We start from the raw sequence: 112096 nt of genomic DNA, 5'->3' as shown, positions 1-112096 counted from the left end.
CAAGGTCGGCGTCGCCTACCCCGGCTCCATCCGCAAGACCACCAGCCAGCTGCGCGAGCACGTGACCCGTCGCGTGCGTGAGCTGACCGGGGTCGAGGTCCACCGCCTCGACGTCGAGGTCACGTTCCTGAGCGTCGCCGGCGCCGACACCGCCACCCGGAAGGACCAGCTCCGATGAGCCGCAGCGACTCCCGGTCGGCCGGCCTGCGCCGCCGCCACAGCCGTACGGTCCCCGCCAGCATCGTCGCCGTCGTGCTCCTCGCCGTCGGCGTCCTCGCGGTCGTCGCCGCGGTGTCCCGGCTCTCCTCCGGCCGGTGGGCCGGCCAGGTCAGCGGACCCGCCTCCGCGGTCGCCGGCCTGACCTGGGGCTCGGCCGCCGTCCTCGTCGCCTCCGGCGTCGCGGTCGTGCTCGGTCTGGTGCTCCTGGTCGCCGGGATCAAGCCCGGTGCCTACACCTCGACCCGCCTCGACACGAGCCGGGGAGCCGGTGTCGTGGCCGAGCGTGACTTCGTCATCTCGAACCGCGCCCTCGCCCGCCTGGCCGCGGGCCGCGCGGACCTCGTCGACGGGGTCGAGAAGGTGTCCGCCTCGGTCTCCGGGAGCCGGATCCACCTCGACGTCGTCACCGCCTCCGAGCAGCGCGACCGCGTCCGCTCGAAGGTCGTCGCCCTGGTGACGGAGGCCGTCTCGGCCGCCAGCGTCTCCCCGCAGCCGCGTGTCACCGCCACCGTCCGCACCAAGGAGCTGTGATGCGTCAGCACGCCTCGGGCCTCAACCGCACCTGGCTCAGCGTCATCGGGATCCTCCTGGTCCTGGCCGGCGCCGCCGGCTTCGTCATCGGTCTCGGCCAGCTCGCCCCGCTCGGGCGCGCCGCCGGGCTCGACCTGAGCCGGCCCACGCCGGACTCCCGGGTCGCCGGTTCCGCGGCCACCTCCGCCTTCGGCCTCACGTGGGTCGTGCTCGTCGTCGCCGTCCTGGGCGTCGTCCTGGCCCTGCTCGGTCTCCTGTGGCTGGCCGCCCAGGTCCCGCGGACCAACGCCGCCCGTCCGCTGCGCCTCGAGGACAACGCGGAGCACGGCCTGACCCGCTGCGCCCCGGACGTGGTCACCGACGCCGTGGAGGCCCAGATCGCCGACCTGCCCGGTGTGGAGTCGGTCTCCGCCGTGCTCCGCGGCGACGCGGCCCGGCCCGACCTCACCGTCAAGGTGACGGCGGGGGACCGCAGCGACATCGGCCGGCTGCTCCACGACATCGAGGCCGGCCCCGTGCGTGACCTCGGGGACGCGCTCGACACGCAGGTGCGACGGCTCGGGGTCCAGGTCGAGGTGGACGCGTCGCGCAAGCGCCGCGACCGCATCACGCTCTGACCGGTCGTCCGTCAGACTCAGAGCTCGAACACCCTCAGCAGAAGGAGCACCACATGAGCATCGACGACACGGCGGACGACGCCGCGCGCCAGACCAAGGACGTGGCGGACGACGCCGCGGACAAGGCGAAGGACGTCGCGGACGACGCCTCGGACAAGGTCAAGGACCTGGCCGACGACGCGTCCGACAAGGCCAAGGACGTCGCCGACAAGGTCGGCGACACGGCCGACCAGGCGCGACGTTCCGCGTCGCGCGTGGCCGACGACGCCACCGACAAGGCCAAGGAGGCGGCCGGTCACGTCTCCGACCGCGTCCAGGGCGCCGTCGACGAGGTGCAGGAGGGCCACGGCGTGGTCAACCGCCTGCACCGCCTCGGCTTCCGCAGCGAGTACGCCTACGTCGGGGCCTTCGCCTCGATCGGGCTGTCGCTGACGACCTGGTTCATCAGCCGGAACAAGACCGGTGACGACAAGGGCCAGTCCGACCGCTGGGGCATCTTCATCGGTCACTGGGCCCCGACCTTCATGGCGCTCGGCGTGGCGCTGAAGCTCGAAGAGAAGCGCTAGCCCGCACGACCCCGCCCCCGCCCGCCGCGCCCCACGCCGCGGGTGGGGGCGGCCCTTCCGTACCCCTCCTGAGGAGAACCTGCCGTGACCCAGACCACCAGTCCCGTACGCCTCGTCGGCGACCCCGCGCCCGCCTCCGGTGCGCCCACGTCGCCCGCCGCGCGCGTCCAGGACAGCGCCACGCGCGCCGCGACCCAGGTCGAGGGTGTCCACGCGCTGGGCAGCCCCGGAGGTCGCGCCCTGGTCCGTGCGCTCGGCCGGGTCCCCGGCGGCCGCCCCTTCTACGGCAGCGGCGTGAGCGTCGAGGTCGGCCCGCAGGCCGTGGCGCTCGACGTGAGCCTGGTCCTGGAGTACGGCGCCCAGGCCGTCGACGTCGCGAACCGGGTCCGTTCCGCGGTCGACGCCGCCGTCGCGCAGGAGACCGGGCTCGACGTGGTCGAGGTCAACGTCACCGTCGCCGACGTGCACCACCCCGCGGACGACGTGGCGCCGGAGCCGGAGCCGGAGCCGGAGCCGTCGCCCGAGCAGGCCGAGGAGGACCCGCTCGACGCGCTGCCCGTCGACCTGGAGAAGGCCGACCCGGCCTCGTGGTCCGACGCACCGACGACGGACACCGCCAAGACCGACGCGACTGCCGACAGCGACGCGTCCGCTCCCACGCAGCAGGACGACGACGCCCGCACCGTGGTGGTCGTCGAGTCCGGCGACGCCGGCCGGTCGAGCTCGGACGGCCCTCAGGTCGTGACGGCCGACGAGGTCGTCATCGCCGACCGCGTCGTGGTCGTCGGTGACGCCGACGCGGAACCGTCCTCGAAGTGAGGGTCCAGGTCTCGCACGGGCGGGTGAGCTCGGGCAAGCCGCGCAGCGTCCGCGTCGCCCTCGTGGTGGCCGCCGCCGTGGTCGTGCTGGTCCTCGCCGCGGTGGTGCTCCCCGTGTGGGGGCTCATCGGCAGCGCCGACGCCTCGACGGCCGGCGCGCTCGACGTCCCGGTGGGGCGGATCGCGGTCGTCATGGTCCTCGGCGTGCTGGTCGTCGTCGCCCTGGCCGTCGGCCTGCTCGTCACCACCCGGCCGACCGTCGCCTGGGTGCTGACCGCCGTCATCACGGTCGTCGCCCTCCTCACCGCGCTCTACCCGCTGCTGGCCACGGCCCAGGCCGCCGTCGACCAGGGCAAGGCCTTCATCCCCTGGCTCACGAACCTGGTCGTCCAGCTCCGCGGCTGAGCGTCAGGTCCGGGCGACGGCCCCGACGGGTCGGCGGGGGCTGGGTCGGGCCGCGCGCTCGGGCCACCCCACCCGGAACGCGACCAGCGGCCGCGCGCCCGGCGGGAGCAGCGCGGCGAGGCGGGGACCGAAGGTGGGAGCCCGCCCGGCCACGCGCTCGGCGTCGATGCGCTCGGTGACCTGGTTCATGTGCTGCAGCCCGATCCCCCGCGTGGTCGCGGTGAGGTGGGTCCGCTGGAGCAGCCGACCGGCCCGGAGCTGCGTGGCGCGGTCGTCGGGCTCGGCCGAGACGACGACGCCGTACGCGGTCGCGGTCGCCGTGTGCACGTCGCGGGTCTGCTTCACCCAGAACGCGTCGCCCCCGCTCCGCGAGGACGCGGGCAGCAGCTTGACGACGCCGAGGACCAGCGGCCCGAGGCCCTGCGCGTCGAGCGTCAGCCCGTCCCGGTGCTCCTGGACCGCGTCGTCGTCGCCGCGGAACCACGCGAACCCGTCGCGGGACTGGGTCTCGTCGTCGACGACCGCCTGGGCCGCGTCGACCATGAGCCCGCCGAGGCTCGCCCTCGCCCCCTCCTCGACGACCCACACCACCTCGACCCCGGGCAGCCCGGTCGGGTCGACGAGACCGGCGAGGGCGGCGGCGTCGAGGGGCTCGTCCGTGTACGGGCCGCGGTTCGTGTGACGGGTGCCCACGGCGTCGTGCCGGGGATCGTGCTGCGCCGGAGCGGGGACGAGGTCGACGCGGGCGACCCGCGCGGCGTCCGGCCCGTCCGGCAGCAGCGTCAGCCGGGGCTCGAGCCCACGCGCCCGGCAGCCGAGGACGAGGTTCTCGAGCGCGCACCCCAGGCCGACGTGCTGCTCGCGCCGGTAGGGGTCGACGCTGCCGAGGTGCCGTCCGGGGTCGACCCCGACGTCGATCGTGGTCGCGCCGACCTCGAAGAGCCAGGGCTGGGTGTTGTGGGGGTTCGCGGCCAGCACCGCGGCGGCGACCGCACCCAGCGGGCCCGGCGTGGAGTCCCAGTGGCGCCAGGGGTCGTACGCCTGCCCGTGCCCCGGGCGGAGCGCCGCCGTGTCGACCACGCGGTAGCCCCCGGCGCCGGCGCCGACCACGAGGACCGTCGCGCCCGCGGCACCGAAGCCGCGCAGCACCCGGCGGCGGGAGACCGTCGGGTGGACCGGCACGCTCACCGGGGCTCCACGCGCGTGATCTCGGCCCGGAAGAACTCGCCCGCGTCCTGCCGGTCCGTGCCGTGCCACCATCCCGCCCGCACCGCCGACGGTGTGGTGACACCGTCGGCGGCGCGGTCGGCGTCCACGCTGACGCCGAAGGGATGGAGCGCGAACGGCTTTCCGTCGGGGTTGCCCCACCGCTGCATGACCAGGTCGACCAGGTGGCCGTCGGCCCCGAGGTGCAGCTCGACCCGCTGCTGCTCCGCCCCGCGGCCCGAGGTCGCGACCGCGGTGTCAGCACCTCCGGCCGTCCAGGTGACGCTCGCGAAGGCGGTGGGGACGAGGACGATCTCCGACGCCAGCCGGCCGGCCGCGCTGCGCGTGACGTCGGCGCCGGACGCGTCGGCGACGGGCACCAGGTCCAGCAACCGCCAGCGCATCTCGCCGCTGCCGCCGCTGAGCCGGTCGTAGCCGACCACGGGCACGCCCAGGACCCGTGCCACCGCCGCCCAGATGTAGCCGCGACCGGGCGCCACGACCTGGTCGGCGCTGAAGCGACGCCACGAGCCCAGCCCGATCCGGCCCACCATCGAGACCTGCACCGACTGCCACAGCGGCGTCCCGGGGGCGATCGCGTGGGTCAGGTAGCGCCGCGCCGGCTCCGGCAGGTGGGCGACCATCCCGGCGTCGAACGGCGGGGGGTCGAGGGTCGGCTCGGAGAGTCGGACCCAGTCCTCCCGCACGCGACGGGCGGCCCGGGGGACCGGACGCTCCGCGAGCAGGGCGCTAGTCGGCATACGGGGCCCTCACGGCGCGACCGCTGATGCTGTGCTCGGCGATGCGGAGGACGAGGTTGCGCGTGCCGGTCGCCCACGGGACCATCCCCTCCTGGCCCCAGAGGGTGGCGAGATCGTCCGCCCGGGTGACGGGCTCGGCCCGGCCGCGGACCAGCACGCTCCACCCGGCACCGGCGACGGGGTCGATCTCGTCGATCTCGAAGGCCACCATCGTGGGGCGCCGGAGCTGGGCCAGCGCGCCGTACGGCGACGTGCGGAACGCGACCTCGCCCAGGTGCAGGGCGTAGCTGACCGGCAGGAGCTGGGGCCCGTCGCCGGCGTTCCAGGCGATCCGGCCCTGGTGGTGGGAGGCCAGCAGTGCGCGGCACCGTTCCTCGTCGAGGACGTGTAAGTGACCGGAGGTCCGTTCGTCGGAGAGCGTCATGCTCAGCGGACGACGGCGACCGTGCAGCCCGCGTGCGCGGTGACGTGCTGGCTGACCGAGCCCAGCAGCAGGCCCGCGAACCCTCCGTGCCCCCGGGTGCCGACCACCAGCAGGTCGGCCTCCTGCGAGGCGTCGATCAGGGCCTTGGCGGGCGAGCCCTCGACGACGTCGGAGCGGATGAAGACCTCCGGGGCGTCGCCGAGCGTCGTCCGGAGGGCCTCGCGCAGTGCTCCCTCGGCGTCCTTGCGCCACTCGTCCTCCGCCCGCCACGGCGGCTGGCCGTAGCCGATCGACACCGGCGGCGCCGGGACGCTGTAGGCCATCACGACGTACAGCTCGGCGCTGTGGTCGAGGGCCTCGTCGGCCGCCCAGCGCAGGGCCCGGCTGCTCCCGGGCGACCTGTCGATCCCGACCACCACTCGTGTCCACGTCATCGGTCTCTCCTCAGAGCTGGTTCTCGCCGTCGTGGCCCGACGCGAGCACGACGGAACCCGCCACCGGGGTGACGAGCGCCATCAGTCCCGTGTCGCGCCACCGCACGCGGTAGGGCGGCTGGCCGTCGGCCCCGCGGACCTCGAGGATCTCGGCGTTGCGCGTACGGCTGGTGTCGTCGCTCGCCGCGACGAGCTCGTCACCCGGAACGGCCTGCATGGCTCCAGCGTCGCCGGACGCACGCGCCGGAGCCAGAGACCAAGGTCCCGGCGGGCGCGCCCTACTGTGGTCGGCGATGGCAGAACCCGACGAGCGAGCGGGACGCGGACCCACCCAGGACGGGCTCCGCGCGCTGCTGGCCGCCAACCGGTCCATCGTCGAGGAGCTGGCGCTCCCAGCCGTGCTGCGGCGTGTGGTCGCAGCCGCCCAGGTCGTGGCGGGGGCCCGGTACGCCGCGCTCGGCGTGATCGGCCCGGACGGGCGGCTCGAGGAGTTCGTCCACACGGGCATGAGCCCGGAGACCGTCGCGCAGATCGGCGAGCTGCCGCAGGGCCTGGGCATCCTGGGCGCCCTGATCGAGACGCCGGTGGCGGCCCGCCGTACGCGCATCGAGAGCGACCGCCTCTCGGTGGGGTTCCCCGCCGGCCACCCCCCGATGACGACGTTCCTGGGGGTGCCGGTGCGGTCGCGGGACGTGGTGTTCGGCAACCTCTACCTCACCGACCGGACGGACGGGCGGCCGTTCTCCGCGGAGGACGAGGAGCTCGTGCTGGCGCTGGCGGCCACCGCCGGGATCGCGATCGAGAACGCCCGGCTCTACTCCGACACGCGCCGCCGGCAGGACTGGCTCGCGGCGGCCGCGGAGATCACCCGCGGCCTGCTCAACCCGAGCAGCGACGCGACGCTGGTGCTCCAGCGCATCGCGGACACGGTGGCGCGGCTCGCCGAGGCCGACGTCGCCGCCGTCGTGCTGCCCACCGACGACGACCCCGAGAGCCTGGAGATCGCCGTCGTCGCCGGGCGCGACGCCGAGGGTCTGCTGGCCCTGCGCTACCCGCGCACGGGCACCCTCGACTGGATGGCCATGGAGGAGGGCGTGGGCGTGCTGCTGGACTCCGTGTCCGAGCAGAACCTGCACGTCCACCTGACCGAGGCGATGTCCGTCGGCCCGGTGATGGCCCTGCCGCTGATCGGCGAGTGGGGGGCGCGCGGCGTGATCGTGGTCGGCCGCATCGAGGAACGTCCCCGCTTCACCGAGGCCGAGCTCGACCTGGCCGGCGGCTTCGCGGCACAGGCCGCGCTGGCGCTCGAGCTGGCGGACGCGCGCGCCGACCAGCAGCGGCTGACCGTCCTCGAGGACCGCAACCGCATCGCCCGCGACCTGCACGACCACGTCATCCAGCGTCTGTACGCGAGCGGCCTCAGCCTGCAGGGCGCGCTCGCGACGCCGCAGGCCGAGCCGGTGCGGGGCGTCCTCGCGCGGACGGTGACCGACCTCGGCGACACCATCCGCCAGATCCGGACGTCGATCTTCGCCCTCACCGACTCCGACCCGGACCGCCCCGGCCCGCGGACCGCCGTCCTCGACGTGGTGCGGCGGGCCGGGGCCGGGCTGCGGACGAGCCCGCGCGTCCTGTTCCTCGGGCCGGTCGACACCCTGGTCGACGACGTCCTGCTCGCCGACCTGACCGCCGTCGTCAGCGAGGCCCTGACGAACGTCGTCCGCCACGCCGACGCCGAGCTGGTCGAGGTGGACGTGCAGGTGGTCGGCGACCGGGTCCGGGTCGTGGTGAGCGACGACGGTGCCGGCCTCGGCGACCAGCCCTGGGGACGTGGGTTGGGGAACCTCCACCGGCGCGCGCTCGAGGCGGGCGGCAGCCTCGGGCTCACGCCGCGCGACGGGGGTGGGCTGCGGCTGGAGTGGGAGGCTCCGCTGGCGGTCGGGGACCGACGGTCCTAGCCGGTGGTCTTCCGCGGGAGCCAGGCGACGATGCCGAGGAGCGAGAAGACGAGCACCAGCTGCCCGAGGCCCGTCACCAGGTAGATCATCTGGGCCCAACCGAGGACGTGGAGGTAGCCGACCTCGGCGACGATCCAGATCACCATCCCGAAGCCGGCCACCGCCGACCACACGAGGGCCGACGTACGGCGTCGCAGCAGCAGGACCGCCGCGGCGGTCTGGGTGCCGCCGACCACGAGGGCGAGGATCAGACCGGGCAGCAGGAACGTCGAGAACGGGCTGTCCGTCAGCAGCGACAGCGGCATCGACAAGCCGTGCGCGACCACCATGCCGATCCCGCCACCCACGGCCGAGACCGCGTTGAAGACGGAGGCGACCACCAGCGTGCGTCGGGCCGCCGTGCGGACCCGGTCGGCGCGGGAGGGATCAGTCGACGCGATGGCGCACGACCACGACCGGGCAGTGCGCGTGCGCGGCGACGTGGGCGCTGACCGAGCCCAGGAGCAGCCCGGCGAAGCCGTCGTGGCCGCGCGAGCCCACCACGAGCAGGTCGGCGCCGGCCGAGGCGTCGGTGAGGACGGCGGCGGGGTGACCCGGTCGAGCCGTCCGCGTGACGGTCATCGTCTTCTCCACGTGCACCGCGGCGAGGGTGTCCTCGAGGAGGGCGCGGGCCCGCGCGTCCCAGTCGATGTCGTCGGCGACCCATTCGGCGTACTGGCTGGGGAAGTGCCAGCTGGTCAGCACCTCCAGGTCGGCGCCGGTGAGCGTGGCCTGGCCGACCGCCCAGCGGACGGCGCCGGTCGAGGCGTCCGACCCGTCCACGCCGACGACGATGCGACCTCGGGTGTCGGTCATGGCTGCTCCTCCACGGGTTCGACGACCGTGCGGTCGTCGTGGTCCCACGGTGGCCTGTCGGCCGGGGCGCGGCCAGTGACCTTCGTCCTCCCGGCGCGACCCGGGACGTTCGGCTCTGGCCCGGGGCGCACTGTCGGGCGACGGTGGGCCCATGGACAAGTGGGAACGGGTCGTGGTCGGGGTGGACGGGTCGGAGGGGAGCCGGCTCGCGCTGCGGGCGGCGCTCGAGCAGGCGCGCGAGCACGACGCGACCCTCACCGTCGTGACCAGCTGGACCGAGCAGGTGGTGGCGGGGGCCCCGGGCTACGTCGCGTACGGGCTGGTCAGCGAGGCCGACCTCAGCGCCGTCGCCAAGCAGCAGCAGGCCGACGCGCTGACCTCGGTGCTGGGTGACGAGCCGACGCCGCGGCTCGACCAGCAGGTCGTCGAGGGCCACGCCGCGCGGGAGCTGGTGGCGGCGGCTCACGGCGCCGACCTGGTCGTGGTCGGGAGCCGCGGGCACGGCGGCTTCGTCGGCCTGCTCCTCGGGTCGGTGAGCCAGTACGTCGCGGCTCACGCGCCGTGCCCGGTCCTGGTCGTCCGCTGAGCCGGACGGGCCGGTCGAGGCCCATCCGCTGACGCTGCTGCGCCACGAGCACCGAGCGAGAGGGACCCCGTCACCGCGGACGGTCCGCGACGCCGACCTGCTCGAGCCTCCCGCAGACCTCGTCCACCGCCAGGCCGACCAGCCGGCCGGGACGGTCCGGGGGTCGGTGGCCGGCGGGCCCGGTGTCCCAGACGGCACCGGGACCGAGCACCCGGGCGAGACCGGCGACGTCGACCCGTCGGGCGCTCCGCTCCCCGGTCCGGGTGATCACGTCGAAGGTGACCCGGCGCCCGCGCGCGTACTGCGCCGCCTCGTTGTACGGCGGCACCTCCACGACCAGCTCGTCGTCCCGGACGACGTAGGAGAGGACCACGTGCCGCGGTCCGCGACCGGACAGGTAGGTCAGCCGGCCTCTGGTCTGCTGACGCAGGTGCGACCAGCACTCCTGCACGCTCAGCGCGCGCGTCTCGACGGCGGGACGGGCGGGCGGGGTGGTCGTCTGCTCCACGTCCTGCGTCATACCTCGATGGTGACCGCCCGCGGCCCGGACCGGAAGAGGCGAAGGAAGCGGAGGTCGGGACCAAGGTCACGGCCGACGGTCACCGCGAGCCTCGACTGGGCCACGAGCTTCAGCAGCATCGCGGTGGTGGAGGTGCTGACCAGCCCCGTGGTGATCGAGAGGTCCATGATCCAGAGGTCCTGCAGGGGCCGCGGCACGGAGGTGCCGTGCACACCGTCGTTGGCGACCGATCCGCCCGGGCGGACGATCGCGAGGCACGCGGCGAAGGTGGCCGGCACGCCGACCGCCTCGATGGCGACGTCCACGCCGAGCCCGTCGGTGAGAGCGAGCACCTGCTCGACCCAGTCCTCGTCCCCGCTGGTCACCGTGTCCGTCGCGCCGAACGACGCGGCCTGCTCGAGCCGGTTGGCGTCGAGGTCGACGACGGCGTCCACGTCACCGGGCTCGACCCGGCCGTAGCGGACCCCGATCTCGAACCCGGTGGGCAGGATGTCGGAGAGCATCACCGCCCCCTCGTCGCTCACGCCGTCGGGGACCTTGTCCAGCGAGTCGTCGGCGAAGGGCACCGGACGAGCTCGGCCTACGTCCCGTCGATCAGGTGGCCGAGGATCGAGCCGATCCCGCTCGCCCCCTCCTCGGCCAGGCCGTACGCGTACAGGCCCTGGTGGCAGTAGGAGCACGACCCGCAGGCGCTGATGCACGAGATGATCACCCGGTCGCCGACCGCCACGGTCGAGACGGCGGAGCCGACCTCGGCGACCGTGCCGACACCCTCGTGCCCGAGCAGACGCCCGAGGGGTTCCAGCGCGGCCGGCGGCGGCACGGCGAACGGTCGGTCAGACCGGGGGCTTCGCGGAACGGCGGACCTTCGAGCCGAAGACGGCGGCCTGCGTACGGCGCTGCATGCCGAGCTTCATCAGGATCCCCGTGACGTAGTTCTTGACGGTCTTCTCGGCGAGGCCGAGCTGCTCGCCGATCTGCCGGTTCGTCTGGCCCTCGGCGATCAGGGCGAGCACGTCCTGCTCGCGCGGGGTGAGGCCGGCGACCATCGGGTCGTCCTGCGGCGGCTGCAGTAGACGTTCCATGAGCTTGCTCGTCAGGGCGGGGTCGAGCAGCGACCGGCCTCGGGCGACGTGGCGGATGTCCTCGACCAGGCTCGACCCGACGATGTCCTTCAGCAGGTAGCCGGACGCACCAGCCAGGACGGCGGCGTACAGGGCCTCGTCGTCGTCGTACGACGTCAGGATCAGGCAGCGCACGCCCGGGTGGTCGGACCGGATCGTGCGGCAGACCTCGATGCCGCTGCCGTCGGGCAGCCGCGCGTCGAGCACGGCCACGTCGGGGAGCACGGCGGGGATCCGGCGCAGCGCCTGGCCGGCGGTGGCGGCCTCGCCCACGACCTCAAGGTCCGGGGCGGAGCCGAGGAGGTCGACCAGCCCGCGGCGGACGAGCTCGTGGTCGTCCAGGATGAACACGCGGGTGGTGGCGGCACGGGGCGGCCCGTCGACGGTCGTCATGCCGTCCTCCCGTCCTCGGGTGGCGGCCTCAGGCGTCGACGTGCGTGATCGTCCGTCCGCTGAAGCTGCTCGGAACGAACCGTAGATCACGCAGGTGGCCGCCGGTCCAAGGCATGGCCGCCCGCTGGAGGTCGTGGACCAGGGCCAGGTCCGCGGCGTCCAGCGTCTGCACCCGCCCCTGCATCAGAACGCTCCAGGCGAGACCCGCGCCGGGGGTGAAGCTGTCGACCTGGAAGGCCACCTCGCGTCCCCCCTCGGCCAGCTGGTCCACGAGGCTGCCGGGCCGGGTGCGGAGGTAGAGCACACCGCCCGCGGCGCGGTAGCTCAGCGGGACGATCTGCACGCCGCCGCTGGAGACGTAGCCGAGCCGTCCGACGGTCGCCAGCTCCAGGAGCTCGCGGCACCGCTCGGCCGAGAGCTCGCGTACGTCGGCGTCGATCTCTGCGGGAGCGAGCGCGCTCATCGGGTCCACCTCTTCGTGCGTGCTTCGGCTGGGTCACGGCCAGTGTGGGCGGGCCCGACCCCGCCCCGCAGAGGCCGAGGACCCCCACGGGGGTGACGTAGGTCCCGGTACCGGTGCCGTTCGGCTCTGCCCACCGGGCCGCCGACGACCCAGCCTGGAGGGAGCGCGCGGTCGACCGGGCTCGGCCGGCCGCGAGCGGGGGCCACGACGAGGAGACACGGATGCGGATGGTCGGACGAGCGGGTCCCCGGCACGTGGTCGTCGGTGTCGACGGGTCGCCGGAGAGCGTGGAGGCCACCCGCTACGCCGCGCACGAGGCCGCGCTGCGCGGCCTGGAGCTGATGGTCGGGCACGCGTACCGACCCGGAGCGAGCCCGGACGGCCAGGACGCCCACGAGCGTCGATCGACCGGCCAGGCGCTCGTCGACGAGGTGCTCTCCCACGTCGCCGTCGCCCCCACCACGGTCGTGCACACGGTGGTCGAGGGCACGTCGACCACGGGGCTGCTGACGGCGCTGGCGGCCGAGGCGACCCTGCTGGTCCTCGGCCGGCACCACTTCGACGTGGCCGACGGCGACCTGGCGGGCTCGGTGGCCTCCGAGGTCGCGGCCGGTGCCCGCTGCACGGTGGTCGTGGTGCCGGCGGGGTGGAAGAGCACCGTCACCCGCAGCGCCCACCTGGGCCTGCGCCCGGTCGTCGTAGGGATGAGCGAGACGACGTCGGCGACCTCCGTCCTGCAGCTCGCCTTCGACGAGGCCGAGCTGCGGCGCGCGAGCGTGCTCGTTCTGCACGCGTCCACCCCCGTGGAGGCGCGCACCCTGCGCCGGGCGGCGACCCGGCGGACGGCGGCCGAGCTCGTGGCGGGGCAGAGCCAGGACCACCCCGACGTCGCCGTCGACTACCGCTTCGTCGCCGTCCAGACCGTGCCCGCCCTGGTCGACGTGTCGGCGCGGGCGAGTCTGCTGGTCCTCGGTCGACCCCCGGTCCACCACGGTCGGCGGCCCTGGCGCCACTCCGTCGCCCGCGCGATGCTCCACCAGTCCCGCTGCCCGCTGGTCATCGTGCCGCCCGGTCCGGAGCCCACCCGCTCCGACGGGCGCTCGGCGACCGGTGCGCCCGTCCTCGTCCCCTGACGCGTCTGCCCAACCCCAGTGACCCACCAGCGGAGGAGTGACCCATGGAACCGACCTACGAGCGGACCGTCGTCGTGGGGGTGGACGGGTCGCCCGACTCCCTGGTCGCCGCCCGCTACGCCCTCCGTACGGCGGCCCTGCGCGGCCTCGACGTGGAGCTGGTCTACAGCTATCCGATGCCGCTGGTCGACGTCCCGCTGAGCGGGTCCTTCGTCGACGACTTCGAGCAGGCGGGGCGGGACCTCCTCACCGGTGCGGTCGACGCCCTGGACGTCCCGCCGGCGGTCGCCCTGCGCACCCGGTTCGCCGAGACGCTGCCGGCGCTCCTCATGCAGGAGCTGAGCCGCTCCGCCCCGCTGGTGGTGGTCGGGCAGCACGCCACCGCCTGGTTCGACCGGCTCGGGCGGGGGAGCGTGGCGTCACCGGTGGCCCACCACTCCGGCTGCCCGGTCGTCGTGGTGCCCCCGGCGTGGCGCCAGGTCGAGCACGAACGGCGCCCGGTGGTGGTGGCGCTCGACGGGGAGGCGGTCTCGCTGGCCACCCTGGACTTCGCGCTCGACGAGGCCACGTTCCTCGGCACGGAGGTCGTCGCCCTGCACAGCGTCCCGGGCGGCACGCACGGCCAGACCGAGTCGGCCGCGCGGAACGTCGTCGAGCTGCTCGCCCGCGCACAGGTCCGTCACCCGAGCACGCCGGCGCGCGTCGTCACGGTCCGGGGCGTCACGCAGCGGGTGCTGCTGACCGCCGCCGAGAGCGCCGCGGTGCTCGTGCTCGGTCCACCGCACACCGACGGCCTGGCCGCCTGGACCCGCTCGGTCGCGCGACGCGTGATGGGCGGGGTCGGCTGCCCCCTGGTCGTCGTGCCGCGACGTCGTCACCACCACGTCCCGCCCGCCTCCGCGCTGCCCGAGCTCCTGAGGGTGTCGTGAGCGCCGGGCCGCGTCTCGCCGACCCGGTGCGCTGAGGCGGCGCTCAGGTCCCGGGGTCGTCGTCGGGGGCGACCGTCAGGACCGGGCAGCGGGCCACGTCGATCGCGTCCACCACGGGCCCGTGGGCACCGCGCCCCGGGCGCACCACCACCATCAGGGCCGCGCCGTCGGACGCGGCCTCGAGGTCGGCGACGCTGCACTCGCGCCCGTCGAGCACCGTGACGGCTGTGCCCCGCAGCCGGGCCTCCGTGGCGCCCAAGACCAGCGCCGGCCCGGCGTCGTGCCCGGGGTCGAGGACGACCAGGACGCCGACGCCCGCTCCGGCACGGTCGCGCGATCGCACCACCAGCGTCGGGCACCAGGCGCTCGCGGAGACCGCGTCGATGGTGAGACCGACCGGGTCGTCCGGACCGTCCGGGCGCTGCAGCACGAGCAGCACCGCCGTACGGGCGTGGGTGGTGAGGAGGTCGACCGCCGTGCGCGGCGAGCTCTCGGTCCAGATCGCGAGGTCACGCCCGAGCGCGGTCACCGCGAGGTCGCGGGCCGCGCCGCCGACGAGGCGGCGGCCGCGCTGCTGGCGCCACTCCATGCCGCTCGGGGCGAGGTGGTCCTCCTGCCCGGCGGGTCGGCTGCCGTGCACGAGCCGGAGGCCCAGCCGGCGCAGCCTGGCCTCCTCCGCCCCGAGCCGTACGGCGCTCCGGCAGCCGTCGAGCCCGTGACCCGCGATGCCGACGACCACCTCCGCCGTCCGCGCGCGGGGACGACGGTCGGGGAGCACAGCACCAGCCTCGGTCTGAGGCGGCGAGTGCCCCAGAGGCGAAAGGCGTCGGTCGCGGGACGAAAGACCCGGACACCCCTCCACGAAAGCCGGTCATGAGCCACTCCTCGCTGCCGCCCACCACGCACACGCTCGAGATGGCGCAGGTCGCCGAGCTCGACGGGCGTCTCGCCGACCACGCCTCGGCGCCGGTCACGGCCGCCGACCTCGGCATGACGGAGGCGCCGCTGCGCGGAGCCCGGTCCGTCGGTCTGGCCGCTGACGCCGTCCTCGTCCACGTGTCGTGGCGGGGGTCGCCCGAGTTCCCCGACGTCTACGGCCACTTCGGGCACGCCCCGCGCGGGCAGCTCCAGGCCCTGCTGCACACCGCCGCCCTCGAGCTGCTCGCGCGGCGACTCGGCGTCCGTCAGCGGTGGGGGGTCGAGCCCCCGCCGAAGAACCACGTCGCGCCCTGACGACGCGGACCGCCGGCTCGGCGGCGCAGACCGTCGTAGGCTGGCGCGTTCCCGCGCGCAGGTTCGCGGGGCGTAGACGAGAGCAGGAGATGAGTCGACCCGAGGACACGTCGGCGGCGGGCCCCCGTGGCCCGCTCGAGCGGGACGACCTGGCCGCGCCCCCGGAGCTGACCCACTGGTACTCCCCGCTCGGCCGTCGGGCCGCGGCCGTCGCGACCGCGGTGGGTCATCGGATCGGTGCCGAGCCGGCCCTCGTGGCCGTCCTCGGGGTGGGGATCGCCGTGGCCTTCGTCATGGCGTTCCTCGTCGCGCGGGTGTACGACGCCGTGACCGAGGACGACGGGATCGCCAGCCTGGACGTGCCGGTGCTCGACGCGGCCATGCGGCTGCGGACGCCGTTTCTCGACGACTTCTCGGCCGGCGTCGCGTACGTCTTCGGTCCCGTCGGGATGCCGTGCATCGCCGTCGCGGCCATCCTCGTCCTCGCCCTGCGTCGCCGCTCCCGTACGGAGCTGATCCTGGTCGCGGGCGCCGGGATCGGCTCGCTGCTGATGACCGTCGCCGGCAAGGACATCATCGGCCGGTCCCGTCCGCCGCTGTCCGACGCCATCCCGCCGTTCGAGTACTCGCCGTCCTTCCCCAGCGGTCACGCGCTGAACGCCACCGTGATCGCCGGCGTGGTCGGCTACCTGATCTGGCTGCACCGGCGCACGCTCGCCGCCAAGGTGCTCTGCGTCGTCGTGCCCGTGGTGATCGCCGTCGTCGTCGGCCTGACCCGGGTCGTCCTCGCCGCGCACTGGCTCACCGACGTCGTCGCCGCCTGGCTCCTCGGCGCCGCCTGGCTCGCGCTCGTCATCACCGCGCACCGCCTCTACCTCACCGCCCGCAAGCGCGGCGCGCCGGAGCGAGCGGTCACGAAGGGTTCTTCAGCCGACGCCCCGTAACCGCCGACCTCGGCCGGGGTGAGGTTTCAGGCCAAGGGCGCAGCAACACGGGGAGGGAATGCTCGTCGAGTGTGCGCTCCCGCACCTACGGGCGGCGCGGCGAGGTGCATGAGCGCACACTCGCGGAATCCCGCGACTTCTGGCACCCGGGGTCACACTCGGGGGCTTGGCGCGAGACTTCTGGCGCCAGCGGTCACACCTGCTCTCGAGCGGTACGCCTTCCCGGTCGCAGGCTCCCCTGGAGCGGGATGAGGTACCGCTCGCGGGCGGAAGGCGGGCTCGAGGACCGCCCGCTGCCTCGTTGCTGCGTCTCCGCTTGTCGAGGGAAGCGTGCTCCGGCTCAGCCCCGGCCGGCGTCCACGTACGCCTGGGCGAGCTCCTCGCTCATCTGCTGCCCGTAGCGCGTCCACCACGCGTCGGCCTCGACGCCCCAGGCGCTGACGGGCTTGCGGCCCTGCATGATGTCGATCTCCAGCGCGGTGAAGCGGGTCTGGGACTGGGCGAAGCGGTCCGCCGCCGTACGCGAGTAGAGGTAGACCGCGTCGTTGCTCAGCGCGTTCGGGACGAGGGCCCGCAGCAGCTCGTCGCAGGTCCGGGCCGCGTCGGCGTTGCCGGGGATGAAGTTCACCTGGGGTGCGTCGACCAGGTACTTCAGCCCGAGCTGGCTGGCCGCGCTGCCGCTCTTGGTCGGAACGATGTTGCCGTCCTTGATCGCGTAGTCCGGCCCCTCGACGCCGTACTTCGACGTCAGGTACTCCGCGCTGCCGAACGGGGCCGCGAGGTAGTCGGCCACCTTGAGCAGCGTCGTCACCCGGTCGGCGGCGTCCTTGGAGATGGCGGAGAAGCCGAACGAGGGAAAGCTCAGCCACATCGAGCCCTGCCCGCCGCCGTCGAAGGCGGGTATGGCCAAGCCGTCGACGGCGAAGCCCTCCACCCCGCTCGCGCTGGCGTAGTACGACGGCCAGGCCGTGAACGCGTCGGCGGTGAAGTACGCCTTGCCCGTGCCGAACCAGGCCTTGGGACTGGCCGACGCGGTGAACGCGTCCGGGTTCACCAGGCCGGCGGCGAAGAGGCTGCGGGCGGCCTCCAGCGCCTGCTCCTGCCCAGGGTCGGTCCACCAGCTCTGCATCGTCCGGCCGTCGTAGCGCCAGAAGTTGGGGACGTCGAGCATGTTGCGGAGGTACTGCAGCGCGGGTGACGTCAGAGCCCACGTCCCGTTGCGCGGGTCGTTGACCTCGGCGCACAGCGCGCGGAAGTCGGCGAAGCTCTGGGGGTCGCCGGTGATGCCCTTGGCCTTCAGCAGGTCGTCGCGGCGGTAGATGATGCCCGACGACACCGCGCCGCGTGGCGAGGGCAGGCCGTAGAGGCGCCCGTTGAAGCGGCCGACGTCCCAGCAGGCGGTCGGGATGTTCGCGAGGTTGGGGTAGTCCAGGATCGCGTCGCCGGCCAGGTGGTCCGACAGGTCGAGCGCCTTCGCCGCCATCAGCTCGGGCGTACGCGGGAAGTCCGGGGTGGGGCTGGCGAAGAACATGTCCGGCAGGGCGTCGCCAGCGATCGTGGTCGCGTACTTGACCCCGAAGTCGGCCTGCGGCACGAGCTGGATCTGCAGCGGACTGCCGAGCTGGGTGTTGAGGTTGGACCAGACCGAGTTGCGGTCGACCGACGGCGCGATGGCGGAGTAGGTCTCGGTCAGGACGGTGACCGGGCGGCCGTCTCCAGGGACCTCGCGCACGGAGCGGACCGGGTCGGCCGGATAGCTGAAGTAGGAGCTGGGGATGACCCCGTCGGCCGTGCCGGCGATGTCGGGCTTCGGCAGGCCGGGCAGCGGACGGTAGGTGGGGTCGGCGGCTCGCGGACCGAGGTCCTGCGCCCCCGGGGGTTGGCCGCAGCCGGCGAGCTGGGACAGCCCGAGGGTGAGACCGGCGGCCCCGGTCAGACCGAGGAACCGGCGGCGGTCCAGCCGGGCGCTCACGACGTCACCCCTTCACGGCGCCGGTGATGACGCCCTTGGTGAAGTGCCGCTGCAGGAAGGGGTAGACGATCAGGATCGGCACGACGGCGATGAGGAGCATCGCCATCTGCAGCGCCGGCTGCGCCGGCAGGGCCCCGGCGCCCGAGGCGGCCAGGTCGCCCGCGGAGATCTGGGTGTTGTTGATGACGTACGTCCGCAGGACCAGCGGCAGCGGCCAGCGGCCCTGGTCGTTCAGGTAGATGAGTGCGTTGAAGAACGCGTTCCAGTAGCCGACGCCGTAAAAGAGCCCGATCACCGCGAGCACCGCCTTGGACAGCGGTGTGACGATGCGGGTGAAGATCTGCCACTCGCCCGCGCCGTCGATGCGGGCGCTCTCCAGCAGCTCGGCCGGGATGCTGACGAAGAACGAGCGCAGGACGATGACGTTGAAGCCGCCGACCAGGCCCGGGAGGATCAGGGCGGCGTACGTGTCGATCAGCCCGAAGCCGCGCACCGTCAGGTAGACGGGGAGCAGGCCGGGGCTGAAGAGCAGGCTGAAGAGGACGATCAGCAGGGCCGGCCGGGAGCCGAAGCTGCCGGGTCGGCTCAGCCCGTACGCCAGCATCGCCGTGACCAGCAGGCTCAGCACCGTCCCGATCAGGGTCACGCCGACGCTCACCAGCAGCGCCTTGCTCACCACCCCTCCGCTCAGCACCGTGCGGTAGGCGTCGAGGCTCACCGCGTCGGGCCACAGGACGAAGCCGCCCTTGGCGTCCAGGTGCTCCTTGCTCGAGAGGCTCGTCGAGAGGATCCCCAGGAAGGGCACGACGACCGCGAGGACGGCGAAGCCGAGCACGACGACCTTGAGCACCGACTCCGGGACCCCGGGACGGCTCAGCGTGGGGTTGCGCCGCCGCCGGTCGCGCTGGGCCGGCGGCTCCGAGACGACGGCGGCCTCGACGCGGGCAGGTTCGGTGACGGTCATGCGCGGTAGACCCCGTCCTCGCCGAAGACGTGGGCGAGCTTGTTGGCCCCGACCACGAGGACCGTGGCGATCACGCCCTTGACCAGGCCGACGGCGGCGGACGTGCCCCAGTCGCTGCCGAGGATGCCGTAGTTGAACACGTAGGTGTCGATCACCTCGCTGGCCTCGGAGCCGACCGCCTTCTGCTGCAGGATGATCTGCTCGAAGCCGACGTTCAGCGAGTCACCGAGGCGCAGGATCAGCAGCAGGATGATCACGCCGCGCAGGGCCGGCAGGGTCACGTTCACCAGCTGCTGCGCGCGGCTGGCGCCGTCGATGGCCGAGGCCTCGTAGAGCGACTGGTCGACCTGCGACAGCGCGGCGAGGAAGAGGATCGTGGCCCAGCCCGAGTCCTTCCACACCACCTGGCTGGTGAGCAGCGAGATGAAGAGGTCCGGGTTGCCGACGATGTCGAGTGTCGCCGCGCCGTGGCTGCGCAGGAACGTGTTGAGCAGCCCGCTCCCACCGAGCAGCTGCTGGAAGATCGCCACGACGACGACCCAGGAGAGGAAGTGCGGCAGGTAGAGGACGTTCTGGACGATCCGCCGCATGCGGTCCGAGAGCAGGCTGTTGATCATCAGCGCCAGCACGATCGGGGCGGGGAAGACGAAGATCACCTGGACCAACGTCAGGATCAGCGTGTTCTTGACCGCGTTGACGAACGCGGGATCTCCGTTGAAGAGGATGGCGAACTTCTCGAAGCCGACCCACTGGCTGTTGATGATCCCCAGGAACGGCTGGTAGTCCTCGAACGCGATCACGTTGCCGAGCAGCGGCAGGTAGTGGAAGCCGACGAGAGCGACGAGGCCGGGGATCGTCATCGCCAGCAGCACCCGGTCTCGGCGCAGCCGGGCGCGCCAACCCTGCCGCGGTCGCTGGACCACCGTGCTCGCCACGTACGTGCTCCCTCACCTCGTCGTTCGGGAGGAGCATCGAATCACAGCTCCCGCCCCGACGCTCGAGGGGCGCGCGAGGGGGCTCGCCTGAGGAGCGGTCGCTGCCGGTTGCTGCACCAGTTCGCCGGACGCAGACTGGGACGCGGGTCAGCAGTGCGTGACCGTCTCCTGCTCAGCGATGACGCACGCGATGCCTGTCCGATCCCGACACGCCCGAAGGGACACGAGGTGCTGAAGCTCTTGGCCTGCGGCGGCGCCGTCGCCCTCGTCCTCGTGCTGACGGGATGTGCGGAACCAGACGTTCCTCTCCCACCGCCCGTCCCACCGACCGTGCAGGCGGTGCCGATGTCGGTGACCCTCCACCACTGCGGGCTGAACCCGATCAGCTATCGCGACCAGACGTGGGAAGCGGGCCCGGCGACGCTGTTCGACAACACGAACAAGCCGTACGAGTGGCGGGGTCGCGGCACCGTCACCGAGATCAGCTCCACCCGGCTGCTCTACCGCGACGACTCCGGCATCGAGGTGACGTTCCTGCCGGACGCGCAGGTCCCGCCGAAGAGAGCCTGCGCCTGACCTTCTGGGCACGACGCTGAATCAGCGGTCCGCCGACCGAGGGTCCTGCCAGTCCGGCTGCGCACTCCCGCTGGTGAGGTGTTGCGTGCTTCGGGCAGCGGAGCACCAAGGGCGACGATACGGTTCGGTCGTCGAGCCCGCGGTGGTTCGAGTGGCCACGAGGGGACGCCATGAGCAGGATCCGAGCCATTGCTGTGCTGGCCCTCGCGCTCGCCATGGGTGTGCCCTTGCTCTCCGCCGTCGAGTCACCGCCCGCCGCTGCGGCTCCGCCGACCCCGCCCCGCCTGATCGTCGGCATGAATGCGGTGACACCCGCGTTCGAGGCGCATGCCGACCCCCGCCCCCAGACCTGGGACGCGTCAGCCAACGGGACCCCTACCGTGCGGGGCGTCGCTGCCACCTGGGCGGGTGGCCGGTTCCAGGTGAGCGTCGGGTCGAACACGGCGTCTCCGGTGCACCCCGGCCTGTCGGCGGCGCCGCAGCTCGGCCAGGACAACCCCGACACCGAGCTCGGCGGGTACGCGCAGCTCGACGACACGAGCTACGCCAGCTTCGACGGCAGGGCTGACTTCGTCGACCTCGCTGCGGACGAGCAGGGCAACCTCACCCGCTTCGACCTCGTCTTCTCCTACACCGAGCAGCGAGCGGTCGGGGCCGTGTTCGGCGAGATCCGGATGAACGAGCCGGAACAGCTGGCGACCCTGTCGCCGACCGCTCAGCACCTCGTCTGGCCGAAGGTCGGGCTCGAGGACGACCCGGTCCTGGCGACTGATTCCTTCCGGAACACCTCCGGCGCACCACTTCCGCTCGGACCCGCCAAGGTCGTCGGTGCCTTGCGTGACTACAGGCTGCGCGACGACTCCTGCAGCGGGCACGTCCTGCCGGCGGGCGGATCGTGCTCGATCACCGTCGCCTACCGCCCGACCAGAGGCGGCCCCCGCCTGGCCACGCTGGAGGTCCCCACGCCGACCGACGCCCTCGCCGTGCACCTGTCGAGCTCGGCGATGCTCGGACGCTCCAGCCTCAGCACCCAGGGTCTGGAGTACGTCGACTACGGCAAGAAGTGGTCGTTCTCCCCGATCGTGGTCTACAGCCATGGCTCCTACGGCCACCACGAGGACCCCGACCGCGGGTACACCTTCGTCCCTGACGAGCTCAGCCCCCAGATCAAGGCCTCACCCCGCTCCGACTTCACGCTCCAGCTCACGAAGAAGCACGGCACGATCAAGCGCGGCACCCACAAGACTGAGCTGTTCGCGCGTGAGTACGGGCTGGACTACCACCGCAACACCCAGTACTGCGACAGCCTCGGCGGGACGCTCAAGGTCCGTCACTTCGTCGTGGACGCCGAGGGCCAGCCGACCTGGATCGACGTCGACTTCGCCCAGACGTGCACGAGAGCGCACATCGAACCCGTCGAGCTCCAGAAGGGCACGATCCACGGCCGGCTGCGCTACCAGGACCGGAAGGACACCAGCGCCCCCCGCCGGCCGAGCAAGCTCCGTCTCGAGGGCGGACAGCTGCGCTGGAAGCGCTCCTCCAACAAGGACCTCGCCACGACGATCGTCCGCGCCGACCTCGGCGAACGGTTCGACCCGACGCGCGGGATCGCCGTGAGCGACGGCCGACGTCAGTCGGCCGCGCTTCCGCGGCTCCAGCCCGGCCAGACCTACACCGTGGCCGCGTTCTCGGTGGACAAGACCGGCAACGTGAGCCGCCCGACCACACTGCGGGTCACGACGTAGGCCGGTCACGGCGTGAGGCCTGCTTCATGACGTCCTGCCGTTCCACGAAGCCGGGGCTCAGCCCTCTTGCTCCTCCCGCAGCGAGCCCCAGGCGTGCCAGCGCTCGACCTGCAGGTGGACGGCGACCCGTGGGTGCTCTCGATCGGGATACGGAGAGCCGGTGTAGTGGGTGGGCAGCTTGTCGATCTGCTGCAGCCCGACGTCGTCGGTGATCGCCCCGACCTGGCCCTGCAGGCTGACGTGGGTGTACCAGTCGTCCGCGGCCAGCACGGTCAGGGAGACGCGGGGGTCGCGGCGCAGGTGCTTCAACCGGGCGCGGGTGGCGTCCAGGCCGAGCAGGACGCGACCGTCCTCCTCGAGCAGGTACCAGGTGGCGACGGTGACGGGACGCCCGTCCGCCGCGAGCGTGGCCATCACGGCTGGGTTCGGCTGACGCAGGAGGTCGAGAACCCGAGGAGGCATCGGCAGGTCGGACATGTCCGCACGCTACTCGTCGACCGTTGTGGTGGACGCGCGCGCCGTGGGCCGTCCGCAGACTTCCGTAGGACGATGTGACCATGCGGACGGAAGAGTCGATCGGCGGCGTACCTGTCACGGAGGAGCAGCTCACTTCCTGGTCTGACGAGGCCGAGGCCGGCTACGACGCTCAAGAGCTGAAGATGCGTGGCGAGGGCAGACCTGGCCGAGGGGCCGAGCCGTCTCAGGTCGTCGCGATTCGGCTCACGGCGGCGGAGCTCACTGCCCTCGATGCTCGAGCTGCCCGCGAGGGCACCTCACGCTCAGAGGTCATCCGTCAAGCGCTGGACGTCGATCACGGCGCCGGTTGACCGCCTGTCCGGACAGAACTACATTTCCCGCGTGGCTGCCTGGGGAGAAGACGGTGTCGTCGTGGTGACCGGTGCGGCCGGTGGTGTCGGACGGGCGGTTGCCGCCTGGCAGGCGGAGCGGGGAGCCCGGGTGTTCTCCCTCGACCGGCGTCGACCGGACGACGTCGTCGGAACGTTCGTCGAGGTCGACGTGCTCTCCGAGGCGTCGATCGAGGCGGCCGTAGCGCAGGTGACCGAGAGTGCTGGGCGGATCGACGGGCTCGTGGCAGCCGCCGGGCTGTCGGAGGAACCGACGCCGGCCGAGGACATGGAGCTCGCGGTCTGGCAGCGGACGATCGGCGTCAACCTGACCGGGGCGTTCCTCACCTGCCAGCGAGTCGGCCGCGTGATGCTCGAGCAGCAGGCCGGGCGCATCGTCACGATCGCCTCGATGTCGGGCGCTCACGTCGTCAACGTCCCGCAGCAGCAGGTCGCGTACAACGCGTCCAAGGGTGGGCTGGTGGCGATGACCAAGTCGCTCGCGTACGAGTGGGCGTCGCGCGGCGTCCGCGTCAACGCGCTCTCGCCGGGCTACGTCGACACGCCGCTGCTGGGGAGCAAGGGTGCGCTCCACGACGTATGGAAGGCCGCGACGCCGCTGCACCGCTTCGCCACGCCGGACGAGGTCGCCGCCGCGGCCGCCTGGCTGCTGAGCGACGAGGCCGCGTTCTGCTGCGGGACCGAGCTGCTGATGGACGGCGGCTACACGCTCGCCTGACCGGTCACGTGCATCAGCGGCGGGCGTGACTCCGCCGGCGGGGTGCGCTTGAGCGTGACCTCGAAGCGGCTGCGGTCGCCTCGGTGGTAGGCGACGAAGACCTCCACCGGTCGCTCGCCCGCGTACGAGGTGCTGCGCAGCACGAGGACGGCAGCGCCCGGACTGATGCCGAGCAGGCCGGCCAGGGTGTCGCTCGCGACCTCCGCCTCGACCCGGCGGCGACCGTGCGTCAGCTCGACGCCGTACTTCTGCTCGAGCAGGGCGTAGAGCGAGTGCTGCGTGAGGTCGTCGTCGAGGAGGCCGGGCGCGACGTCGTACGGGAGGTACGTCGTGGCCAGGACCCAGGGCTCGTCGTCGACGAGCCGGAGCCGTTCGAGCACGATGGTCCGCGCCCCGACGGGGAGCTCGAGCAGGCCGGCGATCTGCTCGTCCGCGGGCGCGACCTCGAGGCGGCGGACGACGCTGCGCAGCTGGTCGCCGCGCGCCGCCACGTCCTCGTAGAGGCCGGTCAGCGACTGGACGAGGTGCTCGCTCGTGCGTTCCGGGGCGACAAACGTGCCGCGCCCCTTGACCCGCTGGATGACCCCCTCGGTCTCGAGCTCGGCGAGGGCCTGGCGGACCACCGTCCGCGACACGTCGTAGGTCGCGCAGAGCTCGTGGTCGCCCGGCAGCCGGTCGCCGGCAGCGAGCTGGCGGTCACGCAGATCCGTCAGCACCAGCTGCTTGAGCTGGTAGTAGAACGGCAGCGGTGAGCTCCTGTCGATGCCTCGGGCCACGGCGTCAGGCTAGCGGTTGACCTCTTGTACGTACAGGACTACCTTCTCGTCCATGCCGCCCGCCACGACGACCGGCCCGGCCGTCGTGCTGGTCACCAGCCGTTCCTTCTCGAGCGGCGACCTCGACCTCGCCGGCGAGGTGACCGCCGCAGGCGCGACCATCGTCACGGGCCCGTCCGACCACGACCTCGAGACGCTCCGCCCGCTGCTCGCCACCGCGACGGCCTGGATCGCCGGCACGGGCCCGGTCACGGCGGCCCACCTGGACGCGGCGCCGGACCTGCGGGTCGTGGCCCGCTACGGCGTCGGCACCGAGGCGGTCGACCTGGCGGCCGCCGCGGAACGCGGTGTCCTCGTCACCAACACCCCCGGGGCCAACAGCGGCGCCGTCGCCGACCTCGCCGTGGCGCTCGTGCTCGCCGCGCTGCGCGACGTCGTCCCGGGAGACCGTGGCGTCCGCGCCGGGCGCTGGGACGTCCGCCGTGCGCGTGAGCTGGGCGGGCTCACCGTCGGCATCGTCGGCCTGGGCCGGATCGGCCGCGGCGTCGCCGCTCGGCTGGCCGGGTTCGGCAGCCCGCTGCTCGGGTGCGACCCGTGGGTCCCGCCGGCCGAGCTGGAGCGGCTCGGGATCGAGGGCGTCGACCTCGACGACCTCGCCCGGCGCAGCGACGTCGTCTCCCTCCACGCCCCCGGCGACGCCGTGCTCGTCGACGCCGCGTTCCTCGAGATCACCCGGCCCGGGCTGGTCCTCGTCAACACCGCCCGGGCCGCCCTGGTCGACGAGGCCGCGGTGGCCGACGCCCTGCGCGCCGGACGGCTGGGGGCGTACGCGAGCGACGTCCTGGCCAGCGAGGCCGGCGACCACGCGAGCCCGCTGCTGGCCGAGGACCTGGCCGACCAGACCCTGTTCACCCCGCACGCGGGGGCGCAGACCGTCGAGGCCGTGGACCAGATGGGGCGCGGGGCGGTCGACGCCGTCCTCGCCTGCCTGCGCGGCGAGCAGCCCCCGAACCTCGTCCGCCCGCCGGCGGCACCTGAAGGAGACGCATGACGACCCCGATCGACGCGGCCGACCCGCTCGGCGCGCTCCGGCGGGCGACGGTCGTCGCCGTGCTGCGCGCCCCGGACGCCACGACGGCGATCCACGCCGTCGACGCCCTCGTGGCCGGTGGGGTCACCGGCATCGAGGTCACCTACAGCACCCCGGACGCGGTCGCGGTGATCCGCGAGGTCCGCGACCGGTACGGCGACGACGTCTACCTGGGCGCGGGGACTGTGCTGGAGCCGGCGCAGGCGCGGGCGGCGGTCGACGCGGGGGCCGAGTTCCTGGTCAGCCCCGGCACGGAGGCGACTCTGGCCGCCGCCATGCTCGACACCGGCGTGACCGTCCTGTCCGGCGCCCTCAGCCCCAGCGAGGTGATGGCGACGCTGGCCCTCGGCGTCCACGTCGTCAAGCTCTTCCCCGCCTCGCTCGGCGGGCCGGCGTTCCTGCGGGCGCTGCGCGGACCGTTCCCGCACGTCGACTTCGTGCCCACGGGCGGGGTCAACGCCGACAACCTCGGCGAATGGCTGACCGCCGGTGCCGTGGCGGTCGGGGCCGGTGGCGAGCTGTGCTCGGCCAAGGCGATGGCCGCCGGGGACTGGGCGGCGATCACGGCCACAGCGGGGACGTTCTCCCGGGCGGCGCAGCGGGCGCGGCAGGCCACGGCGTGAGCCGCGGCGCGACCTCGTACATGGGGTTCGTCGGGGTCAGCACCGGCGGTTCGTCGATCCGGCAGGTGTTCCCGGCGTGGGCGGACGCCTTGGGCCTGCCCACCCGCACCCTCGTCGGCCACGACGTCCCGCTCGACTCCCCGCCGGAGACCTACCGCGCGGTGGTCGAGGCCATCCGTGACGACCCCCAGCACTGGGGGGCCCTCGTCACCACCCACAAGATGGCCGTGCACGCCGCCGCTCGTGACCTCTTCGACGACTGCGACGAGCTGGCGGAGACGTTCGGCGAGATCTCCTGCATCGCCAAGCGCGGCGACCGTCTCGTCGGCAGCGCCAAGGACCCGGTGACCGCGCGCCTCGCGCTCGAGGAGATCGTCGAGCCCGACCACTTCGGCCGTACAGGGGGAGCCGCCCTGGTCCTGGGGTCGGGCGGCGCGGGTACAGCGCTCAGCCATCAGCTCGGTGTACGCGGCGACCGGCCGACGGAGATCATCTGCACGGCGCTCGACCAGGGGCCGCTCGACCATGCCCGCGGCATCCACGAGCGGGCCGGGCCGCCGGAGGGTCTGGTCCGCTACGTCCGGACTGCCGGCGCCGCCGACGTCGACGCGCTCGTCGGGGCGCTGCCCCCGGGCAGCCTCGTGGTGAACGCCACGGGGATGGGCAAGGACCGGCCCGGCTCCCCGGTCTCGGCCGACGTCCGCTTCCCCGAACGCGGTGTCGTCTGGGAGTTCAACTACCGCGGGACGCTCGACCTCTACCACCAGGCGCTGGCCCAGCAGGCGGAACGGCAGCTGCACGTCGAGGACGGCTGGCGCTACTTCGTGCACGGCTGGACGCAGGCCGTGGCCGAGGTCTTCGACGTGGCCATGCCGGCCGGGGCCGTCGACGAGCTCGGCCGGATCGCCACGCGGTTCCGCTGATGGTGACGACGGCGCTCGGCCCCGTCGCGGCCGGCGGGCTCGGGCGGGCGAACTACCACGAGCACCTCTTCCAGGTCAGCCCGCTGCTGGTCGGCGACGAGCTGGACGACGAGGCCCTGAGCGGGACCGAGGCGGCCTCCCTGCGGGACTCGGGCTTCGCGTCGATGGTGGACGCCACCCCGATCGGGCTCGGCCGGCAACCCGAGGCGGTCGCACGGATCAGCGCCGCGACCGGCCTGCACGTCGTCGTGACGACCGGCGCGCACCGCGAGCCGCACTACGGCGCCGGGCACTGGCTGCTCGAGCGGTCCGCAAAGGAGCTGACGGACCTCTTCGTCCGCGACGTGCGCGACGGCCTGCCGGTCGACGACCGGCCGATTCGTACGGCGCCCGCGGTCGGCCCCGACGGCGAGCCCGTCCGGGCGGGCGTCGTCAAGGCCGGGATCGGCTACTGGAGCGTCACGGCGTCCGAGCACCGGGTGCTGGAGGCTGTCGCCGCGACCTGGCGGGCGACGGGCGCGGCCGTGATGGTCCACCTCGAGCACGGCAGCGCGGCGTTCGAGGTGCTGGAGGAGCTGGGCGCCCACGGCGTGCCAGCGTCGGCAGTGGCCCTCGCGCACGTCGACCGCAACCCCGACCCCGGGCTCCACGCCGAGCTCGCGGCCGCGGGGGCGTACCTCGGCTACGACGGCTTCGCCCGGACGCAGCGCTGGCCCGACTCCGTGCTGCTCGACTGCCTCGAGCAGGCGGCCGCGCGCGGAGCAGGCGATCGCGTCCTGCTCGGCGGCGACGTCGCTCGCCGGACCCGCTACCGCGCGTACGGCGGGATGCCGGGCCTGGCCTACCTGGGGGAGCGGGTGCTGCCGCGCTGGGAGCGGACGGCCGACCCCGCCCTGGTCCGTTCCGTGCTGGTCACCAACCCCGCCCGCTGGCTGAGCGGGCACGACGACGAAGGAGACGCCCGATGAGCACAGGCCCGACGAGCGCAGGAGTGCCGACCGCGGGACCGGTGCCACCGGTGCTGCTGGCCCTCAGGCCCGAGATCGGCGAGCTGGGCGGCAGCAACGCCCGCTACGAGAAGTTCCTCACCGACCTCGAGGGGCTCTACCGCGACGCGGACGCGTACCGCGAGCAGCTCGCCGGAGACGACGGGCGCCCCGTCTACTGGGTCGAGAGCAGCCAGACAGAGGACGGGCCGGGCGGCTTGATCACCGGGATCAGCGTGCTGGAGCCCGGCGTCGTCGGCACCGAGTATGCCATGACCCGCGGCCACCTGCACGCGATCTCCGACCGGTCCGAGCTCTACGTCGGCCTGTCCGGGCACGGCGTGATGATCTTGGACGCTGTCGAGGGCGACAGCCGCGTCGTGGAGATCGGGCCGGGGCAGGCCGTCTACGTCCCCGGGCACTGGGTGCACCGCAGCGTCAACACCGGGACGGAGCGCCTCTCGACCCTCTTCTGCTACGCCGGCGACGCCGGGCAGGACTACGGGATCATCGAGCGGGCGGGCGGGATGAAGTCGCTCGTCGTGGTCGACGGGGACGGCTGGTCCGTCCAGCCGAACCCCGACCACCGCGGCTACGAGCTCGCCGAGCGCGCATGATCATCTCGCACGACCTGGGGACGACCGGCGACAAGGCCACCCTGGTCAGCGACGACGGCGAGGTGCTGGCCGCGGTCACCTCCACCTACGGCACCGACTTCGGCCCGCGCGGCAAGGCGGAGCAGGACGCGGAGGACTGGTGGGTCGCGCTGTGCGGGGCCACGCAGGAGCTACTTCGTCGGGCGGACGTCCGCCCCGAGGACGTCGAGGTGGTGTCCTTCTCGGGTCAGATGATGGGCGCGGTGCTGATCGACCGGTCCGGGGCGCCGGTCCGCCCGGCGATCATCTGGGCCGACACCCGGTCGGTCGCCCAGACCGCCCAGCTGGTCGAGCGCGTCGGCATGGCCGAGGGCTACAAGATCACCGGGCACCGGCTCAACCCCACGTACTCGCTGTCCAAGATCATGTGGGTCCGCGACCAGGAGCCGGAGGTGTTCGGTCGCGCGACGGACGTGGTGCTGGCCAAGGACTTCGTCGCCTACCGGCTCACCGGGGTGCTGGCCACCGACCCCTCCGACGCGTCGAGCACGAACGCGTACGACCAGGCCGCGGAGGAGTGGTCGGCGCCGCTGATCGAGGCCGCCGACCTGCCGCGCTCGCTCTTCCCCGACATCGTCGCGTCCACCGCCGTGATCGGGACGGTCACGTCCGAGGCCGCCCGCGCCACCGGGCTGCTGGCCGGGACTCCGGTGGTCATGGGCGGCGGCGACGGACCGATGGGGGCTCTCGGCGCCGGCGTCATCGCGCCCGAGTCCGGGGCGTACGCGTACCTCGGCTCGTCCTCGTGGGTCTCGGTCGCGGCCGACGCGCCCCTGCACGACCCGCTGATGCGGAGCATGACCTTCAACCACGTCGTGCCCGGGCGCTACGTCCCCACGGCCACGATGCAGGCCGGCGGTGCGTCGCTGGAGTGGGTCGTCGACGTGCTCGCGCCGGGGCAGGACGACCGCTACGTCCGGCTGCTCGGCGAGGCGGCGGACGTCCAGGGCAGCGAGGACGGGCTGTTCTTCCTGCCCCACCTGCTCGGGGAACGTTCCCCCTACTGGAACCCGGCCGCACGGGCCGTGTTCGCGGGGCTCGGGCGCCACCACGGACCGGCCCACCTCACGCGGGCGGTGCTCGAGGGGGTCGCGTTCAACCTGTACACGGGGCTGCTCGCGTTCGTGGAGAACGGCACCCCGATCGACGCGGTGGACGCGATCGGCGGCGCGGCGAACTCACCCCTGCTGCTGCAGATCTTCGCCGACGTCTGGGGCGTGCCGGTCACGCGGCGCAACCTGGTCGACGAGGCCACCGCGGTCGGCGCGGCCATCGTCGGCGGGGTCGGTGTGGGCATCTTCGACGACTTCGACGTGGCGAGCCGGTTCTCCGCCGAGCTGTCCTCGCAGACCCCCGACCCCGACCGGCACACGCGCTACGGCCGGGAGTACGCGACCTTCATGGACGCGTACGCCCGGCTCGAGCCCTGGTTCGACCGGCTCTGAGCGGTCGGCCAGGACTCGGAGGCGTCGGGACTACTGGGCCTCGACGTCGGAGAAGAGCCCCGTGAACGTCGTCTGCGTGGCCCCGAGCTGGCCGAAGACCTCGCCGGCCGCGGGTGTCGTGACCGCCGCGGACGCGTCGTCGTAGCTCTCGAAGTAGAGGTCCAGCGTGCGGTGGGCCGGCGTCGGCGTGCCGTCCTCCTTCGGCCACACCTTGGCCGACTCGAGGCGCTGGAGCTTGGGCAGCGTCCGGGCCGCCGCGACGATCCCCTCGTACGCCTGCTCGAAGGCCGCCGGGTCGGTGGGGTTGTCGATGATGAGCGTGATCTTGGTGGTCATGTCGCGTCCTTCGGGTTCGTCCGTCGCCGCCGGGAGCACGAGACCGCGCCCCCGGTAGCCATCATCGTCCGGCCCGCGCCGAGCGCTGCAGGCGGAGGCCCGAGACGAGGAAGAAGAGGCCGCGCAGCGTGGCGTAACCGGCGAGGCTGGTGAGCGACGCGGTCGACGACGTCGACTGCAGGACGAAGCCGGTGCCCGCGAGCACGGAGATGCCGCCGCTGATGATCATCGGCCACTGCCCACCGAGGGCCCGGCGCCCGACCGCGACGACCAGCTGCACGATCCCGGCGGTGATCGCCCACACGCCCCAGACGGCGAGGACCGCCGGGAGGCCGGAGGTGACGGCGAAGCCGAGGCCGATCACCGTGAGGAGGCTCAGCGCCATGTTCACGAGCAGGGCGGGTGCGGGCCGCGTGGCGCGAGAGGCCCGGTGGTCGACGACGGCCGCCGCCAGGTCGACCAGCGGGTAGAGCAGCAGCAGGGCGACGGCGACCGGGGTCAGCGTGGTGGCGAGCAGGACCACGAGCAGCGCCCACACGATCGCGAAGCCGAACCGGGCGAGGTAGAGCCGCCGCAGGGTCAGGGAGCGGGGTGTGGAGGTGGTGCGGGCGTCGAGCGTGGTCATGAGGGGTCCGTCCCGATGAGCAGGGCCGTGGTGGCCCCGCGTACGAGATCGAGACTAGCATCAGAAGTTCCACGTGGAACTTTTTGGTGGCCCGAGTTGAGGGCCGCCGGCGGAGCGATCATGATGCGTCCATGCCGAGCGAGAGCGACGCGCCCACCGACCGGGCCACCGGACCCGGGTCGCGGGGGCCGTACCCCAAGGGCGTACGGCGCCGTCAGGAGATCCTCGACCGGACGATCGAGGTCTTCGCCGACGTCGGGTTCGAGGGCGCGAGCCTGCGGGCCGTCGGCGAGGCGATCGGTGTGAGCCACGCGGCGCTGCGGCGCTACTTCGACACCCGCGAGGAGCTCTTCCTCGAGGTGCTGCGGGAGAAGGACCGGCAGGCGATGGCCGAGGCGCGGGGCCGCGACCACGACGACCACGACGACGGCAGCGACGTCCTCGGCCTGGCTCGGAGCCTCGACGCCTACGCCTCGCAGGTGCCGGGGCTGATGGCCCTGCGGCACAGCATGGTCGCGCGCGCCCTCGAGGCGGGCAACGAGCACTCGCGCGCCTTCTTCCTGGAGCGTTACGCCGCGCTGCGCGGCGAGGTGCTGAGCACCCTGACCCTGGCGCGTGCCGCGGGCGTCGTGCGCGACGACCTCCCCCTCGAGGCGGCGGCCACCCTCGTCATCGCGACGCTCGACGGACTCTCCACGCAGTGGCTCCTCGACCCCGGGCTCGACATCCGCCCGAGCATGGTGCTGCTCGAGCAGCTCCTCACGCCCCCGCAGCCGCACGTCGGCTGACGGCGGCTGCGGCGGCGCGAGGCTCAGGCGAACCGGCGCCAGGCGACCTCGGGCGCGGCGTAGAACGTCGTCCCGGCCGCCCGCCAGCGGGGAGCCTGGGCGGCGAGCTGGACGAGGTACGGCTCCAGCGCGTGGGTGCGTTCCGGCGACCAGCCGAGCTGCGCGATGCCGGCGAGCCGGGGGAACGCCATGTACTGCGCAGCCGAGACGTTCGTGATCGTCTCGGTCCAGACCGGCGCGAGCACGCCGGCCACCGCGGACGCCGGGACGCCCGGCACGAGGGTCGCCGGGTCCCAGTCGTACGAGGCGGGCACGGGGACGATCCCGGCCCAGTCCTGGCCGAGCGGGGTCGTGGGCGCGTACTTCATGTCGAGGTAGGCGTGGTCCGCGGGCGCCATCACGAGCTTCTCGCCCTCGCGGACGGCCTCCTGCGCGAGCTCGATGTCGGCCTCGGAGCCGGCGGTGCCCCAGTAGGCGGCGACGCTGCCCTTCTTCGGGTCGGCGGCGGCGGTCTGGTGCCAGCCCCACATCGTCTTGCCGTGGCTCCGGACGTCCTTCTGCGCCGCGTCGACGATCTTCGTGTAGTCGGCGGGCGTCGTGCTGGCCGCCTCGTCGCCGCCGATGCTGATCCAGCGACCGGGGGTCAGGTCCGCGATCTCGCCGATCACGTCGTCGAGGAAGCGGTAGGTGACGGCCTTGCTCGCGCAGAGCGAGCTGAAGCCGACGTCGGTGCCGGTGTAGCGATCAGGTGCCTTGCCGTCGCAGTTGAGCTCGGCGTAGCTGGCGAGCGCGGCGTTCGTGTGCCCGGGGACGTCGATCTGCGGAACGAGCGTGATGTGGCGCGCGGTGGCGTACGCGACGATCGTCCTGTAGTCGGCCTGCGTGTACGAGCCGCCCGGCGTGCCGCCGGTCTCGAGCGCGCCGCCGTACGAGGCGAGGCGCGGCCAGGACCGGATCTGCAGCCGCCAGCCCTGGTCGTCGGACAGGTGCAGCACGAAGGTGTTGAGCTTGAGCGGGACCATCGCGTCGAGGTAGTGCTCGACCTCGGCGACGCTCATGAAGTGCCGGGCCACGTCGAGCATCGCCCCGCGGACCGCGTAGCGGGGGTGGTCGGTGATCTTCACCTGGGCCACCGACCAGGCCGTGCCGGTGATCTTGTCGTGCCGCTCGACGGCCGAGGGCATCAGCTGGCGCAGGGTCTGCACGCCGTGGAACAGGCCGGTGTCGGTGCGCGCGGTGATCGTCGCGGCGGTCCCGTCGACGTCGAGGGTGTAGCCCTCCTTACCGAGCCGCTTCGGGCCGCCGACCCGCAGCACGACCCGGTGGGCCGCCGTCGAGCCGTGGACGACCTTCCAGTCGTAGCCGGTCGGCGTCCGGAGGAATGTCGCCAGCCCGGCCGCCACGGTCTCGGTGCTCGGACGCGGGTGCTTCCCGACGTCGATGACGCTCGTGGCGTCGAAGGTGAGCGTGCCGCTCCGGGTGACGAGCGAGCTCGGCGTCGGCAGGATGCGCTGCTCCGGTGTGGCGATCGCGTTCCCGTCGCGGCCCGGGTCCTCGGCGCGTGGCGTGAAGGACGGTGGCGCGGCGGCCGTGGTCGGGTTTCCGGTGGCGTAGGCCACCGGGGCGGTCAGCGCGAGGCTGCCGGCCAGGACGGCGGAGGCGACGAGCGTCGTACGGAGTCGGGTGCGCATCGGTGGGCCCTTCAGTGGGTGGCGGTGGGGACGTTCCAGCCGCCGACGGTGACCACGGGGTGGTCGCCGTGCAGCTGCCGGCGGGCGTACGTTGCGGTGATCGTCTGGCTCTCGCCCGGCGCCAGGCTGGTGTCGTTCGCGCTCCAGGTCGCGGTGCGCACCTGGTCGTCGCCCCCGCGCCGGTGGCCGCTCGCCGTGCCGCGCCGGACGTCGGCCCGGAGGAAGAACGCGGTGGCGGAGGACGTGTTGGTGACCGTGACCGCCGTCGTGGCGGTGCCGCCGTGCCGGGTCGTCCGGGTCGTGACGGAGACCGTGGCCCGGGCCAGCCCGTGCAGCCCGGTGAGGTCGCCGTACTGCGTCATCGTCGCCTGCGGGTTGCCGAGCGTCTTGCCCCAGTCGACGACGTCGGCCTGCGTGGAGTACCAGTACGTGTTGCGGTCGACGACCGTGGACCCGCGGCGCAGGACGAGCTCGACGAGGTAGGTCGACGCCTTCGCCGGCGTCGTGGTGGTGGCCGGCACGCTCAGCGGCAGGACCCCGTTGCGGACCTGCTGGCCGGCCAGGCCGAGAGCGCCGCTGCGCCGGGCGTCGAGGACGGTGCCGTCGGTGCCCACGACCTTCGCGTCGACGGTGAGGTCCGACGCCGCCTGCCCCGTGAGGTTGTCGACCGAGACGGTCTTCGTGCTCGGGTCGAACAGCGCGTGCAGGGGACGGTTCGCCTCCTGCGCGCCGAAGAAGCTGCCGGCCTGGTCGTAGTCGGCGTTGTAGAGCGCCCACAGCAGGGTCGGCCAGCCCTTGTTGGCCATCCAGTAGATCGTCCCCGTGGAGGGCGTCCTCGGGTCGGCCGAGTGGAGGATGAACGCCTCGAACTGGGCCCGGACGTTCTCGTAGTTGGCCAGCTGCGCCTCACGCACGTAGCCGTCCAGGTCGGACCAGGAGCCGTAGCGCTTCGTGAGCGCGGTGTCGAAGTTGTCCAGCGTGCCGAAGGCGTAGCCGGTCGTGCCCGTCTCGGCGTTGGCGTGGTACTGGTTCGCCTTCGGGTCCTGCCAGAGCTTGCGCTGGTCGGCCGGGGAGAGGAAGCGGTTCATCGAGTCGCGGGTCGGGACCGTGTGCCCGGCGCTCTCCTCGCTGTCCAGCGCCCAGGCGCCACCGGCGTTGGTCAGGCTCGAGTCGTCGGCGTAGGACGAGTGCTCGCGGTCGTACCAGTAGGACGGCGGGACCCAGTCGTACGGGCCCTCCTTCTCCCCGGCGAGCCCGAGCTGCGGCGACGACTTGTACTCCGCCGACGCGAGCGTCGGGACGTCGAAGTCCTCGGCCGCGAAGGCCTTCAGCGTGACCGCCTCCTGCGGCGCGGTCGGGTTGTTGTCGCTCCACTGGAACGTGAAGACCGACGGGTGGTCGCGCAGGCTGCGGGCCACCCCGTACGCCGACGCCGTCAGCACCCCGAGGTCGTGGCTGCTGGTGGGGGTGTCGGTCGGCAGCTCCCAGGCGTCGCAGCACGAGTAGCCCGAGGCGACGAGGATGCCAGCGTCGTCCATCTGGTCGTAGAAGTCCTGCGGCATGAAGTGGCCTTCGACGCGGACCGTGTTCAGCCCGGCGCTCTTCAGGAGCCGGATCTGCTGGGCCGTGTCGGCGGCGGAGTAGCGCAGGAAGAGGTCGGGGTCGAAGCCGCCGCCGCGCAGGACCAGCGGTTGCCCGTTGATCGTGTACTGCCGCACCCCGCCCGGGGCCAGGGGTCCGGCGCCGACGAGGGCGCTGCTGGTCGTCCGGACGCCGAAGTGGCTGGTCGTGCTGTTGACCAGCGAGCCCTGCGTCGCCAGGGCGGTGACCAGCGTGTAGAGCGGCTGGGCGCCCATCCGGTACGGCCACCAGACCTGCGGGTGCCGGATCGTCAGGGCGGGGTCGTCCGCGGGCGTGATCGACACCTGCGTGGTCCCGGCCCCGACGTCGACCTGCTTGGTCACGTAGACGGGGGCCACCGCGTCGTCGGGGGCGACGACGAGCGCCGCGACGCTGGCGTGCTGCATCCGGCCGGTCACGTTCGTGACCTTCGCGGAGACGGTGAGGCGCGTGCTCGACAGGTCGGCCGACGTGTCCTGGACGACGTGGCTGTCGCTCAGCTCGACGCCCGCCGAGCTCTGCAGCTGGACCGGGAACTGGATTCCGGTGTTCTGGTCCGGCGGGATCTGGGTCCAGTCGATGTTGGAGACGGTGAAGTACTTGAGCGGGTCGTTCGGGTAGACCTTGATCGCCACCGTGTTGGCGCCCTTCGCCCGCAGCAGCCGGCTGACGTCCAGCCGGTGCTGGGTGTACGCCCCGGTGATCGTGCTGCGCGTGGCGACGCGGGTCCCGTTGACCCAGACGTCGGCCTCGCCGACCACGCCGTTGGTGATCAGCTCGGCGTGGTCGCCGTGCTTCGGGGTGGCGAAGGTCGTGCGGTACCACCACGGCACCGCGAACCGCTTCACCGTCTCCGGCCCGGTCTCCTGGGTGCCGAAGCACTTCTTGAGGTTGTCGGAGTAGAAGACCTTCGGGCAGGCACCGTTCTGCAGCAGCGCGTTGATCTCGGTGCCCGGGGCGCCGCCGTCGTCCGGCTTCACCGGCAGCCACCGCTTGGTCGAGTGACCGGTCTGCGAGACCGCGTTCCCGGAGCCGTGCTCGGTAGCCGTGCTGACGACGCGCCAGCCCTGTCGGCCCAGCGTCGTCGTCCCGAGGTCGGCGGGCGCGTCGGTGCGCAGGAGCCGGCTCAGGTCGCCCTGCGCCAGGGCTGGGGCTGAGGCGGGAGCGCTGGGCGTCGTCGGCGATGCCGACGGAGCCGCCGCGGGGGCGGGCGTGGGCGTGTCGGCGCTCGCCGCGCCGCCGCCCAGCCACGTCGTGGCGAGGACCAGCGCCGAGGCGGCGCTCACGACGGCGAGCCGGCGGGACGTGATCATGCGAGCTCCTGGGTGGGGAGGCGGTGCTGCGGCGGGGGCGTACGGGTCTGGTGGTCCTGGAGCGCGTCGGCCGCCAGGTGGAGGGCCCCGACGAGCGGGGCGTCGAAGGTGTGCCGCGCGGCAACGACGGTCGGGGCGACGGGGGCGCCGCGCTCGACCGCACGCCGGAGCCGGGGCAGGAGCGCGTCGGCCGCGTTCATCAGACCGCCCGCGACCACGACGACGTCGGGGTCGAGCAGGCAGCAGGCGTTGACGAGCGCCACGTCGAGAGCGGCGAGCGCGGGCTCGAGCGCCGACCGCACCGACGCGTCGTCGGCCCGCAGCGCCTCGACCACCGTGGTCGGTCGACCCGCTGCCCGCGTGGTGGCCTCGTCGAGCACGCGGCCGCCGACCAGCTCCTCGAGGGGCGCCCGGTCGTCGCCCGCGCCGGCCTGGCCGGGCGCCGTGTGCTGGTAGGCCACCTCGCCCGACGCGCCGTGGGCGCCGGTCAGCACGACGCCGTCGACCACCACCGCCATGGCGATGCCGGTCCCGAGGTTGACGTAGAGCCCGGTGGTCGCGTCCCGGAGGCCGCCCGAGCGGTGCTCGGCCAGCGCGCCGGCCTTCACGTCGTTGCCGACGACCACGTCGACGTCGTCGCCGATCAGGGCGCCGAGACCGGAACGGACCGACGCCGCGAAGTGCAGGTCCTCCCAGCCGCCGATGGTCGGCGCCAGCAGCACCCGGTCGGTCTTGGGCACGCCGGGGCTCACCGCGCCGACGGCGATGACCCGGACACCGTGGGCCTCGACCAACGACCGCGCGAGCGCGCAGGCCCGGCGGACGACCTGCTCGGCGCCCTCGTCGGCGCGGGTCTCGATCTGGCCCCGGGCGACCACCTCGAGCTCGGGCGTGGCCAGCGCGACGCCGACCTTGGTCCCGCCGACGTCGACGCCGAGCAGGACCGGACGGGCCTGGGTCACGCGGTCACCGCGGCCGGCTGCACCGACTCCGGTCCGCCCTGGTCCTGCGCCTCGAGGTAGGCCTCGTGGATCTCCACCGGGGCGAAGGGCCACGAGCGCCGCACCTTGGCCCAGATCAGGAAGGCCACCAGCCCGGCGACGATCCAGCCGATCGAGAGCAGGATCGACAGGGTCGTGGCGGAGACGTACACGTAGACCCAGCCGACCAGGGCCACGATGCTGGGGATCGGGTAGAGCCACTGCTTGTACGGCCGGTGCAGGGTCGGCTGGCGGCGTCGGAGCACGGTCAGCGCGGCGATCTGGGCGATCGACTGCACCAGCACCGCCACGGCCGTCAGCATGTTGATCACGGTCGAGAGGTCGAGCAGCGAGCCCAGCGCGGTGACGACGCCCATGAAGATCAGGGCGACGTACGGGAAGCCGCCCTTGGGCGCGAGCCGGGCGAAGACCGGGAAGAACACCTTGTCGCGCGCCGCGTTGTAGGGCACCCGCGAGCCGCCGAGGAGACCGGCGAAGACCGAGCCGAACGCGGTGATGATGATCAGCACGGTGACGACCGCCGCGGCCGTGTGGCCCCAGTTCGTGGTGACGGCGAGGCTCGCGACCGAGGTGGACTGGGCGACCTGCTGCCACGGCACCGCGCCCATGACGCCGACGTTCAGCGCGAGGTAGATGACCATCATCGCGAGGATCGAGAAGACGATCGAGCGCGGCATGGAGCGGCCCGGGTTCTTCAGCTCGTCGCCCATGTAGGCCGTCGTGTTGTAGCCGAGGTAGTCGTACACCGCGATCAGCAGGCCGGCGCCGAGGCCGGTGAAGAACTTGCCGTCCAGGTGGAACGCGCCGGCCGGGAAGTCGAAGGCGAGCTGCGGGCTGAAGTGGGAGTAGCAGGCCGCGATCGTCAGCACGACGGTGACGAGCATGACCACCCACAGCACGGTGGTGAGGACGCGGATCGACTCGATCTTGCGGAACAGCGCGATCATGACCAGGACGACGACGCCGACGCCGATCGCGTGGATCTCGAGCCAGCTCATGTCCGGGAAGAAGAACCCGAGGTACTGCACCAGGCCGATCACGCCGGTCGACATGATCAACGGGATGCTGATCACCGCGGTCCAGGCGAAGAGGAACGGCATGAGCTTGCCCGTGCGGTACTGGAACGCCTCGCGCAGGTAGAGGTACGTGCCGCCCGCGCCGGGCATGGCGGCGCCGAGCTCGGCCCAGACCAGCCCGTCGGTCAGCGCCAGCAGCGCGCCGACGATCCAGCCGAGGATGGCCTGGGGCCCACCCATGGTCGCGACCATGAGCGGGATCGTGACGAACGGCCCGATGCCGCACATCTGGGTCATGTTGATGGCCGTGGCCGTCACCGTCCCGACGGTGCGGCGGAACTGCCCGGTGGACGCGGTGGGAGCGGCGGTCGTGCTGGCGGGCATCGGGTTCTCCTGCGGTGGTCCGGTGTTGTCCGCGACATTAGTAAGACTGTCTTCTTAAGCGCAAGAGGCAGGCGGGGCTGACATGATGTTTCGGTGCCAGGACGTTCCGCGCTGAGCGCCGCCGTGTCCTCGACGGGCAGCGTCCGGGTGGCCAACGAGCGGGCCGTGTACGACGTCCTGTGCCGTGGGGGCGGGCTCTCCGCCCCGGAGCTGGGGGAGGTGACCGGCCTCTCCAAGCCCACCGTGGGCCTCGCCCTGGCCGAGCTCGAGCAGCTCGGGCTGGTCGAGCAGGCGGGTCGGCGGCGGGGGAGCACCGGTCGCGCACCGCGCCTCTACCAGCTCCGGCCGTCGGCGGCAGGAGCCCTGGCCATCGACGTCGGCCGCTCCTGGGTACGTGGGGCGCGGGTCGACCTGGCGGGGCAGGTCCAGCAGCGGGCCGAGCTCCGGGCGGACGGACGTTCCGCGGACGCCCTGGTCGACCAGGTCCTCCGGCTCGCCGGGGACCTCGGCGCCGCCGACCACCACGTCAGCCACACCGTGCTCGGCAGCCCCGGCGTCTACGACCGGGCGGCCGACGTCATCCGCCTGGCCCCGAACCTGCCCGGCTGGGAGACCAGCTCGGTGCTGAGCCGGCTGCGCGCCGGGCTCCCCGGTGACCTGGTGGTGGAGAACGACATCAACCTGGCGGCGCTGGCCGAGCTCGACGACCTCGCCCGGCTCGACGACCCGGTGGACACCTTCGTCCTCGTGTCCGTCGGCACCGGCCTGGGCATGGGCATCGTCAGCGGCGGCCGGCTCCTGCGCGGCGCCCGCGGCGCGGCCGGCGAGATCTCCTACCTGCCCGCGGACCCGTCCTCGGCCGTCACCTCGACCCGGCTGGAGGAGCTCACGGGCTCGGCCTCGATCGTCCGTGCCGCCCGGGAGGCCGGGCTGGACCTGCCGAGCGCCGAGGCGGTGTTCGACGCCGCCCGCCACGGGTCGGCCCCGGCCCAGGACGTCGTCGCGGGCGAGGCCGAGCGGCTGTCGCTCGCGCTGGCCGCCGTCGTGGCTGTCCTCGACCCGCCGCTGATCGTCCTGGGCGGGGGCGTCGGGCGCAACGGCGACCTCCTGCTCGGCCCGGTCCGGACGGACCTCGGGCGCCGCCTGCCGCTCGCGCCGCCCGAGATCCGGATCTCCCGGCTCGGGACCGACGCGCCGCTGCAGGGCGCGGTCGCCGACGGGCTCGCCCGCGCCCGGCACACGGCGTTCGCCGTCGCCACCAGCGCCTAGGCCGGACCCGCTCCCGTCAGCCCGCCGCCGCTGAACCAGGGCCTCGGCTCGTCCACCACGTGCGGGGCGACGAAGTCGGCGACCTCCTCCGGCCGCGCCCAGCCCACCGCGTTGGCGAGGACCCGCTTGACGTCGGGGTGGTGGTAGACGGGGTAGTCCTGGTCGCCGGGGGAGAAGTAGAAGACCTTCCCCTTGCCGCGCCGCCAGCAGCACCCGGAGCGGAACACCTCGCCGCCCGAGAAGGTCGACAGGAACACCTGCTCGTCCGGTGCCGGGATGTCGAAGTACTCGCCGTACGTCTCCTGCTCCTCGATGACGATCGGCATCGGCACGCCCTGCGTGATCGGGTGCGACGGCGACACGTTCCAGACCAGCTCGGCGTCGGCCGAGTTCCGCCAGGCCAGCGAGCACGTCGTGCCCATCAGCCGGGTGAAGATCTTGGAGAAGTGCGCCGAGTGCAGGACGAGCAGGCCCATCCCGCCGAGCACCCGCTGCCGTACGCGCTCCACGACCACGTCGTCGACGTCGGCGTGGGCCACGTGGCCCCACCAGGTCAGCACGTCGGTGCTCCCGAGGACCTCGTCGCTCAGCCCGTGCTCGGGCTGGTCGAGCGTCGCCGTCCGGGTGGTGACGGCGTCGCCCAGCAGCTCCACGAGCCCGGCGGCGATCGCGCCGTGCATCCCGTCGGGGTAGCGCTCGGCCATCGCCGCACGGTCGCGCGCGGAGTGCTCGTGGACGTTCTCGCCCCAGACGGTGACGCGGACCGGTACCGCCCCGCTCACGGGCGCAGCACCTTCGCCACGCGCGGCAGCACGTCCCCGGTCGGTCCGCTCAGGCCGCACTCCATCGCCAGCCAGCCGTCGTAGCCGATGCGGTCGAGCGCCTCCAGCGTGGCGGGCCAGTCGTAGTGGCCCGCACCCGGCTCGAGCCGGTTGCTGTCCCCGAGCTGGACGTGCTGGATGTGGGCTCCGGCCTGCTCGATCGCCTGCGCGCAGTCGACCTCCTCGATCGACATGTGGTAGGTGTCGGCGATGACGGCGACCCCGGGAGAGCCGACCTCTTCGACGACCGACACCGCGTCGGCGAGCGTGTTGACCAGGTAGTCCTCGTACCGGTTCAGCGGCTCGAGGAACAAGGTCGCCCCGACGCTCACGGCGTGCGCACCGACCTCGGTCAGCGCCTCGACGAGCAGCCGGCGCGACTCCGCCTGGCTGCGCGGCGGGTCGAACGGCGGCAGCTTGGTCGAGAAGGCGCCGAACGCGTTCGGGCTCACGATGCCCAGCCCGCCGGCCACGACGATGGTGCTGAGCAGGTCCTTGAGGTCCGCGATGGCCGTCTGGCGGGCCTCGGGGGCGAACGAGCCGAGGAACGTCGGCGTGTGCATCACCGCGGAGCACATCACCACCCCGGCGTCGCGGGCCCGGCGCAGCTCGTCAGCCCGGCCGGCGAAGATCCCGCCGCCCTGGCCCGACAGCTCGATGCCGTCGAAGCCGCAGTCCAGCGTGAACTGGAACTTCTCCATCAGGGTGTCGCCCGGCAGGGTCGACTCCTGGGCCGCGATCCGGTAGCTCATGCCGACGCCCCCGTCCCGGCCTGCGCCGTGCTCTGGGAGGCCTCGTCGTCGAAGGTCAGCACGACCTGCAGCGCGTCCTGCGGGTTGTGGTCGAGGAGCTGGAAGGCCTCGGGCGCCTGCTCGATCGGCATCGTGTGCGTGATCAGGTCGGTCAGCCGCAGGCGGCCGCGGGTGGCCAGGTCGATGGCCGTGCTGGCGAGGCGGTACTCGTTCCAGCGGTGCTGCAGCGCCGGCGCGACGCCGGAGATCTGCGAGCAGATCACCTGCACGCGGTTGTGGTGGAACTCCTCGCCCAGCCGCAGCCCGGCCCCGTCGCCCTGCATGAAGCCGGCGGCGCAGACGCGGGAGCTGTAGGCCACGGACCGGATGGCCTCGTGCAGCGCGCGGTAGTTGCCGGTGATCTCGAGGCAGACGTCGGCGCCGCGGCCGTCGGTGAGGTCGCGGATCCGCTCGGCCACGCTCCCCTCGCCCGCGTCGAGCACCTCGTCGGCGCCGAGCTCGGTGGCCAGGGCCCGGCGGCCGGCGATGTTGTCGACCCCGATCACCCGCGCGCCGTTGAGCCGGGCGAGCTGGGCCGCGATCTGCCCGGGCACCCCGAGCCCGAAGACGGCGACCGTCTCCCCGACGTGGATGTCGGCGTCCAGGGTGACGTTGAGCCCGATCGCGGCGATCTGGGAGAAGATCCCGATCCGCGGGTCGGCGACCGGCGACAGGATCCGGCGGCTCGCACGCTCGGCCTTCTGCGTGGTGAAGGCGCGGTGGCCCCAGGTGCCGTACACGCGGTCGCCGAGGGCGATGTCCTCGGCGTCGGCCCCGACCTCGACGACCTCGCCGACCTCCTCGTAGCCCCAGCCGTCGACCGGGTACTCGAAGCTGGTCGAGCCGTCGACGAACAGCCGACGCTCCTCGTCCCACTTCTTGGTGAGGTACGGGTTGCTGCCGCGGTAGGCGGTGAGCTCGGTGCCGGCGGAGATGCCGGAGAACAAGGTCTTCAGGCGGACCTCGTCCGCACCGAGGGGCGGCAGCTCCTCCTCGATGACCTCGGCCACGTGGGGTGAGGTGAAGCGGACGACTGAGGGCATGGTGGAGCTCGCTTTCGGGCTGGGTGCGGTGTGGTGCAGGGAGAGGGAGGGTGGAACGGACGGTGCGGGGGCCTAGCCCTTGACCGCGCCGGAGATGAAGCCGGCGGTGACCTGCTTCTGCAGGACGACGAAGAGCACGATGATCGGAAGGATCGTGATCAAGGTGCCTGCGGCGAGCGGTCCGATGTCGATCGACCGGCCGCCCATGAAGTTGTAGAGGCCGGCGGTCAGGGGTCGGTAGGTGCCGCCGGGAAGGTAGAGGAGCGGGACCAGGAAGTTGTTCCAGGTGGAGATGAAGGTGAAGACCGCCAGCGCGCCGATCCCGGAGGTGACCAGCGGGAGCATCACCCGGGTGAAGATCCGCCACTCCGAGCAGCCGTCGATGCGCGCCGCCTGCTCGAGCTCCTCGGGCAGGTCGGAGAAGAACGCGCGCATGAAGAACGTGCCGAACGAGATGCCCGTCGAGGTCAGCACGAGGATCGCGCCGGCCAGGGTGTCCAGCAGGTGCATCGACCGGAGCTGGAAGTACAGCGGGATCATGAACGTGAAGAACGGCACGAGCAGGCCCAGCACGACCAGGTAGAACAGCAGCGACCGCCCCGGGAACGGCAGCCGGGCGAAGGTGTAGCCCGCCATCGTGGAGATCACGATGATCAGCACGGTGCTCGGCACCGACAGCAGGATGCTGTTCAGGAGGTAGTCGTCGAAGCCGCCGGCCGTCCACGCCCGCACGATGTTGGCCGGCGAGAACGAGGTGAACAGCCCGAACGGGTTGGTCTTCACGTCGCTGTCGGTCTTCAGCGTGGTGGAGACGACCATGAGCACCGGGATGATCGTCAGGAACGACAGCACGATCAGCACCAGGTGCCGGACGGCCAGCGTCGCCCTGCGTCGGGGGGAGACCCGGTTCTTCACCGGGGCCGCCGAGCGCTCCTGCGTGGGCTCCGCGTACGTCGGACGGGGTTGGGTCGAGGTGGCCACGTCAGGCTCCGGTTCCCTGGAGCGACACGCGTCGCTGCAGGCGGTTGAGGGCGATCGCGAACGGCACGGACAGCACCGTGATCAGCAGCGCCAGGGACGTTCCGTAGCCGATCCGGCTGAGCTGGAAGGCCTGCTCGTACGCGTACGTGCCGATCACGTCGGTGGCGCCGGCGGGACCGCCGCCGGTCATGATGAAGATGATGTCGAAGACGCTGAAGCCGCCGAGCAGCGTCAGGGTCAGCACCATCAGGAACACCGGCATGATCTGCGGCAGGATGATGTACCAGAGCTGCGCCGGTCCGCCGGCCCCGTCGATCCGGCTTGCGTCCACCATCTCGACGTCGACGTTCCGCAGGGCCGCCACGAAGATCACGATGGCGAACCCGGTGCCGCCCCAGATCGCGGTGACGAGGATCGCGTAGAGGGCCCACTCGGGGTCTCCCAGCCAGCCGCGCTGCAGGCTGTCGAGGCCGATCGCTCCGAGGCCCCGGTTCAGCAGGCCCTGGACCGGGTCGTAGATCCAGCCCCAGACGATGCCGATCGCCACCCCCGGCAGCACGTACGGCAGGAAGAAGCACAGCCGGTAGACCAGGCTGCCCCGCCGTACGCCCCACAGCAGCAGCGCGATCAGCAGACCGAGGACCAGCGGGACGACGGTGCCGACGACGATCCAGATGGCGTTGTTGCCCAGCGCGTGCCAGACGAGGTCGTCGGTGAACATCTCGCGGAAGTTCGCGAGCCCGATGAACGGCGGGCTGGCGCTGATGCCGTCGAAGTCGACCACCGAGTAGACCAGCGCGTTCGCCAGCGGCACCAGGAAGAACACGATGATCAGCACGACCACCGGGAGGACCAGGAGGATGCCCAGCCGGCGCTGGGCCCGCCGGGTGACCAGCGGCGCCAGGCTCGCCGTGGCCATCAGGCGGCGGGCTTCTTGTAGCTCTTCTGCAGCTGGGCGGCGACCTTCTCGGGGGTGCTCTGGCCGCTCAGGATGCCCTGGACGCCCTTCCACATCGCGTTGTTGAACGCGTCGTTGGTCAGCACGTCGATGTTGTAGCCGAAGTCCCCGGTGCCGTCCGCGATCTTGGCGGTGTCGTTCAGGACCTGGGTGAAGAGCGGCGAGGCCTCGATCCCGGTGGTGTCGACGGGGTACGCGGGGATGTCCTGCAGCTTCTCCACCGCCCACTTCCCGTGCGCCGGGCTCATCTGGTAGTTCAGGAACTGCTCGGCCGCGTCGACCTTCTGGCTCGTCGCGGAGACGAAGGTGCCGGACCCGAGGCCGCCGCTGAAGATGCCCTTGCCGGTGCTCGAGGGGAAGGGGATGAAGCCCACCTGGAACTTGGCCTGCCGCTCGATCTCCTGCGCCAGCCAGCTGCCGGTGGGGTTCATGGCCGCCTTGCCCGAGTAGAAGAGGGCGTTGGCGTTGTCGTAGCCGACGGCGGTCGGGGACGGGGTGAGCAGCTTCTGGTCGTACATGTCGCCCCACACCTTGAGGGCGTTGACGACGGACGGGTCGTCCCAGGGGGTCTCCCCGGAGAGCAGCTTGTCCATCCCCGCACTGCCGACCTCGCTGGACAGCGCCATGCTCAGCAGGTGGCCGCCCTCCCAGCCCTCCTTGTCGGCCAGGGTCATCGGGATGACGCCCGAGTCCTTGATCTTGGTCGACGCGGCCATCAGGTCGCCGAGGTTCTGCGGCTCCGCCAGACCGAGCTTGGCGAACATGTCCTTGTTGTAGAAGACCCCGACCTCCTCCAGCTGGCTGGGGATGCCGACGATCTTGCCGTCGAAGGTCACCCGCTGCTTGGCGAAGTCGTAGACGGGCCAGTCGTACTTGGCGTACGCGTCGGTCAGGTCGTGGATGAGCCCGGCCTTGGCCAGCGCCCCGGCGAACCCGGGGCCGGTGTCGTAGCCGAAGACGTCCGGGCCCTTGCCCGACCGCAGCTGCGTCTGCAGGATCGTCTTGACGTTCTCGCTCGGGACCACGTCCAGCTTGACCGTGATGCCGTTGCTGCCGGCCTCGAAGGTCTTGATGTCGGCCTTGATGTTGGCCAGGTCCTCCGGGCTCTCCGGCTGCCCGATCAGGTAGCGGATCTCGACCGGGCCGCTGGACTGCTGCGGCGCGCTCGACTGCTCGGCGCCCGTCGTGCCGCCGAAGCAGGCGGCGAGGCTCAGGACCAGTGCGCTCGCACCGAGCGCGGTCAGGGGTGTGCGTGTCCTCACGAATGACTCCCTTGTCACGGATGGACGTCCTCGTGGCCACCCCGCGACCGAAGGAGCAGCGGGTCTTGCCGAGAACGACTTCTAACGTTAGAACTGTGATCCAGACCGGAGCCGGATGTCAAGATGCCGGGCGACGACACGCAGAAGGAGCGGTGATCTCATGAGCGTCCCCGACACCGTCCGACCCGCGCGGATCAAGGACGTCGCCGCCCTGGCGGGCGTCTCGCTGAAGACCGTGACGAACGTGGTCCACCAGCGCCCCAACGTTGCGGCCGAGACCCGGCGCCGGGTGCTCGAGGCCATCGACGAGCTGGACTACCGGCCCTCGATGATCGGGCGCCAGCTGCAGAGCGGGCGGAGCAACATCTTGACCCTCGCCGTGCCGCGGATCGACGAGCCCTACCTCGGCTCGCTGGCCCACGCGCTCATCGCCGCCGCCACGCCGCGCGGCTACACCGTGCTGATCGACGAGACGGGCGGGCGTCCGGAGCGCGAGCGGCAGGCGTCGGAGGGCTACCCCGGCCACGGGATCGACGGCGTGATCTTCTCCGCGATCGCCCTCGACCCGCAGCACCTCGCCGCGGTCAGCACGCGCAGCCCCCTCGTGCTGCTGGGGGAGCGGGTGCCGGGCAGCTCGGCCGACTACGTCGCGATCGACAACGAGCAGTCGGCCCGCGAGGTGGTCGCACACCTGCTGGGCCTCGGGCGACGCCGGATCGCCTTCCTCGGCGACCAGCCCGGGCGGCCCACCACCGTCGGGGCCGCGCGACGTCGTGGGTACGACCGCGAGCTCGGCGAAGCGGGCATCGCGCTCTCGCCCGACCGGGTCGTCGGGGCGGACCGCTTCACCCGCCAGGAGGGGGAGGAGCTGGCGGCGACGCTCTGGCGGGGGGACCACACGATCGATGCCCTGGTCTGCGCCAGCGACCTGCTCGCCGTGGGGGCGATGCGCGCGCTGCGGCGGCTCGGCGTCACCGTGCCCGACGACGTCGCCGTCACGGGCTGGGACGACACGATCGACGGCTGCTACAGCTCGCCGAGCCTGACCACGGTCGCCACCGACCTCCCGGTGCTGGCCGAGCGGACCCTGGACGCGCTGTCGCGCCGGGTCGACGGCGACCGTTCCGAGGGCGCCACGTTCGTGGTGCCCCACCGCCTCGTCGTACGGGAGTCGAGCACGTCGGTCGGCTGACGGCCAGACCCACCCCCGCCCTCTGTCGTAGGCTCGGCGCTTTGCCGCTGGGCGACGAGCCGGGCGATGGAGGGGGAGCGCGATGGCCGAGCCGGGCACGTTCCTCGCCGACCGCTACCGGCTCGTGCGCGAGGTCGGCCGCGGCGGCATGGGCGTCGTCTGGGAGGCGTGGGACGAGCGCCTGGAACGTCCCGTCGCGATCAAGGAGCTCAAGCCGCAGCCCGGCCTGAGCTCCGAGGAGGCCGAGCTCGCGAAGAACCGGGCGATGCGCGAGGCCCGGATCACCGCCCGGCTGCACCACCGCAACGCGGTCCCCGTCTTCGACGTCGTCGAGCACGCGGGCCAGCCCTGCCTCGTCATGCAGTTCCTGCCGTCGGTCCCGCTCTCGGCCGTGCTCCGCGAGAGCGGGCCGCTGGGCGTGCACGAGGCGGCCAAGGTCGGCGCCCAGGTGGCGTCCGCGCTGGCCGCCGCGCACGAGCTCGGGATCGTGCACCGCGACGTCAAGCCGGGCAACATCCTGATCACCGACGACGGCACCGCGCTGATCAGCGACTTCGGGATCTCCCGCGCGCTCGGCGACGCGACCCTCACCTCGACCGGGCTGGTCCACGGCACGCCCGCCTACCTCGCCCCCGAGGTCGCGCGGGGCGCCGAGTCCAGCCACGCCTCGGACGTCTTCTCCCTCGGCGCCACGCTCTACGCGTGCCTGGAGGGCGGCCCGCCCTTCGGCACCGACTCGAACTCGATCGCGCTGCTCTACAAGGTGGCGTCCGGGGAGTTCGCTCCGCCGGAGCGGGCCGGTGTCCTGGCCCCGGTCCTGACGGAGATGCTGCGGCCCGACCCTGCCGTACGCCCGACGATGCGGGAGGTCGGGGGGCAGCTCGCCGCCGCCGAGGCCGGCGACGCGATCCCGGCCGCGACGCTGCTGATCCCGGTGGAGCCGCCGTTCGCCGACGAGGTCCCGTCCTTCGAGGCCCCCGCGGTCGTGACCGGGACGACCCAGGTCCGTCCGTCCGTGGGCCCGCCAGTCGGTCCGCCGCAGGACCCGCCCCCGGGACGTCGCCGTCGGCGCGGGGCCTGGGTCGCGGTCGCCGCCCTGCTGGTCGTGCTGGTCGTCCTCGGCACGGCCGCAGCCCTGGGCCGGCTGGGGTCCGACGCGGCCGGGCCGGGCCCGACCACGTCACGTTCCGCGTCGAGCACCCCGTCGAGGTCGGCCTCGGGAACCGCGTCGAGCTCGGCCTCGAGCACGGAGAGCGCGGAGGGCGACGACTCCGAGTCGCCCGAGCCGACGCCCTCCGCAACGACGCAGACACCGTCGGCGAGCCCCTCAGCGAGCCCGACGGCGACCGCCAGCGATGGTCAGCCGACGGCGGCCGAGCTCGAGGACGCGATCACCGGCTACTACGCGCTGGTGCCGGACGACACGGACGCGGCCTGGGCGCGGCTGACCTCTGACTACCAGCGCGGCACCTCCGGCGGGCGGCAGTCGTACGAGCGCTTCTGGGACCAGGTCGAGCGCGTGTCGGTCGCGAAGGTCGAGGCTCAGCCGCCGTCGCGGGTGGAGGCCACCGTCACCTACCGGCGTGACAGCGGTACCGCGGTCGAGCGCACCTCGTTCCGCCTGGTCCGCGAGGACGGCGTCCTCAAGATCGCCGCGTCGTCGGTCCTGGGCAGCGGCTGACCGCTGGAGCGTCCGGGTTCCGGACGAGACACGGGGGATTACGGTGCGTGGCAGACTCTCGCCGCGTGCCCCCGACGCCCAGCTTCCAGGAGGCACGCTTGCTGACGCTCGAACTCCCGTCCAGACCCACCGGCTCGGTCCGGGCCCGGGTCGCGGGCTGGGCCCTGCACGTCTACACCGCGAGCGGCAGCGTGCTGGCCCTGCTCGCCGTCCTCGCCGCCGTGGACGGTCGGGTGGACGAGGCCCTCTGGGTCCTGCTGGCCGCTCTCGTCGTCGACGGGACGGACGGCATGCTCGCCCGTCGGCTGCGAGTCTCGGAGACCATCCCCGGCTTCGACGGCGCCCGGCTCGACGACATCGTCGACTACCTCACGTACGTGTTCGCCCCCGTCGTGCTGCTGCTCTGCACCGGACGCCTGCCGGGCGGGACCTGGGGGCTCGTCCTCGCGGCGCTGCCGCTGCTGGCGTCGTGCATCCAGTTCTGCCGCAAGGACGCCAAGACCGAGGACCACTACTTCCTCGGGTTCCCCAGCTACTGGAACGTCGTCGCGTTCTACGCCGTCGTCCTCGACCTGAGCCCCGCTGTCGTGGCGGTGGTCCTGGTGACCTGCTCGGTCCTGGTGTTCGTGCCGATCAAGTACCTCTACCCCTCGCGCGCCCGGCGCTTCCGCCTGCTCAACCTCGGCCTGGCCGGGCTCTGGCTGGTCCTCTACGCGGTGATCCTGGCCGGCATGCCCGACCCGAGCCGCGTGGCGCTGGTCCTCTCGCTCGCGTACCTCGCCTACTACCTGCTGGCCAGCGTCCTGCTCACGGTGCTCCAACGCCTGCGACGGGTGCGACTCCTCGCGAGCTAGTGCCGTACTAGAGTCGCGAGCGATGTTCGCCGCAGTGCTGGCCCTGGCCGCCGCCGTCGTCTTCGGCACGGCGACGGCGCTGCAGCACCACGCGGCGAGCGGGATCTCTCGCGCGGACCCGACCGCCGGCCACCTGTTCTCCCGGCTGCTGCGCCGGCCCGGCTGGGTCGCCGGTCTCGCGCTCAGCGGCGTCGCGTTCGCCCTCCACGTGGCCGCGCTGCACGAGGGGCCTCTGGCCCTCGTCCAACCGGTCGTCGTCACCACCACGGTCTTCGCCGTCTTCGTCCGGGCGGCCCTGGACCGTGCCCTCCCGGACCGGACCGAGGTCCTGTGGGGCCTGTGCGCGTGCGTCGGTCTCACGCTCTTCGTCGTGGTCGCCCGGACCCGGCCCCCCAGCTTCCGCGGGGACGAGCGGATGGCCGGGGTGTTCGTCGCGGTCGCCGTCGCGGCGGCCGTCCTGATCGTCGTGGTGGCGCACCGGACCCACGCCCCCGTACGCCGCGGGTTCCTGCTCTCGGTCGCTGCGGGGATCCTCTATGGGACGACTGCGGGGCTGGTCAAGGTGGCGACCTCGTTCGCCCGGCCAGGGCCGGGGCCGGGGGGGCCTGGGCCGGGTCCGGGTCCCGACCTGCTCCTGCACCACTGGGCGGTGTGGCTGGTCGCGCCGGCCGGCCTCAGTGCGTTCTTCCTGAGCCAGCGAGCCTTCCAGGCCACTCGGCTGTCCGTCACCGCCCCCGTGCTGAACATCGTCGACGTGCTGGTGGCCGTGGCCTTCGGCACCGTCGTCTTCGGCGACCGGTTGTTCCTGTCGCCGGGGCAGCTGGTCGCGGAGCTGGTCGGGGTGACCATGATCGGGCTCGGCATCTGGCGGCTCGTCCGCGAGGACGAGCGGCTCCACGAGGACCACGTCGAGCAGAGCCCGGCCGTCCGGTCGGGCTGAGCTCAGGCAGGTCGAGGTCGGCGGCCAAGGATCAGCGGACGAACTTCAGCCCCGTGACGCTCTTGGTCGTGACCTTCTTGCCGGTGCTCGGCGTGTAGATCTCGCTGTAGATCCGGCCGGTGTCGGTGTGGATCGAGAGCCGGCGGAAGGGGTTGCCGGTCCGGCTGTGGAAGCACTGCAGGTAGGACACGATGCGGTTGCCGTGCGTGCCCTTGTCGAGCCGCATCTTGTCCTTGCCCGTGTGGCCGGACAGGACGATCTTGATGTTGGGGTAGACCCTGATCAGGTGGTCGAACAGGTACTTGGGCGACGTCGACCCGTAGCCGCCGTTGTTCGAAAGGATCTTCCCCTTCTTCGTCAGGTACGAGTGGGTCACGACGATGACGTTCTTGTCCGGGTTGGCCGCGACCACCCGCCGCGCCCAGTCGACGACACCGGGTCGCGGCCACAGCTCGAGGTTGAGGACGAGCCAGTCCACGTCTCCGGCCCGGAACGTGTGGTACGCGTTGTCGATCTTGCCGGGCTCGTACTCGCCGCGCAGCAGGCTGAAGCGGCTGGCCGGGAAGTAGCGGTTGAAGACCGTCGTGTCGCGGACCGTCGTCCGGGCGCTGAGGCCGGAGCAGGCCGAGCCGCCGGGGCAGACCGCCTGGGTGTCGTGGTTGCCGACTGCGGCGACGAACGGCACGGCGCGGACGAGCGGCGCCAGCTGGTCGGCCGACCGCGCGTACTGCGCGTGGTCGGGAGTGTCCCAGTCCGCGATGTCCCCGACGCTGACGGCCAGGCGGATGTCCCAGCTCTTCTGCCGGTCGGCGATGTACTGCGCCCGCTGAGGCAGCCGCGCGTCGCTGTCGGTGTGGACCTCCTCCTGGGTGTCGGGGAGGACCGCCACCCGGAAGACCTTGTCGGCATCGTCGGCCGGCAGCGCACCGGCTACGGGCCCGCTCGCGACCGGCCTCGCCCGTCCGGGCGGGTCCGCTGCGTAGAGGAGTGGGCCCTGGGCGGTCCAGCCGGCCCGGGCGAGCGCGTCGACGCCGGCCCCTCCGACGGCGAGCTGGTGGCTGCCCGACTTCTGGAGCTGGTAGATCGCGACCGTGCAGCCGGGCGCGGGGGAGGCCGAGCCGTAGATCGTCTCGCCGTCGGACCGGTAGCCGGCCGCCTCGGCAGCCCCCTTGGCCTTGGCGTCCGCCACGTAGCGGTAGTCGGTTCCTGAGCGGTAGCGGACGACGGCCACCCGGCCCGATCCGGGCTGCGAAGCCGTGAGGGCGACGAGCCCGCGGTTCTGGGCGCCGGACTGCTGGGACGCAGCGGCGGACGCGCTGGCCGAGGCGGTGATCAGGGTGGACCTCGTGTTGTTCACGAGGTGCAGCGGGACCGTGTTGCCGGTGCACGTGGCGGTGGCGGCCGCCGCACCCCCGGGGCTCGGCAGCATCGCCATCAGCACACCGGCCACGGCCAGGGACCAGATCTTCTTCGGCACGGAGCCTCCTCCTCACGGCCGCACGGAGGGTGCAGCACCTCGTCGTGCCGTGCAGATTCGACCTGGGGGAGGGGTGCTTCGGTCCGGCGTACCTGATCTTCGTCGCAGGAGGAGGGTGAGTTTGTCCCCTTCGGGAGTGACGTCCGACTCGTCTCTGTGAGCGGTGGGACTGCAGTGACGCAGGTGTCGGAGGTGGCATCTCGCACGCTCTCCCGGCTCAGCGTGGAGGTCCCCGATGGCCAGAGGTTCCGGGTCTGGACGGTGCTGAGCTGGCGAGCGGGCGTGGCCGAGGAGTCGGCGTACATCGGCTCGCACTGGCCTCGCCGGGGCTAGGTTGAGCGGGTGCAGCGACGCCAACTGCTCGTGTCGGCCGCCGCCCTTGTCGGCGGGGCGGCGCTGCTGGGCGGCGTGACCGGTTGTGGATCCTCCGGCGACCTGGTGCGCGCCGAGGTCACCAGAGCCGCCCCGGAGCCGGAGCGCGCCGCCGGCACCGTCGACGCCGTCGGACGTTTCAGCCTCGACCTTCTCGCGCACCTCGACACGAACGCGAACGTGGTCTGCTCGCCGCTCTCTGTCCTGGTGGCACTGGCGATGGTGCGCAACGGGGCGGCCGGCGCGACCGCCGCCGAGTTGGACCGCGCCCTCCGGTTCCCGGCGCTGGACGACCTCAACGCCGGCATGAACCTGATCGACCAGACGCTGGCGAAGCGCTCCGGGAAGCGCGGAGCGGGGGACCGCAAGGGCAAGGTCGAGCTCGACCTCGCCAACGCCGTCTGGGGACAGCAGGGCTACACCTGGCAGGAGCGGTTCCTGCAGACCCTGGCGGCCGACTACGGGACCGGGGTGCACCCCACCGACTTCAGCGGCGACGCGGCGGGGGCGCGCAAGGCGGTCAACGCCTGGGTGGCCGACCGCACGCACGGCAAGATCACCGACATCGCGACGCCCGACGTGATCGACGCCGACACCGTGCTCGCGCTGGCGAACGCGTTTCACGCCCGGGCGCCGTGGACCGAACCCTTCGTGGTCGCGGGCGACCGCCCGTTCCTGGTCGGCGGTGACCAGGTGCCCGTGCCCATGATCAGGAGCGGGGCCTCGCCGTACTACGTCTCAGGTCCTGGGTGGGAGGGCGCTCGGATCCCGTTGCTGGGAGAGGAGCTGGCACTCACCGTCGTGCTCCCGGACGGGGACGTCGGGGCCCTTGTCACCGGCCTGCGGGCCTCCGGGTTGAGCGGGCTGCTCGACACCGAGTCCGACGACCTCGTCGACCTCACCCTGCCGACCTTCACGGTCCGGTCGACCATCGACCTGAAGCCGCCGCTGACCGACCTCGGCCTCGAGACCGCCTTCACCGATGCCGCCGAGTTCCCCGGCCTGACGACGAGCGACCAGCTCAAGCTCCAGGCGGCGAAGCACATGGGCTACCTGGCGCTGGACGAGAACGGGATCGAAGCGGCCGCAGCCACGGTGGTTACGGTCGAGGGCGTCAGCGGCTCGGCCGGGCCCGGTCATGAGCTCGTCGTCGACCGGCCGTTCTTCTTCGTGCTGCACGACGTCGCGCTGGCCCTGCCGCTGCTGGGGGGAGTGGTCGTCGACCCACGCTGACCGCGCCCGTGTGGTGGACCCGCTCTGCGGCTGCCCGTCCTGGCACGTTGATGGCCAGCATCAGAGGGACGGAGCGCGCGCCACCGTCACGATCACGGCCAGGACCGCCGCCACCACGCCGTCGAGCGCGAGCGGCACCATGCCGACCCAGTACGCCGGGGCCGGGGCGAGCCGGTAGAAGACGAGGTAGCAGGCGAGCCCGACCAGGGTCGCGACCGCTGTCGCGAGGATCCAGGCGGACGCCGCCGGCGCCGCCAGCACCCCGGCCGTCCGCAGTGTGACGCCGGCCGCGAGCTGCATGGTCGTCCAGACGATGATCAGCGGGAGCTCGGTGGTGAGCTGCCGGTGGGCGACGCTCGACGTGACGTGCACCAGCAGCGCGCCGACCAGCACGCCGCCGACGACCGTCGCCCCCAGCGCCAGCCAGGACGCCCGCGGCAGAAGAGCTGCGATGGCGACCGCCAGCAGGGCCAGACCGCCGACGCCGCCGAGCACCGCTCCCGCCAGGAAGGGCCCGCCACCGCCCGGAGTCCGACCCGACGGCCTGAACGTGATCGTCCACCAGACGAGGTAGCTCAGGCTGCAGAGGACGAGCAGGGCCTCCCCGATCACGATCAGCAGCGGGCCGCCCGCCAACGACTGCCCTCTGAGCACCGCTCTACCCTAGCGAGTTCGGCTCACCGCGAGCGGTCGTCGACCTAGGGCCCCACCCGGGCTCGGGCGGATGACAAGCAACGCAGTGCTATGGAAAGTCGTGAGCCCCTTGACAGGCCTCGTGCGTCGATGGAACGTCGACAGCTGGCGTCGACGAAGCGCCAGGACTGGAGCGGACATGACCGACAACCTGATCACCCGACGCAACGCCCTCACCGGTGGAGGAGCGCTCGCGGCCGGCGCGGTGCTTGCAAGCGTCGGTGCGCCGCTTGCGTCCGCCGCGTCGTCGTTCGCCTCACCGGCCTTCCCTGGGATGGTGCTTGACCAGCTCGTCGGGCAGCTCGTTATCTATTCGTACCCCGGCCTCACGCCCCCGGACGCGCTGCTCAAGCTGATCCGGGCCGGCCGCGTCGGCGGGATCATCTTCTTCGGCGAGAACATCACCTCCACCGAGCAGATCGCGGGCGTGGTCGCGCAGCTTCGACGAGCCCACGCCACGAGCGGGGTGCGGGAGCCGCTGCTGCTGATGACCGACCAGGAGGGCGGTGTCGTCCGTCGCCTCAAGGACCAGGAGCCGTTCCTCACCGCGAAGCAGATCGGCCAACAGCCCGACCCGAAGGCGGCTGCGACCGCGGCCGGGATCGGCGCGGCGGCGGGGCTGAAGGCGGCCGGGATGAACCTCAACCTCGCCCCCGTGGTCGACGTCTACCGCGAGGAGGGCAACTTCGACGACCAGTTCGGCCGGTCCTTCTCCTCGGACCCGGAGGTCGCGGGCGACCTCGGGATGCGCTTCGCCGTCGCGCAGCAGGCCGCGGGTATTGCCGCGACGGCCAAGCACTTCCCGGGGCTGGGCGCGGCACCCGCGGGCGCGAACACCGACCTGACCGCGGTGACGCTGTCGCAGCCCCGCAAGGAGCTGCGGGCGGTCGACGAAGCAGCCTTCGTGCCGTCGATCCGCGCAGGCATCGACCTCGTCATGGCGTCCTGGGCGATCTACCCCGCGCTGGACGCCGAGCGTCCCGCCGGGCTGTCGCGCCGGGTGATCAAGAACGAGCTCCGTGGGCGGCTCGGCTTCCGCGGGGTGACCATCACCGACGCGCTCGAGGCGGGCTCGCTCGACGCGTACGGCTCGGACGCGCAGGTCGGGGTCCTCGCGGCCCGGGCCGGGATGGACGTGCTGCTCTGCTCCTCCCGCGACGTCGCCCAGGGCGAGGCGGTGGCGGCGGCGCTCAGGGACGCCCTGCTGCGCCGCCGGCTTGATGCGCCCGCGTTCCTCGCCTCGCTCCTGCGCGTACGCCGGCTCCGGAGCAGCCTCCACTGACGGGGCCGCGCGCTGCGGCTGATCCGTCGAGTTGAACGTGACCGGGTGCTGCCATGTCGAATCGGTGTAGTCGGAACAGGCAGGGTCGAGCTCATGCGCGCCGCCGGTGGCGAGCGCAAGGAGCAACAACCGCTCAGATGGCACCTGCGCCAGACGAGCGGCGTCGTCGAGAATCGCCGGCGCCCGGTCGAGGTCGAGATAGTCGTGTGGTTCGAGCAACGGAAAGAGAGCTCGTTCGCGCAGCGGCGCGAGCCGCGTTCGACGAGGTCGAGTGGCTGGGGCGTCGTGTCCACACTTGTCCTATGACGTCATACGACACCCGCCTCGACGGGAAGGTCGCCGTGGTGACCGGCGGCACCCGTGGCATCGGTCTGGCCGCGGCGCGGGGGCTCGGTGCGCTCGGCGCGACCGTGGTCCTCGTCGGCCGTGACGAGCAAGCGGCGGCCGACGTCGCCGCCACCCTTGTCGAGGCGGGCTTGGACGCCGTCGGTTTCGGCTGCGACGTCGGTGACGCCGAGTCGGTGGCCGCGCTGCCGGAGCGGCTCGGCCCCCTGGCGGCCGCCGACGTGCTCGTCTGCGCCGCCGGTGTGATGAGTGAGCGCACGGCCAAGACGCTCCGCACGAGCGAGGAGGAGTGGCGCCGGGTGATGGCCGTGGACCTCGACGGGGTCTGGCGGACGATGACCGCGTTCGTGCCGGGCATGGTCGAGCGCCGCAGCGGCCGGGTGGTCGCGGTCAGCGCCTGCCTGGGCCGGATGAGCGGCCCCGGTACGGCAGGAGGCCTGGCGCCGTACCGCGTGGCCAAGGCGGGTGTGAACGCGCTCGTGCGCAACCTGGCCCACGAGCAGGGCCTGGGCCGTCGCGGGGTGCTCGTCGACGCCACCTGCCCCGGCCACTGCCGCACCGACATGGGCGGCCCCGACGCCCCCCGCTCTGCTGAGGAGGGCGCCGAGACCGCTGTGTGGCTGGCCGCCCGCGCCGCCGGTGGAGCCGAGACCGGGTTGCTGTGGGAGGACCGCCAGGTCGTGCCGTGGTGACCGGCTACCTGGCTCGCGACGCCGCCTGCTCGTAGGCGACCTCGAGGGGTTCTGAAGCTCGCCAGGAGAAGCATCTGGGACCGGCAAGGCCTGAAGGAACACGCGGAGGTCGTCTGCCCGTTCCTGGTCACAGCGCTCTTGGGCGGAGGAGACGAACGGGCAGCGCAGTCGTCGGGCAGGCGTTACGTTCAGGCCACCCCCGATCTGAAAGGCCACCTCGTGCGCCCTCTTCTCCCTGTTCTCGCTGCCGGTACGGTCGCCGCCGCCGCGCTGCTCGTCCCCAGCGCCGCATCCGCCGACACCCACGTGGCCTGGCCGCCGGCGAGCCCGCACCACGCGCAGTCCCGCATCGTCGACTCGGGCAACGACATCACCTGGAGAGTCGACGGCCACAAGGTCACGCTGACATCGGCCACCGAGGTCGAGGTGCCGATCACGTACACGTGCGGCACCAAGGCTGCCCCCGAGGACCGCCAGTACGGACCCGGCGTCTTCCAGACCACGTTCGCGCAGCCGACCGCCGCGGCCTTCAACCTGGGCGACCCGTCCGCTGACCCGACCTTCACCTGCGACGGCCACAAGCACCTCATCAAGGTCTCGGTCGGCAGCGTAGGAGGGCCGATCAGCCCGACCCCCCCGCCGACAGGCTCCGGTCTCGGCGGCTTCGAGCGCGGCAACATCGAGGTCGGCCTCTACCGGATCAGCAACAACGAAGCACCGGCGACGTTCCAGCACGCGATCGTCGGCCACGACAACCTCAACGACAAGCGCGCCAAGGTGACCGTGGCCATCAACGCCACCCCCGAGTCGACCAAGGCCGGCAAGAAGATCACTGTCAAGGGCACCGTGAAGCGCAACGGCCACGCCTACAAGGGCAAGGAGGCCACGCTCTACTTCCAGAGCAAGACCGGCACCCCAGCCCAGCCGGTCGGCACCGACGAGGCCAGCAGCAAGGGCAACCTGTCGACCAAGATCACCGTGACCGGACCGGGCACCTACTTCTGGGTGACCGACTCGACCAGCAAGACCCAGGCGGGCGCCTCGTTCGGCGACTACGCCGCCGCCGGCACCCACTGACGCGACGACACCGCGGAGGTCCTCGTCCAGCGGCGACGACCTCCGCGCTGTCACTGAAGGTCGACGCAGCGTGTGAAGGCCGGCTTGTGCGTGCTCGGCTTACGGCTCGATCCGCACGACGGTGCGTGCTGCGGACTGCATGCAGCGCACGACGGTCGGGTTACGGCGAGAGTTGGTTGCTCTCGGTGATCCGCGAGGATGCGGAGATGGGAGAGTCGAACGAGGAATCACGACGCGCGGCGGTGCTGCTCACCGGTCCGCGAGGGCGTGAGGTGTGTGCTGCGGTAGCACGCGTGGTCGAGCCGCGACTGGTGATGCCTCACGAGATGACGGACGAGGCCGGCAAGGCTCTGCTGATCGAGCAGCTGGCGGAGATCGACACTCGGAAGATCGCCGCGCTCGACGACCCGCTCGAGCTGGTGGACGCGCTCGGCACCTCGGTGGACTCCGCTCGCTACTGGCAAGATCCGTTCGAGCACGACGCGGCGCTCGCCGACCCTCAGGTGGCAGCTCACCTCGATCCGATCGCGCGAGCCGTCTCGGTCGCCCCCGCAGCGCAGTGGTGGTGGTCGCCCGTCGACCTCACGCGACAGTCGGTGGTGCGCTGGTCGGGCCGGGGTGGCGCCCGTACGGGAGCACCTCCGCTGCGCGGCGCCACGTCCCGGCTCGAGCTGTGGCGCGCCGATGCTCTCGACGACGAAGCGAGTGCCACCGCTGAGCGGCCCGAAGACCCTGCCGCCGCGTACAGCGGGTACTGGTGGTCGACCCCCACCCACGCCGGACTCGTCACGACCAGCCGTCAGCTCGGTCGGCTCCCCGCCGTCCAGGTCGCCCTCGTCGAGGACTCCATGGGCTGGGAACGGGCCCGTGTGGCGCGTGTCGACGTGGCAGCAGATGCTCGCGTGCTCGAGATCGCAAGGCGTCGGACTGGGTCGACCTGGTCACGAGGTATCCCCTCGACGTCGAGCGGTCCCGACGCCACGACTGGTACCGCACCACCGGCAGCACCGGTCCGTGGCAGATCCCCGACTGGCTGGCCGTCAGCCGCGACCACGACGCCGTCCACCTCACCGCCACCGGCTACCTGGCCACCGCAGGTCGTGCTCTACCGACCAGGTACGGGTGGACCGTCCTCGCCGGCTTCGACCCCGACCTCACCTTCTGGCTCACCGATGTTGTGCACTCAATCGCGACACCCGAGAGATGGACCAGGAAGACGTCCGACGGGGGCGACCACGCATGGGTTCGCGAGACTTCAGTCTGAATGATCGGCTCGAGACGATGCCCACCCTCTTCCGCGGCCGGAGGACAGTCTTGGCCCGGCTACGGTGACCGCGTGCCGCACTACGACGTCGCGTCCTGGAATCATGCGCTCGAGCGGCACGTCGCCTCGTACTTCGGAACACACTCCATCAGCCAGGAACGATGGCCTCTCGGGCCCGTCGAGCGGCGCATACCCGGGTTCTTCGTCTACAAGGTCGGCCCGGGACCCCGCTTCTCGGGGTGGACCTTTCTCACCGCGGGGTGCTGGGGCGCGACTGCGGAGGCCGGCCATGGCCTGGAATTCGTGCTCTCGACCAACGCCGACGATCTGCGGCACGTGGAGGTCCTGACGATGCTGGCGTACTACCACGCCGGCCCGCCGGACCAACGCCTCGATCTGGGCCACACGGTGCCCATCGGCGAAGCCTGGACACCTGGCTCAGCCTGCGAGTACGAGCTGATCGGATTGCCCTACGCCTACGGTCCTGACCTCGAGGTCTGCGCTTGGCTGAACGGGCACATCCAGGTGCTGGCGGTCCAGCCCATCACGACAGCCGAGCGGGAGTTCAAGGTCGAGCACGGTGCCGAGGCGCTCGAAGACCGCCTCGAGGAGGCGGCTGTCGAGTTTGCTAACCCGATGCGGCGATCGGCCGTCTGACCTCTTGAGGGAAGTGGCGACCGATCGACGGAGAGGCATGCGGCGTTCGCCGGCCGTACGACGGTCGGCTTTGCGTGCAGTGGGTCGGGTTCTTGCTGAAGCGACGTCCTAGTCCTCGCCGAGCTCGCTCGAGCGCTCACCGTGACTCTCGGTCAGGTCTGCGGAATCAGCTGCTTCCCTGCGGTCGGCTGCGGAAGTCGCGAGCGCCGACGAGCGGCTGGTCTTGGCGATGCAGCCGGCGGGCTGCTTCTTCTTGGCGCCCACGCAGCCGACGGACTTCACGGTGAGCTCGTGCGAGTAAGCGACCATCACGTCCGAGGCCGCGAACGCGGCCGTGACGTCGGTGCTGACGCGTGACACGAGCAGGATGTTCGCGCTCTTGAACGAGCCCGTCGTCTGGTTCGTCGCGCCGCTCGCCGCCCAGCGGACGTCGCCGTTCTCCGCGATCGTGGCCTTTCGGTGGTTGTACGCGGTCGCCTTCCAGCTGGCGTCGAAGGTGGGGACGCCAGCGGCGACGAGGCGGCGGATCTGCTTCATCTGGGAGGCGGACTTCAGCTCGCCGCGGCTGAACAGCTTCCAGTCGACGACGGCACGGGTCTGGCAGCCGGCCTTGTGCAGGCGGATGACCTCGTCGGTCGGGGCGTCGATGGTCACCTGGTTCATGTCGTGCTCGACGCGGCACCCCGGCGCCGGTTCCTTGATCGCCTTGAGCAGGTCGAGGGCTGCGTTCTTCTTGGTCGGAGCGACGTGGAAGGTCTGCCGACCGTCGCACGTGGAGATCGGCTGCGGCGTGGTCTGGGCCTTGTCCTGGCGACCCAGGTCGACCCAGGCGGTCAGGGCCGTGTACGCGCAGCTGTCGGACAGCACGGTGAGCGAACCGAAGTGGACGAGGTCGCCGTTGGTGGTGGCGTTGTTCTCCGAGTGGATGATCACGTCCTGCTGGTCACCGGTCGAGCTGAACAGCCACTCCTTCATGTGCATCGTGCCCTCACCGCGGGTGTCGTAGCAGGAGTAGCGGCAGCTCTTGTACCAACCGTTGCCGTACTTCTTGACCGCGGCCTTGATGCGACGCAGCTGCTTGCTGTCCTTGATCAGCTCGCCGTCGTCGTCGACCCCGTGCCAGGTCAGGATGTGGAGGTCGGTCCCGCACTTCTCACGACCGACGAGAGCGTCGGCGTAGGCGTCGATCGACATCGAGTAGAACGTTGCGGTGATGCGCCCGGTGCAGGGGGTGGCGTTGATCGCCCGGACGATCAGCGCGGCCTGCTCGCAGCCCTCGAGCGTCTTGACGTGGCAGGCGGTGCCGGCGCCGTCGGGGGTGATGGGGAGGTAGCCGAGCGGGAGCGGACCCGGGGCGGTCGTGCTGGTGCCGATCGGGGAGCCGGGCCTGGCGTACGCCGGGGCCGCACCGGGCACGAGGCCGAGGAGCACGGCGATCGTCAGGGCGAGGAGCAGGAGGCGCGCCTGGAGCAGGGGACGCCGCGCTGGTCTCGCTGGCCGACGGTGCCCAGCGTGGGCGCCGGGCGTGGCCTGGCCGGTCAAGGAGCTGTCTGGGGTGTCGTCGCCACGGCTGCATCCTCCGCTATCCGGGGAGCTCAGGCGAACGGTTCGAGGCGAGAGATGAGGAGGACTAGACCTGGCACCTGATCCGGTCGAACCGTTCGCCGACCCGTCGGGCCGCTCCTCACGGAGCGGCCAAACATGTTGTGACCAGGCCATAAGCCGGTCGGGCTGACAGGATTTGAACCTGCGACCCCTTGACCCCCAGTCAAGTGCGCTACCAAGCTGCGCCACAGCCCGCAAAGCTCTGCCGAGGCAGAGCCGCAGTCGAGGACTCTACTACCTGACGACCGGCGACCTCGAACCGTCCGAACGTGAGACGCCTTCGCCCGCTGACAGCCGTGCCGTCCCCGGAGAACCACTCGTCCGCGCGACCTGGCCGCCAGGCCCGCGGAACGTCCCTACTCTGAGCCCATGATGTTCACGACCGCCTACACGAGCGTGATGGTGCGGCCGATGAGCGACCCCGAGCTGGCCGAGCTCCTGGCGACGAGCCGGGCGCGCAACGCGGAGCGGGGGATCACCGGCCTGCTGCTCTACCGTGCCGGCCGGGTGATGCAGATGCTCGAGGGCGAGCAGGACGAGGTGCACGCCCTCTACGACCGGATCCGGATGGACGTGCGCCACCAGGACGTCACGAACGTCTGGACCAGCAAGGCTACGGAACGTCGCTTCCCGAGCTGGACCATGGGGTTCGAGGACCTCGACCGCGATCCGGCGCTGAACGCCGTCGGGGCGGCGACCCGTGTCGACGAGCTGGCCGTGCAGTCGGGCGCGCCGATCACGCTGCCCGCCGGCACCGTCGAGCAGCAGGACTACCTGGAGCGGCGTCGGACCGCGCTGCGCCGCGCCCTCGTCAGCGGGGACCGTCTGGTCGGCGCGCTCGGAATCATCCTGAACGGGCACGAGGCCGAGGTCGTCGACGACGCGGACGGTCGCTCGCGGGTGCGGTGCCGGGAGTGCCGCGCGTACGGGTCGGCGGTGCTGGACGAGTACCCGTGCCCCACGGCCAAGAACGCGCTGTGGGCGCTCGAGGCGAGCGGCTCGCGCTGACGCGGCTGGGTAACACCGCCGGGTGATCTTCTGCACCGTGTACGTCAGCGTCGCGGCCGAGCCTTGGGACCAGGCCGACCTCACGGCCCTGCTCGCCCAGAGCCGGACGGCGAACGCCGCGGTCGACGTGACCGGGCTGCTGCTCTACCGCGACGACGTCTTCATGCAGGTGCTCGAGGGCGAGGAGGAGGTCGTCCGCGCCCTCTACCGCCGGATCGCCGCCGACCCGCGCCACCACGACGTCGCGAACATCTGGGTGGCGCATGCGCCCCGACGGCGGTTTCCCGACTGGAGCATGGGGTTCCGGCACCTCGAGCACGACGAGCTCGCGCTCGAGGGGCACCGTGACCTGCTGGCCAAGCCGCTCGAACTGGGGCGGCTCGGGCGCCGGGACGCCGTCGCGCGGGTCCTCGCGCACGTGGCGCCGTCCGGCCCAGACGGCGCGCCCGTGAGCTGACCGATGCTCGCCCGATCAGGCCGGTGAGACCTCGGCGGGCGACGTGGAAAGCGGGTGGATGTGCACCCCGCGGACCACGCGGTTGACCTCGCCGCCCGGGAACGGGACGTCCGGGTCGAGGCCGCGGCGGGCGGCCGACTCCAGCGCGAGCAGCTGCCCGACGAGCACCGTCGGCAGGGCGAGGAAGGCGTCGGGGACGGTCGGGTCCAGGTCGATGCGGACCACCTCGACGTCGGGTCCGAGGTCGTCGGCCAGGGCGGCGGCGGACACGGCCACGGTCTGCCCCGGCGGCAGCGCCGCGGCGAGCTCGGCGACGATGTCGAGGTCGTAGCGGCGGGCGTACGGGTCGCTCGAGACCAGCACGAGGGCCAGCGTCTCCGGCGTCAGCGCGGCCTTGGGTCCGTGGCGGTAGCCGAGCGACGACTCCGGCAGGCCGACCACCTGCCCGGCGGTGACCTCGGTCAGCTTGAGGGAGCACTCGCGGGCCAGCCCGGTCAGGGCGCCGCTGCCCAGGTAGACGACGCGCTCGTGCACGCGCCCCGCCAGCTCGGCCACGCGGTCCCGCTGCCGCAGGACGCTCTCGGCCGCCCGCGCCAGGGCTTCGACCCCGTCGTCCGCGCCGTCGGCCAGAGCATCGGGACCGAGCAGCTGCAGCACGGCCAGGACCATCGAGGTGAAGCTCGACGTCATGGCGAAGCTCTGGTCGTCGGCTGCCGCCGGCATCAGCACGACCCGGGAACGTGCCCGGTCGGCGTGCGCCCGTGCGAGCGCGCCGTCCGGGTTGCAGGTGAGCACCAGGTGCGAGACGTCGCCGAGGACCTGGTCGGCCAGGTCGCACGCGGCCAGGCTCTCGGGGCTGTTGCCGGACCGGGCGAACGAGACCAGCAGCGTCGGCACGCCCGGGAGGAGGATCTCGAGCGGATTGGACACGAGGTCGGTGGTCGCGACCGGCTCGACGCGTCGGCCGAGCACGCGGGTGAGGTGGGGCGCGGCGACCTGCCCGGCGTACGCACTCGTGCCGGCCCCGGTCAGCAGGATGCGGGCGTCGGGCCGGTCGAGCACCGGACGCAGGAACGGTGCGAGGTCGAGGTCGCGCAGGCTCGCCGCGAGGTCGCGCCAGACGGCGGGCTGCTGCAGGATCTCGCGCTCGAGGTGGGAGGTGCCGGACGCGGGGGAGGGGATCGGGCTCGAGGTGCTCACGGGTCGATCCTGCCGCCCGCTGCGACGGACGGGCGGCAGGGCCGACTGGCGGTCCTCTCCAGCCGGGCCTAGGAGGCCGCGGGCGTCGGGCCGAAGGCCTGGGTGTCGAAGTACGTCGCGAACCGCGTCACCTTCCCGGCGTCGTCGAAGTCGAGGAGGCTGACGCCGGCGTACGTGATCGGGGCGCCGCTCGCGAGCCGGCCGGTGCTGGTCCACTCGAGCACGCCGACCGGGCCGTCGACGACCCGGCTGAAGTCGGAGCGGATCTCGTCGAACATGCCGAGGTACTGCCGCCAGAAAGACCGGGCCCCGTCGATCCCGTCGAGCTCCTGCTGGGTCTCGGGCCGGTGGAGCTCGACGTCGTCGGCGAAGACCGTGAGGAACGTGTCGAGCCCACCACCGCCCTCGAGTGCGGTGAGGGCGGTGGCGAACTCGTCTGTGCGGTTGGTGACCATGCCTGACTGTTCGGGCGGAGGGCCGCCCGGCGAGGCACTCAGAAGTCGATGAAGCTGTACAGCGCCTTGTGGTTGGACCTGGTGCCGGCGACGGTGTACCCGACGGGGGAGGCGTGCACGCCGCCGTTGGCGAAGAGGTAGTCGATCTTGCTCGACCCGCTGGTGGCCCCGCTGCCGTAGCCCTGGAGGCCGTAGCCGCTCAACGTCGAGGCCGGGATCCCCGTCCGGTTGGCGTCCATCCCCACGACCCTCACGGTCGACGAGCCGAGCAGGCTGGTCGCGCTCGCCCCGAGGTGGATGCCCGTTCCGCCGATCCCGGCGTCGCCGTCCCCCGCGCACCCGTTCTGGCGGTTCTCCTCCGGGAGGTGCATCGTGGCCGCGAAGACGGTCGTACCCGTCGCCTTCACGGTGAACTTGGCCGCGATCGCGCTCGTCCGCTTCCACTTGTACGCGTCGGCGCCGGGTCCGTCGGCGTCCGCGCCCTTGTAGAGCACGCACCCCGCGCCGCCGGCGTAGGTCGCGCCGGGCTGGAGCCAGCCGGCGCTCCAGTAGTCCGCCTTCGCGGTCAGGCCGAGCCGGGCGCTGTTGTAGACGATGCCGTTGGTCTGCTTCTTCTTCAGGTCGCCGAGCGCGGAGGTGGCGCAGTGGTGCGAGCCGCCCCACGGCTCCGGGTCCTGCCACACCACGATCGCCTTGTAGGTCCCCGCCGCGTAGCCGAACTTGGCCGAGAGCTGGTCGGCGTACGCGTCGGCCTGACCCTGCCCGCGCACCTGCTGCAGGATCAGGAGGTCGGGGGCGACGACACCGCCGGTGCCGGGGCGACCGCTGTCGTCGACGAGCATCGAGGCCAGGTGCTCCGGACCCGAGACCCGGTCGCAGAGGTTGTCGCCGTCGCTCGAGTCCGTGCTGCTGTTCAGCACGAGGTTCTCCATGTTGTTGCTGTAGACCCGCAGCGTCCGGTCCGAGACTACCGGCGCGGCCGTGGCCGGCGCCCCCGTCAGCATGGTCGCGGACACCACGCCGACGAGCAGCGTCGTGATCATCAGGGTGCGGGTACGTCGTCGAGTCATGATCATCCTGTTCATCAGTCCCACCGGTCCTCGTTCAGGAACGTCGCGATCGCCCGGTAGGAGTTCGGGCCCATCTCGCCGTCGATCGGGCCGGTGTAGCCGTACGCCGCCGCCTGGCGCTGCCACGCCCGGTAGGTGTTGGCGCCAGGTGCCCCGTCGACCGGGCCGGTGTAGCCCCAGTGCGCGGCGAGGTCGCGCTGGAGCGCCTGGTACGTGTTCGTGCCCGGCTTGCCGTCGATCGGCCCGGTGTAGCCGTCGGAGATCGCGAGCCAGTGCTGCGCCCGCTGCCAGAACACGGTGCCCGGCACGCCGTCGCTCTGCGTGGACGTCTTCGGCAGCTTCGTGGTCGTCGGTGGCGGTGTCGTCGTCCCGCCACCGGCGGCGGTGAACGCGCTAGCGGACGCGCGGTCGCGGTCGAGCTCCTTGACCCCGTAGAGCGCGGCCTTGGAGGTGTACTGGTGGACCGCGTACGAGGGATAGGCCGAGGCGATGTCCGGCGGACCGGTGTACGTGCCGTTGTTCGGGCCGTAGACCGCGACCCAGAGCTTGGCCCCGGTGGCGATGGTCGAGGTCCACGGACCGCGTGTCCGGAGGTCGTTCGCACCGATGTAGAACCAGAGCACGGCGGTCGGCACGCGCCGCTTCACCTCGTCGAGGAAGGTCGTGATCTTGGCGTCGTCCCACAAGGTCTTCGACCCGTCGAGGAGCTCGTCGTCGACGGCGAGGACGTCGCCGGCCCGGTAGCCGTGCAGGTGGTCGACGAAGTAGTCCGCGGCGGCGGTCGGGGTCTGGAAGTCGCCGACCAGCCAGTAGTGGCCGACCTTCATGCCGGCCGAGCGGGCACTGTCGACCTGGCGCGCGTAGTAGGGGCTGACGTACGGGCTGCTGCTCAGCTGGGAGCCGCCGGCCTTGACGACGGCGAACTTCACGCCGGCCTGGGCCGCCGCGGCGAAGTCGAGGTTCGCCTGGCTCGTACCGACGTCGATGCCCTCGAGGGTGGCCTCGGCGGCCGGTGCCGGGGTGGTGCGCAGGGTCAGGGCAGCGCCCGCCAGCAGCAGCGCGACGAGCAGGACGACCAGCCGGCGGGGGAGCGCGACGGTCATGGTCAGTCCCACCGGTCGTCGTTGAGGAACGCGGCGAACCCGCGCCAGGAGTTGGCGCCCATGACGCCGTCCTGGGGACCGTCGTAGCCGTGCTCGGCGGCGAGGCGCTGGACGGCCTTCCAGGAGTTCGTCCCCATGACGCCGTCGATCACGCCCGTGTAGCCGTAGGCCCGCATGGCCGACTGCAGGGCCGCGTACGTGTTCTTGCCCGGCTCGCCGTCGATCGGGCCGGTGTAGCCCGCGGTGAGGCGCAACCAGTTCTGCATCCGCTTGTAGAAGATCGGGCCCGGCTGCCCGTCGTCCTCGGTCGACGTCTTCGGCAGCTTCGTCGAGCCGCCACCGGTGCTGACGTAGTTGAGCGCGTTCACGCGCGTGCCGTTCGGGTCGATCAGGTGCCAGTGGCAGTGCGGTCCGGTCGAGCTCCCCGCGCCGGGCGCGCCGGCCGCGCCGCCGGACCAGCCCACGACGTCCTTCTGCGCCACGGTCTTGCCGTTGGTCGTGAACCGGGACAGGTGCATGTACTGGCTCTTCCAGCCGCCGCCGAGGTTGATCGTCACGGTGTTGCCGCCGGTGCCGTTGTTCGCGATGTTCGTGATCGTGCCGGCGCCGCAGGCGGGCAGCGGCGTCCCGACGGGCATCGCGTAGTCGACCCCGCCGAGCGAGCCGTTGGCACGGTGCTGCGCCCACGTCTGGGTGACGGTCCGCCCCACGAAGGGGTTGTAGATGTTCGGTCCGGCCGCGAACGCGGCCAGCGGCGGCAACGTCACCCCGGCGGCCACGGCGAGACCGCCGATCGAGGCTCCGCGCAAAAGCGACCGCCGCGAGAACCTCGCGGCGCGGCCGTCGTCGGTCTCCTCGGCGGCGCAGCAGCACGGCTCCGTCTCGGACGTCGGGGGGAGCGGGGGCATCGTCGACACGTCGACCTCCTGGTCTCGGCCGTCCGGGGGCGGCCGCTGGCTGGTCCGACCACCGTCCCCCGCGGGGGTTCGTCTGCGCACCCCACGAAAGCGCGGACTTCGAGGCGGTCCTACATTGACGCCGTGACAGGGCTGCCGGTGCCGTGGCTCGACCTCACCGACGTGGCCGGCCGGCGGCCGCACCCCCCGACGTCGCTCGACCGCCGACGTCGCGCGCGGCGTGCGTCGCCCACCTCGACGGCGGTCCTGGTCGAGCAGGCCGCCGCGGTCGGGGTGGCCGCCCTCCGGCTCAGCCTGGTGGTGCAGATGGTTCCCGCCCTGGCGGCGGGTGTGCAGATCTCCGCCCGGCCGCACGCGTACGTGGTCCTCTGGTCGCTCGCCGTGGCCGTCGCCGTGCTCGGGGCCGGGGTCGTGGCCCTGCGTCGGCGACCGCTCCCCGCGCCGCTGGTCTACGCCGACGTGGCCGCCGCCGTGCTGCTGCTCACCCTGGCCGGGGGCACGATCCCGGTCGAGCACAGGATCGGCTCGTGGGTCGGCTGGACGGCGGGCTACGCCCTGACCGTCGCCTGCTGCTCGGGCACCCTGCGCTCGACGCGCGGCTGGCTGCTCAGCCTGGGCCTGGTCGTCGCCGGCTACGTGTTCTACGTCGGGCCGCTGGCGGCCGGCCCGGCGCTGCCGACCGTCATCGCGAACGCGCTCGGCTACGTCGTCCTCGCCTCCACCGTCCGGCTGATCGTCTGGTACCTGCGCAGGATCTCGCTCATCGCCGACCGCGCCCAGGCCGAGGTGGCCCGGCTGGCACGGTTGGAGGAGGAGCACCGCGCGCAGCTCGCGATGCACGACGCGACGGCGGTGATGCAGCTGCTGGCGGACCCGACCCTGCCCGCCGCGCTGCGGGCCCAGCTGCAGACGCAGGCCGTGGCCGAGGTCCGTCGCATGCGCAGCTACCTGCGGCACGAGACCGGCGTGACGGAGGCGCCGGGCTCGGCGCCCGGGCTGCGCGCCGTGGTCGCGGAGGCGTGCGACGGCTTCGCCGACCTCGGGCTCCAGGTCCGCACGGAGCTGCTCGACGACCAGCAGGTGGATCCCGCGACCGCGGCGGCGCTGGTGTCGGCCCTGAGGACCGTCCTGCACAACGTCCGGCGCCACGCGGACGCGACAGCGGTCGTGGTGCACGGCGACGTGGACGAGGCCCGGCGGTGGACGATCACGGTCAGCGACGACGGCTGCGGCTTCGACCTGCGGCTGACCCCGCTGGGGGTGGGTCTGCGCACCCAGGTGGTCGACGAGCTGGCGCAGCACGACGTCGACGTCCACCTCGACTCCGAACCCGGGCGCGGGACACGGGTCGAGCTCAGCGGGACGGCCGGGACGTGAGGCCGCGCGTCGTCCTCGTGGACGACATCGCCGCGCTCCGCGCCGCCCTCCCGGTGCTGCTGCCCGACCTCGACTTCGTCGGGGTGTACGCCGAGGCGGAGGACCTGCTCGCGGAACGTCCGCCCGCCGACCTGGTGCTGCTCGACCTCAAGCTGGCGAACACGAGCCAGCCGTCGGCCGCGCAGGGCCTCGAGGTCGTCCGGCTCGTGGTCGGGGCCGGCTACCGGGTCTGCCTGTACAGCCAGGAAGAGCGCCGCTTCGTGCTGGCCGCGTGCGTCGCCGCCGGCGCGTCCGGGCTCGTGGCCAAGTCCGACCCGCTCGAGGAGACCGCGCGGACCATCGACCGGGTCCTCGCCGGCGAGGTCGTGCTGCCGTCGTCGTTGGTCGGGCTGGCGGAGGTGCTCGTCCGGCGCGGCAACCTGCGGCTGCTGTCACCCCGGCAGCGCCAGCTCCTCGCCGGCCGGGCCCGCGGCAGGACGTACGCCGAGATCGGTGGGGAGCTGCACCTCTCGGAGTCGACGCTGCGCGGCTACTGGACCGACGTCTGCGCCGTGGTCGCCGACCATCTCAAGACGAGCTCCGCCGCCGACATCGAGCGCGCGATGGGGCTCGCCCCGGGTGACCTGCTGTGGCCCGGGGCGCCGGGAGCCTCGACCTGACCCTGTCGCAGCGCGACCCCTCGAGGGTCCGGGGCGTGAAGTCCGCGGATTCGTGGGGTGCGCGACGGACCGCAGCGGGGCAGCGTGAGGGGCACGAGCGTGACCCGCGCACCCCGAGCCGGGAGACCGTGGGCCGCAGCACCCCGAGAGGCCGACCCTGTGACGACGCAGCAGCTCAGCACCACCCCCGACGACCGGGGCATCTCGCGACGTGCCGTCCTCGGCGCGACCGGCGGGCTCGCGCTGGCCGCCGGGACCGGCCTCCTGGGCGTCCCTCGCCGCGCGGTGGCGGCGCCGAGCCGACGGGCTGCCCTGACCTCCGTGGGGTCGTGGGACCTGACGGCCACGTCCCATCCGTTCCTGGAGGACAAGCTCACCACCGACACCCACCACACGATGCAGTCGTTCTGCTTCGACCCGAACAACCAGTGGCTGTTCACGATCGCCCAGCCCAACGGCGGCACGGCGGGCCAGCTGTCCGTCACGCGGCTGAGCTACGGCGGCACGGTCTCCGGCCACATGAACCTCGGTGCGCTCGGCCACGGCGTGTCGATGGGGGCCGAGCGGTCCGGCACGTCGACCTTCCTGTGGACGGAGTACGACTACGACGCCTCGACCGATCGCGGTCGGGGGATCCAGCGCTTCCAGTTCGTCGACGGCGGCACGCCGCGGCCGACCTACCGGGGTAACCCCACCGCCGACGAGGGCGGGGTCAACGTCACCCCCTCGGTCGACCACTGGAACCGCCTGCTCGCGCTCAAGTACACGGTGGGTGGCTCGTCGCGGTTCCGGGTCTACGACCTGGACCGGGCCAGCGCCGGCGACTTCTCGCAGGTGCTCCTCCAGGTCACCCAGCCGGCGCTGGCGGGGACGTTCCAGGGCTGGACGATCTTCGGCAGCTACGTCTACCTGCTGCACGGTGACGCCTACAGCGGCACCAACCCGTCACCCGGCAACACCACGCTCAGCAAGCTCGACCTCTCGACGGGCGCGTACGCGCAGGGACCGGTGCACAGCAACGCGTTCGGGTCGATGACGTCGCGGGAGCCGGAGGGGATGGCGGGCTACGTCAAGGCCGACGGCGAGCACCGGCTCTACTTCGGGTTCGTCGGCCACAGCGGCACCAGGAGCGCCGGCCAGCCCGACGGGATCGACCGGCCCATCAGCATCGCCTACAAGAACGCCTTCTCCTGACGGGGGCTGGACGGCGGTGTCGCCGGGCCTGTCGAAGGGCTCGGCGCGGGTCCACGTCCGTCACCGGCAGCGGGTGGCAGCGCCCCGGACGGACGGCCCCCGCCCCGGCGTGTCCAGCTCTGCTCAGGAGACGAGGGTCTGGGTGCCGAGGACGATCGCGAGGGCGAGCCGTTCCGCGTCCTCGGTGCCCGGCTCGGCGGTGTAGACCATCAGGCGCAGGTCGTCGAGCGCGACGACGAGGGTGTCGCAGTCGAGCGTGATGCGGCCGACGGCCGGGTGCTCGATGATCTTGTGCCGCGTCATCTCCTGATCAAGATCGGGTTCGCTCGAGTCCCACAGCTCCACGAAGCGCGGGCTCAGCGCGGCGAGGTCGTGGACGAGCCGTCCGAGGGCCGGGTCGTCCGGGTAGCGCGACACGGTCAGGCGCAGGTCGGCGACCAGCTGGGCCTCCAGCCGGGCCTGCTCCGCGGGGGTGCTCACGGCTCGGCTCCCGGGCCCGACGAGATGGCGCCAGACCGCGTTGCGCTCGAGGCCCTGCCACGTGGACGTCTCGCCCATCAGCGCGTCGTACGGCGCGTTGGCCACGACCAGCGTCCAGCTCGCGTCGTACACGCAGACCGGGGTCCCGGCGAGCCGGTCGAGCACCCGCTGCACGCTCGGCGCGAGGTGCGACCGGACGACGCCCTGGCCCGGCGGCGCGTGGCCCGCGACGCGGAACAGCAGGTCGCGCTCGGCGTCGGACAGGCGCAGCGCGCGGGCCAGCGACTCCACCACCTGCGCCGACGGCGACGTGGCCCGCCCCTGCTCGAGCCGGGTGAGGTAGTCCGCGGAGATGGCGGCCAGGCCGGCGAGCTCCTCGCGGCGAAGCCCGGCGGCGCGACGGCGGCGACCCGGCGGGAGCCCGACCGCGTCGGGGGTGGCCCGGTCACGCCAGCGGCGGACCAGGTGCCCGAACTCCGACGACGTCACGCTCCCAGCGTGCACCCCCGCCGCCCGCCCTGTCCTGGCCCTGGTGGTCCTACGACAACCGGACGACTGGTCGACCCCGTACGCCCGCCGCAGCCTGGGTCCATGACCACCACACTGATCACCGGGGCCAGCCGCGGCCTCGGCCTCGAGACCGCCCGCCAGCTCCTCGCCGCCGGCCACACCGTCTACCTCGGCTCCCGGGACGAGGCGCGCGGACGCGCGCTGGCCGCGGAGCTCGGCGCGCGCTCCGTCCAGCTCGACGTCACCGACGACGCCTCCATCGCCCGCGCGTTCGCGCAGCTCGGGGCCGAGGGCGGCCTCGACGTCCTGGTGAACAACGCCGGGATCGCGAGGTATGCGCTCAACGGTCCCGATGCGCTCGCCGTCTTCGACACCAACGCCGTCGGCATCATCCGGGTCACCGAGGCCGCCCTGCCGCTGCTGCGGCGTTCCGCGAACCCGGTCGTCGTCAACGTCTCGAGCGCGCTCGGCTCGTTCGCGGCCAACCACGACCCCGCCCGGCCGGCCTCGCAGTTCGCCGCGATCGTCTACGGCGCGAGCAAGGCGGCGGTGTCGATGCTCACGGTCCAGTACGCGCGGGCCGTGCCGGAGGTCAGGTTCAACGCGGTGGAGCCCGGCTACACCGCCACCGAGCTCGGCGACGTCGACCACAGCGCCGGCCAGCCGGTCGAGGTCGGTGCCGCCGTCATCGCCCGCTGGGCGAGCATCAGCGCTGACGGGCCGACGGGGACGTTCCAGGAGCGCGAGGGCGTGCTCGGCTGGTGAGGTCTGGGTCGGGTTCCACAGGTCCCGGGAGCCCCAGGATTTTCACGTTCACGTGAAAAACTGACGCTGAGCACGGCAGATCTGCCGTGGCCAGCGCCAGTTTGTCGTGGTCAGCGGGACCCGGCCGGCAGCGACGCGCAGCCCCTCCGCCTCGTCGGACCGTCGGCTCTGTCAGCTCACCGGGCGATCGAGGCGGGCGGCGACGCGGTCGCGCGGAACGATCCGGCCCGAGCCAGCGGCGACGACCGCGGCCTCGACCGCCTCGTCGGTCTCGGCGTCGACGAAGCGCAGGTCGGAGCGACGCTCGGAGGGGTGGTGCCGGTCGGCCCAGCCGCCGAGGGCGAGCAGCACGGGCCCGAGGTCGCGGCCGGACTCGGTGAGCCGGTACTCCTCGCGGGCGCGGCCGCCGTCGGGCTTGTAGGAGGAACGTTCCAGGACGCCGCTCTCGACCAGCGACGCGAGCCGCGCCGTCAGGATCTCGCGGGGGATGCCGAGCGAGGCCTGGAACTGGCTGAACCGCGTCGACCCGAGCAGCGCGTCGCGGACGACCATCAGCGTCCACTTCTCGCCGAGCACGTCGAGCCCGCGGGCGATGGGGCAGCGTTCGTCGCCGCCGAGGATGCCGAGCATGGGACCAGCGTACCTGGGTCTGGTTGTTGGACCGAGCGTGCTAGGTTCGGATCCTGAACTCAACCACCCGGACCGTCTCGCGCGGTCCGGCCTCGACACAGGAGCACGACATGACCAACCTTCAGGGCGCGACCGTCCTCGTCACCGGCGCGAACGGCGGCCTCGGGGCCGAGTTCGTCCACCAGGCCCTGACCCGCGGGGCGGTGAAGGTGTACGCGACGGCCCGCACGCCGCGCACCTGGGACGACGCCCGCGTCGTTCCGCTCGCGCTCGACGTCACCGACGCGGCGAGCGTCGCGGCGGCCGCCGAGGCGGCGTGGGACACGACCGTCGTCGTCAACAACGCGGGCATCAGCGGGACGAGCAGCCTGCTCGACTCCGACGTCACAGACGTCGAGCACGTGTTCGCGACGAACGTCTTCGGCGCGCTCCGCGTCGCTAAGGCGTTCGCCCCGGTGCTGGCGCGCAACGGCGGCGGGGCGCTCGTCGACGTGCACTCGGTCCTCAGCTGGATCGGGCTGGCCGGCGGCTATTCCGCCTCGAAGGCCGCCTTCTGGTCGATCACCAACTCGCTGCGCCTCGAGCTCGCCCCCCAGGGCACGCAGGTGCTGGGCGCGCACCTCGGCTACACCGACACCCCGATGATCGCCGCGCTCGACGTGGCCAAGTCCGACCCGGCCCAGATCGTGGCCTCGATCTGGGACGCCGTCGAGGCGGGGCAGCACGAGGTCCTCGCCGACCAGATCAGCCGTGACGTCCGCGCCGCGCTCAGCAGCCCCGTCGAGGCGCTCTACCCGTCGCTCGCCTGAGACCGAGGGCGGCTCGAGACAGGACCACCTCAGGCGGGCAGGGGCTGGTCCTGCCAGGTGGGGCCCGGGGTGGTCGGACCGGCGGCGGTCCAGCGGAGCGGGTCGATGCAGAGCTCGCGGGCGCTGAGCGTCTCGTTCCAGGCGTGGTAGACGATCATGTCCGTCCCGCCGAACGTGGTGACGACGCTGTTGTGCCCAGGCCCGCGCACGTGGTCGGGGACCGAGGCGATCAGCCGGCCCGACCCGTCCGCGGGCTCGGTCCACGGCCCCAGCGCGGACGGGGCGCTCGCCCAGGCGACCGCGTACCCCTCGCCGAGGTAGGAGCCGCCGGAGTAGAAGCAGTAGTACGTGCCGTCGTGCTCGCGCACCGACGGCCCCTCGAGCGTGTGCCAGTCGTGGCGGCCGCCGTACATCTGGCGGTCGCGCGCGAAGATCTGCCAGTCGGCGCTGGGGGCGAGGACGGTCGTCGTCGGCCCCAGCGTCGTCATCCCCGACAGCTCGGCGACGGCCAGCTGGGTCCCGACCCGCGGCCCGTCGAGGACGTCGCGGGCGAAGAACAGGAACCAGCTGCCGTCGGCGTCGCGGAACGGGTGCGGGTCGATCGCGAACCGCTCGTCCGGCGTCAGGTCGAGACCGAGGTCGGTGAACGGTCCCTCGGCGGCGTCGGCCACGGCCACCCGGAGGTGGTGGCCGGCGTCCCCGTGCCCGACGGAGTAGTACATCCAGAACCGGCCGTCGGCCCGCGCGACCTCGGGCGCCCAGTAGTCGGCGCCGAGCGCAGGGTCCACGGGCTCGAGCGCGCCCCCGACGGAGGTCCAGCCGACGAGGTCGGTCGACTCCAGCACCCCGAACACGCGGCCCCCGACCGCCGCGCCCGTGCCGTACGCGACGTAGCGGTCCTCGAGCCGCAGCGCGAACGGGTCGGCGAAGTACCCCAGGTGCACCGGGTTGCGGTAGGTGCGTCGCGTGGTGCGGAGCGTGGTCACGTGCCCTCCTTGGGCGGTCGGGGTCCTGCGGTTGAGCGGATCAGCGGTAGAGACGGAAGTACGAGAACTCCGCGGTCGCCCCGACGCCGCCCTGCGAGACGAGCCCGACCTTGACGTCGGACCCGGCCGGGAGCGTCCAGACCCCGCCCTTGACCCACGTCTTGCCGTCACGGCTCGTCCAGCCGCGCAGCTCGTGCTCGCCGTTGGCCGGGTCGACCCGGTGCGTGATTCGCAGCCAGGTCGTCCGGGCCGGCGGGCCGACGATCGTGCCGCCGTTGACGACGCGGCCCGCGTACGGGGTCTCGTGGCCGAACTCGGTCTGCCGGGTGTTGAAGATCGCGACGTGGTCGAGGCGGACGAACTGGTCGTCGTCGACGTACGCGACCAGCCCGGCCTGCTGGTAGTTGCGGACGTCGTCGGTGCCGAGGTCGATCGTCAGCTTCGTCTCGATCGTCCACGGGCCCTCGCCGGGGGAGCGGAGCAGCACGCCGGCGTCGTTCCCGGTGCCGTTGAGGTCGCCCGCCTCGGTCGGCCAGGTCAGCCTGCCGCCGCCCAGCGTCGCCTTCGCGTCCTGGCGGACCCACGACCAGGCCGGGTCCAGCGTGGAGCCGGAGAACGTGTCGCTCGCCGAGCGGTCGAGCCGGTCCGGGACCGGCGTCGCCGCCAGCTTCGTGACCGGCTTCGCCGCCGGCAGAGCGCTCAAGTTGTCGACGTCCACACCGGCTCCCTCGGCCACCGCCCCGGCGCGGTCGACCTTCTTCGTGCTGCCGCGCAGGTCGAGGTCGGCGGTGCTGATCGGGTCACCGAGCCGGGCGTTCGAGATCTCGGCCGTCGCGCTGCCGTCGCGCACCTCGAGGGCGACGGCGTGCCAGGCGTCGGCGCTGAAGGAGTCGGGCAGGTCGGACGTGCTCGTGCGGGTCTTCTGCCCCGGCCGCTGCTGCTGCAGCCGGAGCGTGCCGGCCTGCGGGTCGACGCGAACCCGGACCGTCGACGACCCGGCGCGCAGGCTCAGCCCGTACGCCGTCCCCGAGGACCGCAGGTCGGCCTCGACGCGGGCGGAGCCGCCGACCTTCGCGGTCAGCAGCGACCCTGCCTTGTCGGCGGAGACGTAGCCGCCGGTCGGCGTGCTGGTCTCCTCGCTCCAGGTGCCCGTGGTCTGCCAGCGCGCCGGGACGCCGGAGTCGAACGCGGTCGACCAGCGACCGCCGGTCGCCGGGCCCTGCTGCTGGCCGGTGCTCGGTCCGCGACCGGCGCGGACGACCGGCCAGCCCTTGACCCAGTCCAGCCGGTCGATCAGCATCGGGCGCTGGTTGATGCCGTCGGTGCCGTTCAGGTACGGGTCGGCGCGGTCGAGGGCGTGATAGACGATCCAGTCCCGGCCGGCGAGGTCGGTGGCGACCGCGTTGTGGCCGGCGCCGATCCAGCGGTTGCCGTTCTGGTTGAGCACCGGTGTGCCGCCGGTCCGCGACGCCGTCAGCGAGACGCCCTGGGCGTCGACGTACGGGCCGGTGATCTTCTTGGAGCGCCCGACCTGGACGGAGTAGCCGGTGGTGGGCCCGGCGCAGCAGTTCGCGGTGGAGGCGAAGAGGTACCAGTAGCCGTCGCGGTGCACCGCGTACGCGCCCTCGAACTTGTTGTCGATCCCCACCTGCGTGGGCGTGCCGACGCGGGAGCGGCCGTTCGTGCCGAGCTGCTGCACGAAGACCCCGCCGTAGTAGGACCCGTAGAACAGGTACTGCTTGCCGCCGTCGGTGACCGTGCTCGGGTCGAAGTTCCACTTGAAGTCGTTCGGGTCCTGAGCCGCGTTGTCGCCGGGCCGCGGCTCGACGATCGGGGCGCCCGAGTCGGTCCAGGGACCGGCCGGGGTGGGCGCGGTGGCCATGCCGATGGCGTTGTCGTTCTCGCCGGCGAAGAGCGTGGTCTGCGTGACGACGTAGTAGAGCCGGTACTGCCCGTCGACGTAGCGGATGTCGGGCGCCCAGAGGCCGGCGTCGGCCGTCGCCCAGCTCGGCCGGTTGCTGCTGCTGAACGCCTCGCCCACGTACGTCCACGTGGCCAGGTCGTGCGAGCGCGCGATCGGGATCTGCGCCGGCTCGTCCGGGTCGTCCCCCTCGCGGAGCGGGTCCGAGGTGCCGTACGCGTACCACCAGCCGTCGAGGCCCCGGATGAGCGACGGGTCCGCGAACGTGTCGGCGAAGCTCTTGGACACCGGGTTCGTGAAGGTGGCGCGGTCGACGAGGGGCGGGGCGGCGAGGGCCGGGGTGGCCGCACCGGCCAGCAGGGGCACGACGGCGGCCGCCAGCACGGCCGTCGCTCGGGTCAGACGCTTCATCGCGGTCTCCGTCCGGGGGGACCGCGCCGAGGCGGGAGTGCCAGGCGGTCCGCGAGCACCGTAACCGTTTCTTCAGCGCTGTAAACAGCCGGGCCGGGTCCGACGGCTCAGACGGCCGTCGACTCGCGGATCTGGAGGGTGTGGCCGACCAGGACCTCCTCGGGCGCCACGCTGCGGTGCTCGAGGCGGCGGGCGAGGTGGTCGACGGCGCTGCGGGCGATGGCCTGCTTGTCGGGGGCGACGGTGGTGAGGGAGGGGAGGGCGTAGCGGCTCTCCTCGATGTCGTCGAAGCCGACGACGGCCACGTCCTGGGGCACGCGCAGCCCGGCGTCGGCGAGCCCGCGGATCGCGCCGAGGGCGAGCAGGTCGTTGAGGGCGAAGATCGCGTCGGGCGGCTCGGCCAGCTCGAGCAGCGGCCGTACGGCGTCGGCGCCGGGCTGGCGACGCCAGTTGAGGGCGGTGACGACCAGGGCCGGGTCGTAGCGGATGCCGGCCTCGGCGAGGGCGTCGCGGTAGCCGCGCAGGCGGAGGCGGGCGCTGTGGCCGAAGGGCGGGGGCTGCGCACCGATGACGGCGATGCGCCGGCGACCGGTGGCGATCAGGTGCCGCGTGGCCTCGGCGGCGGCGGCCTCGTTGTCGATGGCCACGTGGTCGGCGAGGTGGGAACCGAGGCGCTCGCCGAGCAGGACCACCGGTACCGAGCCGTAGCGCTCCACGTCGGCGTCGTCGAGCGCGAGCGGGTTGAGGATGACGCCGTCGATGAGGTGCTCGCGGATGCCGCCGACCGCGCTGCGCTCGCGGGCCCGCAGCGCCTGGTCCTGGATCTGCCCGGTCTCGTCGACCAGCACGGTCCAGCCGCGTTCCATCGCCGCCTGGACGACGTGGTGGGCGAGCTCGGCGAAGTACGGGGCGTCGAGCTCGGGCAGCGCCAGCGCGATGACGCCGGACCGCCCGTTCTTGAGGTTGCGGGCGATCACGTTCGGCCGGTAGCCCAGCAGGTCGATGGCCTCCTGCACCCGCGTCCGGGTCGCCGGGCGGACGTGGACGTAGTCGTTGACCACGTTCGAGACCGTCTTCGCCGAGACCCCGGCCAGCCGCGCCACGTCCTCCAGCCGGGCGGCGGGGCGGGTGGTGGTCACCGGCGAACGCTAGCAGCGCGTCGCACCCCCGGCCCTGCCGTTCCCCGGGTCGGTCGGGCTATGGTCGACCCAGCGTTTACAGCGCTGGAAACTGGCTAGTACTTCGGCACGCCTCCAGAAAGACAGGTTCTCGATGACGACAACCACCCCGCTCGACCCCGCCCTCTCGGCGATCGCGGCCGGTTTCAGCCGCCGCCGCTTCCTCGTGCTCGGCGGTGCGGGCCTCGCCCTGGCCGCGTGTGGCGGCGGCGGGAACGCCCCGGGCCAGCCCGCGGCGCCCGACACCGGCTCCGGCGGCGCCAGCTACGGCGGACCGGCCGTGACCCTCGCCTTCTGGAACGGCTTCACCGGTGGCGACGGCGACGTGATCAAGAAGATCGTGAGCGAGTTCAACGCGCAGGCGACCAACGTCAAGGTCGAGATGAACATCTACCAGTGGGCGGACTTCTTCACGAAGCTCCCGGCCGCGGTGAGCACCGGCAAGGGCCCGGACGTGGCCTGCATGCACATCGACGACATCCCGACCAACGCGGCGCGCAACATCATCACGCCGATCGACCAGGTCGCGGCCGCGCTCAACCTGCAGGAGTCCGACTTCTCCTCCGCGGTCTGGCAGGGCGGCACGTACAAGGGCCAGCGCTTCGGCATCCCGCTGGACATCCACCCGCTCGCGCTCTACTGGAACAAGGACGTGCTCACCAAGGCCGGGCTGGACGCGGAGAAGCCGCCGACCAACCGGGCCGACTACGAGTCGGTCCTCGCCGAGCTCAAGGGGAAGGGCACGCAGGGCTTCTGGGTCTCGCCCTTCCAGTTCACCGGCGCCTTCACGTACATGTCGCTGATGTGGCAGTTCGGCGGCGACGCGTTCGACGCCGGCGTCACCAAGGCGACGTTCGACTCGCCCGAGGCCGTCGAGGCGCTGACCTGGCTGACCAGCATGGCCGACCAGGGCTACAGCCCCAAGAACGTCGGGCAGGACGCGGACTACATCGCGTTCAAGAACAGCAAGAACGCGTTCAACTGGAACGGCATCTGGCAGATCAACGACCTCAAGGCGCAGGACAAGATCAAGTGGGGCGTCGGTCCCGTCCCGCAGATCGGGTCGCAGCAGGGCGTCTGGGGCAACAGCCACCAGTTCGTGCAGCTGCGCCAGACCAAGCCCGACCAGAACAAGGTCGACGCGACCCGCTACTTCATCAACTGGGTCAGCCAGAAGTCGGCCGAGTGGGCGACCAGCGGCAAGATCCCGGCCAAGCTGAGCGTGGCCGAGAGCCCCGAGTTCAAGGCGCTCAAGGAGGAGTACTCGCTGGCCCCCGAGGCCCAGTACGTGCACTTCCCGCCGGCGACCGCGGGCATCGGCGACGCGCTGACCGAGCTCTACACTGCGGTGAACAACGCGGTGCTGGGCAAGGCCACGCCGCAGCAGGCCCTGAGTGACGGCGCCAAGAAGGCGACCTCGATCCTGCAGGACAACCTCAAGAAGTACGGCGCGTAGCTCGTGGCCGTCACAGCCGAGACCCAGGTCGGGCCGGCGGCGGTTCCGCCCGTCGCCGCCCGGCCTCGGTCGCGCTCGACGCGCGCGGGTGGCCGGCGGTCCCGGCCGCTGACCGCGTACCTGTTCCTCGCGCCGTACCTGGTGCTGTTCGGGGCGTTCATCATCGCGCCGGCGGTGTACGGGATCTGGATCAGCCTGCACGACTACGACTTCGTGCTGCCCTACAAGCCGTGGGTGGGGCTGGCGAACTACGTCTCGCTCTTCACCCCCGGGTCGCGCGACTTCGGCGACTTCTGGCAGAGCATGGGCGCGACGGGCATCTTCACCGGCCTGAGCGTCCCGTGCCTGGTCGTCCTGCCGCTCGGCGTGGCCGTGCTGCTCAACCGGAAGTTCCCGGGGCGGACCTTCTTCCGCGCCGTGTTCTTCCTGCCGTACGTGCTCGGTGTCGCCGTGATCGGGCTGCTGTTCCGCTACATCCTCGACCCGAACGTCGGGGTCGTGAACTACTTCCTCGGGAGCAACGTCCCCTGGACGACGGACCTGCCGTGGGTGTGGGTCAGCCTCGTCGGGATGACGGTCTGGTGGACGCTCGGCTTCAACGCCACGATCTACCTCGCCGGCCTCACCGACATCCCGCGCGAGCTCTACGAGGCCGCCGAGATGGACGGGGCCAGCCGGAGCCAGCAGTTCTTCAACGTCACGCTGCCCGGGCTGCGGCCGGTGCTGGTCTTCGTGATCACCACGACGATCCTCGCCTCGGCCAACATGTTCGGCCAGCAGCTGCTGCTGACCAAGGGCGCGCCGGGGACCTCGACGCGCACCGCGATCGGCTACATCGCGACCGAGGGCCTCAGCAGCTTTCGCATGGGTGCCGCGTCGGCCATGAGCTACGTGCTCGCGATCTTCCTGCTGCTCATCAGCCTGATCAGCTTCCGCGTCTTCCGTGAACGGCAGGACCAGTCGTGAGCGCCACCACCGCCTCCAGCACCACCGCGCCCACCGTCCGTGGAGCGGGTGACGCCCTCGAGCCGACCCGCCGGGGCCACGGCCCGCGTTCCTCCCCGCTGAGCCGGGTCGCGTTCACGGTCCTGCTCGTCGTCCTGACCGCGGTCTTCGTCGGACCGCTGCTGTGGATGTTCCTGACGTCGTTCAAGACGCCGGACGGAGCGACGTCGATCCCGCCGTCGCTGTTCCCGAGCCCGGCCACGGCCGACGGCTACCGGCCGCTGCTCGACACGAGCAGCCAGACGCCGGTGATCCGCTGGTTCCTCAACAGCCTGCTCGCCGGGGTGGCGAACTCGGTGATCGTCACGGCGACCGCCGCGCTCGCCGCGTACGCGCTGGCCCGGCTGGACTTCCCGGGCAAGCGCGTCGTGTTCGGGGTGATCATCGCGACGCTCTTCGTCCCGGGCTTCGTGTTCCTGATCCCGAACTACCTGATCGTCAACTCGCTCGGCTGGCTCGACACCCTTTGGGCCGTCATCCTGCCGAGCGCGGGCGGTGCGTTCGGCGTCTTCTTCCTGCGGCAGTTCTTCTCGAGCCTGCCGATGGAGCTGGAGGAGGCCGCGGAGATCGACGGCGCCAACCGGTGGCAGACGTTCATCCGGGTCGTGCTGCCGCTGTCCAAGCCGGGCATCTCGACGCTGCTGGTGCTGTCGTTCCTCACCAACTACAACGACTTCCTCTGGCCGGTGTTCGTGCTCTTCAGCCCGTCCACGCTGACTCTGCCGGCCGGACTGTCGATCTTGCAGGGCGCCTTCACGATCAACTACCCGGTCGTCATGGCCGGCGCGGTGATCGCGAGCGTCCCGGCGATCGTGCTCTTCATCCTCGCGCAGCGGAACATCGTCGAGGGCGTCGCGCGCAGCGGGCTCAAGGGGTGATGCGGCGAGGCTGGCCGGCCGCGCTGGTGGCCGTCCTGCTGCTCGTCGCGGCCTGCTCCGGCGGGGCACCGTCCGGGCCGGCCGCATCGCCCACCGAGACGGCAGGAGCCGCCATGCTGAACAACCCCGTGCTCGGACAGGGTGCCGACCCGTTCGTGGTCTTCACCGACGGGCAGTACCACCAGGTCCTGTCGTCCGGCAACGATCTGGTGATGCGCCGTGCGACGTCGTTGGCGACGCTGTCCACCGCACCGGAGCAGACGATCTTCACCGGCGGCGCCGACGGCTCGCCGTGCTGCGAGTGGTGGGCGCCGGAGGTCCACCAGATCGGTGGGCGCTGGTACGTCTATGTCGCCGCGGACGACGGCGACAACGAGAACCACCGCACGTACGTCCTCTCCGCCGACACGATCACCGGCCCGTACGCGTTTGAGGGCCAGCTACAGCTGCCTGGCGACCGCTGGGCGATCGACGCGACCGTCTTCGCCGTCGGCGACGTCTCGTACGTGGCCTGGTCCGGCTGGCCCGGTGACAAGAACGGGGAGCAGGACCTCTACCTCGCGCAGCTCAGCAGCCCGACGAAGGTCGCGGGGAAGGCCGTCCGCATCTCCCGGCCCGAGCTTGCGTGGGAGACCCACGCCGGCGACGTCGGTGTGCTGGTCAACGAGGGGCCGGCCGCATTGGTCCGTGACCGGCGCGTGTTCCTGACCTACTCCGGCTCGGGCTGCTGGACGCCGGAGTACGCGCTGGGCATGCTGACCGCTGACGCGTCGGCGAACCTGCTCGACCCGGCGTCATGGACCAAGTCCCCGGAGCCCGTGTTCGCGCCCGCCGAGGGTAGCGGGCTGTATGGGACCGGGCACAACAACTTCTTCACCTCGCCCGACGGCACGCAGACGTGGCTCGTCTACCACGCGGTGACCACGCCCGAGGGCAGCTGCGGCGACGACCGCGAGGTGTACGCGCAGCCGATCACCTTCGCCGCCGACGGCACCCCGCAGCTCGGTACCCCCAGCGCCGGCGACGTTCCGCTGCCGTCGGGGGACCCGGGTCGGTAGGGCTCGGTCGGTCCGCGTCTTCAGACCGCGGCGGGTAGAAGTGAGTTCTCCGGGTCGAGCTCTGTCGCGTCTTCGGACCGTGGTCTGAAGACGCGGTCGGACCCGTGACCTGGGACGCCGTCTTCCCGCACCGGTCTGAAGACGCGTTCTTAGGTCGGTCACGGCTGACCGTCTTCGCGTACCGGTCTGAAGACGCGGCGAAAGCTCCGCCGCGGCGGAACGTCTGCCCGCACCGGTCTGAAGACGCGGAACCCCGTCAGCGCAGCACGCCCGCGTCGAGGTGGACGACGCGGTCGCAGCGGGCGGCGACGACCGGGTCGTGCGTGGCGAGCAGGACCGCCGTACCGGCGTTGGCGGCCGCGAGGATCGCGTCGAGGGTGGAGGCCCGGTGACCGACGTCCTGCTCAGCCGTGGGCTCGTCGGCGAGCAGGACGTCCGGGCGTACGGCGAGGGCGCGGGCCACGGCCGCGCGCTGCTGCTGGCCGCCGGACAGCTCCTCGACCAGGTGTTCGGCGCGGTCGGCGAGCCCGACCGACTCGAGCGCCTCGTACGCCCGAACGCGCGCCTGGGCGGCGGGGACGCGGGCGGCGAGCAGAGGGAGCTCGACGTTCTCCGCGGCGGTGAGCAGCGCGACGAGGCCGTAGCCCTGGAACACGACGCCCAGGCGCCGGCGCAGGGACGGTTCCTGGGCGAGCGGGCGTCCGTCGAGCAGGACGGTCCCGGACTGGGGGAGGACCAGCCCGGACAGGACGCTCAGCAGCACGGTCTTGCCGGAGCCGCTCGGGCCGGTGAGGGCCAGGCGTTCTCCGCCGTGGACGGTCAGGTCCACCCCGCGCAGGATCTCGACGCCTCCGCGGGAGACGCGGAGGTCCTGCCCGACCAGGGCGACGGGGGCCCGCTCGTCGCCGGTCACGCCAGCCGCCCGTCGAGGATCGTGTGCTCGACGTCGAGCCGGCGGCTGACCTCGTGGTCGTGCGTGACCACGACCAGGGCCGTGCCGCGCTCGTCGCGTGCCTGCAGCATCAGCTCGAGCACGATCTCGCCGGTCGCGCGGTCGAGCTGGCTGGTGGGTTCGTCGGCGAGCAGCAGCGGCGGGTTTCCGGCGAGCGCGACGGCCAGGGCGAGCCGCTGCTGCTGCCCGCCGGACAGGTGCCGTGCCGCCCGGTGGGCGACGGCGCCCAGGCCGACGGACTCGAGCAGGGTGCCGACCTCCGTCGCGCCGCCCGGTCCCGTGCCGCGCTGGGACCGTTGCGCGAAGGCGACGTTGGCCTGCGCGGTGGCGTACGGCAGCAGGTTGCGGCCCGGGGTCTGCAGGACCACGCCGAGCGAGGTGGCCCGGACGCGCAGCAGCCCGCGCTCGGACAGGGCGCCGAGGTCCTGGCCCGCGACCACGACGCGGCCCGACGTCGGGCGGACGAGGCCGGCGAGCAGCGTGAGGAGGGTCGACTTCCCCGCCCCGGACGGCCCGACGAGCGCGACGGCCTCGCCGGGACGCACCTCGAGGTCGACGCCGGCGAGCGCGGTCACCTCCGTCCCGCTGTCGTCGCGGTAGACGTGACCGACCTGCTCGCAGCGGACCACCGCCTCCGACGCGCTCACGCCGGTGCCTCGCGCAGCTGGTCGACGTGAGCGCTGCGCACCAGGCTCGCCGAGCTGATCACGACGGTCAGGGCCAGCACGAGGACCGCGACGCCGACGCTCAGCGCGACCGGCCCGACCTGGACGTCGTAGCGCAGGGGAGGGGCGGTCGGCGCGTCCGAGAACTCGGGGATCGCGGGGAGCGCGAGGGCCGCCGCTACCAGGCCCGACGCCGTGCCGACCACGGCGCCGAAGGCCACGAGCAGCCCCTGCTCCAGGTGCAGGGCGGCGAGCAGCGTGCGGCGTCGCAGGCCGAGGGCGAGCATGGCGGCGAGCTCGTACGTGCGCCGGCGACCGTTGAGGTGCAGCGTCAGGGCGGCGCCACCGCCGGCGAGCAGGGCCGCAAGGCTCGCGCCCGCGAGGAAGAGCAGCAGGGCCAGCTGCGGACCCTGGCGCCCGTAGACGCGGGTCAGCTCCGAGGCCGAGCTCGTGTCGAGGACGGTCACCCCGGCGGCCTCGAGCTCCTGCGGGACGCGCGCGACCGCCGCGGGCGCCACCCAGACGGTCTCGACGTCGCGGGCGACCGACCCCTCGGAGGCACGCCGTACGAGGTCACGGTCGACGACGACCGCGCGGTCGCCGCCGCCGGGGAGGGCCGCGGTCAGCGCGACCGGGTCGAGGGCGAGGGGCCGGGATCCCAGCCCGGCGCTCGTGGTCCTTGCCGCCTCGGCGACGCCCGACGCGACCAGGGCGGGCAGGGCCGCGGGGTGGTCGGCGACCTGCCAGGTGGGGGAGTCGGCCAGGCTCGCGTCGGCCTCCAGCGCGGTGCCCGTCGCGCTCGACGTCGCCGCCGCGGCTCCGGTCCGGACGGGACGCCAGCCCCCGGCCGTCCGGACGGCACCGGGCTTGTCCTGCCAGCCCGCGTCCCCGTGGACCTGCAGACCGGTGAGGACGACGGTGCCGCGGAAGGGGAACAGCGTCGTCCCGGGCCGCTGCAGCCCGACGCCGGCGAGCCGGCAGGTCTTGCCCGCGCACGGCAGGTCGGCCTCGAGCGTCCGACGCCCGACGCCGACGGGTCCGAGGACCACCCGCGTCGCGCCGCCGAGCGCGCTCGGCTGGACGACGTCCGCCACCAGGAGCGGAGCCGCCTCCGCAGTCATCGACGGCACGTCGACGTCGACGCGCAGCCGGTCGCCGGTCAGCAGCACGGGCGGCGCGTCGGTACTGGCCAGGCGTGACGTCAGGTCGGCGAGCGGGGCGGGTCCGAGGTCGGAGCGCCAGAACGCGATGCGGGCGAACCGCTCGGGCTGCACCCCCAGCAGCAGGACCGACGGGGTCCGGGTGAAGTCGGTCGCCGTGCTCACCGCGGTCACCTCGGCGCCGGTCGGGTCGATCCGGTCGACCACCGCGGCGAGGTCGGCGCCGGGCGGGACGTTCACGGTGAGCACCTCCGCCGCGCCGACCTCCGTCCACGCCCGGTCGTGCGCGTTCGCACGCGCGACCGACCACGCGTCGACGCCGAAGACCACCAGCCCGAACGCCACGGTCAGCAGCAGCGCGAGCCGCAGCGTGCTCGGGCGCCGGCCGAGCTGGCGCACCGCGAGCAGGCCCGCGACCCAGCCGCGGCGGCGGGTGGGCCCGTACGCGGCCCGGCACAGCCCCGGCAGCACCCGCGAGCCGACCAGGGCCGCCAGCAGGACGACCAGGCTGGGGGCGACGAGCGCGAGCGGTCCCGCCGGCACGTCCGCCGCGCCCGGCCCGACGAGGGCGACGAGGCCGACGACGGCCACCACCGCGACGGCCGCGTCGACGAGCCACGAGCGCGCCTTGACCCGCCGGGTCGCGCGACGCCACTGCTCGACGACGGGGCGACGCAGCGTCCGGGCCGTGGCGAGGACGGCGCCGACCACCGCTCCCGCCCCGGCTCCCAGGGCGGCCCAGCCCGCCGCCGCGGTGAGCACGACCGGGACGCCGGGCGCGAGCTGCCACCGGGCCAGCGCGACGGTCCACGCCCACGCGAGCAGGAAGCCGACCGGCACGGCGAGCACCACGAGCAGCAGGGTGTCGAGCAGCCCGAAGGCGACCGTCGCGCCGGTCCCGACCCCGCGCAGCTTGGCCAGCGCCACCTCGGGGCCGCGCGCCTCGGCGGCGTTGGCCACGACCAGGAACAGCACGAGCCAGCACAGGACCAGCAGCTGCGCCTCGACCACGAGGACGGGCAGCGTCAGCGCGTCGACGACTCCGATGGCCTGCCGCAGCACCACGGTCAGCGCGGTGTCGCCCTGCACGCCGGTGCTGTCGTCCGGGGTCGACCAGGTGTCGATCTCCTGCTGCAGCGCGGGGACGTCGGTCACGCGGATCCGGTCGAGGTCGAGCAGACGGTCGACGGACGCCGCGCCCGTGGCGCTCGGGCCGGCGGCCTCGACGGTCTCGCGCGTCGCCAGCACGGCGTCCAGGCTCGAGGCGTCGGGGCCGGCGTACGCGGGGCCGGCGCCGCCCGCGTACGCGACGAAGTACGGCCGGCCCGCCCAGTAGTCGCCCGACGGGTCGAGCGGGACGTACGTGCCGGCGAGCAGCACGCGCTGCGTGCCGAGCTGCAGCGTCTGGCCCGCCCGCCAGCCCTGGAGCTCGGCGGTCGAGACGGTCGCCATCACCGAGCCCGGCTGCTCGGGGCACGTCCCGGTCACCAGGCGGACGTGGGCGCAGGCGCCGTCGCGCGAGACCAGCGGTACGCGTTCGGCGAGTGGCCCCGCGTCACCGACGGTGACCGTGGTCTGCAGCGCGGCGACTGGCGCCCCGAGCAGGCGGGCGAGGACGGGCCGCTCCGCCACCTTCGCAGCGTCCGCGGTCACGACCCGGTCCACGGGTCCGTCCGTCATCGGGCCCTCGTAGCGGTCGGCCACCCCGCGGCCCGAGGCCGTGGACTGGGCGAGCGTGTCGCGCAGCACCGACTCCCCGGCCGCGCGCAGGAACAACGGCCCGGTGACGGCCGCGCCGACGACGAGCGCGGCGACGAGGAGGACGGCGAGCGACACCCAGCGCCGGAACCACAGCCCCTGCAGCACCAGGCCGAGGTCGCGCCGCGTCACCCGGCGATCCTAGGGACGCCCGGAGCGGGCCCGGTGGGGCGCGCGGCGCCTCGACTTCAGACCGAGGTCGGCCAGCGGGCCAGGTCGGCGGCGGCGGCGTACGTCTCGCGGAGGAACGCCAGCAGCGTGGCCTCGGGGTCGTCGGCCTCGCGCACGGTCCGGTAGGGCAGGACGAACTCGCCGAGGTCGGCGTCGAACTCCGCGCCGGGCGTGCTGAGCTCCCGCTCCCGGAACCCCTCCGGCTCGGGGTAGGCGTAGGAGTAGAAGACGCCCTCGTCGCGCCCGCCCGGCCAGTAGCCGCAGCTGGAGAGCTCCGCGTCGTACGCCTCCCGCATGACCCAGTCCGGGCAGTTCGGGATGCCGCCGGGGTGCACCGGGCCGGAGCGGCCGGAGAACCGGGTCACGGCCAGGTCGAACGCGCCCCAGAAGAAGTGGACGTTGCTCGCCTTGCCCCGGAACTCCCCGCGGAACCGCGCCATCACGGCGGCGGCCGACACCGTCGAGCGCCAGAAGGCGTTGACGGCCTCCGCGTCGTACGCGGCGTGGACGGTGTCCTCGGCGAACGGGATCACCTCGGGCAGCTCGACCGGGACCGGGTCGAGGGCGACGGTGACGCCGAGGTCGGCCAGGGCTGCGCGGTACGCGGCGTAGAAGTCGGCGACGCTGCGGGGCTCGAGCCGCAGCTCGCGCTGCTGCCCGTCGGTGGTCGTCAGGCGCAGCCGGTGGTCGACGAGGTCGAACGCCACCTCCAGCCCGCCGGCCTCGGTCGGCATCAGCCCGGTCGTCAGCCCCGTGGCGCCCAGCTGGAACGTGATGCCCCACCAGTGGTTCAGGGGCGGGGCCAGCGCGAGCTTGGTCTTGCCCACCACCTGGCTCCAGAGCTGGAGCGTGTCGCGGGTGTCCTGCCAGTCGGCGACCGGGAGCGCCGGCCACCTCGTCTCACGGTCGGCGGCCATGGGGCCAGCCTGTCAGCAGCACCCCCTGAGCCCGTCGAACGCCCCCTGAGCCCGTCGAAGGGGCGTTGCGCTCAGGCCGCGCTGCCGCGCATCTCGAGGGCGATCTGGGACGCGTCGAGGTTCTCGAGCGCCGCGGCGAGGAGGTCGGCGTCGAAGGTGCCGTGGTCGCGCGCGTCGAGCAGCGCCGTCCGCTGCGCCGCGAGGACCGCCAGCGCGTACGTCCGCGCCGCGCGGAACCCTTCCGGCGTCGCGTCGCGGGGTGCCGTCAGCGCGGGCACCGACTCGGTGCTGGACCGGAGGAGCTCGGCGATCCGCGCCTGCTCGGCCGCGGTCTGCTCGGCGTCCGTCGTGTCGACCTCCGGCGCGATCCGCCGGAGCAGCGGACCGATCGTCCCGCCCTGCAGGGCGAGGGACAGCGCGGCGACCGTGAAGGCGACGAGCACCAGGACCGAGCGCTGCGGCGTGTTCTCGGGCAGGGTCTGCGCCGCGGCCACGGTCACGGCTCCGCGCATGCCCGCCCAGACGACGGCCGTGCCCTCGCGCCAGCCGAGCGGTGCGCGCCGGAAGTACTCGAGGTCGGCGACCGCCTGCGTGACCCGGAACGCGAACCGGTCGAGGGTGCGCTGCGACGCCGTCCGACGGGCCCGCGGGTTGACCTCCCGGAACGTCTCCTGCCGGCCCTCGGGGGTCGTCATCCGTTGCTGCATGTCCTGCATGCGTTCCCGCATGGGGCCGATGCGGGAACCGCGCGCGTGCAGGACGCCCAGCAGCGGGGCGACGTACGCCGTCCGGACGAGGATGGTCAGGACCAGGGCGCCGGCGGCGACGAGCAGGGCGGTGCCGACGCCGCCGTGGTCGCGCTCGACGTTGGTCACGATGGCCTTGATCTGCACGCCCATGGTCAGGAAGACCGCGCCCTCGAGGAGCAGCTCGACCGTCCGCCAGTTCTGGCTGTCCGACAGCCGGCTCTGCGGCGAGAGCATGCGCGGCGCGAAGATCCCCGTGACGAGGCCGGCGACGACGGCCGCGACGAGCCCGGAGGCACCGAGCAGCTCGGCCGGCACGGAGGCGACGAAGGGGACCGCGAACGAGATGACGGTGTTCACCGCCGGGTCTTTGATCCGCTTGCGGACCAGGAGGTTCAGCGAGCCGGCCGCCCAGCCGACGACGGCCGCCACGGCCACGGAGTAGGCGAAGCTGCCCAGCGCACCCCAGAACGAGAAGGACAGGGCCGTCGCGGCGATCGCCGTCCGCAGCAGCACCAGCGCGGTGGCGTCGTTCAGCAGGCTCTCGCCGTCGAGCATGGCCACCACGCGCCGCGACACGGACGTCCGCTTGATGATCGACGTCGCGACCGCGTCGGTGGGGCTGACGATCGCCCCGAGGGCGACGCCCCAGGCGAAGCCGAGGCCGGGGACCACGAGGGAGAAGAACAGCCCGAGCAGCAGGGCGCTGCCGACCACCAGCACCACCGAGAGGCCGCTGATCGCGCCGAACTCGCGGCGGAAGTTCATCGCGGGCATGGACACCGCGGAGGAGTAGAGCAGCGGGGGCAGGACGCCCTCGAGGATCCACTCCGGCTCGATCCGCACGCCGGCGAAGACCGGCAGGAAGCTCGCGCCGACCCCGACGGCCACGAGCACGAGCGGCGCGGCGATCCCCAGCCGCGGACCGGCGACCGCAGAGGCCGCGATGACGACGAGCGCGGCCACCATCACGACGAGCAGCTCGGTCACGAGGACCCACCCTCTCAGGACCCGGGAGGCGACGGGGTGGGTTCCACCTCCGGATGCCGAGCCGTCACCTAGGCTCGCCCTGTGGTCTTCTCGCTGGTGTACTCGAGCACGACCGACCACGACTGGAGCCAGGACGAGCTCGTGGCGCTGCTCGAGTGGAGCCGCGGCTGGAACCACGACCACGGCGTCACCGGCCTGCTCCTCTACCGCGACTGCGCGTTCATGCAGTTCCTGGAGGGCGAGGAGCCGACCGTGAACGGTCTGTTCTCCCACATCAGCGTCGACCCGCGGCACCAGGACGTGGACCTGATGTGGACCAACCACACCGAGCACCGCCGCTTCGGCGAGTGGACCATGGGCTTCCGTGAGATGACCGAGCAGCCCGTCGCGGAGCTCGGCTACAACCGGCTGCTCAACGAGGTCCTGGACGCGGACGAGGACGCTGACGGGCACGGCAGGACGCTGGACGACTTCCTGTCCATGTTCCGCCCGTCCTGAGCGTGACGGCGTTCCGGGCCTGAGGACGCCCGCGGCCCGCCCCGGCTGTTGGCCGCACTTCTCCAGCACGCTCCGCTCGACCGCCGTGACGGCGCGGCTGGCCGGGTCCTCGGCATCGCCATCGCCATCTGCTTCGTCACCGGGCTGATGAGCCGACGATCTACCTCGAGGGCAGCCAGCCGCCGGAGAAGGCGACCCTGCTGCAGGACCACGGGCGAGACCTGACGCTCCTGCTCGGGATCGTGGCCGTCGTGACCCTGGCCCTGCACGCGGTGCGGGTCGCCCGCGACACCCGCGGCTCCCGGTCTGCTCCGCCGATCTCCCGATCCGACCCCTGGTCCGCCCGGCGGTGGTATGGTTGAGCCCTCAACTACTTCAGGAGATGCCGTGCCGACCACCAAGGTCACCATCGTCTACTACTCGCAGTCCGGAACGGTCGCCACGATGGCCTCCCGCCTGGCCCAGACCGCCGAGGCGCAGGGCGCCGAGGTGCGCCTGCGCTCCGTGGGCCGCGACAACGACGAGCCCGTCGAGGGCGAGCCCCAGCGCCCGACCCCGGACGACATCGTCTGGGCCGACGTGGTCCTGCTCGGTTCCCCCACCCGCTACGGCAACATCGCCGGCCGCCTCAAGGTCTTCCTCGACAGCCTCGGCGCGCAGTGGGGCACCGGTCAGCTCGCCGACAAGGTGTACGCCGGCTTCACCTCCAGCCAGACCCTGCACGGCGGCCAGGAGACGACGCTGCTCGCGCTCTACAACACCGTGATCCACTTCGGCGGCATCCTCGTGACCCCGGGCTACACCGACGGTTCCAAGTTCGTCGACGGCAACCCGTACGGCGCCAGCCACGTCACCGGTGCGGCGAACGACATCCCCGTCGGCGACGTCACCAACACCGCGCTCGACCACCTCGTCACGCGCGCGATCAGCATCAGCCGTCGCCTGAACGCCTGAGCCGAGCGCTCCACCCCGGCGTCGAGCCCTGACGTCCGTACGACCCCGGTCCACCGTCTCCTCGTGAGGCGGTGGACCGCGTCGTCTCCGGACCCGCTCCCGGGACGCCGTGGACGTCCGTTCCCGTAGCGTCAGGGTGTGCCGCTCACCCAGCTCGCCGGTCTTGCCGTCCGCACGTGGGGCGACGTCTCGCCCGAGCAGCCGACGGTCGTCGCCCTGCACGGGCTCACCAGCACCTCGGCGGTGTGGGCCGACCTCGCGGCCCGGCTGCCCACCGTGCCCGTGGTGGCGCCCGACCTGCCCGGGCGAGGCGGATCGGTCGACGTGCCGGTGGCCCCCGGGCTGGCCGGGCTGGCCGGGGCGGTGGTGCGGGCCGTCGACGCGCTGGGACTGCGCCGGGTGGTCGTGGTCGGTCACTCGATGGGTGCGTTCCTGGCCCCGCTGGTCGTGCAGCAGCTGGGCGAGCGCGTCGTGGCCGTCGTCCTGCTGGACGGCGGTGTGCCGCCCGAGCGGTCGGTCCTGCTGCGTCCCCTAGTCGTGCGCGCGTTGTTCACCCTCCAGATGCGGCGCACGGTGCGGACCTGGCCGGACGTCGACGCGTACACACGGGTCGCCGAGGGAGGCGCCGCCGCTCACCGGCCCGACCTGCACGCCGGGTTCCACGCCTGGTCCGAAGCCGTCCTCGAACCGCATGCCGGCGGGTTCCGGCCCCGGTTGGACGTCCGGCGGCTCGTCGCCGACGCGGTCGACACCCTGGGTCGGCCCGCGCACCTGCCGGAGCTGCGGGCGACGGCTGCCCCGGTCCACCTGATCGCCGCGGCCCGTGGGGCCGACGACACGCGGCCTGCGTTCCTCTCCGACGGCGCGATCGCCGCGGGCCAGGAGGTCCTGCCCGGTCTGACCTGGGAGCGTGCCCAGGCGAACCACGCCACCGTGCTGTTCGAGCCGGCGACGGCGTCGGTCGTCACGGACCTGCTCAGCCGGTGACGTCGGCTCCCGCGCGGGAGCAGTGGCGGGCTCGGGAGCCGAGCTCCATGACCTACGGTCACACGCTGCCGGGTGTTCTCGGAACATTCCCATCGAGCTCTCAGCATCCAGATCGTCGCGAAACAGGAGGATTCCGCTGCACGAGCCGATGGCGGCGGATCAGGGGGCGGGCGTGGAGTGGGGGTTCTACCTCGTGGGAGTGGTGCTGGCCGCAGGTCTCGGGTTCGCCGGGGGCCAGGTCGCGCTGCTGAGCGACCGGCGGCGACGGGCCACCGAGCCTGAGTCGCGTACGCCCGAGGCGAGGTTCCGCCTCGAGCACCTCGACGGCCTGACCTGGGCCCTGGTCAACGTCGGCGACGCCCCGGGCTCGCTCGTCCGGGTGCTGCCCTTCGTCGACGGGCTCGAGCAGTGGCCGCCGCAGCCGGTCGCCGGTCAGGTGGAGACGGCCACGTCCGAGCTGCTTCCCACCTTGGCCCCGCACGAGTCGATGAGCGTCTGGTTCAGCCGCCACGACCCGGGTCGGCAGGTCATCGTCAGCTGGACCGCCGAGAACAACGTCCGGATGGGTCCGGTCAGGCTGGACGTGCCGACGCCGAGGTGACGTCGAGCAGGACCCGGCGGCGGTTGTCGGTGTCGACCTGGTCGTGCGCCTGCGCTGCCGCCTCGAGCGGCAGCGGCGGGGCGACGTGGATCTCGAGGTCGCCGGCGGCCGCGGCGGCCGTGAGGTCTCTGGCCGCCTGCTGCTTGGCCTCGGGGGGGAAGTCGTCGCTGCCCAGCAACCTGATCGTCACGTTGTCGAAGAGCATCGGCCAGAAGTCGAACGAGGGCCGGTCGGACCGCGTGGCGTAGGCGGCGACGACCGCGCCGTTGCGGACCACGGCGGCGTCGAGGTCGACGTTGTCGGAGAACGCGACCTCGACGACCCGGTCGACGCCGTCCGGCGCCAAGGCGCGGATCGCCGCCACCGGGTCGGGTCCGTCGAGGGCGACGGCGTGCTCACGGAGGCGGTCGGGGAGCGCTGCGAGGTCGCCCGCCCGACGCACCGTCGACACGACGAGGGCCCCGTCGCGGACGGCGAGCTGCGCGGCCAGGGAGCTGACCGCGCCGAGGACGCCGTGCACGAGCACCGTCCGGCCGTGGACCGGTCCGTCGGCGAAGACCGCTCGGTGCGCGGTGACGCCGGGGATGCCGAGGCAGGCCCCGATCTCGTCGCTCACGAGGTCCGGGAGGCTGACGGCGCAGGCCGCCGGGACGACGGTCAGCCCGGCGGCCGTGCCCGACGCGCGGTAGGACTGCGCGCCGTAGACCCAGACCCGCTCGCCGACCCGGTCGGCGTCCACCCCGGCGCCGACGGCGTCGACCACGCCGGCGCCGTCGCTGTGCGGGACGACCCGGGGGTAGGGCATGGTCGAGCCGAGCCAGCCGCGCCGCTTCTTGGTGTCGCCCGGGCTGATCCCCGAGAGGGTCAGCCGGACCCGGACCTCGCCGGGCCCGGGCTCCGGGTCGGGCAGCTCCCCGACCTGCAGCACCTCGGCCGCTGGGCCCTGGCGGTCGTACCAGACTGCGCGCACCGTGCGCTCCTCTCGTCGGGCCCAGCCTGCCCGACCGCCGGTCACGCCCGGTCGGGACCCGCGCCCTCGAGCGGTCTGCCGGTTTCTCGCCGACCGTGGCCCGTGCTGTGGCGTGAGAGCACGATCGAGCCGTCGAGCGGCAGATGACCCAGCACCGCGCAGGCTCACAACAGGCTCACAGGCCGACGAGCGGGACGGCACAGAGCGCTGCTCGACGGTAGGCACGTGTCCAGCTCCCTCCTGCTCCGCGCCCTGCCCACCCGGCGTACCCGTACCGACCAGGTGCTCGAGACCGACGAGACCCGGCGCCGCCCGGGCTCGCGGTCCGTGCGCCGGTGGTTCCTCGGCGGCCCCGACGAGCCGCGCCTCGCGCGCCCGCTGCTCTGGCTCCTGCTGCTGGGGACCGCCGCCCTCTACCTGGTGAACCTGACCAGCTCGGGCTACGCCAACGAGTTCTACGCCGCCGCCGTGAAGTCGGGCACCGAGTCGCTGAAGGCGTGGCTGTTCGGCTCGCTCGACGCCGGGAGCTCGATCACGGTCGACAAGCCGCCCGCCTCGCTGTGGGTCATGGTGCTGTTCGCCCGCGTCCTCGGCTTCAGCTCGTTCTCCCTGCTGCTGCCGCAGGCCCTGATGGGCGTCGGGGCGGTCGCCGCCACGTACGCCACGGTCAAGCGCTGGGCCGGGTCGTACGCCGGCCTCGTCGCCGGGGCGCTGCTCGCCCTGACCCCGGTCGCCGCGCTGATGTTCCGCTTCGACAACCCCGACGCGATGCTCGTGCTGCTGATGACGCTCGCCGCGTACGCGGTCGTGCGGGCGGTCGACAGCCCCCGCGGGCGTGTGGCGCTGCGCTGGATGATCGTCGCCGGCGCACTGATCGGGCTCGCGTTCCTGACCAAGATGGCGCAGGGCCTGCTCGTGCTCCCCGCGTTCGGTCTGGTCCACCTGGTCGCCTCCCCGGAGCGGTTCCGCGCCCGGGTCGGCCACCTGACCGCCGCGGCCGGCGCCCTCGTGGTCTCGGCGGGCTGGTTCATCGCCCTGGTCGCGCTGTGGCCGGCGGCCTCGCGGCCCTACATCGGCGGCTCGACGAACAACTCGCTCTGGGAGCTGGCCATCGGCTACAACGGCCTCGGCCGCATCTTCGGGGCCAGCAGCGGCACCGGCGGTGGGGGCGGCGCGAGCTTCGGCGGCACGGCCGGGCTGACGCGGTTGTTCAACAGCGAGTTCGCCACCCAGATCTCCTGGCTGCTGCCCGCCGCGCTGGTTGCGCTGGTCGCGGGTCTCGTCGTCACCCGGCGCGCTCCGCGGACGGACCGGACCCGCGCAGCCCTGCTGCTCTGGGGCGGCTGGCTGCTCGTCACCGCCGTGGTCTTCTCCTGCATGTCCGGCACCATCCACCCGTACTACTCGGTCGCGCTCGCCCCGGCTCTCGCCGCGGTGATCGCGGTCGGCGGTCGGGCGCTGTGGCTGCGGCGCGACGGCCACGCCGCCCGGGTGACGCTCGCCGCGATGATCGCCGGGACCGCGGTCTGGGGGTTCGTCCTCCTGCAGCGCGACGCGAGCGGCTGGCTGACCTGGCTGGCCTGGACCATGCTCGTGGGCGGCTCGCTCGGTGCCCTCGTCCTGGCCGTGTCCGCCGGCCGCCTGAAGCGTTGGGCCGTGGCCGGGCTGCTGGTCGGCACGTTGTCCGCGCTCGCCGGCACCGCCTCGTTCACCGTCGCCACGGTCGCCTCCGGCCACACCGGCTCCATGCCGACCGCCGGCCCGGCCATCGTCTCCACCTCCTCCGGGATCGGCGGCGGCCAGGGCGGTCCCGGCGGCGGGCAGCCGCCGACCCAGGACGGCACCCGGACGTCCGGCGCGCAGACCGACCAGGCCCCCAGCGGTGCGGGACAGGGCGGGGGAGGCCAGGGTTCGACCACCTCGACCGAGGTCACCGACCTGCTGAACGCCACCTCCACCCGGTGGTCCGCCGCCGTCGTCGGCGACCAGTCGGCCGCCACGCTGATCCTGTCGAGCAGCACGGCGGTGATGGCCGTCGGCGGCTGGGGCGGTAGCGACGACTCGCCCACGCTCGCCCAGTTCCAGGCGTACGTGACCGCCGGCGACATCACCTACTTCATCGCCAGCAGCGGGAACGGCGGCGGCGGCCAGGGCGGGTCCGACTCGTCCGGGAGCCAGATCACGACCTGGGTCGAGGCGCACTACTCCTCCACCACGGTGGACGGGTCGACGGTCTACGACCTGACCTCGCCGACGTCGTGACCCCGCTCTTGCCTCGTGATCATGGACCCGCGATGCTTTCCGCCATGGCGAAGAGGAGCGGGACCGGCAAGCGCAAGCGGTTGACCAGCCAGCAGCTGGGCGGCACGAGCAGCGCGGTCCGCTCGACCCCGATCGGGGACTACGGGTTCCTGAGCGACGGCGAGGTGTCGGCGCTGCTCTCTCCCAACGGCGCGATCGAGTGGATGTGCGTGCCGCGCTTCGACGCGCCGAGCGTGTTCGGGCGGATCCTGGGCCGGGGGGCCGGAGCCTTCCGGGTGGCGCCGGCCGACGTGCTCGTCCCGGTCGAGATGCGCTACCTGCCCGGCACCATGATCATCGAGACGAGCTGGGGCACCCCGACCGGTTGGATCATCGTGCGCGACGCGCTCGTGATCGGCCCGTGGCACCACGAGGAGGACCGGTCCAGGACCTACCGGCGCACGCCCAACGACTACGAGGCCGAGCACATGCTGATCCGCACCATCCGGTGCGTCTCGGGCGAGGTGCAGACGACGATGGACTGCGAGCCGGTGTTCGACTACGGGCAGAAGCACGCCGCGTGGGAGTACACGGAGGGCGGCTACTACTCGGGCACGGCGACCACCGAGGACGACCCGGTCACCGTGACCCTGACCAGCGACATGAAGCTCGGGTTCGAGGGTGGCCAGGCCAGCTCCCGCACGCTGCTCAAGCAGGGCGACACGCGCTTCGTCTGCCTCTCCTGGGGCGGCGCGGTCCCCGTCCGGACGTACGAGGAGGCGTACGAGAAGCAGGTCTGGACGGCGCACCACTGGCAGCACTGGCTGGCCCGCGGCCGCTTTCCCGACCACCCGTGGCGCGGCTACCTGCAGCGTTCCGCGCTGACGCTCAAGGGACTGACGTACGCCCCGACGGGCGCCATCGCCGCCGCGGGCTCGACGTCGCTGCCGGAGACACCGGGCGGCAACCGCAACTACGACTACCGCTACACCTGGATCCGCGACGCGACGTTCGCCCTCTGGGGCCTCTACTCGCTCGGCTTCGACTGGGAGGCGGTGGACTTCTTCGCCTTCATCGCCGACCTGGTCGCCGACCAGCAGGACATCCAGATCATGTACGGCATCGGCGGGGAGAAGGAGCTCACCGAGCGTGAGCTCGACTGGCTGCCGGGCTACGCGAACTCGCGTCCCGTCCGGGTCGGCAACGCCGCGTACGCGCAGCGCCAGCACGACGTCTGGGGGGCGCTGCTCGACTCGGTCTACCTGCACTTCAAGGCGGCCGACCACCTCGACAGCCGGATCTGGGGCATCCTCGACGCCCAGGTGACCGAGGCGCTCAAGTACTGGCGCGAGCCGGACGCCGGGATCTGGGAGGTCCGCGGCGAGCTGCAGCACTTCACGTCGTCCAAGATCATGTGCTGGGTCGCGGTGGACCGCGGCGCCAAGATCGCCCGGATGACGGGGGAGGACGGCAAGGCCGCCGAGTGGGAGCTCGCGGCGCAGGAGATCAAGGACGACGTCCTCGCGAACGGGGTCGACGAGCGGGGCGTGCTGACCCAGTACTACGGGTCGAAGGCGCTCGACGCCTCGGCCCTGCTGGCGCCGCTGGTGCGCTTCCTGCCGGCGGACGACCCGATCATCCGCAACACCGTCCTGGCCATCGCCAAGGAGCTGACGGTCAACGGGCTCGTGCTCCGCTACAAGGTGGAGGAGACCGACGACGGCTTCGCCGGCGAGGAGGGCAGCTTCACCATCTGCTCGTTCTGGTTGGTGTCGGCGCTCTGCGAGATCGGGGAGTACGACCGGGCCCGCAAGCTCTGCGCCCGGCTGCTCTCCTTCGCCGGTCCGCTCGACCTCTACGCCGAGGAGATCGACGCGCACTCGGGGCAGCACCTGGGCAATTTCCCGCAGGCGTTCACCCACCTGGCGCTGATCAACGCCGTGCTGCACGTGATCAAGCTCGAGGCCGAGCAGCAGCAGGCAGCCTCGGGTGCCTGGGCCGGCTCGGTGGACGCCGACGTGTCGTCGGGCGAGGACCGGCCGGATGCGTAGCGGCCACGACGAGACCGTCGGCCCCGAGTCCCAGCGAGGGGTCCGGGACCGGCGGTCCGGTCGTACGGGTGCTGCGGTGCGTACGTCTCGTACGGTGCCGCGTCAGGCGCTGTGCGCGAGCTCCCGGTCGCGGACCTTGGCGTCGCCGCCGGCCTCGTCGATCGAGCTCACCTTGGCGCCGTTGTAGACGTCGAGGTCGAGCAGCCCGTTGCGCTTGGCGACGATCGTCGGCACGAGCGCCTGGCCGGCGACGTTCGTCGCGGTCCTGATCATGTCGAGGATCGGGTCGATCGCGAGCAGCAGGCCGACGCCCTCGAGCGGCAGGCCCAGCGTCGACAGCGTCAGGGTCAGCATGACCACGGCGCCGGTGATGCCGGCGGTGGCCGCCGAGCCGACGACGGAGACGAAGGCGATGAGCAGGTAGTCCGTCACCCCCAGCGGCACGCCGAACAGCTGGGCGACGGTGATCGCCGCGAGCGCCGGGTAGATCGCGGCGCAGCCGTCCATCTTGGTGGTGGCGCCGATCGGGACGGCGAAGGACGCGTAATCCTCCGAGACCCCGAGGTTCTTGGTCACGACGCGCTGGGTCAGCGGCAGGGTGCCGACGGAGCTGCGGGACACGAACGCGAACTGGATCGCGGGCCAGGCGCCGGCGAAGAAGCGCCGCGGGCTCAGACCGTGCGCGCGGGCGAGCAGCGGGTAGACGACGAAGAGCACGACGAGGCAGCCGACGTACACGTCGACGGTGAAGACGGCGAGCGGCGCGACCAGGTCCCAGCCGTACTGCGCGACCGCGCGACCGATGAGGCCCGCGGTGCCGATCGGTGCGAGGCGGATGACCCACCAGGTGATCTTCTGGAAGATCGCCAGGGCACCCCGGACGACGGCGAGGAACGGCTCGGCCGGCTCGCCGACCGAGAGCGCCGCGGCGCCGATGACGATGCCCAGCACGACGAGCTGCAGGACGTTGAAGGAGAGGCCGCTGCTCGACGACCCGAGGCCGAGGATGTTGGCCGGGACGATCGAGGTGAGGAAGTCGAGCCACGAGCCGGAGCGTGAGGGGGCCTCGGCGCCGGCGGTGCTGATCGTGGCGCTGGAGCCCGGGTTGGTGACCAGCCCGATGACGATGCCGATCGTCACGGCGATGAGGGCGGTGATGGCGAACCAGACCAGCGTCTGGACCGCGAGCCGCGCGGCGTTGGTGACCTGCCGGAGGTTGGCGATGCTGACGATGATCGCGGTCAGGACGAGCGGGACGACGACGACCTGCAGCAGCTGCACGAAGGTGCTGCCGATCGTCTTGAGCGTGGTGGCGAGCCAGCCGATCTGGCCCTCGCGGGCGACGAAGCCCAGGACGAGGCCGACGGCCAGGCCGAGCAGGACCTGCGCCCAGAAGGGCAGGTGGAGACGACGCCGTGCGGGGGCGTCGGAGGTGGTGGACGGAGCAGAAGACACGGGAGAGACCTCGGGGTGACGAGACGGGTGGGGGTCAGCGACGCGCGGAGCGGTGGTCCGCCAGCTCCAGGCGGCACAGGTCGATGACCCGCCGCCCCCATCCCGAGGTCAGCACCTAGGACCGAACCGTCGGGGTCGACCTCACATCCCCCCGTGCGTCACCCGGAATGGTGTGAGGACGGTCGCAGCGCGCTGAACCTCAGCCCGGGCTGCCTCGTTGAGAGGACGTCAACCGTCGTCAAGCCTCGGCCCCAGCCGCGGGCCCCGGCCCTGGGAGGTTCAGGTGTTCGACTCCATCGGCGGCATGCCGCTGCACCCGCTCGTCGTCCACGCGGTGGTGGTGGGCGCTCCGCTCGCCGCCCTGCTCGGTTTCCTCTTCGCGGTGCCGCGCCTCCGGGCGTGGGCGCGCTGGCCGCTCGCCGTCGTCTCCGTCGGCGCCTTCGCGGCCGCCGTCGTGGCCAAGGAGAGCGGGGAGGGCCTGCAGCGGACGCTCGGCCTCGAGGGCGGGGACAACCCCGTCGCGGCCCTGATCGCCCGGCACTCCCAGCTGGCGACGCAGCTGCTCGTCGTCCTCGCCGCGTACGGGGTGCTCGCCCTGGCCTGCGCGTTCCTGGTCGGTCGCCGGGCCGGGGTGGTCCGCGCGGTCGACCGGGTCCTGCCGCTCGCGCTCGTCGTCGTCGGCGTGCTGGTGCTCGTGTGGTGCTACCGCGTCGGCGACATCGGCGCCCGGGCCGTCTGGAACCCGACGGGCACGCAGACGTACTGAGCGCCGGTCGGCGCCGGGGACCTACCCGTTCGCGAGGGCGGCGGGGCCGTCGGCGCGACGGATGTCGATCACGTGCCCGGTGGCGTCGGAGAGCAGCACGTCCAGCGACTGGCGGGCGACCTCCTCCGACGCGAGCAGCGTGCCGGGCGGTTCCTCGCCGAAGGCCTTCGTCCGCATCGGGGTGCCGGTGCGCTCGGGGTTGACGCAGTTCACGCGCACGCCGTCACCGGCCCACTCGTCGGCGAGCGCCTGGGTCAGGTTGACCACGGCGGCCTTGGCGGAGGAGTAGAGGGAGTAGCCCGACCGGCCGCGTGTGTAGGAGGACGAGGTGAAGAGCAGGAGCGACCCGCCGCTCGCCGCGAGGTGCGGGAAGAACTCCTGGGCGATGAAGACGGGTGCCAGGTAGTTGACGTCGGTGGCCGCGTAGACCGTCTCCTCGGTCAGCTCGACGAGCTCGCCGCGCGGCAGCACCCCGGCGGTGTTGACCACGTAGTCGATCCGGTCGGTCTGGTCGAGGACCGTACGGGCAGCCGCGGCGATGTCGCTGCGACGCTCGACGTGCGTCGCGGTGCTCGACCGGGAGAACGTGTGCACGGTGGCGCCGTACGACTCGGCCAGCGCGGCGATGTCGCCGCCGATGCCGTACGAGCCGCCGAAGACGACCATCGTGCGGCCGGCGAGCCGGGCGCGGTAGCCCTCGTCGTCCAGCGGCTCGGGGACGTCGGCCGACGTCAGCTGGAAGAGCTTGTCGGCGATGTAGACGTCGATCGGCTCGGTGACCTTCATGTTCCGCTCGTGCCCGGCGACCACGGCGACGGGGACCTCGGGCAGGTAGCGGAGCACGACGGTGCAGTCGTCGGTCGCGCTGAAGTCCGGGTCCAGCGCGGCGTTCGCGTACGCGGCGCGGATCGTCGAGAGGCGGAAGCTCTGCGGGGTCTGGCCGCGGCGGAGCAGGTGGCGGGGGAGGACGTCGGAGATGTTGCCGTCCGTCGCGTCGACGGAGATGACGGTGTCGGCGGACGGGATGGCGGTGTCGACGGCCCGGTGGGTCTGCAGCGCCTCGACGTTGGCGGCGATGATCGTCTGCGAGACCAGCGGCCGTACGGCGTCGTGCAGCAGGACGTTGCACTCGGTGTCGCCGAGCGCGGCGAGCGCGGCCGCGGTGGTGTCGTTCCGGGTGCCGGCACCCTCGAGGATCTGGCTGACCTTGTCGTAGCCGCCCTGACGCACGATCGCGCGGATCTCGTCGAGGTAGCCGGGCGTCATCATCACGAGGATCTCGTCGACCAGCGGCGACGCCTGCATGGTCGCGATCGTGTGCTCGATGATCGGCTTGCCGGCGATCTTGATGAGCTGCTTGGGGATGTTCAGACCGACGCGCGTGCCAGTCCCCCCGGCGAGCACGACGGCCACGTTCCGCAGTTTGTCCACCGGCCGACCTTAGGCCGTCAGGACTCCTGGGCCCTCACGGACGCGCCATCGCCGCCAGCACGCGCGTGGCGCTGGTGCCGAGACCGAGGCGTTCGGTGAGCGCGGCGAACAGCTCCGGGTCCGCGGGCTCCGTCGGCAGCGCGAGGTCGTCGAGGGTCACGCCGAGGTCGAGGTCGCGGGCGACGGCGACCACCTCGGGGGCGACGGCCAGGTAGTCGATCGCCGTGTGGAGCTTGGCCCGCACGGACGCGCTGATGCGGGTGTCCGGGGCGCTCGCCGCCTTCAGGATGCCGGCGAGGTCGCCGTAGGAGCCGATCAGGCTGGCCGCGGTCTTGTCGCCGATGCCCGAGACGCCGGGCAGGCCGTCGGAGGCGTCGCCCCGCAGCGTCGCGAAGTCGACGTACGCCGACGCCGGCACGGCGTAGCGGTCGCGCACCCAGGCCTCGTCCACCTGCTCGTGCTTGCCCACGCCGCGGGCGATGTAGAGGACGCGCACCTCGCGGGCGTCGTCGACGACCTGGAAGAGGTCGCGGTCGCCGGTCACCACGTCGACCGGGAGCGGGAGCGTGGTGGCGAGCGTCCCGATCACGTCGTCGGCCTCGTAGCCGTCCGCGCCGACCACCCGGATGCCGAGGGCCGTCAGCACCTCGCGGATCCAGGGCACCTGCGTCGCCAGGTCGGCGGGCGCGGACTCGCCCTTGGTGTCGGCGGAGGAGGACATCTCGCTGATCACGCTGGTGGGGCCGGGCGCAGGGGTCGCCCCGGCCACGCGGTGCGCCTTGTAGGTCGGCAGCAGCGCGACGCGCCACGCCGGGCGCCAGTCGTTGTCCCAGCAGCAGGCCACGTGGGTGGGGGAGTAGACCTCGACGAGCCGCGTGATGAAGTCGAGCAGGCCGCGTACGGCGTTGACCGGCAGCCCGTCCGGCGACCGCAACGAGTCCGGGACGCCGTAGAACGCACGGAAATACAGCGATGCCGTGTCCAAAAGCAAAATTTTTCGCGTTCGCACGGGTCTGATCCTGGCACGATGACGCCATGGAGCAGCTGGACCAGCGCATTCTCGCGCTGCTGGCCCGGGACGGCCGGATGTCCTACACCGACATCGGCAAGGAGACCGGCCTCTCCACCTCGGCCGCGCAGCAGCGGGTGCGGCGCTTGGAGCAGCGCGGGGTGATCAAGGGCTACCGCGCCGTGCTCGAGCCCGCGGAGCTCGGCCTGCAGGTCACGGCCTTCGTCGCGATCAAGCCGTTCGACCCGAGCGCCGCCGACGACGCCCCGCAGCGGTTGTCGCACATCAACGAGATCGTCTCCTGCTACTCGGTGGCCGGCGAGCCGAGCTATCTGCTCAAGGTCCAGGTCGGCAGCATGACCGACCTCGAGTCCCTCCTCGCCCGCATCCGCGCTGACGCGGGCGTCTCGACCCACACCACGACGGTTCTGTCGGTTCCCTACGAAGACCGAGCGCCGCTGTAGTTCTGTCCTCGCTCCGCTCCGACGCTGGTCCCGCCACTCGGAGTGGGTCGGAGAACGCTCCCTGAGCTTGTCGAAGGGCCTCGAGGAGGTCGGCGTCTTTTCGGGCCCAGACCCTGCGGCGCGGAGCGTGTCCCCTGAATCCGGAGCCTCAGATGCCCCTGTGAGCGCTCACACCGCCCTTCGAAGCGATCTGGCGCTTCGAAATGAGGAGAACGGCCGGTGCCTGGCAGGCTGGGGCGCGTGATCCTGCACGGCGGCCTGGTGGTCGTCCCCGGCCGTCCGCCCGCCGACGCGCTGGCGGTGAGCCGCGGGCGGGTGATCGCTGTCGGCACGCTCGACGAGGTACGCGCCTCGGCGCCGGGCGACCGGCTGGTCGACCTCGAGGGGCGCCTGGTGACGCCGGCGTTCGTGGACGCGCACATCCACGCGGTGCAGACCGGGCTCGTGATGGCCGGGCTCGACCTCCACGACGTCCGCTCGGTCGACGAGCTGCTGGAACGGGTCCGCCGCTACGTCGACCGCGACCCGAGCCGCGGCGTGGTCCTCGGTCAGGGCTGGGACGAACGGTCCTGGCCCGACCAGCGTCCGCCGACGCGGGCCGAGCTCGACGAGGCCGGCCGGGGCCGTGCGGTCTACCTGGCCCGCGTCGACGTGCACTCGGCCGTCGTCTCCACCGGCCTGCTGGCCGCGCTCCCGCACGTCGACGGCCTCGTCGGCTACCGCCCCGACGGTCTGCTGAGCCAGGACGCGCACCACGCGTGCCGCGGCCGGCTGGACCTGCTGACCACCGACGACGAACGACGTCAGGCGGCCCTCGTCGCCCTGCAGGCGGCGGCCGCTCTCGGCGTCGGCGCCGTCCACGACCTCGGCGGGCCGCACCTCGGGCCGCTGGCCGACCTCACCCGGACGGTCGAGGCCGGCCGCCTCGCCGGGATCGACGTGGTCACGTACTGGGGCGAGCTGGCGGGTGATGCCGCATTCGGCCGGATGGCCGAGGTCGGCGCCCGCGGGCTCGCCGGCGACCTGTGCGTCGACGGCGCGATCGGTTCGCGGACGGCGGCGCTGGTCGACGACTACTCCGACGGTCCCGGTCGCGGCGCGCAGTACCTCGACCTCGACGCCGTGGTCGAGCACCTGCGCGCCTGCACCGAGCGGGGCGTGAGCGGCGGCTTCCACTGCATCGGCGACGCCGGCGTGTCGACCGCGGTCGAGGGGTTGCGCCGGATCGCGGAACAGCTCGGCGACGACCGCGTCCGGGCGGCCCGGCACCGCCTCGAGCACGTCGAGATGGTCGCGGCGGCGGACCTGCCCGTTCTCGCCCGGCTCGGCGTCACGGCGAGCGTGCAGCCCGCCTTCGACGCCGCGTGGGGCGGCCCGGCCGAGCTCTACGCCGAACGCGTGGGCGCGCGAGCCACGACGATGAACCCGTTCGCGTCGATGCTGCGGGCCGGGGTGCCGGTCGCGTTCGGGACCGACGCCCCCGTGACGCCCGTGGCCGGCTGGCAGATGGTGCGCGACGCCGTCGACCACACCCGTCCCGACGAGCGGCTCGACGTGGCCACCGCCTTCGCCTGCGCGACGGTCGGCGGTCAGCTCGCCGCAGGCGTCGACGGCGGCACCCTCGGTCCCGGCTCGGCGGCCACCTTCGCGGTCTGGGACGTCGAGCGGGACCGGCTCGACCCGGCGTCGGGGCTGCCCCGGCTCGAGGCGGGCGACCCGCTGCCGACCTGCGCCGCGACGGTCGTCGACGGCTGGGCCGCGTACGGCTACGGGCTCGTCGGCGACCTCGCCTGAGCGGTTCTGTCCGTCCGCCCCAGTACCCTCACGGTGTGCGGCGGGGGCGGAGCGACGGGGTGCGGTGGGCTCTGGTGGCGCTGCTCGCCGGCCTGGCCACCGGGCTCGCGTGGCAGCCGTACGCGCTGTGGCCGCTGCTGCTCGTCGGCGTCCCGGCCCTCACCCTGCTGTCCCGCGGGAGCCGACCGCGTCGCGCCTTCGGCCGGGGCTACCTCTTCGGCCTGGCCATGCTCGCGATCACCATCTCCTGGGTGCACGTCCTCGGCTGGTGGGTCGCCGCGCTGCTGATCGTCTTCGAGGCGCTCTTCTTCGGCGTGCTCGCGGTCGGGCTGTCCCTCGTCACGCGGCTGCGCTGGTGGCCCGTGCCGGCCGCCGCCTGCTGGGTCGCCGTCGAGCTGGCCTACTCCTCGCTGCCGTTCGGCGGCTTCGGCTGGACCCGGCTCGCGTACGCGGCCGTCGACACGCCGCTGAACGGGTGGTTCCCGATCGTGGGCGTCGCCGGGGTCAGCTTCGGCGTGGCCCTCGTCGGCCAGGTCGTCGCCTGGGTCGTGCTGCTCGTCCGTGAGCGGCGGCCGCGTGTCTTCCCGCGGGTGCTGCCGGCGGCGCTGGTCCTCGTCGCGCTCGGCGCAGCGGGGGTGGGGCTGCGCTCGTTCCAGGTGGAGCCGCTCGCCGGCCGCGACGGGACCGTGACGGTCGGCGTCGTCCAGGGGAACGTCCCCGGCCGCGGCATCGAGGCGCTGGGACGCGCGCGCACCGTGACCAACAACCACCTGTCGGAGAGCGTCGACGTGATGGCCCGGGCCCGGCTCGGCCAGACGGCGGAGCCCGACTTCCTCCTCTGGCCCGAGAACTCGACCGACATCGACCCGGTCCTCGACGCGCAGACCGGCACGACGGTCGCGAGCGCGGCCGCGGTGGCCGGCGTACCGATCCTCGTGGGGGCGGTGACGGAGGGCCCCGGGCCCGACGAGCGGCAGACCACGGCACTGTGGTGGGACCCCGTCCGCGGCCCCGTCGCGACCTACCACAAGCGCAACCTCGTGCCCTTCGGCGAGTGGATCCCGTTCCGCGCGCAGCTCCTGCCGGTCGTGCCGATCTTGCGCGAGGTGGGCTCTCAGTCGATTCCGGGCACCACGCCCGGCGTCCTGGACGTGACGGTCGACGGCCGTCCGCTCAAGGTCGGCGACGTCATCTGCTTCGAGCTCGCGTACGACCGCACGGTCCACGAGACGATGACCAATGGCGCGCAGGTCCTCGTCGTCCAGAGCAACAACGCCACGTACGGCGGCACCGGCCAGATCGAGCAGCAGTTCGCCATCACCCGCGCCCGGGCGATGGAGTCGCGCCGCGAGATCGCGGTCGCGACGACCAACAGCGTGTCGGGCTTCATCGACCGCGACGGCCGCGTCGAGGACCGGACCTCGGAGTTCACCTCAGCCGGGTTCGTGAAGGAGATGCCGCGGCGCTCCGCGCTCACGCCCGCCGTGGTCGCCGGGGCCTGGCCGGCCTGGGCGCTGTCGCTGCTCGCGCTCGTGGCGGTCGTGGTGGCCGGCCGGCGCCGCCCCGTACGCCAGAATGATCCGCGCCCGGAGGCCGCGTCCACGTCCTCCGCCGACCCGACCCCGACGAAAGAGCCGATCCGTTGAGCGAACCGACTCCCAGCACCACCTCCTCGGCCGCCGGTCCTGACTACGGGCGCGTGCTCGTGATCATCCCGACGTACAACGAGTCGGAGAACATCGACACCATCGTCGGCCGGCTCCGGCACGCGGTGCCCGCCGCCGAGGTCCTCGTCGCCGACGACAACTCGCCCGACGGCACCGGTCTGATGGCCGACGCCCTCGCCGCGCGCGACGCGAACGTCCACGTCCTGCACCGGCTCGGCAAGGAGGGCCTGGGCGCCGCGTACCTGGCCGGGTTCCAGTGGGCGCTCGAGCGGGGCTACGACGTCATCATCGAGATGGACGCCGACGGCTCCCACCAGCCCGAGCAGCTGCCCAAGCTGCTTGCCGCCCTCGGTCCCAAGAACGCGCGCCTGGCCGACCTCGTCCTCGGCTCCCGCTGGGTCCGCGGCGGCCGCGTCGTCAACTGGCCGAAGTCGCGCGAGGTGCTGTCCCGCGGGGGCAACCTGTGGACCCGCGTCGCTCTGGGCGTCCCGCTCAAGGACGCGACCGGCGGCTACCGCGTCTTCGACCGTTCGACGCTGCTCGGGATCGGCCTCGACGACGTCGCGTCGGCGGGCTACTGCTTCCAGGTGGACCTCGTGTGGCGGGCGGTGAAGCAGGGTTTCCGGGTCGTCGAGGTGCCCATCACCTTTGTCGAGCGGCAGTACGGTGACTCCAAGATGAGTCAGCGGATCGTCGTCGAGGCGCTGCTGCGGACGACTGTCTGGGGGGCCAGGCACCGCGCCGAGCAGGTCAAGAGCCTCGTCCGGGGCCGCAAGCAGACCGAGCTGACGTGACCAGGACGGGCGGGAGCCGGAGATGAAGCTGCGGAGCGGATGGCCGCTGGCCGTGTTCGTGATGCTCCTCGTCGCGATCCCGATCTTCGAGGTCTACGTCCTCGTCCAGGTCGGGCAGCGCATCGGCGTCCTGCCGACCGTGGCGATCCTCGTCGTCGAGGCCGTCATCGGCGCCTGGCTGCTGCGCCGCGAGGGCAGTCGGGCGTGGAAAGCGCTGGACGATGCGTTCCGCGGCGGGCGGATCCCGAGCGGTGAGCTCGCGGACGCCGCGCTGGTGCTCGTCGGCGGGGTGCTGCTGATGCTGCCGGGCTTCGTCACCGACGTGCTCGGCCTGTTCTTCCTGATCCCTTTCACCCGCCCGTTCGCGCGCAAGGTGGTGGCCTTCTTCCTGGCCCGCCGCCTCAGCCGCGCCGGTCTCGTCCCGGGCAGTCTCAACCCGTACGCCCGCGGCACCGTGGTCGAGGGCGAGGTCGTCCCCGACGGAGAGACGGTCACCGTCAGCCCCGACCAGATCGAGTCCGGCCGCCCCCAGGCCTGACCGCCTCCTCCAGGCCCGCCTGAGGCGCGTTCCTCGGCGTCGACCTCAGGTTTTTCACGTTCACGTGAAAAACCGTCGCTGACCACGGCGTATCTGGTGCGTTCAGCGCGGGTTTTTCACGCGAACGTGAAAAACCTGGGGCGCGTGGGACGGACGGAAAACACAAGAACCGCCCCGGACGAGGTCCGAGGCGGTTCTGAGGTCTGCGGGAGCAGAGGTTACGCGGTCTTCTTCGACGGGCGCGCGGAGCGCGTGAACGCCGTGGAACCGAGCTCGCCGGCGCGGAGGAGCGTCAGGCGCTCGGCCAGCAGCTCCTCGAGCTCGGCGATCGAGCGGCGCTCACGCAGCATGTCCCAGTGCGTACGGACCGGCTTCTCCTCCTTGGCCTCCGGGCGGATGCCGTCGGAACGGAGCGACTCGGCCCCGCAGCGGGGGCACTCCCAGAGGGCGGGGATCTCGGCCTCGGACGAGAACACCATGGTGAAGTGGTGCTGGCGGGCGCAGTCGTACCCGACTTCCTGACGAGCGGCGAACTCCACGCCAGCCTCGTCCTCGAAGCTCTTCGAGCCGAGCCCGGTGCCGCGCAATGATCGATCGGCCATGAAGTGCAACCTTCCTGAAGAACGTTGAGCCCGATATTCCGGTCTCAGGGGGTCTAACTGACGGGCGCGGCGATATGTTCCGCCGCACGTGGAGGCGTGACCCGCGTCATGGCCAGGGCCCCCGCCGCCAGCACCAACGCGATGCCCACGATACCGACCCGGTCTGAGAACAGTGCTGAGAAGACCGCGAACAGCGCCGGAGCCAGGAACGAGGCGGCCCGGCCGGTGGTCGTGTAGAGCCCGAACATCTCGCCCTCGCGCCCCTTCGGCGCGATCCGGGCCAGGAACGACCGCGAGCTGGCCTGCGCCGGGCCCACCCACAGGCACAGGGCCAGGCCGAAGACCCAGAACAGCGTGGTGCCGGACACGAAGAGCAGGACCACGCACGACACGATCAGCCCGACCAGCGACACCATGATGATCCGCTTCGGCCCGACGACGTCCTCCACCCGGCCCAGCACGAGGGCGCCGAGCGCCGCGACGACGTTGGCCGCGACACCGAAGACGAGCACGGTCGCCGGGGCCATGCCGTAGACGCTGACGGCGAGGATCGCGCCGAAGCTGAAGACGGCGGCCAGCCCGTCGCGGTAGAGGGCGGAGGCGACGAGGAACCGGACGGCGTTGCGGTCGCGGTGCCACAGCGAGCGCACGTCGCGGACGAGCAGCCGGTACGAGTCGACGATCCCGACGCGCCGCTGGGCCGGGCCGGGCGCCACCTCGGGCACGGCGAAGAAGACGGCCGAGCCGAAGACGAGGAACCACACGGCCGAGAAGACCGCCACCGCGCGGATGTCGAGGCCGCCCGCGTTGGTGACGCCGAACCAGCCGACCTGCGGCGCGATGAACCCGAAGTAGCAGATGAGCAGCAGGAAGATGCCGCCGAAGTAGCCCATCGACCAGCCGAACCCGGAGACGCGTCCGATCGAGGCCGGCGTCGAGACCTGCGGCAGCATCGCGTTGTAGGAGACGCCGGCGAACTCGTTGAAGATCCCGCCCGCGGCGAGCAGCACGAGCGCCAGCCACAGGTACGACGGCTCGTCGCGGACGCCGAACATCGCCAGCATGACGAGGAAGACGAGCGCGGACCAGATCGCCAGGTTCCGCCGGCGGTGGCCCCCGGCGTCCGAGCGCTGCCCCGTGACCGGCGCGATCAGCGCGATGAACAGGCCGGCCACCGCGGTGGAGATGCCCAGCCAGGTGTTCGCCGTGAACCCGCCGGGCCGGGCGTCGCCGACCACGCCGGCCACGACGTACGGGCCGAAGACGAAGGACACGATGACCGCGTTCCAGGAGGACGAGCCCCAGTCCCACAGGGACCAGGCGAGCACCCGCCGGCGGGCGACGGGTACCTCCGGGGCCGAGGTGGGCCCAGCCACCGTGCTCACGACCAGAGCCCGCGCTCGAGCAGGACCGTCTTGAGCGTGTCCGGCCGGTCGGTGAAGACGCCGTCCACGCCGAGGTCGACCAGGCGCTCGAGCGTCGGCTGGTCGTCGACCGTCCACACGTGCACCTGCTTGCCGCGCCGGTGGGCGGCGCGGACGAAGGCAGGGGTGGTGATGCGGACCGTACGGCCCCCGATCCGAGTGAACAGCGGCACCTGCAGCGCGGGCGCGGGTGAGTCGAGAACCCGGGTCAGCCACGGGGCGAAGCGGGTGAGGACCACCCCACGCGAGCTGACGGCGGTGGGCACGCGGGGGCCGAGCCGGCGGCGCAGCCGGTGCAGCCGGGCGGGCGAGAACGAGCTCACGCACACCCGGTCGTACGCGTCGTGGGCGCCGATCGCGTCGGCCAGCAGGTCGACGGCCGGCTCCGACTTGGCGTCGACGTTGAAGCGCGCGGTGGGGAACGCCTCGAGCAGCTCGGTGAACGTGGGGATTGGGTCGCGCCCACCGATCCGGACTCCGACGAGCTCGGCGCTGGTGCGACTCGCGACGGCGCCGGAGCCGTCCGTGACGCGGTCGAGCAGCGGGTCGTGGAACGCGAGCAGCGCGCCGTCGGCGGTGGCGTGGACGTCGGTCTCCAGGTAGCGGTAGCCGAGCGCGACGGCCTCGGCGAAGGCGTGGCGGGTGTTCTCCCGGCCGACGTTCGGGGCGTACCCGGCGCCCCCGCGATGGGCGAAGGCCAGGAACGGTGCGTCGAAGAAGGCGTACTCGGCGGCGCGCACGCCGTCATCATGTCAGCCGGCGGGCCGGCGGAGGGTCTGGCGGGCGACTCAGCCGGGGATGTCGACGCCGGGCAGGACCGCGAGGACGCGGTCGACCTCGAACGGGATCCACGTCGGCGGACCGACGGCGGCGAGGTAGCCCCAGCCGATCAGGCCGCACGCGGCGAGGAAGACGAGCCAGGAGACGATCTTCCGGCGCCGGGTCCACCCCTGGTAGACGTGCAGGGCGTGCTTGAGCCGCAGCATCAGCCGGTGCGCCCACCGGAACTCGCTTGCCCAGACGGCGAGGCCGCCGAGGATGAGGGGGATGCCGCCGGGGCCGGGGAGCCAGCCGGTGGCGAGGCCCAGGAGGACCAGCAGCAGGCCGATGGCGGCGACGACGGCGCGGTAGATGCGGAGCTGGTGCGGGTTGGCGCGGATGCGGCGCCGCCAGGCCCAGCGGTCCTCGTGCGGTGCGCGCAGGGGCGGCTCGAGGTCGGACGTCGAGTCCTGGCTGTGGGGGGACGGGCTCTTGTCGGCAGGGGTCCCCGGGCGGGCCTGTTCGTCGACCCAGCCGGACATGTCGGC

The 112096-nt window shown here is 72.7% G+C and carries 114 protein-coding genes and 1 tRNA gene (1 of these 115 running past the window's edge); 57 read left to right on the top strand and 58 right to left on the bottom strand.

Annotated features, from left to right (window positions below; genetic code table 11):
• From FHX39_RS10910 to FHX39_RS10885, 6 genes are all read left to right on the top strand, one after another.
• Window positions 1–178 carry the final stretch of an Asp23/Gls24 family envelope stress response protein gene (locus tag FHX39_RS10910; RefSeq protein ID WP_183338359.1) on the top strand. The gene continues 260 nt to the left of window position 1, outside the view, so only the last 178 of its 438 coding nucleotides appear in the window; its start codon lies beyond the left edge, outside the window; the stop codon is at window positions 176–178.
• On the top strand, window positions 175–750 hold the full coding sequence (locus FHX39_RS10905) for a DUF6286 domain-containing protein (protein ID WP_183338357.1): 576 nt from the start codon (window positions 175–177) through the stop codon (window positions 748–750). The genes FHX39_RS10910 and FHX39_RS10905 overlap by 4 nt, the downstream gene beginning before the upstream one ends.
• A complete protein-coding gene (locus tag FHX39_RS10900) occupies window positions 750–1367 on the top strand; it encodes an Asp23/Gls24 family envelope stress response protein (RefSeq protein ID WP_183338355.1) in 618 nt (205 codons plus the stop codon). Before FHX39_RS10905 ends, FHX39_RS10900 begins: the two co-directional genes overlap by 1 nt.
• Before the next feature lie 53 nt (window positions 1368–1420).
• Entirely contained in the window at window positions 1421–1933 is a 513-nt protein-coding gene (locus FHX39_RS20700) for a hypothetical protein (protein ID WP_198423358.1), read from the top strand.
• A gap of 84 nt (window positions 1934–2017) precedes the next feature.
• Window positions 2018–2752, top strand: a complete 735-nt coding sequence (locus FHX39_RS10890) for an Asp23/Gls24 family envelope stress response protein (protein WP_183338353.1) — start codon at window positions 2018–2020, stop codon at window positions 2750–2752.
• The gene (locus tag FHX39_RS10885; protein ID WP_183338351.1) at window positions 2749–3156 is read left to right on the top strand and encodes a hypothetical protein; all 408 of its coding nucleotides are present in this window, start codon (window positions 2749–2751) and stop codon (window positions 3154–3156) included. Before FHX39_RS10890 ends, FHX39_RS10885 begins: the two co-directional genes overlap by 4 nt.
• Before the next feature lie 3 nt (window positions 3157–3159).
• Here the strand turns inward: FHX39_RS10885 and FHX39_RS20695 are convergent, their stop codons facing one another.
• The 5 genes from FHX39_RS20695 to FHX39_RS10860 are packed head-to-tail and all read right to left on the bottom strand — an operon-like array spanning window position 3160 to window position 6198.
• Window positions 3160–4344 (bottom strand): Acg family FMN-binding oxidoreductase, encoded by a 1185-nt coding sequence (locus FHX39_RS20695; RefSeq protein ID WP_198423357.1) that lies wholly within the window; start codon window positions 4342–4344, stop codon window positions 3160–3162.
• On the bottom strand, window positions 4341–5123 hold the full coding sequence (locus tag FHX39_RS10875; RefSeq protein ID WP_183338349.1) for a DUF6544 family protein: 783 nt from the start codon (window positions 5121–5123) through the stop codon (window positions 4341–4343). Before FHX39_RS10875 ends, FHX39_RS20695 begins: the two co-directional genes overlap by 4 nt.
• The gene (locus FHX39_RS10870; RefSeq protein ID WP_183338347.1) at window positions 5113–5547 is read right to left on the bottom strand and encodes a pyridoxamine 5'-phosphate oxidase family protein; all 435 of its coding nucleotides are present in this window, start codon (window positions 5545–5547) and stop codon (window positions 5113–5115) included. The genes FHX39_RS10875 and FHX39_RS10870 overlap by 11 nt, the downstream gene beginning before the upstream one ends.
• A 2-nt stretch (window positions 5548–5549) precedes the next feature.
• The gene (locus tag FHX39_RS10865; RefSeq protein WP_183338345.1) at window positions 5550–5981 is read right to left on the bottom strand and encodes a universal stress protein; all 432 of its coding nucleotides are present in this window, start codon (window positions 5979–5981) and stop codon (window positions 5550–5552) included.
• Between the two features lie 10 nt (window positions 5982–5991).
• The gene (locus tag FHX39_RS10860; protein WP_183338342.1) at window positions 5992–6198 is read right to left on the bottom strand and encodes a DUF1918 domain-containing protein; all 207 of its coding nucleotides are present in this window, start codon (window positions 6196–6198) and stop codon (window positions 5992–5994) included.
• 76 nt (window positions 6199–6274) lie between these two features.
• On the opposite strand from FHX39_RS10860, the gene FHX39_RS10855 reads away from it, so the two are divergent.
• Window positions 6275–7939 (top strand): sensor histidine kinase, encoded by a 1665-nt coding sequence (locus tag FHX39_RS10855; protein WP_183338340.1) that lies wholly within the window; start codon window positions 6275–6277, stop codon window positions 7937–7939.
• On the opposite strand, the gene FHX39_RS10850 is transcribed toward FHX39_RS10855, so the two are convergent.
• Window positions 7936–8319: a hypothetical protein gene (locus FHX39_RS10850; RefSeq protein WP_183338338.1), complete on the bottom strand. Its 384-nt coding sequence runs from the start codon at window positions 8317–8319 to the stop codon at window positions 7936–7938. The genes FHX39_RS10855 and FHX39_RS10850 overlap by 4 nt on opposite strands.
• Window positions 8320–8365: 46 nt before the next feature.
• Window positions 8366–8794 carry a universal stress protein gene (locus tag FHX39_RS10845; protein ID WP_183338336.1) on the bottom strand — a complete coding sequence of 143 codons (429 nt, stop codon included), beginning with the start codon at window positions 8792–8794 and terminating at the stop codon, window positions 8366–8368.
• A 151-nt stretch (window positions 8795–8945) separates the two neighbouring features.
• On the opposite strand from FHX39_RS10845, the gene FHX39_RS10840 reads away from it, so the two are divergent.
• A complete protein-coding gene (locus FHX39_RS10840; protein ID WP_183338334.1) occupies window positions 8946–9380 on the top strand; it encodes a universal stress protein in 435 nt (144 codons plus the stop codon).
• 70 nt (window positions 9381–9450) lie between these two features.
• On the opposite strand, the gene FHX39_RS10835 is transcribed toward FHX39_RS10840, so the two are convergent.
• From FHX39_RS10835 to FHX39_RS10820, 5 genes are read right to left on the bottom strand one after another with little or no spacing between them, the layout of a single operon-like run.
• Window positions 9451–9900: a hypothetical protein gene (locus tag FHX39_RS10835; protein ID WP_183338332.1), complete on the bottom strand. Its 450-nt coding sequence runs from the start codon at window positions 9898–9900 to the stop codon at window positions 9451–9453.
• Window positions 9897–10466: a zinc-binding dehydrogenase gene (locus FHX39_RS10830; protein WP_198423356.1), complete on the bottom strand. Its 570-nt coding sequence runs from the start codon at window positions 10464–10466 to the stop codon at window positions 9897–9899. The genes FHX39_RS10835 and FHX39_RS10830 overlap by 4 nt, the downstream gene beginning before the upstream one ends.
• A gap of 14 nt (window positions 10467–10480) precedes the next feature.
• On the bottom strand, window positions 10481–10723 hold the full coding sequence (locus FHX39_RS20690) for an alcohol dehydrogenase catalytic domain-containing protein (RefSeq protein ID WP_332836774.1): 243 nt from the start codon (window positions 10721–10723) through the stop codon (window positions 10481–10483).
• A gap of 13 nt (window positions 10724–10736) precedes the next feature.
• Entirely contained in the window at window positions 10737–11417 is a 681-nt protein-coding gene (locus FHX39_RS10825; protein WP_183338330.1) for a response regulator, read from the bottom strand.
• Window positions 11418–11445: 28 nt separating this feature from the next.
• Window positions 11446–11880 (bottom strand): pyridoxamine 5'-phosphate oxidase family protein, encoded by a 435-nt coding sequence (locus tag FHX39_RS10820; RefSeq protein WP_183338328.1) that lies wholly within the window; start codon window positions 11878–11880, stop codon window positions 11446–11448.
• Between the two features lie 227 nt (window positions 11881–12107).
• Between FHX39_RS10820 and FHX39_RS10815 the strand changes: the two genes are divergently transcribed.
• Both FHX39_RS10815 and FHX39_RS10810 read left to right on the top strand, forming a co-directional pair.
• Window positions 12108–13013, top strand: a complete 906-nt coding sequence (locus tag FHX39_RS10815) for a universal stress protein (protein WP_183338326.1) — start codon at window positions 12108–12110, stop codon at window positions 13011–13013.
• A gap of 44 nt (window positions 13014–13057) precedes the next feature.
• On the top strand, window positions 13058–13942 hold the full coding sequence (locus FHX39_RS10810; protein WP_183338324.1) for a universal stress protein: 885 nt from the start codon (window positions 13058–13060) through the stop codon (window positions 13940–13942).
• Window positions 13943–13985: 43 nt separating this feature from the next.
• Here FHX39_RS10810 and FHX39_RS10805 read toward each other — a convergent pair whose 3' ends face one another.
• Window positions 13986–14720 carry a hypothetical protein gene (locus tag FHX39_RS10805; protein ID WP_183338322.1) on the bottom strand — a complete coding sequence of 245 codons (735 nt, stop codon included), beginning with the start codon at window positions 14718–14720 and terminating at the stop codon, window positions 13986–13988.
• A 95-nt stretch (window positions 14721–14815) separates the two neighbouring features.
• On the opposite strand from FHX39_RS10805, the gene FHX39_RS10800 reads away from it, so the two are divergent.
• Both FHX39_RS10800 and FHX39_RS10795 read left to right on the top strand, forming a co-directional pair.
• Window positions 14816–15175, top strand: coding sequence for a hypothetical protein (locus tag FHX39_RS10800; RefSeq protein ID WP_183338320.1), 360 nt, complete (start codon window positions 14816–14818; stop codon window positions 15173–15175).
• A gap of 89 nt (window positions 15176–15264) precedes the next feature.
• Complete coding sequence (locus FHX39_RS10795; RefSeq protein ID WP_183338318.1) at window positions 15265–16119, top strand: phosphatase PAP2 family protein; 855 nt, start codon at window positions 15265–15267, stop codon at window positions 16117–16119.
• A gap of 340 nt (window positions 16120–16459) precedes the next feature.
• Here the strand turns inward: FHX39_RS10795 and FHX39_RS10790 are convergent, their stop codons facing one another.
• The 3 genes from FHX39_RS10790 to FHX39_RS10780 are packed head-to-tail and all read right to left on the bottom strand — an operon-like array spanning window position 16460 to window position 19990.
• Window positions 16460–18091: an extracellular solute-binding protein gene (locus FHX39_RS10790; RefSeq protein ID WP_183338316.1), complete on the bottom strand. Its 1632-nt coding sequence runs from the start codon at window positions 18089–18091 to the stop codon at window positions 16460–16462.
• Between the two features lie 4 nt (window positions 18092–18095).
• The gene (locus FHX39_RS10785) at window positions 18096–19055 is read right to left on the bottom strand and encodes a carbohydrate ABC transporter permease (RefSeq protein ID WP_183338314.1); all 960 of its coding nucleotides are present in this window, start codon (window positions 19053–19055) and stop codon (window positions 18096–18098) included.
• Window positions 19052–19990, bottom strand: coding sequence for an ABC transporter permease (locus tag FHX39_RS10780; protein WP_332836773.1), 939 nt, complete (start codon window positions 19988–19990; stop codon window positions 19052–19054). The genes FHX39_RS10785 and FHX39_RS10780 overlap by 4 nt, the downstream gene beginning before the upstream one ends.
• 345 nt (window positions 19991–20335) lie before the next feature.
• Here FHX39_RS10780 and FHX39_RS10775 point away from each other — a divergent pair, with 345 nt between their 5' ends.
• Both FHX39_RS10775 and FHX39_RS10770 read left to right on the top strand, forming a co-directional pair.
• Entirely contained in the window at window positions 20336–20566 is a 231-nt protein-coding gene (locus FHX39_RS10775; RefSeq protein ID WP_183338312.1) for a hypothetical protein, read from the top strand.
• A 170-nt stretch (window positions 20567–20736) separates the two neighbouring features.
• Complete coding sequence (locus tag FHX39_RS10770; protein ID WP_183338310.1) at window positions 20737–22311, top strand: hypothetical protein; 1575 nt, start codon at window positions 20737–20739, stop codon at window positions 22309–22311.
• 57 nt (window positions 22312–22368) lie between these two features.
• Here FHX39_RS10770 and FHX39_RS10765 read toward each other — a convergent pair whose 3' ends face one another.
• Window positions 22369–22788, bottom strand: a complete 420-nt coding sequence (locus FHX39_RS10765) for a TIGR03618 family F420-dependent PPOX class oxidoreductase (protein WP_183338308.1) — start codon at window positions 22786–22788, stop codon at window positions 22369–22371.
• A gap of 80 nt (window positions 22789–22868) precedes the next feature.
• Here FHX39_RS10765 and FHX39_RS10760 point away from each other — a divergent pair, with 80 nt between their 5' ends.
• Both FHX39_RS10760 and FHX39_RS10755 read left to right on the top strand, forming a co-directional pair.
• Window positions 22869–23138, top strand: coding sequence for a ribbon-helix-helix domain-containing protein (locus FHX39_RS10760; protein WP_183338306.1), 270 nt, complete (start codon window positions 22869–22871; stop codon window positions 23136–23138).
• A 31-nt stretch (window positions 23139–23169) separates the two neighbouring features.
• Window positions 23170–23895 (top strand): SDR family NAD(P)-dependent oxidoreductase, encoded by a 726-nt coding sequence (locus FHX39_RS10755; protein ID WP_198423355.1) that lies wholly within the window; start codon window positions 23170–23172, stop codon window positions 23893–23895.
• Here FHX39_RS10755 and FHX39_RS10750 read toward each other — a convergent pair.
• Window positions 23880–24671, bottom strand: coding sequence for a GntR family transcriptional regulator (locus tag FHX39_RS10750; RefSeq protein WP_183338301.1), 792 nt, complete (start codon window positions 24669–24671; stop codon window positions 23880–23882). The two genes, FHX39_RS10755 and FHX39_RS10750, sit on opposite strands and share 16 nt — an antisense overlap.
• Before the next feature lie 52 nt (window positions 24672–24723).
• Between FHX39_RS10750 and FHX39_RS10745 the strand changes: the two genes are divergently transcribed.
• The 6 genes from FHX39_RS10745 to xylB are packed head-to-tail and all read left to right on the top strand — an operon-like array spanning window position 24724 to window position 30394.
• Window positions 24724–25722, top strand: coding sequence for an NAD(P)-dependent oxidoreductase (locus FHX39_RS10745; RefSeq protein ID WP_183338299.1), 999 nt, complete (start codon window positions 24724–24726; stop codon window positions 25720–25722).
• Window positions 25719–26384 (top strand): bifunctional 4-hydroxy-2-oxoglutarate aldolase/2-dehydro-3-deoxy-phosphogluconate aldolase, encoded by a 666-nt coding sequence (locus FHX39_RS10740; RefSeq protein WP_183338297.1) that lies wholly within the window; start codon window positions 25719–25721, stop codon window positions 26382–26384. Before FHX39_RS10745 ends, FHX39_RS10740 begins: the two co-directional genes overlap by 4 nt.
• Window positions 26381–27307: a shikimate dehydrogenase family protein gene (locus FHX39_RS10735; protein WP_198423354.1), complete on the top strand. Its 927-nt coding sequence runs from the start codon at window positions 26381–26383 to the stop codon at window positions 27305–27307. The genes FHX39_RS10740 and FHX39_RS10735 overlap by 4 nt, the downstream gene beginning before the upstream one ends.
• Window positions 27307–28275, top strand: a complete 969-nt coding sequence (locus tag FHX39_RS10730; protein ID WP_198423353.1) for a phosphotriesterase family protein — start codon at window positions 27307–27309, stop codon at window positions 28273–28275. The genes FHX39_RS10735 and FHX39_RS10730 overlap by 1 nt, the downstream gene beginning before the upstream one ends.
• Window positions 28272–28910: a glucose-6-phosphate isomerase family protein gene (locus tag FHX39_RS10725; RefSeq protein WP_183338295.1), complete on the top strand. Its 639-nt coding sequence runs from the start codon at window positions 28272–28274 to the stop codon at window positions 28908–28910. Before FHX39_RS10730 ends, FHX39_RS10725 begins: the two co-directional genes overlap by 4 nt.
• A complete protein-coding gene (gene xylB / locus FHX39_RS10720) occupies window positions 28907–30394 on the top strand; it encodes a xylulokinase (RefSeq protein ID WP_183338293.1) in 1488 nt (495 codons plus the stop codon). The genes FHX39_RS10725 and xylB overlap by 4 nt, the downstream gene beginning before the upstream one ends.
• Window positions 30395–30424: 30 nt before the next feature.
• Here the strand turns inward: xylB and FHX39_RS10715 are convergent, their stop codons facing one another.
• Window positions 30425–30730 (bottom strand): EthD domain-containing protein, encoded by a 306-nt coding sequence (locus tag FHX39_RS10715; protein ID WP_183338291.1) that lies wholly within the window; start codon window positions 30728–30730, stop codon window positions 30425–30427.
• 61 nt (window positions 30731–30791) lie between these two features.
• Window positions 30792–31355, bottom strand: a complete 564-nt coding sequence (locus tag FHX39_RS10710; RefSeq protein WP_183338289.1) for a hypothetical protein — start codon at window positions 31353–31355, stop codon at window positions 30792–30794.
• Between the two features lie 131 nt (window positions 31356–31486).
• Between FHX39_RS10710 and FHX39_RS10705 the strand changes: the two genes are divergently transcribed.
• The gene (locus FHX39_RS10705; protein ID WP_183338287.1) at window positions 31487–32143 is read left to right on the top strand and encodes a TetR/AcrR family transcriptional regulator; all 657 of its coding nucleotides are present in this window, start codon (window positions 31487–31489) and stop codon (window positions 32141–32143) included.
• A gap of 23 nt (window positions 32144–32166) precedes the next feature.
• Here FHX39_RS10705 and FHX39_RS10700 read toward each other — a convergent pair whose 3' ends face one another.
• From FHX39_RS10700 to FHX39_RS10685, 4 genes are read right to left on the bottom strand one after another with little or no spacing between them, the layout of a single operon-like run.
• Window positions 32167–33834 carry a beta-N-acetylhexosaminidase gene (locus FHX39_RS10700; protein WP_183338285.1) on the bottom strand — a complete coding sequence of 556 codons (1668 nt, stop codon included), beginning with the start codon at window positions 33832–33834 and terminating at the stop codon, window positions 32167–32169.
• 11 nt (window positions 33835–33845) lie between these two features.
• Window positions 33846–36767, bottom strand: coding sequence for a glycosyl hydrolase 2 galactose-binding domain-containing protein (locus tag FHX39_RS10695; RefSeq protein ID WP_183338283.1), 2922 nt, complete (start codon window positions 36765–36767; stop codon window positions 33846–33848).
• Window positions 36764–37729, bottom strand: a complete 966-nt coding sequence (locus tag FHX39_RS10690; RefSeq protein WP_183338281.1) for an ROK family protein — start codon at window positions 37727–37729, stop codon at window positions 36764–36766. The genes FHX39_RS10695 and FHX39_RS10690 overlap by 4 nt, the downstream gene beginning before the upstream one ends.
• Window positions 37726–39168, bottom strand: coding sequence for an APC family permease (locus FHX39_RS10685; protein WP_183338278.1), 1443 nt, complete (start codon window positions 39166–39168; stop codon window positions 37726–37728). The genes FHX39_RS10690 and FHX39_RS10685 overlap by 4 nt, the downstream gene beginning before the upstream one ends.
• 93 nt (window positions 39169–39261) lie before the next feature.
• On the opposite strand from FHX39_RS10685, the gene FHX39_RS10680 reads away from it, so the two are divergent.
• Complete coding sequence (locus FHX39_RS10680) at window positions 39262–40437, top strand: ROK family transcriptional regulator (protein ID WP_183338276.1); 1176 nt, start codon at window positions 39262–39264, stop codon at window positions 40435–40437.
• Here the strand turns inward: FHX39_RS10680 and FHX39_RS10675 are convergent.
• The 6 genes from FHX39_RS10675 to FHX39_RS10650 all read right to left on the bottom strand — a co-directional run bounded on the left by FHX39_RS10675 (window position 40434) and on the right by FHX39_RS10650 (window position 46293).
• The gene (locus FHX39_RS10675) at window positions 40434–41219 is read right to left on the bottom strand and encodes a ThuA domain-containing protein (RefSeq protein ID WP_183338274.1); all 786 of its coding nucleotides are present in this window, start codon (window positions 41217–41219) and stop codon (window positions 40434–40436) included. The two genes, FHX39_RS10680 and FHX39_RS10675, sit on opposite strands and share 4 nt — an antisense overlap.
• A complete protein-coding gene (locus tag FHX39_RS10670; protein WP_183338271.1) occupies window positions 41216–42010 on the bottom strand; it encodes a sugar phosphate isomerase/epimerase family protein in 795 nt (264 codons plus the stop codon). Before FHX39_RS10670 ends, FHX39_RS10675 begins: the two co-directional genes overlap by 4 nt.
• Entirely contained in the window at window positions 42007–43092 is a 1086-nt protein-coding gene (locus FHX39_RS10665; protein WP_183338270.1) for a zinc-dependent alcohol dehydrogenase, read from the bottom strand. Before FHX39_RS10665 ends, FHX39_RS10670 begins: the two co-directional genes overlap by 4 nt.
• A 72-nt stretch (window positions 43093–43164) precedes the next feature.
• Window positions 43165–44073 carry a carbohydrate ABC transporter permease gene (locus FHX39_RS22120; protein ID WP_183338268.1) on the bottom strand — a complete coding sequence of 303 codons (909 nt, stop codon included), beginning with the start codon at window positions 44071–44073 and terminating at the stop codon, window positions 43165–43167.
• Window position 44074: 1 nt separating this feature from the next.
• Complete coding sequence (locus FHX39_RS10655) at window positions 44075–44992, bottom strand: carbohydrate ABC transporter permease (RefSeq protein ID WP_183338265.1); 918 nt, start codon at window positions 44990–44992, stop codon at window positions 44075–44077.
• On the bottom strand, window positions 44992–46293 hold the full coding sequence (locus FHX39_RS10650; protein WP_183338263.1) for an ABC transporter substrate-binding protein: 1302 nt from the start codon (window positions 46291–46293) through the stop codon (window positions 44992–44994). The genes FHX39_RS10655 and FHX39_RS10650 overlap by 1 nt, the downstream gene beginning before the upstream one ends.
• Before the next feature lie 160 nt (window positions 46294–46453).
• Here FHX39_RS10650 and FHX39_RS10645 point away from each other — a divergent pair, with 160 nt between their 5' ends.
• The 4 genes from FHX39_RS10645 to FHX39_RS10630 all read left to right on the top strand — a co-directional run bounded on the left by FHX39_RS10645 (window position 46454) and on the right by FHX39_RS10630 (window position 50960).
• Window positions 46454–47485 carry a LacI family DNA-binding transcriptional regulator gene (locus FHX39_RS10645; protein WP_183338261.1) on the top strand — a complete coding sequence of 344 codons (1032 nt, stop codon included), beginning with the start codon at window positions 46454–46456 and terminating at the stop codon, window positions 47483–47485.
• Between the two features lie 82 nt (window positions 47486–47567).
• Window positions 47568–49166: a serine/threonine-protein kinase gene (locus tag FHX39_RS10640; protein ID WP_183338259.1), complete on the top strand. Its 1599-nt coding sequence runs from the start codon at window positions 47568–47570 to the stop codon at window positions 49164–49166.
• A 98-nt stretch (window positions 49167–49264) separates the two neighbouring features.
• Window positions 49265–50020, top strand: coding sequence for a CDP-alcohol phosphatidyltransferase family protein (locus FHX39_RS10635; protein WP_232530611.1), 756 nt, complete (start codon window positions 49265–49267; stop codon window positions 50018–50020).
• 22 nt (window positions 50021–50042) lie between these two features.
• The gene (locus FHX39_RS10630; RefSeq protein ID WP_183338257.1) at window positions 50043–50960 is read left to right on the top strand and encodes a DMT family transporter; all 918 of its coding nucleotides are present in this window, start codon (window positions 50043–50045) and stop codon (window positions 50958–50960) included.
• Window positions 50961–50991: 31 nt separating this feature from the next.
• On the opposite strand, the gene FHX39_RS10625 is transcribed toward FHX39_RS10630, so the two are convergent.
• Complete coding sequence (locus FHX39_RS10625; protein WP_183338255.1) at window positions 50992–52437, bottom strand: metallophosphoesterase; 1446 nt, start codon at window positions 52435–52437, stop codon at window positions 50992–50994.
• Between the two features lie 192 nt (window positions 52438–52629).
• Here FHX39_RS10625 and FHX39_RS10620 point away from each other — a divergent pair, with 192 nt between their 5' ends.
• Both FHX39_RS10620 and FHX39_RS10615 read left to right on the top strand, forming a co-directional pair.
• A complete protein-coding gene (locus FHX39_RS10620) occupies window positions 52630–52770 on the top strand; it encodes a hypothetical protein (RefSeq protein ID WP_183338253.1) in 141 nt (46 codons plus the stop codon).
• 9 nt (window positions 52771–52779) lie between these two features.
• Window positions 52780–54042 carry a serpin family protein gene (locus tag FHX39_RS10615; RefSeq protein WP_183338251.1) on the top strand — a complete coding sequence of 421 codons (1263 nt, stop codon included), beginning with the start codon at window positions 52780–52782 and terminating at the stop codon, window positions 54040–54042.
• A 60-nt stretch (window positions 54043–54102) separates the two neighbouring features.
• Here the strand turns inward: FHX39_RS10615 and FHX39_RS10610 are convergent, their stop codons facing one another.
• Window positions 54103–54696, bottom strand: coding sequence for a hypothetical protein (locus FHX39_RS10610; protein WP_183338249.1), 594 nt, complete (start codon window positions 54694–54696; stop codon window positions 54103–54105).
• Window positions 54697–54874: 178 nt separating this feature from the next.
• On the opposite strand from FHX39_RS10610, the gene FHX39_RS10605 reads away from it, so the two are divergent.
• The 3 genes from FHX39_RS10605 (at window position 54875) to FHX39_RS10595 (ending at window position 58131) form a co-directional block, all read left to right on the top strand.
• Window positions 54875–56017, top strand: a complete 1143-nt coding sequence (locus FHX39_RS10605; RefSeq protein ID WP_183338247.1) for a glycoside hydrolase family 3 N-terminal domain-containing protein — start codon at window positions 54875–54877, stop codon at window positions 56015–56017.
• A 302-nt stretch (window positions 56018–56319) separates the two neighbouring features.
• Window positions 56320–57054, top strand: a complete 735-nt coding sequence (locus FHX39_RS10600; protein WP_183338245.1) for an SDR family NAD(P)-dependent oxidoreductase — start codon at window positions 56320–56322, stop codon at window positions 57052–57054.
• Between the two features lie 219 nt (window positions 57055–57273).
• On the top strand, window positions 57274–58131 hold the full coding sequence (locus FHX39_RS10595) for a hypothetical protein (protein ID WP_183338243.1): 858 nt from the start codon (window positions 57274–57276) through the stop codon (window positions 58129–58131).
• 227 nt (window positions 58132–58358) lie between these two features.
• On the opposite strand, the gene FHX39_RS10590 is transcribed toward FHX39_RS10595, so the two are convergent.
• A complete protein-coding gene (locus FHX39_RS10590; protein ID WP_183338241.1) occupies window positions 58359–58646 on the bottom strand; it encodes a hypothetical protein in 288 nt (95 codons plus the stop codon).
• An 821-nt stretch (window positions 58647–59467) separates the two neighbouring features.
• Here FHX39_RS10590 and FHX39_RS10585 point away from each other — a divergent pair.
• Window positions 59468–60052 (top strand): suppressor of fused domain protein, encoded by a 585-nt coding sequence (locus tag FHX39_RS10585; RefSeq protein ID WP_183338239.1) that lies wholly within the window; start codon window positions 59468–59470, stop codon window positions 60050–60052.
• Between the two features lie 108 nt (window positions 60053–60160).
• Here FHX39_RS10585 and FHX39_RS10580 read toward each other — a convergent pair whose 3' ends face one another.
• Entirely contained in the window at window positions 60161–61483 is a 1323-nt protein-coding gene (locus tag FHX39_RS10580; RefSeq protein WP_183338236.1) for a hypothetical protein, read from the bottom strand.
• Window positions 61484–61778: 295 nt separating this feature from the next.
• A tRNA-Pro gene (locus FHX39_RS10575) sits at window positions 61779–61852 on the bottom strand.
• 174 nt (window positions 61853–62026) lie between these two features.
• Between FHX39_RS10575 and FHX39_RS10570 the strand changes: the two genes are divergently transcribed.
• On the top strand, window positions 62027–62665 hold the full coding sequence (locus tag FHX39_RS10570) for a BLUF domain-containing protein (RefSeq protein WP_183338234.1): 639 nt from the start codon (window positions 62027–62029) through the stop codon (window positions 62663–62665).
• 22 nt (window positions 62666–62687) lie between these two features.
• A complete protein-coding gene (locus FHX39_RS10565) occupies window positions 62688–63122 on the top strand; it encodes a BLUF domain-containing protein (protein WP_183338231.1) in 435 nt (144 codons plus the stop codon).
• A gap of 15 nt (window positions 63123–63137) precedes the next feature.
• On the opposite strand, the gene FHX39_RS10560 is transcribed toward FHX39_RS10565, so the two are convergent.
• The 5 genes from FHX39_RS10560 to FHX39_RS10540 form a co-directional block, all read right to left on the bottom strand.
• Window positions 63138–64322 carry an SIS domain-containing protein gene (locus FHX39_RS10560; RefSeq protein ID WP_183338229.1) on the bottom strand — a complete coding sequence of 395 codons (1185 nt, stop codon included), beginning with the start codon at window positions 64320–64322 and terminating at the stop codon, window positions 63138–63140.
• Between the two features lie 68 nt (window positions 64323–64390).
• Complete coding sequence (locus tag FHX39_RS10555; protein WP_183338227.1) at window positions 64391–64777, bottom strand: nuclear transport factor 2 family protein; 387 nt, start codon at window positions 64775–64777, stop codon at window positions 64391–64393.
• Between the two features lie 38 nt (window positions 64778–64815).
• A complete protein-coding gene (locus tag FHX39_RS10550) occupies window positions 64816–65847 on the bottom strand; it encodes a hypothetical protein (protein ID WP_183338225.1) in 1032 nt (343 codons plus the stop codon).
• 14 nt (window positions 65848–65861) lie between these two features.
• A complete protein-coding gene (locus FHX39_RS10545) occupies window positions 65862–66950 on the bottom strand; it encodes a GH25 family lysozyme (protein ID WP_183338222.1) in 1089 nt (362 codons plus the stop codon).
• A gap of 2 nt (window positions 66951–66952) precedes the next feature.
• Window positions 66953–67858, bottom strand: coding sequence for a M23 family metallopeptidase (locus FHX39_RS10540; RefSeq protein WP_183341243.1), 906 nt, complete (start codon window positions 67856–67858; stop codon window positions 66953–66955).
• Window positions 67859–67990: 132 nt separating this feature from the next.
• On the opposite strand from FHX39_RS10540, the gene FHX39_RS10535 reads away from it, so the two are divergent.
• The 3 genes from FHX39_RS10535 (at window position 67991) to FHX39_RS10525 (ending at window position 71097) form a co-directional block, all read left to right on the top strand.
• A complete protein-coding gene (locus tag FHX39_RS10535; protein WP_183338220.1) occupies window positions 67991–69244 on the top strand; it encodes a sensor histidine kinase in 1254 nt (417 codons plus the stop codon).
• Window positions 69241–69903: a response regulator transcription factor gene (locus FHX39_RS10530; RefSeq protein WP_183338218.1), complete on the top strand. Its 663-nt coding sequence runs from the start codon at window positions 69241–69243 to the stop codon at window positions 69901–69903. Before FHX39_RS10535 ends, FHX39_RS10530 begins: the two co-directional genes overlap by 4 nt.
• A gap of 159 nt (window positions 69904–70062) precedes the next feature.
• Complete coding sequence (locus FHX39_RS10525) at window positions 70063–71097, top strand: phage baseplate protein (RefSeq protein ID WP_183338216.1); 1035 nt, start codon at window positions 70063–70065, stop codon at window positions 71095–71097.
• 123 nt (window positions 71098–71220) lie between these two features.
• Here FHX39_RS10525 and FHX39_RS10520 read toward each other — a convergent pair whose 3' ends face one another.
• On the bottom strand, window positions 71221–72066 hold the full coding sequence (locus FHX39_RS10520; RefSeq protein ID WP_183338214.1) for a helix-turn-helix transcriptional regulator: 846 nt from the start codon (window positions 72064–72066) through the stop codon (window positions 71221–71223).
• A 102-nt stretch (window positions 72067–72168) separates the two neighbouring features.
• On the opposite strand from FHX39_RS10520, the gene FHX39_RS10515 reads away from it, so the two are divergent.
• Window positions 72169–72852: an SDR family NAD(P)-dependent oxidoreductase gene (locus FHX39_RS10515; protein WP_183338212.1), complete on the top strand. Its 684-nt coding sequence runs from the start codon at window positions 72169–72171 to the stop codon at window positions 72850–72852.
• 171 nt (window positions 72853–73023) lie between these two features.
• On the opposite strand, the gene FHX39_RS10510 is transcribed toward FHX39_RS10515, so the two are convergent.
• Entirely contained in the window at window positions 73024–73482 is a 459-nt protein-coding gene (locus FHX39_RS10510; RefSeq protein WP_183338210.1) for a winged helix-turn-helix transcriptional regulator, read from the bottom strand.
• A gap of 110 nt (window positions 73483–73592) precedes the next feature.
• On the opposite strand from FHX39_RS10510, the gene FHX39_RS10505 reads away from it, so the two are divergent.
• Window positions 73593–74291 (top strand): SDR family oxidoreductase, encoded by a 699-nt coding sequence (locus FHX39_RS10505; RefSeq protein ID WP_183338207.1) that lies wholly within the window; start codon window positions 73593–73595, stop codon window positions 74289–74291.
• A gap of 29 nt (window positions 74292–74320) precedes the next feature.
• On the opposite strand, the gene FHX39_RS10500 is transcribed toward FHX39_RS10505, so the two are convergent.
• From FHX39_RS10500 to FHX39_RS10490, 3 genes are all read right to left on the bottom strand, one after another.
• Window positions 74321–75277 (bottom strand): glycoside hydrolase family 43 protein, encoded by a 957-nt coding sequence (locus FHX39_RS10500; RefSeq protein WP_183338205.1) that lies wholly within the window; start codon window positions 75275–75277, stop codon window positions 74321–74323.
• 40 nt (window positions 75278–75317) lie between these two features.
• Window positions 75318–77609 (bottom strand): family 43 glycosylhydrolase, encoded by a 2292-nt coding sequence (locus FHX39_RS10495; protein WP_183338203.1) that lies wholly within the window; start codon window positions 77607–77609, stop codon window positions 75318–75320.
• A gap of 107 nt (window positions 77610–77716) precedes the next feature.
• A complete protein-coding gene (locus tag FHX39_RS10490) occupies window positions 77717–78748 on the bottom strand; it encodes a LacI family DNA-binding transcriptional regulator (protein WP_183338201.1) in 1032 nt (343 codons plus the stop codon).
• 133 nt (window positions 78749–78881) lie between these two features.
• Here FHX39_RS10490 and FHX39_RS10485 point away from each other — a divergent pair, with 133 nt between their 5' ends.
• Genes FHX39_RS10485 through FHX39_RS10470 form a run of 4 tightly spaced genes read left to right on the top strand, consistent with a single transcriptional unit; the run spans window position 78882 to window position 83184 of the window.
• Entirely contained in the window at window positions 78882–80243 is a 1362-nt protein-coding gene (locus FHX39_RS10485; protein ID WP_183338199.1) for an ABC transporter substrate-binding protein, read from the top strand.
• Window positions 80244–80246: 3 nt separating this feature from the next.
• Complete coding sequence (locus FHX39_RS10480) at window positions 80247–81209, top strand: carbohydrate ABC transporter permease (RefSeq protein ID WP_183338197.1); 963 nt, start codon at window positions 80247–80249, stop codon at window positions 81207–81209.
• Window positions 81206–82126, top strand: coding sequence for a carbohydrate ABC transporter permease (locus FHX39_RS10475; RefSeq protein ID WP_332836772.1), 921 nt, complete (start codon window positions 81206–81208; stop codon window positions 82124–82126). The genes FHX39_RS10480 and FHX39_RS10475 overlap by 4 nt, the downstream gene beginning before the upstream one ends.
• Window positions 82126–83184: a glycoside hydrolase family 43 protein gene (locus FHX39_RS10470; RefSeq protein ID WP_183338195.1), complete on the top strand. Its 1059-nt coding sequence runs from the start codon at window positions 82126–82128 to the stop codon at window positions 83182–83184. Before FHX39_RS10475 ends, FHX39_RS10470 begins: the two co-directional genes overlap by 1 nt.
• 256 nt (window positions 83185–83440) lie before the next feature.
• Here the strand turns inward: FHX39_RS10470 and FHX39_RS10465 are convergent, their stop codons facing one another.
• The 5 genes from FHX39_RS10465 to FHX39_RS10445 form a co-directional block, all read right to left on the bottom strand.
• Entirely contained in the window at window positions 83441–84097 is a 657-nt protein-coding gene (locus tag FHX39_RS10465) for an ATP-binding cassette domain-containing protein (RefSeq protein ID WP_332836771.1), read from the bottom strand.
• Window positions 84094–84783, bottom strand: coding sequence for an ABC transporter ATP-binding protein (locus tag FHX39_RS10460; RefSeq protein ID WP_183338193.1), 690 nt, complete (start codon window positions 84781–84783; stop codon window positions 84094–84096). The genes FHX39_RS10465 and FHX39_RS10460 overlap by 4 nt, the downstream gene beginning before the upstream one ends.
• Window positions 84780–87851: an FtsX-like permease family protein gene (locus FHX39_RS22115; protein WP_183338191.1), complete on the bottom strand. Its 3072-nt coding sequence runs from the start codon at window positions 87849–87851 to the stop codon at window positions 84780–84782. Before FHX39_RS22115 ends, FHX39_RS10460 begins: the two co-directional genes overlap by 4 nt.
• A 56-nt stretch (window positions 87852–87907) precedes the next feature.
• The gene (locus FHX39_RS10450; RefSeq protein WP_183338189.1) at window positions 87908–88807 is read right to left on the bottom strand and encodes a DUF5996 family protein; all 900 of its coding nucleotides are present in this window, start codon (window positions 88805–88807) and stop codon (window positions 87908–87910) included.
• 71 nt (window positions 88808–88878) lie between these two features.
• A complete protein-coding gene (locus tag FHX39_RS10445) occupies window positions 88879–90543 on the bottom strand; it encodes a cation:proton antiporter (protein WP_183338187.1) in 1665 nt (554 codons plus the stop codon).
• An 81-nt stretch (window positions 90544–90624) separates the two neighbouring features.
• Here FHX39_RS10445 and FHX39_RS10440 point away from each other — a divergent pair, with 81 nt between their 5' ends.
• The 4 genes from FHX39_RS10440 (at window position 90625) to FHX39_RS10425 (ending at window position 93583) form a co-directional block, all read left to right on the top strand.
• Complete coding sequence (locus tag FHX39_RS10440) at window positions 90625–91041, top strand: BLUF domain-containing protein (protein ID WP_183338185.1); 417 nt, start codon at window positions 90625–90627, stop codon at window positions 91039–91041.
• Between the two features lie 387 nt (window positions 91042–91428).
• Window positions 91429–91995, top strand: a complete 567-nt coding sequence (locus tag FHX39_RS10435) for a flavodoxin family protein (RefSeq protein WP_332836770.1) — start codon at window positions 91429–91431, stop codon at window positions 91993–91995.
• Window positions 91996–92133: 138 nt separating this feature from the next.
• Window positions 92134–92982 (top strand): alpha/beta fold hydrolase, encoded by an 849-nt coding sequence (locus FHX39_RS10430; protein WP_183338181.1) that lies wholly within the window; start codon window positions 92134–92136, stop codon window positions 92980–92982.
• A gap of 172 nt (window positions 92983–93154) precedes the next feature.
• Window positions 93155–93583, top strand: a complete 429-nt coding sequence (locus FHX39_RS10425; RefSeq protein ID WP_183338179.1) for a hypothetical protein — start codon at window positions 93155–93157, stop codon at window positions 93581–93583.
• On the opposite strand, the gene FHX39_RS10420 is transcribed toward FHX39_RS10425, so the two are convergent.
• Window positions 93555–94553, bottom strand: a complete 999-nt coding sequence (locus tag FHX39_RS10420) for an NADPH:quinone reductase (RefSeq protein WP_183338177.1) — start codon at window positions 94551–94553, stop codon at window positions 93555–93557. The genes FHX39_RS10425 and FHX39_RS10420 overlap by 29 nt on opposite strands.
• Window positions 94554–94778: 225 nt before the next feature.
• Here FHX39_RS10420 and FHX39_RS10415 point away from each other — a divergent pair, with 225 nt between their 5' ends.
• Both FHX39_RS10415 and FHX39_RS10410 read left to right on the top strand, forming a co-directional pair.
• Window positions 94779–96815 carry an ArnT family glycosyltransferase gene (locus tag FHX39_RS10415; RefSeq protein WP_198423351.1) on the top strand — a complete coding sequence of 679 codons (2037 nt, stop codon included), beginning with the start codon at window positions 94779–94781 and terminating at the stop codon, window positions 96813–96815.
• Window positions 96816–96859: 44 nt separating this feature from the next.
• A complete protein-coding gene (locus FHX39_RS10410; RefSeq protein WP_183338175.1) occupies window positions 96860–98845 on the top strand; it encodes a glycoside hydrolase family 15 protein in 1986 nt (661 codons plus the stop codon).
• A 102-nt stretch (window positions 98846–98947) separates the two neighbouring features.
• Here the strand turns inward: FHX39_RS10410 and FHX39_RS10405 are convergent, their stop codons facing one another.
• Window positions 98948–100300: a dicarboxylate/amino acid:cation symporter gene (locus FHX39_RS10405; RefSeq protein ID WP_183338173.1), complete on the bottom strand. Its 1353-nt coding sequence runs from the start codon at window positions 100298–100300 to the stop codon at window positions 98948–98950.
• Between the two features lie 283 nt (window positions 100301–100583).
• Between FHX39_RS10405 and FHX39_RS10400 the strand changes: the two genes are divergently transcribed.
• On the top strand, window positions 100584–101066 hold the full coding sequence (locus tag FHX39_RS10400; protein WP_183338171.1) for a DUF2231 domain-containing protein: 483 nt from the start codon (window positions 100584–100586) through the stop codon (window positions 101064–101066).
• Window positions 101067–101087: 21 nt separating this feature from the next.
• On the opposite strand, the gene FHX39_RS10395 is transcribed toward FHX39_RS10400, so the two are convergent.
• Together FHX39_RS10395 and FHX39_RS10390 are read right to left on the bottom strand one after the other, a co-directional pair.
• Window positions 101088–102497 (bottom strand): SDR family NAD(P)-dependent oxidoreductase, encoded by a 1410-nt coding sequence (locus FHX39_RS10395; RefSeq protein WP_183338169.1) that lies wholly within the window; start codon window positions 102495–102497, stop codon window positions 101088–101090.
• Between the two features lie 34 nt (window positions 102498–102531).
• Window positions 102532–103482: a 5'-3' exonuclease gene (locus FHX39_RS10390; RefSeq protein ID WP_332836769.1), complete on the bottom strand. Its 951-nt coding sequence runs from the start codon at window positions 103480–103482 to the stop codon at window positions 102532–102534.
• Between the two features lie 50 nt (window positions 103483–103532).
• Between FHX39_RS10390 and FHX39_RS10385 the strand changes: the two genes are divergently transcribed.
• From FHX39_RS10385 to FHX39_RS10365, 5 genes are all read left to right on the top strand, one after another.
• The gene (locus tag FHX39_RS10385; RefSeq protein WP_183338165.1) at window positions 103533–103970 is read left to right on the top strand and encodes an Lrp/AsnC family transcriptional regulator; all 438 of its coding nucleotides are present in this window, start codon (window positions 103533–103535) and stop codon (window positions 103968–103970) included.
• Between the two features lie 219 nt (window positions 103971–104189).
• Window positions 104190–105764, top strand: a complete 1575-nt coding sequence (locus FHX39_RS10380; protein WP_183338163.1) for an amidohydrolase — start codon at window positions 104190–104192, stop codon at window positions 105762–105764.
• Between the two features lie 59 nt (window positions 105765–105823).
• Window positions 105824–107410 carry an apolipoprotein N-acyltransferase gene (lnt, locus tag FHX39_RS10375; RefSeq protein ID WP_183338161.1) on the top strand — a complete coding sequence of 529 codons (1587 nt, stop codon included), beginning with the start codon at window positions 105824–105826 and terminating at the stop codon, window positions 107408–107410.
• Window positions 107407–108225: a polyprenol monophosphomannose synthase gene (locus tag FHX39_RS10370; RefSeq protein ID WP_183338159.1), complete on the top strand. Its 819-nt coding sequence runs from the start codon at window positions 107407–107409 to the stop codon at window positions 108223–108225. Before lnt ends, FHX39_RS10370 begins: the two co-directional genes overlap by 4 nt.
• Before the next feature lie 22 nt (window positions 108226–108247).
• Window positions 108248–108763 (top strand): FxsA family protein, encoded by a 516-nt coding sequence (locus FHX39_RS10365; protein WP_183338157.1) that lies wholly within the window; start codon window positions 108248–108250, stop codon window positions 108761–108763.
• Between the two features lie 218 nt (window positions 108764–108981).
• Here FHX39_RS10365 and FHX39_RS10360 read toward each other — a convergent pair whose 3' ends face one another.
• The 4 genes from FHX39_RS10360 to FHX39_RS10345 are packed head-to-tail and all read right to left on the bottom strand — an operon-like array spanning window position 108982 to window position 112090.
• Window positions 108982–109365 (bottom strand): RNA polymerase-binding protein RbpA, encoded by a 384-nt coding sequence (locus tag FHX39_RS10360; RefSeq protein ID WP_183338155.1) that lies wholly within the window; start codon window positions 109363–109365, stop codon window positions 108982–108984.
• Between the two features lie 53 nt (window positions 109366–109418).
• Complete coding sequence (locus FHX39_RS10355; protein ID WP_183338152.1) at window positions 109419–110750, bottom strand: MFS transporter; 1332 nt, start codon at window positions 110748–110750, stop codon at window positions 109419–109421.
• On the bottom strand, window positions 110747–111529 hold the full coding sequence (locus FHX39_RS10350; RefSeq protein WP_183338150.1) for a glycerophosphodiester phosphodiesterase family protein: 783 nt from the start codon (window positions 111527–111529) through the stop codon (window positions 110747–110749). The genes FHX39_RS10355 and FHX39_RS10350 overlap by 4 nt, the downstream gene beginning before the upstream one ends.
• Before the next feature lie 48 nt (window positions 111530–111577).
• Entirely contained in the window at window positions 111578–112090 is a 513-nt protein-coding gene (locus FHX39_RS10345) for a PGPGW domain-containing protein (protein ID WP_183338148.1), read from the bottom strand.
• Window positions 112091–112096 lie beyond the last annotated feature (6 nt).

This window comes from Microlunatus antarcticus, assembly GCF_014193425.1.
GTDB lineage: Bacteria > Actinomycetota > Actinomycetes > Propionibacteriales > Propionibacteriaceae > Microlunatus > Microlunatus antarcticus.
The sequence above is the reverse complement of the archived record's forward strand: the minus strand, read 5'-3'. Positions and strand labels throughout refer to the sequence as shown.

Coding starts and splice junctions, on each gene's coding strand:
- FHX39_RS10905 (WP_183338357.1), top strand. CDS start 175: ATGAGCCGCAGCGACTCCCGGTCGGCCGGCCTGCGCCGCCGCCACAGC.
- FHX39_RS10900 (WP_183338355.1), top strand. CDS start 750: ATGCGTCAGCACGCCTCGGGCCTCAACCGCACCTGGCTCAGCGTCATC.
- FHX39_RS20700 (WP_198423358.1), top strand. CDS start 1,421: ATGAGCATCGACGACACGGCGGACGACGCCGCGCGCCAGACCAAGGAC.
- FHX39_RS10875 (WP_183338349.1), bottom strand. CDS start 5,123: ATGCCGACTAGCGCCCTGCTCGCGGAGCGTCCGGTCCCCCGGGCCGCC.
- FHX39_RS10870 (WP_183338347.1), bottom strand. CDS start 5,547: ATGACGCTCTCCGACGAACGGACCTCCGGTCACTTACACGTCCTCGAC.
- FHX39_RS10865 (WP_183338345.1), bottom strand. CDS start 5,981: ATGACGTGGACACGAGTGGTGGTCGGGATCGACAGGTCGCCCGGGAGC.
- FHX39_RS10860 (WP_183338342.1), bottom strand. CDS start 6,198: ATGCAGGCCGTTCCGGGTGACGAGCTCGTCGCGGCGAGCGACGACACC.
- FHX39_RS10855 (WP_183338340.1), top strand. CDS start 6,275: ATGGCAGAACCCGACGAGCGAGCGGGACGCGGACCCACCCAGGACGGG.
- FHX39_RS10845 (WP_183338336.1), bottom strand. CDS start 8,794: ATGACCGACACCCGAGGTCGCATCGTCGTCGGCGTGGACGGGTCGGAC.
- FHX39_RS10840 (WP_183338334.1), top strand. CDS start 8,946: ATGGACAAGTGGGAACGGGTCGTGGTCGGGGTGGACGGGTCGGAGGGG.
- FHX39_RS10835 (WP_183338332.1), bottom strand. CDS start 9,900: ATGACGCAGGACGTGGAGCAGACGACCACCCCGCCCGCCCGTCCCGCC.
- FHX39_RS10825 (WP_183338330.1), bottom strand. CDS start 11,417: ATGACGACCGTCGACGGGCCGCCCCGTGCCGCCACCACCCGCGTGTTC.
- FHX39_RS10820 (WP_183338328.1), bottom strand. CDS start 11,880: ATGAGCGCGCTCGCTCCCGCAGAGATCGACGCCGACGTACGCGAGCTC.
- FHX39_RS10815 (WP_183338326.1), top strand. CDS start 12,108: ATGGTCGGACGAGCGGGTCCCCGGCACGTGGTCGTCGGTGTCGACGGG.
- FHX39_RS10810 (WP_183338324.1), top strand. CDS start 13,058: ATGGAACCGACCTACGAGCGGACCGTCGTCGTGGGGGTGGACGGGTCG.
- FHX39_RS10800 (WP_183338320.1), top strand. CDS start 14,816: ATGAGCCACTCCTCGCTGCCGCCCACCACGCACACGCTCGAGATGGCG.
- FHX39_RS10795 (WP_183338318.1), top strand. CDS start 15,265: ATGAGTCGACCCGAGGACACGTCGGCGGCGGGCCCCCGTGGCCCGCTC.
- FHX39_RS10785 (WP_183338314.1), bottom strand. CDS start 19,055: ATGACCGTCACCGAACCTGCCCGCGTCGAGGCCGCCGTCGTCTCGGAG.
- FHX39_RS10775 (WP_183338312.1), top strand. CDS start 20,336: ATGTCGGTGACCCTCCACCACTGCGGGCTGAACCCGATCAGCTATCGC.
- FHX39_RS10770 (WP_183338310.1), top strand. CDS start 20,737: ATGAGCAGGATCCGAGCCATTGCTGTGCTGGCCCTCGCGCTCGCCATG.
- FHX39_RS10765 (WP_183338308.1), bottom strand. CDS start 22,788: ATGTCCGACCTGCCGATGCCTCCTCGGGTTCTCGACCTCCTGCGTCAG.
- FHX39_RS10760 (WP_183338306.1), top strand. CDS start 22,869: ATGCGGACGGAAGAGTCGATCGGCGGCGTACCTGTCACGGAGGAGCAG.
- FHX39_RS10745 (WP_183338299.1), top strand. CDS start 24,724: ATGCCGCCCGCCACGACGACCGGCCCGGCCGTCGTGCTGGTCACCAGC.
- FHX39_RS10740 (WP_183338297.1), top strand. CDS start 25,719: ATGACGACCCCGATCGACGCGGCCGACCCGCTCGGCGCGCTCCGGCGG.
- FHX39_RS10730 (WP_198423353.1), top strand. CDS start 27,307: ATGGTGACGACGGCGCTCGGCCCCGTCGCGGCCGGCGGGCTCGGGCGG.
- FHX39_RS10725 (WP_183338295.1), top strand. CDS start 28,272: ATGAGCACAGGCCCGACGAGCGCAGGAGTGCCGACCGCGGGACCGGTG.
- xylB (WP_183338293.1), top strand. CDS start 28,907: ATGATCATCTCGCACGACCTGGGGACGACCGGCGACAAGGCCACCCTG.
- FHX39_RS10715 (WP_183338291.1), bottom strand. CDS start 30,730: ATGACCACCAAGATCACGCTCATCATCGACAACCCCACCGACCCGGCG.
- FHX39_RS10710 (WP_183338289.1), bottom strand. CDS start 31,355: ATGACCACGCTCGACGCCCGCACCACCTCCACACCCCGCTCCCTGACC.
- FHX39_RS10705 (WP_183338287.1), top strand. CDS start 31,487: ATGCCGAGCGAGAGCGACGCGCCCACCGACCGGGCCACCGGACCCGGG.
- FHX39_RS10700 (WP_183338285.1), bottom strand. CDS start 33,834: ATGCGCACCCGACTCCGTACGACGCTCGTCGCCTCCGCCGTCCTGGCC.
- FHX39_RS10695 (WP_183338283.1), bottom strand. CDS start 36,767: ATGATCACGTCCCGCCGGCTCGCCGTCGTGAGCGCCGCCTCGGCGCTG.
- FHX39_RS10685 (WP_183338278.1), bottom strand. CDS start 39,168: ATGCCCGCCAGCACGACCGCCGCTCCCACCGCGTCCACCGGGCAGTTC.
- FHX39_RS10670 (WP_183338271.1), bottom strand. CDS start 42,010: ATGAGCTACCGGATCGCGGCCCAGGAGTCGACCCTGCCGGGCGACACC.
- FHX39_RS10665 (WP_183338270.1), bottom strand. CDS start 43,092: ATGCCCTCAGTCGTCCGCTTCACCTCACCCCACGTGGCCGAGGTCATC.
- FHX39_RS10655 (WP_183338265.1), bottom strand. CDS start 44,992: ATGGCCACGGCGAGCCTGGCGCCGCTGGTCACCCGGCGGGCCCAGCGC.
- FHX39_RS10645 (WP_183338261.1), top strand. CDS start 46,454: ATGAGCGTCCCCGACACCGTCCGACCCGCGCGGATCAAGGACGTCGCC.
- FHX39_RS10640 (WP_183338259.1), top strand. CDS start 47,568: ATGGCCGAGCCGGGCACGTTCCTCGCCGACCGCTACCGGCTCGTGCGC.
- FHX39_RS10630 (WP_183338257.1), top strand. CDS start 50,043: ATGTTCGCCGCAGTGCTGGCCCTGGCCGCCGCCGTCGTCTTCGGCACG.
- FHX39_RS10605 (WP_183338247.1), top strand. CDS start 54,875: ATGACCGACAACCTGATCACCCGACGCAACGCCCTCACCGGTGGAGGA.
- FHX39_RS10600 (WP_183338245.1), top strand. CDS start 56,320: ATGACGTCATACGACACCCGCCTCGACGGGAAGGTCGCCGTGGTGACC.
- FHX39_RS10570 (WP_183338234.1), top strand. CDS start 62,027: ATGATGTTCACGACCGCCTACACGAGCGTGATGGTGCGGCCGATGAGC.
- FHX39_RS10555 (WP_183338227.1), bottom strand. CDS start 64,777: ATGGTCACCAACCGCACAGACGAGTTCGCCACCGCCCTCACCGCACTC.
- FHX39_RS10550 (WP_183338225.1), bottom strand. CDS start 65,847: ATGACTCGACGACGTACCCGCACCCTGATGATCACGACGCTGCTCGTC.
- FHX39_RS10545 (WP_183338222.1), bottom strand. CDS start 66,950: ATGACCGTCGCGCTCCCCCGCCGGCTGGTCGTCCTGCTCGTCGCGCTG.
- FHX39_RS10540 (WP_183341243.1), bottom strand. CDS start 67,858: ATGCCCCCGCTCCCCCCGACGTCCGAGACGGAGCCGTGCTGCTGCGCC.
- FHX39_RS10515 (WP_183338212.1), top strand. CDS start 72,169: ATGACCACCACACTGATCACCGGGGCCAGCCGCGGCCTCGGCCTCGAG.
- FHX39_RS10510 (WP_183338210.1), bottom strand. CDS start 73,482: ATGCTCGGCATCCTCGGCGGCGACGAACGCTGCCCCATCGCCCGCGGG.
- FHX39_RS10505 (WP_183338207.1), top strand. CDS start 73,593: ATGACCAACCTTCAGGGCGCGACCGTCCTCGTCACCGGCGCGAACGGC.
- FHX39_RS10495 (WP_183338203.1), bottom strand. CDS start 77,609: ATGAAGCGTCTGACCCGAGCGACGGCCGTGCTGGCGGCCGCCGTCGTG.
- FHX39_RS10485 (WP_183338199.1), top strand. CDS start 78,882: ATGACGACAACCACCCCGCTCGACCCCGCCCTCTCGGCGATCGCGGCC.
- FHX39_RS10470 (WP_183338195.1), top strand. CDS start 82,126: ATGCGGCGAGGCTGGCCGGCCGCGCTGGTGGCCGTCCTGCTGCTCGTC.
- FHX39_RS10450 (WP_183338189.1), bottom strand. CDS start 88,807: ATGGCCGCCGACCGTGAGACGAGGTGGCCGGCGCTCCCGGTCGCCGAC.
- FHX39_RS10410 (WP_183338175.1), top strand. CDS start 96,860: ATGGCGAAGAGGAGCGGGACCGGCAAGCGCAAGCGGTTGACCAGCCAG.
- FHX39_RS10385 (WP_183338165.1), top strand. CDS start 103,533: ATGGAGCAGCTGGACCAGCGCATTCTCGCGCTGCTGGCCCGGGACGGC.
- FHX39_RS10365 (WP_183338157.1), top strand. CDS start 108,248: ATGAAGCTGCGGAGCGGATGGCCGCTGGCCGTGTTCGTGATGCTCCTC.
- FHX39_RS10360 (WP_183338155.1), bottom strand. CDS start 109,365: ATGGCCGATCGATCATTGCGCGGCACCGGGCTCGGCTCGAAGAGCTTC.
- FHX39_RS10345 (WP_183338148.1), bottom strand. CDS start 112,090: ATGTCCGGCTGGGTCGACGAACAGGCCCGCCCGGGGACCCCTGCCGAC.